Source organism: Urinicoccus massiliensis (assembly GCF_900120405.1).
GTDB classification, from domain to species: Bacteria; Bacillota; Clostridia; order Tissierellales; family Peptoniphilaceae; genus Urinicoccus; species Urinicoccus massiliensis.
On sequence record NZ_LT635492.1, the window covers coordinates 67,366 to 182,708 of the forward strand.

The following is a 115,343-nucleotide window of genomic DNA, read 5'->3' on the forward strand; positions in this document are numbered from 1 at the left end:
CAAGGAAAATAGTAGTTGATAAAAGAGGAAAGGATTATTTTGAAAAAGAATTTTTAAGTAAATTTGATGGAATGACAACAATTGGACTACTATTGACCCTAATCATTATATTTTCTTCACAAGCAAATATAATTTTAGAAAACCCATTTCATATTTTATTGATAGCTATTCCACTTACCCTCCAAACATTCCTAATTTTTACCATAGCCTATGGCTTAAGCAAAAAAGTAGGTCTACCTTTTGAAATAGCTGGACCAGCAGGTATGATTGGAGCTTCAAATTTCTTTGAATTAGCGGTAGCTGTTGCAATAGCAATATTTGGGATAGATTCACCAGTTGCATTAGCTTGCACTGTAGGTGTTCTTACTGAAGTACCTCTTATGTTATTCTTAGTAAATATTGCCAATAATACAAAACACTGGTTTTTAGAAAATAAAGAATCTAAAGTTTACGGAGGTTAGGGATGTGGAATTTTATTCAAGATCAAATTCTAGGTATGAAATGGCTCAATGAATTGATAGGAGAAGTATTAAGAAATTTTGGCCTTGATATGACTTCAAAACTTGGAGGGAGTTTACAATTTTTCATCTATGATGTTATAAAAATTACAATATTACTTTGCGTGTTGATTTTTATCATTTCTTATATACAAAGCTATTTCCCACCTGAAAGAAGTAAAAAAATTCTGGGACGTTTTGATGGATTAGGGGCAAATATCATATCTGCTTTACTAGGCACTGTAACACCTTTTTGTTCATGCTCTTCAATCCCTATATTCATGGGCTTTACAAGTGCTGGCTTGCCTATTGGAGTGAGTTTTTCATTTTTAATATCTTCTCCAATGGTTGATTTGGGTAGCCTTGTTTTACTTATGAGTATCTTTGGAGGTAAAATAGCTCTAGCATATGTAGTCTTAGGGCTAATTATTGCTGTAATTGGTGGCAGCCTCATCGAAAAAATGCATATGGAAAGGTATGTAGAAGATTTTATAAAAAATGCCAGTCAGGTTGATATTAGCTCGCCAAGTTTAACATTAAAAGACAGGGTTGATTTTTCTAAAACGCAAGTTACTGACACTTTCAAAAAAGTTTTCCCCTATATTTTAGTAGGTGTGGGCATAGGGTCATTGATCCACAATTGGATTCCTCAAACTTGGGTAGAAAATATCTTAGGCAGCAAGAATCCATTTGGAGTGGTTTTGGCAACTCTTGTCGGAGTACCAATGTATGCTGATATTTTTGGAAGTATACCAATAGCAGAAGCTCTATTGGCAAAAGGTGCTCAACTAGGAACTATTCTATCTTTTATGATGGCAGTAACAACACTAAGCCTACCATCATTGATTATGTTAAAAAAAGCAGTTAAACCAAAGCTTTTATTTCTATTCATAGGAATTTGTATTTTTGGGATCATGGTTGTAGGATATTTATTTAACATTTTTAGCCCTATTTTAATTTAATGGGGAACTAAAATGAAAGTATTCAGAAGAAAGCAAAAAACATATGCTCTTGTGAAAACAATCGTGTGGATTAAGGAGGAAAAAAATGAGATTATTTGGTAAGAAAGAAAAAAGAGAGAAAGATTGTACTTGTGGAGGCAATTGCCAACCTGTTAATGATAAGGAAGTCAAAGAAACAAGTTGTTGTGATGTAAATTACTCGTCAGAGAATATAGAAAAAGCAGAAGAAAAGAAAAAAGAGATGGGGATAAAGATACTAGGTTCTGGTTGTTCGAAATGTGCTGCTTTAGAAAAATCAGCCAGGGAAGCCCTGGCTGAACTTAATGTTGAAGAAGATATAGACCACATTACAGACTTTTCTCAAATCGCAAGTTATGGAGTTATGTCTACTCCGGCATTGGTAATAAACGGCAAAGTTGTATCCTATGGCAAAGTTTTAAACAAGGCTGAAGTGAAAGATTTATTAGAACAGAACGGTGTAAATTAAAATGAGAAAAGCAAAAGTTGCATTTATATGTGTCCATAATAGCTGTAGGAGCCAAATTGCAGAAGCCCTAGGGAAAAAATATGCTTCAGATGTCTTTGACTCCTATTCAGCTGGAAGGCAAATAAAAAACCAAATAAATCAAGATGCTGTCAGATTAATGAAAGATATATACAATATTGATATGGAGAAAACTCAATATTCAAAGCTGATTTCTGACCTGCCAGATATCGATATATCCATTACTATGGGGTGTGACGTTTTTTGTCCGATTGTAGAAAATCAATACACAGAGGACTGGAATTTGGAAGATCCCACAGGTCAAGATGATGCGTTTTTTAGGGAAATTATATCTAAAATAGAAAAAAATATTAAGGATTTAAGCCTTAGAATTAAGAAAAATGAAATCAGTTTGAATGAAAAATAGAAGTTGATTTTTGAATAAAGCAATAATTATTTTTTAATAGCTATAATTCCTATCTGCTAGAGACTTATAATTCCAATGCCGATAGGTTTTACATATTTTCAATTGTCAAAGAGAAGCGCCCACCAGGGTGATTCGATTGGCAAGATTCGACGGCGGAAGTCATAGCGTTGATGTATTGTACTTTCTACAAAAGTAGCTTACAAGGCGACTCTTTTTTTATTTAATATAAAGATAAGGTTTAAATCTCACGGGCTTTGATAATAGTGATATAGATAAACTAGGACGAGTACACCCAAGAAGAAAAAATTGCACCTCAAGTGAACTATATAGGCAGGCTGGCAATTCTATCGTGGATGATGTTTTAATGGCACTTATTAAAGCGTTTTGTCGGGTAGTGTAACTAATATTCTAAAGATGATATAATAACTACAAACAGATTTTCGCTAAATACTAGTAGAATCTGTATGCTATTTTAAAGGAGGGGAATAAAATGAAGAAAATATTTTTTAGAATCTTTTCAATTGTTATTATTTTAGTAGTTTTAGTTTTTATTCTTAGAATATATAATGACCATAAGTATAAAGAGGTCAATACTTTGAAACTTCCTGGCTACTATAAAGATGTGACTGACATAAGTCTATATCCTACAGATATTGATGGAGTTGATGTAACTTACCTAGATGAGGGTAGGATGCAAGGCTTTAGATTTGTGCCTAAGGAAAAATCCCACAAGGGTCTTGTAATTTGTTTTGGAGGTTCTGACGGGAGTCCAAATTTTGAAAATGCGAAAAGATTGGCTAAAGAGGGTTATGAAACTTTTGCCCTATTTATGTATGGTATGAAAAACCAAGAACAGACTTTGAGAAAAATTCCCTTAGAACAATTTGAAGATGTTATCAAGTATATAAATAAAAATATCAAAGACAATAAGCCGATAAGTGTTTTGGGAGCATCAAAAGGTGCAGAATATGCTCTTAATTTGGCTAGCAAATATCCTGAAATAGATAATCTGATTTTAATGGCGCCTTCATCTTATAATTTTGCTGGTCTCGATTTTAAAGACTATGGTTCATCGTGGACATATGAAGGCAAAGAGCTTCCCTATATCGATATTAAAAAATCATCATTTAAGTCATTCTTAAATAATATTGTCATTCCAGCTGTGATTAAAAGTCCGATTAGTTTTAAAGATACTTATAACACTGCAATCGAAAAAGACGCATCAAGCCAGGAAAAACTAATACCAGTCAAAGATGTTAAGGCAAATATATTAATGATTGTAGGCGAGGATGATTTGATGTGGGATAGCCTTGCCATGGCAAATAAAATAAAAGAACAGAAGCCAAAATCCGAAATCCATTCGTATAAAGGAGCCGGGCATATCTTTGCAGGCAATGGGGTTATAAATTTCAAAAACGCGAGAATTGCAACAGGTGGAACAGCTGAAAACAATGAAAAAGCAAGAAGTGAATCAATAAAGGCCATTGATGCTTTCTTAAAAGAAAATCATAAGTAGAAAATGGTTTGATATTTAAGGACGGTAGAAATAATCATCTACCGTCTTTTTTAGTGTCAAAAAGAAAGGCAGTTTTGCAACTGCTTTTAATGCTAAAGTTTGCAGTATTTACTCATGTGAATTATCCTTGGCTGGATTAAGATAAAAATACAATAAAAAAGAGGATTGCGCTATGAATGAGCAATCACAAAGATCTACAGCATCAGGGATAGGAGGTTTATCAATGAATGTAATCGAAGTCCAAAATATGAGTAAAAACTTTAAAAACAAGAAGCTTTTTAATAAATTTTCTTTGGAAATTGAAGAAAATACAGTCCATGCTCTTGTGGGGCCCAATGGGTCTGGCAAGACAAGTCTCCTTAGAATCCTCACGGGTCTTTATGACCAAGATGGTGGAGAGGTAAATGTTAAGGGAAGTCATGCAATGTTACTTGAAAATGACTACTTGTATGAAGATAAGACAGGGCTCGAAAACATTAAATTGTATGGCTTGTATTTTGGCTATGGTTTGGATAATTACCAAAAATATTCTGACTTACTAGAACTTACAAATGATCTGGATAGAAATGTTTCAACCTATTCTAAAGGCATGAAGAGGAAATTATCTTTACTAATTATTGTAATGATGAATAGGGAAATCATATTTTTAGATGAAGCAACAAGTGGAGTTGATCCAATATCAAGAGTTGAGATTCGAAAACTCATAAAATTATTAAAGGATGAAGGTAAGACCATCGTTCTTACAAGTCATGATCTTTCTGAAATTGAAAAGGTGGCTGACAAAGTGTCCATGATAAAATCAGGAGTCTTACTTTTTACGAAGGACATAGACGAAATTCAAGGAGAAAGTTTAGAAGACTTATTTATAGAGGAAGGTTCAAAATGAAGGATAAGATGAATATCAATAGGGCTTGTCGCTACTATTTAAGAAAAGATAAAGATTTTATTTTGAATTTATTATTATTTACCTTGATTTCTCTCGGCTTTATTTTTTTACTGTATAAGGGCATGTTTGATTCAAGAGGAAATGATTATATTGTATTGATGTTATACGTGCTAATGCTTGGAATTTCACTAATTATGTCTAATTCTATGGTTGTCAATTTAACAGTCAAGGATAAAGTCAATAAACGGATAGAATTTATCCTATCATCAGGTATAAACATAAAAGATGTGATAAAAGCCTATGCAATAGAAATGTGGCGCCTATCTTCCATTGTTCCCTTTATATTATTTTTCCTATCCTATGTCCTATATGACTATAAGATCGAATTTAAGTGGATTGTGGGCGTATTTGTAACAATGATAGGGATGACCTATTTTGAAATCCTATTTTTTAACCTTATATCTTTATCCCGAAAAAACTTTAAGTTTTTCAAAAATATAGTTTTCTTTGGAACAACAATTTTAATTTACATGATAGGCACATTTTCAGCGAAGATTCTATCATTAATAGAAAAATCTAACCTAAACCTTATTTATATCATCTTAGGAATAAATATAGGATTAGCCTTAATCTTTGCAATATTTTCTATGAAAGATTTGTCTAAGATCAACAATGAATCTGTCATTAACAAGGAAGGGTCCTGGTCATGAAGTTAGTTATGAAGGATTTAGAAAAGCTTTTAGATAAAAATGCCCTTTTAATGTCACTTATGGCACTCATCTGTACATTTATTGCCTTGTTTCTTTCTGATGGAGGAAACCAAGAAATAAACAAGGTCATAGATATAGTTAAAATTGATGGGATTTTAATCCTTTTTGTCCTATTTGGTCTGGAACTGTCTAAAAACACCTTGGTGGAAGATAAGATAAGCAAGAAGCTTGAATTTTTACTTGCAAATGGACTTTCTATAGGAAAAATTCTAGGCAAATATTTCTTTAGCATCTATTTTGCAACCTTGATCATAGTCCTTCCAAGCCTGATATTAAACCTAGTGAAACTTGATTTAAGCCTGATCCTTGCCTTAAACTTAATCTTATCAAGTTTGCTTTACACTCTAATAATCGTCTTGATTATTCTTTGCACTCGAAATATGAATAAAGTAAATTCTCTCCAAATGCCCTTAATCGGGCTATCCCTAGCTGTCATGATAGGATGTGGCCTAGTCTATAACTTTACAAATTCCTTGGTCTTTTATTTAATGACTAAGTTTTTTATCCTAGGCTCCATCAGTATAATTTTGGGTATAAATACGAAAAAAGAAAGGATTGTAGTTAGCTACTATTAGTTATGTATAAGAAATTAGAAAAAATTGTAATCAGCCATTTAATGATCATTTTATTTTGGGGCCTTCTTTTTAAAAACAAGATCCTAGTAGAGGAGGGGCCAATTTTAAATGCGATTTCACTTATTTTATTTTATACCTTATATGGACTGATCTATACAGAGATTTCAAATAAAAAAATACCGGGAAGATTTTCTATTTTGGCTGTTGTTACATCCCTTTTACCGCTGGGCTTGATTTTAATAAATGACTTGCCCTATAAGCTGGTCTTCGCCCTTATAAGTATCGGCTCAACAAGCCTATTTATGAAAAAATACCTGGTCTTAGAGAATGTAAAATATATAAATATCCTACCGATTTCAAGAAAATCGAGTCAACTCTTTACCCTGGGCCTTATATTTTTTATTTGTGGAGTGACCTACCTATTTGATATAGACCAGCTAATAATCAATATATTTATCCAGATAGTTTTTCTTATGATAGAATGTTTCTTTATCCTATTTTTAAAGGAAAAAGAATTAGCCTTTGAGAAAACCTTCAAACTCTACTACCTATCAGACTATATGGCCAGAGAAAGAGATGAATTTGCAAGAATCATCCATGACGATATTTTGCAGGACATCTATGCCAGTAAAAATTTTCTATCTTCAAAAAATCCGGATATAGGATATGCAAAAAATATTTTAAGAGGACTTGAAAAGAAGGCAAGAAATATCATGAAATTCTACCAATCTTCTTTGTTTGAAAAAGCAGACTTAGAAGGGTCCCTCTTAGCCATATTTGATAATGTAAGCTCCCTATATCCTCATAAAAATATTGAAATTACGAAAGGTATAGCAAGTGACCTAACAGAAGATAAAAGACTCATTCGATTGCTTTCGATCATATCAAAGGAACTGATAAATAATGTTTACAAACATTCCCATGCAAACTATTTATCTTATAAGCTCTATAAAAAAGGAAATTTCGTCTATATAGAGATGGAAAGCGATGGTGCAAGCCCAGATGACTATAATAAAATTAAGGACTCCAAAAGAGGGGTCTTGCTGCTTAATCTTTTAATCGATTCAAATGCAGGAAATATTTCTTATGGGTTAAATAAGGATATCCTTTCAACAAGAGTTTGCTTGGAGGTGGACCAGGATGAAAATTATTTTGTTGGATGACCATAAACTATTTGGGGCATCTCTTAAGATGCTTTTAGAAGAGCAAGAAGATGAAATCTTATGTGACTATGTGTCAACCACTTGCGAGTTTTTAAATAGGATACAAAAAGAGGCCTATGATATTTACTTAATCGACATAAATCTAAAGGATGAAAAGACGGGGCTTGATTTAATTAAAGATTTGATGGATGATGATCCCAAACAAAAGATAATCGTTTTAACATCTTATGATTTAGACCATTACAAGGATATGGCTTTTAAGTTAGGAGTCAGGGATTTTATAAATAAGTCTGTGGAAATTGAGGAACTTTTAGAGAGAATAAAAAATGTATATAGGGGAAACCATAAAAAAATAGACAAGTACATTGCTGATCCCCTGACCCAACGAGAGATAGAAGTCCTAAAAGAGCTCATAAAGGGTCAAAACAAAAAAGACATTGCCAGGAAGCTTTTTATCAGTGAGAGAACCCTCTATAACCACATTGCCAATATATACGGTAAACTAAGTGTCAATAATATTGTTGAAGCCTACAATAAGGCCATGGAGCTAGGCTATATAGATCCGGTTATGTAAAATTTATAGGATAAAAATAAGATATCAGTTTATAGAAAGGGGGAACTTTCATGTTGCTAATATTCACTTTGGCCTTTTGCCTAATTTCATATGTCTTAAAAATAAATGCATTCTTAGCATATTTTTCCTATATCTGTGGACTTACAATAGTAAAAAGTTTCATTTCAGATAGTTTAAAAGACCTCTTTATCATAAGTAAATCCACAAAAATATATACAAAAATAGGCTTTGCCCATTCTTTTATTTCAGGAAGTTCACTTTTAATCATTTGCTTATATTATTCCATAAGGGAGTATAGCAGTTTTTCTTATAAATACATGATTCCAATGATTCTAGTGAATTTTCTAATCTATAGGTTTATCTTTTGGGATATGTCCTATGTAATGGATAGAAAGATTTTGAACAAGAAGATAAGATCGGATTTTTAACAGAAAAGGGGAAGAAAAATGGGAAATAAGAACCTATGGCTACTGTTAACGATATTAGGATTTATGACACTTGTAGTTTCAATATATATGTCCTATAAAACGGGGAAAACGGAATACGCATGGATCATCGGCTCAGTGCTTTTTGGCATAGGAAGTGGAGATAAGTATAAGAAGTTGAAAGAAAAATAAAACGAAGGTAAACTTATCTAACCATTGAGACATTACTGAGACGAGTAAAAGATGGATAAATAAGAGTTTAACCCAAGACAAATGAGATCTAAATGATTTGACAACATATCTAGGATTGTGTATTATACTAGATAATAGTACCCGACACGCCTCTTAACAATGCGGACCAAGTCGGGTCTTTTGATTATAAGGAGAAATAATGTGAAGGAAGTCTCATTAAGATCCTATAGATGTAAACGAGCAAATAGAAAATTTAATATCTTTAGGTTTAGAAATAGATGATGATTAAAAATACAGCTCCAAGTGAGCTGTTTTTTATATTAGGCAGAATGGTATAATAAGATTAGTGAAATTACTGATAAGGGTGGTACTTTAATAGGTATAGATAAAATCAAAGATTTTAGTCAACCTGAACTAGAGGGTAGCTATGTACTATAATGCTTTTAAAAGAAAGTACGAAAATGACCAGGACGGGATTTATATATTCCTTTTGAAGGAAAAAACCTACTCTTACTTAAGTTTACATAGGCTGAACAATCCAAACAAAGAACACATAGGGGATTTGACCTAAGTCTATGCTATAGGAGGGATATATGTCTTTACATAGTAAAAATAGATATCTTCCTATACGGGGCTTTACTAGAATAGTCATACCGACAAGTCATTAAACATAGCTCCGAACCAAGGCATTGCCGCGGTACATGAAGAATAAAAAGAAAGTTATAGCTATATAAGCAAAATCAGAGCCTCCATAGGAGGCTCTTTTGTGGTATGACGGGCATGTCTTAATGCTGGGGTGAAAATCCTTACAGAGCGTAGTTACCGACGAATCTAATAGCGACTTGCAAGTTTTAGGTGGCGACATCTAGGAGAGAAGAAGCAATAGCGAAATCGTGGCTTGACGAACAGGAACAGAATACAAGGCGTAACAGGTGGGCAAGCTAGCCACAGATAGCAAAGACCCAAAAGGTAACCGTAAACCCAAGGCGTAAATTCTGCAAGTAAACGATGAAAGTATTAGAACTTATCCCGTGAGGTCTCATAGACGACACAGTAGTAACAACGAACTATGAGAAGTCAGCAGAAGTCATAGTAGGTGGAAACACCGAAGGACTGAACAATTTAACAGCATAAGCAAAATGTATGTTGCATAACAAATCTGACAGAGAAAGTAGAAGAAACGTAAATGAAATCAAAATCTCACACCTAAGAAATAAGTTATGCAAGCGGAAAGGAGCAAGTGCACACATGGAAGATAAAATAATAAGTCAAATCCTAAACCCAGAAAACATGCACCAAGCCAAACTAAAAGTCATCTCCAACAAAGGAGCATCAGGAATAGATGGCATAAGTGTAGAAGAAATAGATGAATACATCAAAGAAAACTGGACAAGGATAAGACAAGAAATAATCGAAAGACGTTACAAACCACAACCAGTACTTCGAGTAGAAATACCAAAAGCAAATGGAGGAAAAAGAAAACTCGGAATACCAACAGTAATGGACAGAATAATCCAACAAGCAATCGTACAAATACTAACCCCAATAATAGACAAAAGATTTTCTGAGACAAGCTATGGCTTTAGACCAGGAAGAAACTGTCAAATGGCAATAACAAAAAGCCTAGAATACTTAAATGATGGATTCGAATGGGTAGTAGACATAGACCTAGAGAAATTCTTTGACAAAGTGCCACAAGATAAGCTAATGAGTATAGTTCATGAACATATCAAAGCACCAGACACAGAATCACTAATCAGAAAATACCTAAAAGCGGGAATAATGAACAAAGGCATATACGAAAAAAGTGAAATAGGAACCCCTCAAGGGGGCAACCTATCACCACTACTAAGCAACATCATGCTAGATAAACTAGACAAAGAGCTAGAAGCAAGAAAACTTAGATACACAAGATATGCCGACGATTGTTTAATATTTGTAAGAAGTAAAGCAGCAGCAACGAGAGTAATGCACTCCATAACAAGATTCATAGAAAAGAAACTGGGCTTAAAAGTAAATGCAGAAAAAAGCAAAATAACAAAACCAAGTGGAATAAAATATCTAGGATTTGGTTACTGGAAAGACAATAAAACAAATACATGGAAAGCGAGAGTCCACGAAACATCATTTAGCCGATTCAAAGATAAAATAAAGAAACTAACCACAAGAAAATGGTCAGTATCCTTAGACTACAGAATCAAAAAGATAAATGAAGTAACAAGAGGCTGGATAAACTACTTCAAAATAGCAAACATGAAAAGCAAACTAAAAAGATTTAGTGAACAACTAAGAACCAGACTTAGAATAATCTGTTGGAAAATGTGGAAAGTACCAAAGAAAAGACAATGGGCGTTAATGAAGATGGGAGTAGGAAAAGACCTGGCAAGACTAACATCTTATTGTGGAGATAGGTATTATTTTGTAGCAACAAAAACCTGCTTAGTAAGAGCAATTACAAAGGAAAGACTAGCCAAAACAGGTTTAGTCGACCCATACGATTACTATATAAGCAGGTCATGTGTAAATTAAATTGAACCGCCGTATGCCGAACGGCACGTGCGGTGGTGTGAAAGGGGCTAGATCTTAGCCCCTATTCGATTTAAAATAAAGTTAGGAAAAGGCCTTATCTTTAGATTGAGCATAGAGAAAAATCCACCATTTAGACTTAGGAGGAAATCTTATGAAAAAGCCAACTTATAAGGAATTCTATGATGCTGTTGTAGAAGATTATAGGCCATCGAGTATGCTTACGGGAGAAGCCTTTGATAAAGCTATTAAAGAAAATGAAGGCATCATTAGGGGCGATTATGAAGAGTTTTGTGAGAATATCGATGACGGGTATGCTGAAGAAATGGGTTGGGAATTGAAAGACAGAGCATCTGCCACTTCTTACAACCTCTACATGCTCATTTAAGTAAAGCCAGACCTGCTAGCCAGTCTAGACCTATGAATGGACTGTTTAGAAGAAGAATATGGATCAATAGTTAAGATAATATTTTGAATGCAATAAGATTAGGCTTCGAGGTTAGGTATGAAAAAACTATTGAAATTTATATCAATAAGTGCGCTTGTTATTCTGGCAATCCTAGCTATTGGACTATACCTAGTAACTAGGCCAAGACTGATAGCGGAATCATCTTCCGAGGACAAGAAGTATTGCCTATCTTTTATAGAAACGGACAGTCCTGCCTTCTTTGGTTCATCAGAGGTAAGGATAGAACTAAGGTCCAATGGCCGGGAAAGGACAGAAAGGCAAGAAATCAACACCTCCATAGCAAACGATGGAAAATATCTTGATGAGACTAATTGGAGGGTAAATTGGGAAAAGGACCATGTGGAAGTAATCCTAATGGGAGAAGAGCAGGGAGATGAGAGTATAAAAATCTACTATATACAGACAAACTTTTAAAAAATTATGAATTTCAAAAGATGATGGTAGAAGAAAAAACATCCGGCATAACACAATCGAGGGTTATCTAGCTCACCTTATAGAAAGAAGGATAGGGACCAAAAAAGGCCCCGAGACGGGTAAACAAAGGATGCCCTAAAGACGACCCAACTGGAAATATCCAAGAAAGACGAGAATAGGAAAACCTAAAAAGCTAATAAGATTATAACCGTCATAGGTCAATAGGGGGTTTAAGATGATAGAGCTTCAACTCAAGAAAAAAGAAATGGAGATTATCCAAAGAGAGTTGGGAGAACTCCTAGATAAGATTGGAAACATAACCACCAGTAACAATAGCTTACAATTTAAAGAGGAAGAAGATAGACAAAACTTCTTATCGGAGCTATTAGTGGCGAGTTCAGAATATATCACTGAGGAAGGAATCGAAAAAGAAGGGATAGAAATCGAAAAGATCCTAGACAAATATTTTGTAAACTAAGAAAACATAATGCACGAAGCTTTACCAGTTATTGGTAGGGCTTTTTTAATGGGAGTATAGTTCACGCTGTAAGCGTCTATACTTGGGTCAAGATGGACGGCCAAGGGCCCTTAAGCCCAAAGATTTACTGGAAAACGGAAGCAATGTAGCTAGGAAGATGGCCGACTTGGGGTAACGCACTCCCACTGCCAGTGCATCCTGGAGGTACTGCTGGGAAACCACATTCTTGACGAAAAAGAAAACATAGGCCTGGTGAAAGATGAAAAAGCCAAAGAAAAGAAAGATAATTATTTTATCTATTCCTACTACTGCGCTTTCCACACCTATTCGGCCTTAGAGAGTGTTTAGTGGCTTTTTATAGAGCAATTTTATATTTCTATACGAGATATTATGGGACGTAACCTTGTTGTTCTAACTGAATATAGAACATCACTTGGATATAGAAATAGATTAAGATGAATGACTTGGTGATTGTATAGAAAGTCTTTAAAACGAATAAATAACTAGAAAAAATCTCCCCTGTATTTAACTGGGGAGATTTAAAATTTATCCAGGATATCATGGTGTCCAATGTCTACAAGAAAGATCAATTCATTATTTTCATAAAACCAAATAATTCGAAGATCCATATTAATAGAAGATTCCCATATACCATCACTAGCTTGTATTTTCTTCGTTCTTAAAGATGGGTGAGTAGGATTTTCTACGAAAAATTCAAGTTTCTTTTTTGTTTGTTTCTTTTCAGAATCGGATAGTTTTTTGTAATGTTTTTTAAAGGCTTTTGAATAAGTAATTTTATAGGACATTACTTATCTAATTCCTCAAATAGAGAGTCAATGGAATCAAAGATTGGTTGATCTCCATTTTTTATAGATTCTTTGATTTCTTTTACCTGAGCTTTTAAATTTTTTATGACATGTTCTGGATAGATTGCCACTGGAACCAGTACAATTTTTCCGTTATCTTCAATTACTTCAAATTGGTCACCTTGATTTAATTCCATAGACTTTACGATGTCTTTTGGAATAGTGACTTGTGATTTAGCTTTTAGTTCAACTAACATAAGAACCTCCTCTCTGGTTAGAAATTCATACTTTCTAACTAGATTTTAATAATTCCGAAGAAAAAAGTCAAGTGGAGAGTAAAGCTGCTAGAATGAAAGCAAAAAAGAAATCCTCCTATTTATAAGCATTATGAAAGAGTATGAAGACTTATAAGAAAAAGATATCTTAATAAACACCCACTATGTGAATGTGTTTAAAAGAAAATAGAATAAATGAGCCAGAGGAAGTAGGGCGTCTACCTCCTTTGGCTCATTATGGTTCCAGTGATGAATAAAATCTTATGAGTCTATGAAAATCTTACGATTCCAAAATACAGACAGAGCCAGGAGGTAGGCTTAGGAATCTTTTTTAACATTATACACTTCATCCAAGAACTCTTGAATGGTGTATCTTCTGGAGTCTACACATTTATGTGCGACAGGACGATATATCAGACCGAAACGCTTAAATTCCATATTGACAAGTATGAGTGGATAGGTGTCATTCCAATCTACACACTTAAATCCCTCAGATTTTAGAAATCTATAAAATGCCTTTCTATGCTTAGGATTCCTATCATAAACACCATATGGAATGGAGATAGGTTCTTCCCAGTAAGCATCATTGCATCTTTTCGCATAGTTTTCGTAATAAACTTCCATTAACATTTTTTTCTCCTTTCAAACTTTAGAGAAGAAAAAAGCACCCATCGATAGATGGATGCAAGTTTAATATGTATCCATCGTACAAGCATTAGCACCTTTCCAAAAGGTAGGTTGCTGAAGGGTCGATGAGCTTGTCTCTCGCCTTCTCTTTATGGTAATTTCATTTTATCACATTTCATTTCACTTGGCAAAATAGATATTTTGGATAAAGGGTTGCAATCTATACGACTGATTTTTCCGGCAAAGATGTCACTTTTTCATGGATAAAAACCCTTCTTCTAGACTTGTTAAAAGAAGAAGTCAAAGCACTTACACTTGTAGGTGCTTTTTAATTTTTAGAAGAAGGTAGTAGGTTTTTTCAAAAAATTTTAACCCGATACAATAGTTCAATAAAAGAAGACAATTTATAAGCAAATCTATAAGACAGAATAAAAATCCTAAAAATAGGGTATGATAGTAAATAGAAATCAAATAAAAAAAAGGAGGAAAAGTATGAGATTCGAAAATAAAGTTCTTGTGGTTACTGGGGCTTCTTCCGGTGTTGGTAGGGCGACTAGCCTGATGGCAGCCAAAGAAGGAGCCAAGATTTATGTAGTGGCTAGAAGGGAAGAAAGGCTCCTTGCCCTTGCAGAGGAAGTAAAGTCCCTAGGCTGTAAAGGCCAAGTCATTCCTGTGACTTGCGATATTTCTAAGCCAGAAGACGTAGACAGGCTCTTTGAAAAAGTAAAAAGCGAAAACGACAAGTTGGACGTCCTCATTGCCAATGCTGGTGTCATGGATAAATTCGAACCAGTAACCACCTGTACAGAAGAAAATCTGGACCGGATTTTCTCCATTAATGTCAAGGGAACCTTCCGACTCTTCAAGGGTGCAATTCCCCTTATGAAGGATGGCGGGGCCATTGTGGCTACCACCTCCATTGCGGGTATCCGGGGTGGCAAGGCCGGAGTGGCCTATACCATGTCCAAGAGTGCCATCCATGGCCTGGTGAAAAATACATCAGCCATGTATGCAAACGACAAGGTTCGTTGCAATGCAGTAGCCCCTGGTGGGATTGCCACTGAAATCCTGGAAAACTTAAGCGATGTAGACGAAAAGGGTATGGAAGTGGTTATGAGAGGACCAAAACTCGACAAGATGGTGGCCAGCGCTGAAGAAATTGCTGAAAACCTCCTCTTCCTTGCATCAGACCAAGCGTCAAATATCACAGGACAGATCCTGGTGTCCGACGGCGGTCTGACTGTTATGTAGGTCATAAGAACTAAAAGAGCTTGTCTTTGACAGGCTCTTTTTCTTTTAAAGCACTTTGAAAAAAGATTTTAAAAATAATCTAGAGCCAGGGAGGACCTGTTTCCACCTACTGGCTATACAAGTGAAAAAAACCACCAGCTAATTTTTCAAAAAAATCAGGGCTCCCAGGGGAAGCCCTATTTTCTATGTTTGATAAAATTTCAGCCTAGTCGTCCTCAATGACAAAACCCGTAATACGTGACTGTATTGCAAGTTGAGTTCGCGTTTTAAATCCTGTCTTGCTAAGGAGGTGGGCTATGTGCGTTTTGACTGTGTTTTCCGATATGCCTAATTTACTTGCAATTTCATCGTTGCCCACTCCTGTTGTGAGAAGGCGAAGGACCTGGATCTCTCTTGGAGTAAGTTGTGACGAGCTTACCTGTCCCAGCTTGACTTCAGGTGTTTCGTCGGGATAGATGGATTCTCCATTTAATGTTCTTTCAATAATTTCTAAGATGGTCTCTTCAGACACTTCCTTGTACCAAAAACTTTCGATACCAATTTCTTTTGCCCTATCCATCCAGGATACTTCCGGCATGCTGGTAACGGCGATGATTTTAAGTTCCGGCTTTAGCTTCTTGATCTTTTCTGCTGCATCGAGGCCGTTTGAACCATCCTGCATCAGTATGTCCATAATAACCAGGTCGAGTTTAGTATTTAGCACATAGGTATCTGCAAACATGGCGGTATCGACGCAGTAGACCACTTCGTAGTCGGGGCATTGGCTGATGTATAGTTTAAACATTTCTCTGGAGACGAACTGATCGTCTACAATCATTATTTTATAGGTCATAGTTTCCTCCTTTTGGCCAGGATAGGTCCAAGGTGAATTGTGGATTAAGTTCTATATTCATCTTGCCACCAAAACTTTTGATCCTTTGATGGATGTTTTTGAGTCCGCCCTTTTCTTTTATCGGTTCTTTAGATGGGATGCCGTCGTTTCTTATCTTGCAATAGATATTTAAATCGCCTTCATCTAACTTAATCCATAGATTTTTAGCTTGACCGTGGCGAATGGCATTGTTAAGTGCCTCGTGAACTATATCGACCAAGAGAGTTAGATCGCCTTCGTCCTTAGGAGTTTCGCCGTCCAAGTGGACAGCAACTCCTATATCTTTTGCGGTGGAGATCAGTTTTTCGAAATTTGCTTCATTCTTCGAAGAATCTTCCTTTTCACTTAAGAAATCATCTTTTTCATTGAGCATTACGAGACTCTCCATCCATAAGTTTATGAGTTTGTCCCGATCTTCCTTGGTCTTTTTGTCCATATCCAAGTATCGTTTAAAATAGATTAGAGACTGACCGATCTTGTCGTGGATTTTGATTTTTGCCTGCAAGATTTCCTTCTGCCTCGTGTACTCTGCCACGTTCTTTTGGTATTCTTTGAGACTTTTGTTAATCTTTTCAATCTGTCTATTCTTTTCTTCGATCTCTTGGTACAGACCCCACTCAAGGGTGATTTTATATGCCAAGGTTTCCCTCAAATTGTCGTGAATGAGTATTTTTATATACCAAATATCTCCCAGAGCTTCTACTATGAGGGGATCTCGTTGCAAGATGCGGGCTTCCTTTTTTATTTTATTGTTTTTTATATCTTCTGCACAGACCACATCGTTTACTAGCATGTTTCCGAAGACTGCATAGCTAATATCCTGCATTGCTCTGTTGACCAAGAGGGGCCTACCGTCCAACCTTGAAAAACAGATACCATCAGGAAGATTGTCCATACTTTCCTTGATAGAGTTTTTGCCGATGGTGTTTTTAATACTCTTTGTAAAACTTATAGTAAAGATAATTTCAAGGGAGCAGAGGAACAAATCGAAGATTATAAATAAGTAAATGGGAAGGTCTAACATAGGTTTTGCAATGTAGAGTCTGCCGGTTCCAATCTCTGCCAAAATTTGTATCGAGAAAAAACTCAATGAAAAGATGAATAAACTATGTATAAAATACTTGGCATGTACTTTACTATTTGCTGTATCGACAACAATCTTTACACCTGCAACTAAGATAATGGTGTTAAAGATAAATAAAAGGGCAAGTTGATAGATGTTTAGATTTATAAGAGTCATAGATGCCTCCTTCTAAGAGAAATACATAAATTTATTTCATCCTCTGTTAGGTCCTCATCAATCAATATTCCGCGATTAGCATAGGTGTCTTTATATTTACTTAAGAAAGATTTCGGTTCTACGCCGGTAATTCTAATACTTAGGGTAGGTATACGGTCCTTTCTATATAGACTCACCTGGAGAATGTCGATTTCAGGCATATAAAATTCTAAAGCATATTGAAAAATTTCGTAGAGATTAAGACAGTACTTGGCATCGAACATCCCGCTCAGTTCCCAATCTATATAGGTATTTACATCGCTTAGTTTCAAATAGTCGAGGGATTCAGAAAATGCAAGTCTTAGCTCTGCAAGCTCTAGAATCTTTTTATTCTTCGTAATAAGGAATAGATTGGAATATCTCTTTATATACACGTCTAGAAAACATGCGTGTTTTAATTTTATCTCAAACAATTCTTCATCTTCAGGTAGGTGCATCAAGATGTATTTAAGCTGATTAAATTGAGGTCTCAGCTTCATGAGAATATGCTCTCTAATCTCTCTTTGTTCCTCCACCTGAATCATATTCTTCTCCAAGGCGTTCTTCGCCCTTAGAAGTTCGTTTTCGTTTAGCATGTCTTCGCTCAGGGAAAGGAGTTTTCTCTTTAGATTGTTGAAATCGCTAAAATCTACAAACCAAAAAGATTTACCACCCTTGATCTTTGCACTTTCAAGCATGGTATTTTCATCGATAAAAATTGGATTTAATAGTGCATCTTCAATGAGATATGGCTCGATATCTCTATACATTTTTGGGCTGAAGATCATTTTGCCATTTAAGTCCATAATCCCAATATTTAGAGAAGAAAGCTGCAAGAATGATTCATATCCTCTGTTGGAAGGTAGAAGCCGCATAAATACCAGGGATTCAATAAATAATACCACCATTAAGATATTGAATTCTGCACTTTTGAAAATAATTTTAAAGTATTCGAAATTTTTCCAACCAATCATGTATAGAAAAGTATATAGACCCCAGATGATAAGTATAAAGATAGGCAGATTTACAGAAGCTAAATTTCTATTTTTAAAGGAAGGAAGCATTGTAAATACTAAAGTGCATAGAGAAAGGAGTCCTATGTAGATAATTACGAAATAAAATACGGGGCCATACATGTGGAGGCCCCTTACATTGGGGTCAAGAGAGAAGACGAGTCCGTGGTAGTCGTTGGTTAGGATCAGGATTGCAGTTATGTAAGTAGGTATCCAAAGAAGCTTCCAATGCTTGCTTATATTTTCTCTCTCTGATTTACCGACGTGAAGAGAAGTGAGGAACACGAGATGAGTTAAAACAAGTGGAAAGACAAAGTAGAAATTTCTTATAAGTCTTACTGCGTCTTCATTTCCAATCAAAATTTCGTACTTAACAGTCCTCACCGTAAGGTAACAGATGAGAAGTATGCCGATGAGTTTAAATTTTGTGACGATAGAATGTCTAAGGACTCTACTGATCATATTGTGCATCCACAAGAAAATGACAACTGTATAGAGAACAAGCACCATGGTATGCACAGGGAAATTCACTAAATTATAAAAATCCAAAGCATGCAAAAGGCATGCGGCTAAAACCAAAAATATAGAAACGATATAACTAATGATTTCTTTGCGATACATAGCACCCTCCTTCCAAAAATGAAATAAAATTTACTCGATTGGTAATTTAACAAAATAAAGAAATGATTAAACTAATTATATCAAAAAGAATATATTTATTCTAATTCGAAAAAAATTAAAAAAAAATCATACTTTCGGGTGATGTGCAAAAGAAAATAATTTTGTAAGATAAAGACAGAAAGTGAAAAATGGTTCCATACAAGCAATAAGGAGGGATTTGTGGCAAAGAAACAGAAGAAAATTAAACTCCTACTAGTGATTCTCGTGGCAATACTTCTGACTGGATTTAAAGAAGCAAGTGAAGTAAAGATTTATGTAAATGGCAAGCGAATTAAATCAGACCAGCCACCGATCATTAAGACTAGCAGAACCTTATAAACGAAACTGGAACCATGGTCTTAAAATATAAGCTGGTAAGCGATACATTTGAAAGAATTTATTAAAAATTATTTAATTTAAGGAGGAAAACATGGGATTTATCAAAGCATTTACAGGCGCATTAGGCGGCACATTCGCAGATCAATGGAAAGATTTTTACGGACCCATGGAAGGAGCCCCGGCAACTGCGGCAGTGTTTCCGGGAGTAGCAATGGGGACGAACAAGGATAGAGGAGAAAATTACAAAGGAAATGACAATGTAATTACCAATGGAACCAGGGTCATCGTTCCGGAAGGAACCGCCCTCGTAACCATCCAAGACGGAGCAATCACCGGCATCATTACAGAAATAGGCGGATATATTTACAGCACAGACGATCCAAATTCAAAATCCATATTTTCAGGGGACGGACTGATGGACTCCTTAGTCAAAACATCCTGGGAAAAATTTAAGTTTGGAGGCATACCGGCCACGAACCAACTGCTCTTCTATGTAAACCTAAAAGAAATACCAAACAATCGATTTGGAACGCAAAGTGAAATCTATTGGGACGACGCCTTCTTCGGCACCCAAGTAGGAGCAGTAACCAGAGGAACATACACGCTTCAAATCGTGGACCCAATCTTATTTTTAAAAAATTTCGTTCCGGTTAAATATCTAAGTTCCGGAGCGCCAGCCTTCGATTTAAGCGATATGGATAACGAAGCTTCAGAACAACTATTTAACGAAGTAGTTGGCAGTCTATCAGCAGCATTTTCAAACTATACCAACGACCCAACCAGGGGCAATAGGATGAGCAAGATCCAAGGAGATCAAATTGGATTTGCAAAATCTCTATCAGCTGCAGTTGAAGACGGTTACGAATGGAGAACCACCCGCGGTTTAGAAATTGTGAAGACAGCCATCTTAGCCATCGAATATGACGAAGACACCAAGGAAATGATGAAGGATGTCAAGAGAGCCGATGCACTTTCAGGCTCCCGTGGCAATTCATTTATGCAACAATCAGTGGCAAGAGGTATGCAAGCCGCAGGAGAAAATGGTGGCGGAGCAAACATGGCATTTATGGGAATGGGCATGAACGCAGCAGGAAATATGATGGGTGGAGTACAGCAGCCAAACGCAGGAAACTCCTACCAACCTAATTTCGGTGGCGGAATGAACCAAAACCAAGGATACCAAAACCAAGGATACCAAAACCAAGGATACCAAAACCAAGGACAAAACCAAGGCTACTATGACCAAGGTCAAAACCAAGGACAAAGCCAACCACCGGAAGATCCAACAGAAAAATTAATCAAGATGAAGAAACTTCTCGAAGCAGAAGTCATAAGCCAAGAAGAATTTGACAAGATGAAGAGAGAATTACTGGGACTATAGGTGATCTTATGAAGGATGATGTAAAGATAATAGATATGTCAAGCGACTTAAAAGACGGTCAGATCAAGTGTCCTAAGTGTGGCGCAACAGACATAGAGACCAACAACAAGACCGGTAAGCTCAGATGCAATTTCTGTAGAACTGAATTCGAACCGGAGCTCGCACCGGAAGACCAAGATATAAGCACATTGGAAGGAACCACCATGGGAAGTGGGGCAGCAGACATAGACGAAGCAGCGGAAAGCATGGTGACAGTTAAATGCGAAAGCTGTGGCGCAGAAGTCGTCATAGACACCAACACCACCACCCAAGCAAGGTGCCACTGGTGCCGCAACACACTATCTATCAACAATATCATACCCAATGGAGCAGTGCCGGATGTCATCCTTCCATTTAGCGTCACAAAGAGCGACGCACAAAGAGAAATAGAGGACTTCGTCAAACAGAGAAAATTCTTCGCCCATCCTAAATTTACAAGAGAGTTTACCACAGAGAATATCTGTGGAGTCTACCTTCCATACATGCTGGTGGACGTCAACGCCCACATGCACCTAAGGGGCGAAGGCCAAATAGAAACGAATCGTTACGAAGTCGGCACAGGGGACGACAGACATACAGAGTACGACGCAGATAGCTACGCAATTGAAAGGGACTTCGATATATTTATAGACGATCTGTCCATAGAATCTTCCAGCGACAAATTGGACTACACAGCCCAGGACAAAACTACAAACATCATAAACGCCATCATGCCCTTTGACACAGAAAACTCTGTCAAGTTCAACGCCAACTACATGAAAGGCTACACATCAGAGAAGAGAGATAGCAATATCGATTTTCTAAGAGAAGCAGTCTTTGCACAAAGCTCCGACGTAGCAAGACTTGCGGCAAAGGAGACTGTGGAAGAATACGACAGAGGCGTAAGATGGGAAGACGAAGACTACAAGGTCAAAGGCGATTCCTGGAAGGCAGCCTACCTACCGGTGTGGCTCTACAGCTATATGCAAAAGAAAAACGGAAAAAACCTCCTTCACTACGTGGCAGTAAACGCAAGGACCAAGGAAACCATGGGCAGCGTACCAATAAACTTCACGAAACTATTCTTCGTCTCAGTATTAGTAGAAATTTTAGGCGGACTAGCAGCCTTTGTCTTAAATCTAGTGGCTGAAATGAGCATGTTTGACGATACAAAATTCCAAGACTCAAGACAGTTCTTCTGGTTGCTATTAGTATCAGGATTCGTCTTCTTCTTCACAATCTACGCAAGGTATAGAAACTCAGACGAAAGACACTACTACGAACTAGAAACCAAGCACGAAATAAGTAACCTAGTTTGCCAAGATAACTACTTAAGAAATATAAAAGGACTTGTAGAATCTTATATCAAAGGCGAAAACTCAAGTGAATTAAAGGGCAACAGGCTCGATCTAACCAAGGACAAATACCTTAAAAAAGCAAAAGAAAAGGGAATCCTAGATGAAGTCGAAGAAAATAAAAAGAGGCTAAAGGAAACTTTTGACAAGACGGAGGTAAAGTAAACGGATTAGGAAATGAAAGGAGATCATTGTGGGACGATTCGGTAAAAAAGAAAAAATAGAAATAACCGATCACTTCCATAATTCATACTCCTGGAAAAACGGGGAAGGACAAAGGCACTCCGCATTTGGGGTGGTTTTGTATTTTTTCAAATCTCATCCTTTCGGGTGATGTGCAAAAGAAAAAATTTTATAAGATAAAGATAGAAAGCTAAGAATCCATTTCCATACAAGATAAGGAGGGGGAAAAATGAAAAAGAAACGAGAAAGACCCATCGCAATGCTACTAGCAATTATGATGCTCGTAATGAACTTAATTGTAAGCCCAGTTTGGGCAGCGCCGGGAGATGTTGCGATAAATGAGACAAATTTCCCGGATGAAACATTTAGGGAATATGTAAAGACAAAATTCGATACGGACAAAAACGGCATCTTGTCACAAGAGGAATTGAATGACGTGACGAGTATCGAGGTGAGGGATAAAGGAATCACGACTCTTCAAGGGATTGAATACTTTACCGGGCTTATGGGGCTTGATTGTTCAAAAAACAAATTGACCGCTTTAAACCTAAGTAAAAACACAAAATTATCATCCATTTACTGTGAGAAAAACCAATTGGAGAGTTTAGACTTAAGTCATAACAAAGACTTAGGAGTTATTATCTGTCGCCAAAACAAATTGAAGACTTTAGACTTGACGTATAATACAGAATTAAGAAGGCTTTTATGCTCTATAAACCAATTGACTAATTTAGACTTAAGTACAAACTCAAAATTAACAGAAATTGATTGTGCATCAAACAAATTGAAGACTTTAGACTTGACGAATAAAACAAACTTAGAAGAGCTTTATTGTGACCAAAACCAATTGACTACTCTAGAATTAACGAATGACACAAAATTAAAAATTCTTAGTTGTAGGTATAACCAATTGACTACTCTAGACTTGACGAATAAAACAAACTTAGAAAAGCTTTATTGTGATTCTAACCAATTGACTACTCTAGACTTGACGAATAAAACAAACTTAGAAACTCTTCATTGTAGAGATAACCAATTGGCTACTTTAGACCTAAGTACAAACCCAAAATTAAAAGAAATTAATTGTGAAAAAAACAAATTAAGTGAATTAGACTTAAGTCATAACACAAACTTAGAAACTCTTGACTGTAGCGATAACCAATTGAAGACTTTAAACCTAGATACAAACACAAAATTAAGTCATCTTTATTGTCACTCTAACCAATTGGCAGCCTTAGACTTGAATGATAACATAGATAGCATATCTTTTTATGGACCTTATCAAAAAATCTATGTCTCACTTCCGGTAGACAGCACAAGCTTAGATCTTGCAACACTGGCAGATAACTTTGATTCAGAAAAGGTGAGTGATTTAAAAGGACAAACTATTACAGGCACTACTTTGTCACTTGATGGTCAGCCGAAGGAAGTGTTTTACAAATACAAGGTTAGTACAAACCGTGAATTATGGGTGACATTGAAAATCATCTATGGAGAAGCATTTAAAGTAACATTCGATAGAAACAAAGGATTGGGCTATATGGATCCTCTTAGCTTAAAAGCAGGTTCATCATATGAATTACCAACTTGTTATTTTACTCCACCGGAAGGAAAAGTATTTGATAAATGGGAAGTAAATGGAACAAAATACGACGCAGGTGATAGTATAACAGTAAATGGGGATATGACTATTAAGGCTATATGGAAAGTATTTGAAGAGATAGCCATATTAGAAATAAACGAAGATACCTTCCCAGATGCAAACTTTAGAAAATATGTTTCAGAAAAAATTGATACGAGCGGTAATGGCACTTTGTCACAAGAGGAATTAGATGCGGTGACAGCGATCAATGTAGAGAATAAAGAAATCACAGATCTTAAAGGTGTTGAACACTTTACTGAACTGACAAAGCTTAATTGCAATAATAACAAATTGACTACTTTAAACTTGACGAATAACACAAAATTAGAAAATCTTTCTTGTTTGCATAACAAATTGAAGTCTTTAGACTTAAGTCAGAACACAAACTTAAAATCTCTTGACTGTAAACAAAACCAATTGACTGCTTTAAACTTGACGAATAACACAAAATTAATAAGACTTTATTGTTCCTATAACGACTTGACTACTTTAGACTTAAGTAAGAACAAAAACTTAGGAACTCTTTACTGTAACCATAACAAATTGACTAATTTAGATTTAAGCCAGAACACAAACTTAACATGGATTAATTGTCAAGATAACCAATTGACTAATTTAGACTTAAGTAATAATTCAAAAGTTAAGAGATTTGATGGATCTGGTCAAGTATATGATATTAAAGTAAGTGGTAGTACCTTAAAATTTGACCTTAAATCACTACCTGGTAAATTTGATTCATCAATGGCAAGTGACTGGGTTGGTGGCAAAGTTGACACTGTTGACAGTAATATCTTGAATTTAAACAATGATCCAAAACCAACTGAAGTGAAATATAACTATAAGGTTAACAACGGCGACAAAAATATAGATGTTACTTTAAAGGTTAAATATGGAAATTTTGTTACAATCACATTTGATGCAAACGGACACGGCACAGCACCAGCAGATATAACTGTAAACAAAGGCGAGCAAGCAACAGCACCAGCTGAGCCAACAGATGCTAATTACGATTTCGGTGGTTGGTATAAAGAAGCTGAATGCACAAATGCATTTAATTTCTCACAAGTAGTAAATGATAATATAACACTTTATGCAAAGTGGACAAAGAAAACACCACCAACACCAGTAACAGTAACAATCACATTTGATGCAAACGGACACGGCACAGCACCGGCAGATATAACTGTAAACAAAGGCGAGCAAGCAACAGCACCAGCTGAGCCAACAGATGCTAATTACGATTTCGGTGGTTGGTATAAAGAAGCTGAATGCACAAATGCATTTAATTTCTCACAAGTAGTAAATGATAATATAACACTTTATGCAAAGTGGACAAAGAAAACACCACCAACACCAGTAACAGTAACAATCACATTTGATGCAAACGGACACGGCACAGCACCAGCAGATATAACTGTAAACAAAGGCGAGCAAGCAACAGCACCAGCTGAGCCAACAGATGCTAATTACGATTTCGGTGGTTGGTATAAAGAAGCTGAATGCACAAATGCATTTAATTTCTCACAAGTAGTAAATGATAATATAACACTTTATGCAAAGTGGACAAAGAAAACACCACCAACACCAGTAACAGTAACAATCACATTTGATGCAAATGGACACGGCACAGCACCAACTCCATTAACTGTAAACAAAGGCGAGCAAGCCACAGCACCAGCTGAGCCAACAGATGCTAATTACGATTTCGGTGGTTGGTATAAAGAAGCTGAATGCACAAATGCATTTAATTTCTCACAAGTAGTAAATGATAATATAACACTTTATGCAAAGTGGACAAAGAAAACACCACCAACACCAGTAACAGTAACAATCACATTTGATGCAAATGGACACGGCACAGCACCAACTCCATTAACTGTAAACAAAGGCGAGCAAGCCACAGCACCAGCTGAGCCAACAGATGCTAATTACGATTTCGGTGGTTGGTATACAGAAGCTGAATGTACAAATGCATTTAATTTCTCACAAGCAGTAAATGATAATATAACACTTTATGCAAAGTGGACAAAGAAAACACCACCAACACCAGTAACAGTAACAATCACATTTGATGCAAACGGACACGGCACAGCACCAGCAGATATAACTGTAAACAAAGGCGAGCAAGCAACAGCACCAGCTGAGCCAACAGATGCTAATTACGATTTCGGTGGTTGGTATACAGAAGCTGAATGTACAAATGCATTTAATTTCTCACAAGCAGTAAATGATAATATAACACTTTATGCAAAGTGGACAAAGAAAACACCACCAACACCAGTAACAGTTACAATCACATTCGACAAAAACGGTGGTAGCGGAACCATGGCAGATGTAATTAAGACTAAAGACGAATCATACACATTACCAGCATGTGGATTTACACCACCAGCAGGCAAAGAATTCAAAGCATGGCAAGTAGATGGAACAGAAAAGAATGTTGGCGATAAGATAGTATTAAATGGAGATAAAAATATCAAAGCGGTATGGAAAGATATAGGAAGCCTTCCACCTACTCCATATACACCTTATCCATGGACGGTATATCCGGGATGGTACTACAACTTCGAACCACCTAAAGCAAAAGAAGAAAAACCGGCAACCAAAATGGAAATGGACTGGAAAATAGAACTTGCAATTGGAATAGGCACAATCGATAGAAAAATAAACGGAGCAGATTCAAAGATTAAGATGGACGTGGCACCATATATAAAAGATGGCAGAACCATGTTACCAATTAGATCTGTGGCAGAAGCCTTAGGCTTTGAAGTAGAATGGAATAAAAGCACTAGAACAGTCGTACTCAAGGACAATACCACAAGAGTAGAAATCCCGGTAGATACAAATAAGATCATCGTAAATGGCACAGTCTACACAAGCGATGTTAAACCGGAAATCAAAAACAACAGAACCATGCTTCCAATAGCAAACATTGCAAGGGCGCTTGGTCTAAAGGACGGCAAGGACATCATCTGGAATAGCAAGTCTAAGACGGTAACCATCTATAGATCCATCCTAGTAAAATAAAAGATTCACCCTTTAAGACTAGATAAGAAAAGTAAAAACGGTTTAGTCAGCTAGACCGTTTTTACTTACATAAGCTTGGACAAAGTTTAAGCGTAGATTTTCATTCTGTACTACACTTATAGTTAAGCGGAAATGTGAGGGATATTATGAAAAGAAATTTTAAATTTTTAATTATTTTTATGGTGGCGATGGTGGTTCTTGCTGGTTGCGGAAATGGTAACAGCTCGGCGAGGGTAGAAAATAAAGATGCAAATGCAAATTCTGCGGTGGAAAATTCTAAGGAGACTTCTAAAGTTAAGGAAAATTTAAAGCCTGTTGACGGAGCGGTGATCGGTTCAATGTCTTCCTACGTTGAGGACAGAGAAGTTTGGAAGGACTTCGTCGATGAAAAATACATAGATTCTGCCAAGAGGGATTTTGGCATCCACCTGCCTAGGATTCTTTTGGATTCTAAGGACGCCAAAGTGGCAAACGATGAGATTGATGGCTTGGTAAAAGATATAAAGAATCTATATACTACTCATAAAAAGGATATGGTAGATGACGATATTGGAATAAACTCCTCTTTTTCCGTTTACCAAGATGACCATGTGCTAAGTGTCATGGTGGAAGTTGCCAATATTTGGGAGGGCGAGTTTCCGATTTACAGAGTGTTTAACTTCTCTCTTCCTGATGGAAAATTAATAAATGACCAAGAGCTTATGAAGAGCATGGGCATAGAGAAGGAAGAGATCCTGGGGATGATTGAAAATAGTGTGCGTGAGGAACAATCCATGGCTGCGAAAATCTACTATAAAGATGTAACTGATTCTTCCTACATCTATAATCCTTGCAACCAGACCGGAAATATTCTAAACGATCTATGGGATAGTTACGATTACAAAAATCGCCAAATTTTTATAGACGAAGTGGGCACACCTACACTTGCCTTTACTCAATATTTAAATATGGACATGGGACAGCTGCCGGATCTTCTAAAACTAAAGATAGATAGATTCAATAAAAGTGGGATTTCAGATGAATATTTAAGAATGGCAAGAAGACTCGGTGTCGATCCAAATAACGAAAAGTACAAGGCCTTTGTTATCTATCTCGGCTCTGCTTACGATGAGAATACCTTGAAAGCTCCTCTTGAAAAGTTACATGCTTGGACAAGTATTTTTACGAATTACGAAGATCCAAACCTGCTTATTTCAATGAAAGATGGCGAAGTCGGCGACAGACCATACTTAAATGGACAGGAATGTTATCTAGTAATTCCTAAGTACAAAAACGCTTCAGTTTCTCTAAAGGAACTGGAAATTACTAAAGATGGAAAATTAAAAGAGGTTGAAAATCTGTACCTAGACGCCCTTTCAAGCAGTGGAATCACATTTGTCATGCAAAATATAAGTGACGTCGCTCCAAATGGCAAGATCACCATCAGGTACAGAGACGATACTTTTGCGTTCTCCCCTTCAATCAGTCTAAAGGACGGCAGTTTGGTGTTACCGGATGAAGTAAAAGATGGAGAAGGGATCCTCGATTGGAATGGTTTAGTTAAGGAGGAAGGCGATTCACAAACTATGTTTGATAGAATCATGTCCATAATGGGCAAGGGTTGATTCATAATCGAATAAAGGATATGAAAGGGGCAATTTATGAAGAAAGGAAATTAAGTAAAAAGAAGAAGATAATCTGATGAATCCTTCTACGATGAATACCAAATCCATTGGACTCGAGAGGGGGTGCAAGATAGTCAAGGATCAAGAGCTTACAAAGGCAGTCGACGATGCCTATCAGCCGAATTTCAGTGGCTAGTCTCAGTAGCCACAAGAAAGTCAAAACATAGATCCTGCGGAAAAGTGAATACAGATATAAAAATTTAAGGAGGTAAAACGATGAAAATGAAAAAGAAGATAGTATTGACCATTGCTCTGTGATTGATCGTATCCATGGGTATGACAGCCTGCGGAAGTAAGGGAAAGAGCAGTGCTGTTCAATCCACGAACAAGGTAATCAGCGTAACCCCTACAGATGGCTATGTGGCAAAGCCACAGGAAGGTTATGAGCAGATCATGATTTTCCCAAAGGACAAGCAGGATGATAACGACACCGAGTATATACAAATTGACGCAGTTGATCCGGACGGAGCGCTCAATTCTTTGGTGGGCTTTACTCTCAAGGGATATAAGGAAGGAACGACGAATTATACCATGGACCAACTTAATGCCGATCTTGACGCAAAGGCAAGTGAGGAAAAGGCAGCAGGTGTTGTAGGCACATTTGACAACAAGACCAGCGTGAAACTTGGAGAGGTGGATTATGTCAAATTCGATTTGACAAGAAATGGAGCTGATGCAAACGAATATTACGGCCTTGTGGACGGGACCCCCGTATACATTGCTGTCGTCGGGCTCATCGACAAAGATGGCGTAAGCGACATGCTGAACTCTATAGAGTACAAAATCGAGAAATAGACAGTCAACAATGATCTTAGTCGCCTTTATTTTGTCTAAGATGGATCGTCAAAAATAGAAATGGTTTAAGGAGGTAGCAGATATGGGACTTTTCAGTAAAAAAATATGTGTAATATGCGGTGAAAAGGCAGGACTTCTCTCGAGGCTAAAGCTGGAGAACGATGACTTCGTCTGTGGTAACTGCCAAAAGAAGCTTTCCCCATTTTTTGATCACGAAGACAAGGTTCATACTGAAAAAGAGATCCGCGACCAGATCGCATGGCGCGAATCGACGAGGGAAGAAGTCGCTTCATTCCAAGCGGACGATAGCGTTCAACTAGACGGAAAGGACCTGCTTTTAATCAATCACGACGAAGGAAAATTCGTTTTAATCGAAAGCGGAACCAAGAAAGAAGATGCAGATGTCTTTTCACTTGATGAGATAGTAGACGCTATGCTAACCGTTGAGGAGACCAAGAAGGAAATTAAAAAGGAGATAGACGGAGAGAAAAAGCCATACCATCCGCCACATTACTCATACAAATATCATTTCCTGCTCTCTGTGAGATTGAATAATCCCCACATAAAGGAGATTGAATTCAGACTGCATCAGCTTGCCATAGATGGCGGGGATGATGCGGACGGCTATCAGGCACCGTCAATTTTAGAAAAGGCAACCGGATTTTACGTTTGGAGAGAGAAACAACTGGATGGCAATGACTTTCTCCATCGTTCCAATTTCGCCCTGTCAAGTTCACCGGGCGGATATGGTCCAAAGGGCTCGACTACAATGACTGATTTTAACATAGAGCAATTCGACAAAATGGTCAATGCTGGAAGCAAAGTAGTGGAGCTGCTCACCGGTCAGCAAAAGGAACCAGCCTTCAAATCCACGACGAGTTGGCTATAAATCCGAACTCTTTGAGTTTTGAGATTGAAACGGAAAAAACTTACTTAGTTTAAACAAATAGGCTAAGTAAGTTTTTTAATGCTAGTCAGGAAAAGAATATCTCCGAGACCAACAATTTAAAGCAATTTTTCTCCTGGAGAACAGCTTAAACAGCAACATCTTACACATTATTTTTCCTTTGTTTCATAGCTCTATCTTATTTCTTTCGTTTAGGGTAAGATGTTCATCGCTCATATTGACCTCTGTGTTCGTTTTTGTCGTTATGAACAGTTTACACGAAGTTAGTATGAATTTTTATTTTTATTTATGTCGCATTTAATTTTACAACTATCTTAACAAAAACTTTACATCGTTTATGGTATAATCCATTTTGTCAATAGGACAAGCAAGAAGGACAAGGAGGTATATGGATGGATAAGATAGCATTCAAGTCTACCAAGCAAAAGCTTACAGTACAAGTAATATTACTTGTCATAGCGGTTGCTTTCATAGGCTTTGGGGCATATCGTGGAGAAGCTAAAACTGTATTTACTAAAGCAATGAACTTATGCTTAGAGTGTGTAGGAATAGGATAAACTGAAAAGATGAATACAGTAGAGAAAAAGCTAGTAAATAAAAAGAAAAAAGGTTCATTTAAGGATTTTCTAAAAAGTAGGACCATGGTACAGATGATGGCGACGCTATTAACGAATATTCATCTTCCAAACTTTTTTAAGGGGACCTTATATCAGGGTAAAGGAAAAATCGCCTGCGTACCGGGACTGAACTGTTATTCCTGTCCGGGAGCAACAGGAGCCTGTCCGATAGGGTCTTTCCAGGCGGTAATTGGTTCTAGAGATTTCGCTCTTACTTACTATATTACGGGTATCATAATATTTTTTGGCGTAATGCTTGGAAGATTTATTTGTGGCTTCCTCTGTCCTTTTGGGTGGTTTCAGGATATGCTTCACAAAATTCCCAGCAAAAAATTTAGAACTAAGAAGCTCAAGTTTCTAACATATACGAAGTATATAATTTTAGTCGTTGCAGTTATTCTCTTACCGACATTTATGAATAATAAAGCGGGACTCGCCTCGCCTTATTTCTGTAAATATATTTGTCCACAGGGAATACTGGAGGGCGGCATACCCTTGTCAATTGCCAATCCGGCGATCAGGGCAACACTTGGCAAGTTATTTACTTGGAAACTGATGATTCTTATAAGCGTTATAGGGCTTAGTATCATGGTTTATCGTCCGTTTTGTAAATGGATATGTCCTTTAGGAGCCTTATATGCTCTGTTTAATAAGGTTTCCTTCCTTCATTATAAGGTTGATGAAAATACCTGTATCTCTTGTGGAAAATGTGCGAGAACCTGTAAGATGGAGGTAGACATTACTAAAAATACTGCACATATGGAATGTATCCGCTGTGGAGAGTGTGTGAAGGTCTGTCCTACCAAGGCAATCAGTGTAAACTGGGGACCGGAAAAAATGAAATTGCTTGAAAAGGCTCGTTGAGCTTAACAAGAATAAAACAAGAAAAAGTGTAAATTAAGGAGGAAAAAACAATGAAAACAAAGATGGCAATTAAGAGAATTTTACCTGTATTTATGGTAACAGCAATGCTTGCAACAACAATGACAGCTTGTGGCAGCAAAGATAACTCAGGAAATATGACGACTGGAAACAAGACTGTGGCAAGCAGCAATCAAGCTGCCGGAGAGAAGTTTCCCAGCTTTAAGGGTAAGGATTTTGAGGGAAATGATGTTGATGAAAGCATATTTAGCAAAAATGAGGCAACACTTGTTAATTTTTGGTTTAATGGTTGTTCAGCCTGCGTAAATGAGATGCCTGCACTTGAAGAGTTTAGTAAAAAGCTTAAAGAGCAGGGTGCAGAGCTTATAGGTATCAATGCAGGTACAGCAAGTGATGCAGAGGGACTTGCAGAGGCAAAGGATATACTTTCAAAGCAAGGTGTAACCTATAGAAATCTTATCCTTCCAAATGACCACGAGTATGTTAGAAAGATATTCAGCTTCCCTACAACGGTTATCGTTGATAAGAATGGGAATATAGTTGGAGATCCAATAGTAGGAGCTATTGAAGATGAAAAGAAGCAGGCAAAAATCCTTAAGGTAATCCAGGAGATAAAGGCCGGAAACGGTGTAACTTCTTCAGTACCTTCAGACCAGTCAGCTGCTAATGATGACCCTACAGCACCACTTTATGAAGAAGAAAACAAAATTTTTGCGGAAAATCAGGATACTTGGAATAAGTTATTCTCAAAAATAAAGAAGGATCAGGCGCAAGAAAATGTTGAAAAGCCTTATGTTGAGTTTTTAAAAGAGCAGTTAGAGGCATCAAAGGCTGATTTTACAGAGGATGAGATTAAGACGATTAACGAAGGTCTTGAAAAGATTGATAAAATTGAAAAGCAAATTGCAGAGTTAAAGCAAAAATAATTTAAAGGCAAACCATGGCTAAAAATAATGAAAATTTGTGGTGTAAAATTGGATTTATAGCATTACCTATCCTTTCGGTTATAGCATACTATTATCTAACAAAGTATCTAAATGTGCTTGCATTCGACCTGTTTTTAGGAATTTTCAAGATACCTATGCAGCAGTTCATCAAATTTATGTATCTTTCAGATATTCTTATAGCTTTAATACAGTTCAGTATATTCTTTGTCATATATAAGCTGTTCGTAAAAAGAAATGACCATGAGTTAAGAACCAAGCTTAATCTAAAAGATGCAGGATCCAGCTTTGCAGTAGGTGTCGGAGTCTCAGGTCTATCCCTTATATGGATTACGATTGCAGGAAAGATACCTATGTTTCAGGCACAGCTTGCTGCTATGAAAGAAGGAAATGCGATGATTGGGGGAGGAAGCCTACATGGAGTCTTCTTAAGTGCAGTCATTGCTGCCCCTATTGTTGAGGAAGTTATATTTAGGGGACTTGTACTTGGCTCCTTTAGAAAGGTATTTCCTGCCTGGGTATCAATAATGGTTTCAGCATTGATCTTTGGGATCTATCATATAAATCCTGTTGCAATTGTATATGCATCGATTATGGGAATTATAGCCGGTATAGTTTATGAGAAGAAGCAAAATTTATTATTCACAATTATTCTGCATATGGCAAATAACCTTATGGGACTGTTGCAGGATTTTGTTCCGGCAGGTATAGGGGCAAGTGTAGTAAATGTAGTTTCTATAGCTATGATTATCCCTATGTGTTATATAGTGTACAAAATACTGAATGGTGATTTTTGTAAAAAGGCATATGCTTAATAACTTTTTTATATTTGATGAATTGCAAATAAAATGCGACAGCTAAATCAAACTAAGTTTATGTAAAAACAATTCAAATGGAGTTCGATAATTTAGACCCTTTCCAGGTCTCTTATTGAGCTCCATTAAATTTTTAAGGCTCTTTGTCAAATGTTGGGGTGAGATCTATTCTTGCCCCTTCCTTATGCCCGAAGAACCATTAAAATGCGACTCTTAAAGTTCTCAAAATTCCGATACCCATAGGAAACCCGTTTAATCACTTTGATTTTGTTGTTAAAGCCTTCTGTTTGTCCATTGGTGATGCCTGTGGAAAAGGCGTTTAGGATTTCTTCTTTCCAGTTTTCATAGGCCCGAATACTGGCTTTAAATTCCTTTAATCCACTTTCTTTAGCAACCCACAGCCACTTGTCTAAGGCCTGTCTTGCTTCTTCTTTGCTGGAGGCATCTAAGACGTCATAAAAGCGTTCTTTTAAGAGATAAGCTTCTTTGATTTCCTTGTCTTGCCAAAGCATTAGTTCCAGCTTTTCTTTTTCTTCGGGGCTTAGCCGACTGCCTTTTTTCCGTAGGATGGACTTGGACCGTTTAAAGTAGAGGCGATACTTTGCATCCCTTGTCTTTTGTCGTGTCTTGCGTACATTCTCTAAGGCCCAAAAGACTTGTCTTGCAAAATGAAACGTATCCGCAATGAAGGTGGCTTGAGGGAAGAATTCCTTTAAGACGGCGTAGAAAAGATGACTCATATCCATAACCACATACTTCACCCTTCTTCGTTCTTCCTTGGGAAAAGAAGAAAAGTAGTCCATCAAAGCCTTTTTTCGTCGAGAGGGTAAAATATCCAGTACCTGGTGATGGATTGGATCCACTAGAATACATTGGTATTTATCCCCACCAGCATTTCCCTTAAACTCATCCATACTTAAGACCCGAGGAAGATTTGGCCGCCTCCTTGGAGCCAACTTTAGATAGCTTGTGAGACAAGAGGAAGATAAACCCAAGTCCTTGGCAATGGAGGATAAAGACCGGACCTGTTTTAATTGGTCTTGGATAAAGAAGTGGAGATCCTTAGTCCGTCTAGAATAGGGAGCTAAGAAATCCAAAGACTCATAAAAGCGCTTCTGACAATGAGGACAAACAAAGCGCTTCTTCCGAAGAAAAAGAAAGACCTTCCGCAAGCCAATAGGCGTGTGTTGGATCCTTTGCAGACGATAATCATGGATGCGAGAGGTCTTATGACCACAAACAGGACAAAGTCCCTCCTTGTATAAAGAATGGAGTTTTACATCAATGTGATCATCAAAAGAGACCACCTCGTCAATAGAGACACCTTTTAAATTCAATAGATTTGTGTTAGTATAGTTTTGCACTTATCTCACCCTTTCATTTTGTTGTGGTAACTTTATTGTAAAGGAAAAAAGAGATAAGTGCATTTTTTATGGCAAAAAATAAATGTTGGAGTCTAGGGGGACCCCAACATTTATTATAGAACCTTTTTTATTTCATCACCCAGGTGTCTCAACTTATCCACCTGGTCTTCCCGGCCCAGAACAATAAGGACGTCACCAATTTTAAAGGTATAGTCCACCGGGGGGTTAAAGAGCATTTTTTCATCTTCAATTTTTTTAATAGCCAGGACAATAAGGCCAGTTTTCTTGGGAATTTGGGACTGGATTAAATTTTTATCTTCAAGATAGGACCCCCTTTTCACGATGACCTCTTCCAAGTCCAACTCCACATCCCCAATTCGGGTGACGACATCCAAGAAGGAGATGATATTGGGCTTAATCATCAAGGAAGCCATTCTTTTTCCGCTGATTTCTACGGCAGATAGGGTCTTGTTGGCTCCCACCTTCAGGAGTTTTTCATTTCCCGACTTACTGGTGGAATTGGCAATGATGTAGATGTCTTTATTGAGATTTCTAGCTGTAAGGACGGTGACGATATTGTCCACTTCCGTTTCCAGGGTAGAGACAAGTCCCTTGGCCCGGTCAATTCCGGCTTTTTCCAGAACACTTTCTTCTGTAGATTGGCCTTCCACCACTAAAATATTGTGGTGACTATAGTCGTCCAGGTCTTGCTGGTTATCAGTAATAACAACAAAATTTAAATTTTCATCGATAAATTTTTTGATAATAACTTCGGCCAATTCTCCCGACCCACATATGATGTAGTGGTCTTTTAAGGCTGAGATTTTTCGATCCATCTTACTTCCCTTCCACAAGTCTACAAGTTTACCTTCAACAAACATGGCCACCACTGTTGTAAAGGCGTAACCCACAATTCCTACGCCTAGAAAAATCATACAGATTGAAAAAATTTCGGCCTGGGGACTGTTGGTCCCCACTTCACCAAAGCCTACAGTGGATATGGTAATTACGGTCATATAGAGGGCGTCTACAAAGGGCACTTTCAATAGGTACATATAGCCCACAACACCGACAACCAGCAAAAGTGCAAAGGCACAAAAAACAAATTTGAGTTTTCTTTTTTCTTCCATAAGCCTCTCCTTATAGGTTAGATTATAATATAGTTCAAAAGAAAAGACTAGGCGTTTAGGGAAGAATAAAGAAATTACCTGTAAAGGGGGAAATTGCTCCACAAAAGAGCCCCTTTACGAGCAAGTCAAGGCAGGAGTTTGTGGGCTGAAAATTCATGAAGACTGGGGAGCAACTAGGGCGGTTATTGACACCTGCCTATCCGTTGCAGATGAATATGACATTGCCGTTGCCATCCACACAGACACCCTAAACGAAGGGGGCACCATCGGGAGACCCCAATGCGTCCATTCCAACACCTCAACCCATTATCTATCGGAGGATGTTTGCCTCTCTGGGTGGAGGTATTGGGAATTCATGCATGACCTTTGTATCCCAAGTGGCCTATGAAGCCGGCATCAAGGAAGAATTGGACCTAAAGAGGATTGTTTTGCCTGTCCGCAATTGCCGGAACATCGGGAAAAAAGACATGCAGCTAAACTCAGAAACACCCAATATCAAGGTAGACCCTGAAACATACAAGGTAACCATAGATGGAGAATTGATTACATCTGACCCTGTTGACAAGGTTGCCTTGGGCCAACTCTATAATTTATTTTAAATCTGGGGAAAGATATGGTCTTTCCTGATGAAATAAAGACCAAGCAAGTGACTATTTACAAAACCCTCGGAGTAGATTTTCCGAGGGTTTTTTGTAGGGGTCGGGAATTATCTAGGGTGGTCCTGTGCTGCCTATGTGTAAACTGGATTTGTTTTTTACAAGATTTCCTAGCTGTTTGACTCCTATTTTTATAGTTTTCTAGCAATAAAAGGGCCGGACAGGCCGACCCCTACAATATTTATCATGCAGTAGGTCTTATGCAACCAATTGCCCAAATTTTCAATTTGGCAGCAATTGTCTGCGAACCTTCCTCAATTCAGCCTTTGCTTTGCTCGGCTTCATTGGGAGATTTTAGTATTTTATCTATACCGAGGATGGTCGCTTGCTGTCAAATCAAAGATTTGAAACGCCGCGACCTCTGACCTACCTACGATTCGGACTTCGTTTCACCTGTCCTCATCGGGTTAGGTCATTACACTGTCGATTTCTCCCAATCAGACTTCGCTTCGCTTGTCTTCTTGGGAAATCTTAGGATCTTCCAGACCTAACTTGGCGACGAAGGAGCCATAGTAGGTCTTATGCAATCAATTGCCCAAATTTTTAATTTGGCAGCAATTGTCTGCGAACCTTCCTCAATTCAGCCTTCGCTTTGCTCGGCTTCATTGGGATAGGTCATAATAGACATGGGGGGAAATATCTTGTAAAATAAGAAGTCGACGATTTATTGAAAGGGGACAGTATGGAATGTTTTAAAAGTGCCAAGCCCTGGCAGTGTTTAAATGGGGCGCAACTAAAGTACTTGGCTTTTGCTTCAATGTTTATTGATCATATGAATAATTCGGTGGTTACTCCTTATTTAAGTGGAGGGGGACCTCTTCTTCATCTCAGCAATTTTTTTAGTATTTTGGGGCGGATTGCCTTTCCTATTTTTTTCTTCTTCCTAGTAGAAGGGTTTTTCCAAACGCATTCTCGCAAGGCCTATATGGGAAATCTTTTACTTTTTGGGATTCTTTCAGAGGTACCCTTTGACCTTTTTACTTCCAAGGTCTTTTTTGACCCCTATTGGAACAATATTTTCTTTTCTTTGGCCCTGGGTCTGGCTACGATTTGGCTGGTGGATTGGCTCAAGGGGAAATTGGAGGGTCGGCCCAAGGTGTTTTGGTATCTTGCTTCTTTACCAATTCTTTTGGGGATGGGGGCCCTGTCTATGTATTTGAGTCTGGACTATGACTACCATGCAATCTTGCTGGCCTATCTTTTTTATCTCTTCCGCAAGAGGCCCTTGTGGGGGTCGGTCCTGGGTTACTTGTCTATTTTAAAGGAGCTTTGGTCTTTCCTGGGCTTTGGACTGGTCTTAACCTACAACGGCCAGAGGGGAAAGCAGTACAAGTGGCTTAATTATGCTTTCTATCCGGCTCATCTCTTATTTTTTGCCCTCTTGCGTTTTGCCTTGGGGGTCTGATTCGGAAGGGGTTTCATACCTGGTCTTGCTATAGTATAATAAAGAAAAAATAAAAAAGGGGATATAGAATGAATTCTTATTGCATCGTCAGCGACTCCTGTCTTGATTTTTCCCCAGAGGAAATGAAGGCAAAAGGGGTCGAACTGGTGCCTATAAATACTGTAATGGATGAAGTGGAATATGGACTGAACCGGGAAAAAATTTCTTTGGAGGATTTTTTTCAAAAGATTAAGGAGGGGGCAAGGCCTACAACGGTGGCAGCCAATCCTGCGGATTACCAGGACTTTTTCGAAAAGTTTTTAAAAGAAGGGAAGGATCTTTTGTATATTGCCTTTTCTTCAGGGCTGTCTTCTTCCTATGCCAATGCCAGATTGGCCATTGAGGATTTAAAGGGGACTTATCCAGACCGGAAGATTGGCCTTGTGGATACCCGGTCGGCTTCAGTGATTGAAAGTTTGGTTTTGGCTATGGCCCTAAGAGAGCAGGCTGCCGGCAAGACCATGGACCAAGTGGTTGACTATCTGGAGGAGAAGATTCCCTATACCAAGGTGGAATTTATCATAGACGACCTCTTTCACCTGGAAAGGGGAGGACGGATTTCCAAGACCAAGGCAATTTTTGGAACGGCCTTGAAGGTGGTCCCCATCCTATCCATGGACCTGGAGGGGAAGCTTTACTTGTCAGAAAGTGTACGGGGGCGGAAAAAGGCCCTTGGGACTATTTTGTCTCACTTAAAAGAAAATATAGATCCCGACTTGTATGATGAGGTTTATGTTTCTTATTCTTCATCCGGAAAAGAAGCAGCGTCTTTAAAAGAGGCCATCGAGGCTCTTGGCTTTAAGGTCCACCTCTATGAGATGAGTTTGACCATTGCCGCCCATACCGGGCCGGGCTGTCTTGTCTTGGCCTATGGGTCGAAAAAGAAGAGGGATTAGTATAAAAAAACATCGACAGGAGAAAACTTGTCGATGTTTTTGCTTTTATAGGATTCCTATAAGGGATTGACCCCCCAGACTCGTAAGGGTAATGAAGATCCAACAGACCATGCCAACTAAGATGGCCTTGCCTCCAGTTTTAACAAGGTGAACCAGGTTGGTTTTAAGGCCAATGGCAGCCATGGCCATGGTGATAAAGAATTTTGACAGGGTTTTGAGTTGGAGGATTAGGGCTTCAGGTAGGGGGATAAAGGTCCGGATAATGGAAGCCAGGATAAATAAGAGGATGAAGGAAGGGACCAGGGAGGAAATTTTCAAATCCTTTTTCCCGGACTGTCTTCCCTCGTAAAAGGACAGGACCAAGCTAATGGGGATAATAGCCAGGGTTCTTGTTAGTTTCACAACGGTAGCTATGGTTAGGGTATTGGATTGGTGGATGGCATCCCAAGAGGACGCGGCTGCAGTAACAGATGAGGTGTCATTGATGGCAGTTCCGGCGAAGAGACCAAAACCTTGGTTGGATAGGCCAATCCATTGCCCCAGGCTAGGAAAAAGGATGGCAGCTAAGACATTAAAGAGGAAGATTACGGAAATAGACTTGGCCACTTCTTCATCATTGGCATCGATAATGGGGGCTGTAGCGGCAATGGCAGATCCTCCACAGATGGAGGAGCCGACACCGACTAGGATTCCAATTTTCCGGTCCAAACCCAAGGCCCTGGTTAGGACATAGGCAGTAATAAGGGAGATGGAAACAGTAGACAAGATGACGGGGAGGGATTCTTGTCCGCTGGCCAGGATGGTCTTGAGGTTCATGGAAAAGCCCAAGAGGATGACAGCGTATTGTAAGATTTTTTTACTGGTAAAGGCGATGCCGTCACTGGCCCAGGTTAACTTACTTACGGGTTTATTTAAGACCATGCCCAAAATAACGGCAAAGACAGCGCCACCGACAATGGGCAGGCGGCTACCCAAAAAACTTGCCACTAGGGCAAGAAAAAAGCAAAGGATGATTCCTTTTAATTGTTTCATATAACCTCCTAATGTATAAAAAAATAAAGCGACTTTTATTATAACGCAAACTTGAATTCCTGTTAAAAGTTTTTTTAAAAAATTTTTGCCAGGAATATTTTATACATATTTTGAAAAAAAGTTTTAAAGAGAATTTTAGGGGTAGATATATAAATGATATTAAATATCAACGAAACATTATTTATTAGGAGGTTACTATGTCACAAATCGGAAAGAAAATCCCTGAGTTTAAAACTCAAGGGTATAACCCAAAAAATGAAGCTTTTGTAGAAGTATCCAACAAGGATTTTGAAGGTAAGTGGACTGTTTTAATGTTTTATCCTGCAGACTTTACCTTTGTTTGTCCAACTGAATTGGAAGATATGCAAGAACAATATGGTCGCTTGCAAGAACTTGGTGTAGAAGTTTACTCCATGTCTTGTGATACGCACTTTGTTCATAAGGCTTGGCATGACCATTCTGATGCTATTGGTAAACTTGAATTTACCATGTTGGCAGATCCCCACAAGTCTATTGCCAGAGACTTTGACGTTCTAGATGAAGAAGCAGGCTTGGCCCAAAGGGCAACTTTTGTCATTGACCCAGATGGAGTAATCCAAACCGTGGAAATTAATGCCGACGGAATTGGCCGGGATGCAAGTCAAGTTTACGACAAGGTTCGAGCTGCGCAATTTGTTCGTAAAAACCCAGCTCAAGTTTGTCCAGCTAAGTGGAAGGAATCTGGAGAAACACTCACTCCAGGTCTAGACCTTGTTGGTAAAATCTGATGTTAGATAAAGCATTATTGGCCCAGGTTAAGGGATATTTAGAACTTCTCGAAAGGGAAGTTCTAATTTCTCTTCACATGGACGGGTCTGAAAAGTCCCGGGAGATGAAGGCCTTTATTGAAGACTTGCTTGGCCTTTCGGACCGACTGAAGTTGGAAGAAGGAAGCCAGGGGCCAAGTCCCAGCTTTACCTTATCATCCGGAGACTGTGGAGGAATTACCTTTGCTGGCATTCCCCTGGGGCATGAATTTGAATCCTTTATCTTGGCCCTCTTGCAAGTGGGAGGAAGACCACCCAAGATTGACCCGGCAGACCGGGAAAGGATCTTATCCATTGACCGGGACCTTGCCTTCGAAACTATTGTGAGCTTAAGTTGCCACAATTGCCCGGAAGTAGTTCAAGCCTTAAATACTATGGCGGTTTTAAATCCTCGCATCAGCCACACCATGGTGGACGGGGCCTTGTTCCAAGACTATGTAGAAGGTCTTGGGATTTTGGCTGTTCCAGCTGTGCGCTTGAATGGGGAAGAATTTAGCCACGGAAAAATCAGCCTGGGACAAATTCTGGACCAAGTCTTAGGGGCCAAGTTGGACCTGGACTTAGAGGGTAAAGAATGCTATGACCTCTTGGTGGTTGGCGGGGGACCTGCTGGAGCGACAGCAGCTATTTATGCTGCCCGTAAGGGAATCCGGACGGGGCTTGTGGCCAAGGACTTTGGGGGTCAGGTTAAGGAAACTCTGGGAATTGAAAATATTACCGGCCTTGCCTACACAGAAGGCCCCAAGTTTATGGAAGAGGTGAAAAACCACCTACTCAAGTATCCTGTGGACTTAATTGACCAGGTAGAGGTAGAGGGGATTGAAGAGGGGAAACCCTTAAAGGTTTTAACCAACCGTGGAAATCTCTCAGCCAAGACAGTGGTAATAGCGACAGGAGCCAAGTGGCGCCTTTTAGGTATTCCTGGTGAGTTGGAATTTAGGAACAAGGGGGTTGCCTATTGCACCCATTGCGACGGTCCCCTCTTTAAGGATAAAAAAGTCACCGTAATTGGTGGAGGAAATTCAGGTGTTGAAGCGGCCATTGACCTGGCCGGATTGGCTCGGGAAGTTTTGGTTATTGAGTTTGCAGACCAACTCAAGGCAGATGCGGTCTTGCAAGAAAAGTTGGCGGAATGCAAGAATGTTCGCCTGGTAACCAATGCGGAAACCAAGGCTCTTTTAGGAGAAAAAGTCTTGGAAAAAATCCGCTACACCAACCGTTTAACCGGGGAAGAAGTGGAAGAAGCAACAGATGGATGCTTCATCCAAGTGGGCTTGGTACCGCAAACAGACTGGATTGACAATATCAAGAAAAACAACCGGGGCGAAATTATTGTAGACCCGGTAGGGGCAAGTAGCCTGGAAGGGGTTTATGCAGCTGGAGATTGCACGGATGCAAGCTTTAAGCAGATTGTCATTGCCCAAGGATCCGGAGCCACAGCTGCCCTGGGTGCCTATAATTATTTGCTCAGAAAATAAGAGATAGCCTTGGTTTAAGACCAGGGCTATTTTTTTTAGAATAAATCATCTTAAAAAGGGTATTTAAGCAATGATGAAAGCTTAAAAATTAACCAAGGGAAGGAAGAGGATGATGGAAGAAAAGAAAAGAGTTGCTATTCAAGAATGCTATGGAGACCACTTTCAAAATTGCTGGGGCTGCGGGGTTAAAAACCAAGAGGGGCTCCACTTGCATTCCTATCCCAGCCAAGATGGGGAAACTTGTATTTGTCAGATTAGGGTACCCAGTCAATACACTGGTGGAGTGCCAAACAAATTGTTTGGGGGAATGATTGCCACCATTTTTGATTGCCATGGCACAGCCTCGGCAACCTGGTTCAAACTTAGGAGTCAGGGCCTAGATTTGACAAAGGACAGGGTGGTTAACCGCTATATTACAGCCAGGTTGGAAGTGGACTACTTAAAGCCCGTTCCCATGGATGGGGAAATTTTAGTTCGGTCTAGTTTGGAAGAATTGGGGGAAAGAAAGGCCATTATCCAGATGGAAATGGAAGTGGAAGGTCAAGTCCGGGCCCGGGCTCGGATGGTGGCTGTTGGAGTTAAAGACGATATGTAAAAACCTGCCGGAAATTTAGCTTCCGGCAGGTTTTATAGGTATTGGATGGCTTCCAGGATAATGCCGTCAGGGTCTCTAAAGTAAAAGGCCCAGGATTTGGAAAAACCGGCATCGGTGGAATCAAAATATTGGGGTGGAGAAAGAAGGTCAACTCCCAAAGATTTGAGCTTGGCATAAAAGGCATGGATATCTTCTACAGCAAAGCAGAGCTCGGAGATGGAGGGTTTAAAAAAATCAGCCTTGGACTTGTCCAGGGGAATCTGGTTAAATTGAATGAGTTCGACCAAGGTGCCAGACCCATCTTTGTTGGGAGATAGGTAGGCCAGCTTGGCGGAAGCCTGGTCTTTTTGAAACAAGGTGTCGGTGGCCTGGCCATCCATAGTCATGCCACCAAGGAGGTGGAGGTCTAAAACATTTTGATAAAAGTCAATGGACCGGTCTAGGTCTTTTACACTTAGGCCAATATGGGCAATGGATTGAATCATGGCAGCTCCTTTCTGGGTTTTACCGGGTCAAGAAATGATAAAATTTTTTCCAATCCGCTGGACCTTATGACCGGATTTTTCTAAAAATCCCTTTAAGAGGGATTCACGCAAAAGGTAGTAGGGAGAGCCTTCTTCATCTTGGAGGTCCAAGGAAGGACCTTCCTGGATGTGAAAACTTTCATGGTCATGGTGGTCGTGGTCTCCCTGGCAACTTTTATCCAAACTGTCTTTAGGGTCAATGGTTAGGGGAGATGCGGCGTATTTTTCATGGCAGTCCAATTGGCTGTTGAGCTGGAGGCGGCCTTGGGAATCTAAGCTAGCCAAAAGGGCCTGGTCACAGGGCATGGCATCCAGTAGTAGGGGGTTGATGGCTTGGAAGACCTCTTGAGGTCCATCTAGTTGGTCCGGAGCCAAAGTCTGACCCAGGGCATAGGCCTTTTGGTAGATGTCTTTGCCATGGAGGATGGCATAGGCCAAGCGGGATTCCACCTGGTCAATTTTTGCGGATAAAAAACCATGGATATTATCCTGGTCCAGAATATCGGCCAAGTCGTCCAGGGGAACCGGGGCCAAGTTTTTATCTAAAAGAGCCAAGTGGTCTTGGTCTAAAAGACAGGCAGTTAACCGGTCTTGAAATTTAATTTTTTCATACATTAAGTAGTGGATAGGTCCTAAAAATTCGCTCATAAACGTCCTTTCTTTAAATGATAGTTGCTATCGGTCTAAGTAAATTGTATCCAAATCCTTTTGAAAATTCAAGAGAGTCAGAGAGGAATGAGAAAATTAGAGAAAGGTTGAGGCCTTGGACTATAGTCGTGGTTGAGAACGGATGACTGTCGAAAGGAGCCAAGAAAAAATCGTGCCGGGAAAGTTTCTACCAGCACGATTTTTTCTCTCTTATTCAAAATAGGAATCCACTTTCTTTAAGAAGTCAATAATTTCCAAATGTTGGGGACAGATTTTTTCGCAAGCACCGCAGGCAATACAGTCAGAGGGACTGGGGTTATTTTTCCGGGTGGCCTGGTATTTCTTTTTGGGGTCTAGGCCCAGGTCCAGGTGGTCCCGGTTGTAGAGGGTAAAATAAGATGGGATGGGAATTTTTTTAGGACACTTATTCAGACAGTATTCGCATTCGGTACAGCCAATTAAGCTTGCTTCCTTGAGCCAGTTGGCTTCTTGGATTAAAAAATCCTGGTCTTCCTGGGACAAGGGCTGGAAGTTTTTCATGGTGGCCATATTGTCCCTTAATTGGTCCAGGTTGGACATGCCGGACAGAACCATAAAGACCCCATCTAAACTGGCTGCAAAGCGGATAGCCCAAGAAGCAGTAGAGGCATGAGGATCTTTTTCTTGCAGCTTTTGGGTCATGGACTGGGGAAGATGGGAGAGGGTTCCACCCTTGACCGGTTCCATGACAATGATTTTTTTATCATAGGCCCGGGCCAATTGATAAATTTTTTGGGACTGGATGCTCTCATGGGTCCAATCCAGGTAGTTGATTTGTAGCTGGACAAAGTCCATGGCCGGGTAGGCCTTGAGCATCTCTTCTAGGACGTCTACGGTGTCATGGAAGGAAAATCCAATATGTTTGATTAGGCCCTGGTCCTTTTTTTCCTGGATAAATTCATAAGCCTTGTAGGTCTTGGCCACGTCAAATTTTTTCCGGTCCAGGGAATGGAGGAGGTAGTAGTCAAAATAACCAGCTCCTGTTTTTTCCAATTGACGGTTGAAATAGGATTCCAGGTCTTGGCGGAGCTCTTCCGGAGATTTTGTCCCGGGACGAAGCAAGGCAATGGGCATCTTGTCAGCCAAGATATAGGAGTCTCTAGGATGGAGGTCCACCAGGGCTTTTCCAATGGCCAACTCAGATTGGCCCTTATGGTAGAACCAGGCGGTATCAAAATAATTAAAGCCCTGGTCCAAAAAGGCATCCACCATAAGCTCTAGGGTCTTGATGTCAATTTGGTCTGTTTTATCCTCGAGAATGGGTAGCCTCATCAAGCCAAAACCTAATTTTTTCATAAAATCCTCCTTATTTCATCTGGTATCTTCTACTATTATACCATGATATTTTATAAAGGTCTCACGAGAAAGATCTTGTGATATAATAATTAAAAAGAAAAGGGAGATTAGGGGCGACAATGAAAAAAACAGTTATGGTTCGAACATTAAAAACGGCCTTTGCAGCACTTTTTTCAATCCTAATTGCTGAGGAATTAGGTCTGGACTATGGAGCTGCAGCTGGAATTATTGCAATTTTAAATGTGTTTGAAACCAGATGGGCTACTGTAGAAGGGGGATTAAAAAGAACTCTTTCCGCTATTTTAGCTTTAGTCATTGGAAGCTTATGCTTCGAAAGTTTTGGCTATAATACCTGGATTTTTGGCCTCTATCTTTTGCTTTTTGTCCCCTTGTCCTTTTTTCTCAAGGTAGAATTGGGCCTGGGGCCCTCCAGTGTTTTGGTGACCCACTTGATGGCTTTTGGGACAGTGACCCCTTCCATTATCCTGAATGAAATGGCCCTGGTTTTTATAGGGACAGGTTTTGCTATGGCCACGAATTTTTATGCTCCCAGTAAGCAAAAGAAGTTAAGGGAATTAATTGACCAAGTGGATGAAAAGATGAAAGATATCTTGAATCTCTTTTTCAGGGCCTTGACAGAGGACTTAGACGTTCAACTTTATACCGACCTGTTTAAAGATTTGGACCAAGACCTAGAAGAAGCCATCCGCCTAGCTGTGATAGAGGATGAAAATATGATTCAAGATTCTTCTATGCAGCTTTATAACCTCCATTTAAGAGAAAGAGAAGTAAATCTATTGAAGATTATTTATGAAGACTTGGCCAGCATTCCTCCCTCCTATGTGGAGGGAATCCACATGTCGGAACTACTCCAGACAACCTCCACCCAACTGACAGAGAAGGGGGCCATGATGGAGGTGAAAAGACGGATGAACTATTTGAAAGACCATGTAGAAGTTTTAGACCTACCCAAGACCCATGAAGAATTTAAAATTCGGGCGGCGGTTTATCATGCCTTCCGGGCCCTGGACCAACTGGTAGAAATCAGTAATTATATTGTAAATAAACCCATGTAAGAGGTGACTATGTCCTATTTAAAAGAAAGAATCCTTAAGGATGGAGTGATTTTTCCAAACAATGTTTTGAAAATTGACTCCTTTTTAAACCAACAAATTGATCCGAAAGTTATGCGAGAAATTGTTCAAGAAATTTATGCATACTATAAAGATGAAAAAATTACCAAGGTCTTAACCATTGAAGCATCGGGGATAGCCCCGGCTATTATGGTGGCGGCCCAATTTGATGTTCCCATGCTCTTTGCCAAGAAGGCCAAGGCTGCAACCCTGCAAAAAGACCAGGTTTATGAAACCAAGGTCTATTCCTATACCAAGGGAACAACATCCAATGTAGTGGTGTCCAAGCAGTATCTAAATCCCCAAGACCGGGTTTTGATTATCGATGACTTTTTAGCCAATGGAGAAGCAGCCCTGGGCTTGATAGACCTGGTGGACCAGGCAGGCGCCCAAGTGGTGGGGTTGGGAATTTGTGTAGAAAAATCCTTTCAAAAGGGACGGAAACGCCTAGACGAAGCTGGCGTAAAAGTCTACTCTATGGTCCGTATAGCAGAAATTAATAGTGACCGGCAAGAAATTATTTTTGCCCAGGGACATTAAAATTTGAAAAAATAGTCTAGAGACTCGATGAAAGTAGCCGGTTCAGAAGGAGCCGGTTGTTTTTTATGTTGGAAAAATTTTAAAGATTTTTATAAAAAGAGTAACAAATATTACTGATTGTTATTATCGGATGCCTTATAATAAGTTTAGAAGATAAGAAGGAGGTAAGTTATGAAAATTGATATAAGTAGGCCTGTGTATGATCTTATTAAAGACAATCCAAAATTAAAAGAGATCTTGATTGACCTGGGCTTTAAGGGACTGGACAACCCCATCATGGTTCAAACCATGTCCAAGAAAATTTCAATAAAGCGTGGGGCAAGGATGATGGGCATTGAAGGCCTGGTAGAAAAATTAGAAAAAGAGGGTTACGAAGTCTATGACTCCTCTCAAGCACCGGAAGCTCAAAAGAGGAAGGACCTGATAAAGTCCTATATTGAAAGGCTATCCCAAGGGGAAGACCTGGAAGGGGTTCGGGAGGATTTTGTTAAAAATTTTAAGGGAGTTTCTTCCTCTGAAATTATGGATGCGGAAGAAGACTTGCTGAATTCCGGGGCGGACAAGGAGCAGGTGAGAAAGCTTTGTGATATTCATTCTGCCCTTTTTCACGGAATGACGGAAAATGAAAATAAGAAGGACAAGTATGAAGGCCAGGCCTTTCTATCATACATGGATCGGGAGAATGATAAGATCAAGGACCTCGTGGAAGCTGCCAGGTCAAGGGAGGATTTTACTTTGGACTTGGGGAAAATTGCCTCTCATTATAAGAAAAAGGGGGACTTGATCTACCCTCTCTTAAAGGTAAAATACAATAAGCCGGGGCCCTCGGATGTGATGTGGGCTGTGGATGTAGAAATTGTCAAAAGTTTAAAAAGGGCTCAGAAGGAAAAGAATGAAAAGCTCTGGCAGGAAGCCTTACAGCGGGCAGATGAAATGACCTATAAGGAAGAAAATATCCTCTACCCCCTAGTGAAAGAAAATCTTACAAGGGATGACCTGGACTTGGTCTATCAAGATCTTAAAGACTATGACCACGACTTGGTTCCCTATGAGGAAAGAAGGACAGGTTCCAGCAAGGGAAGGGAAGATGCCTATATCCACTTTAAAAAGGGGAAGTTAAGACCGGACCAGCTGGAAGCTCTTTTAGATACTCTGGAGATTGAGTTGACCTTCGTGGATGAAAATGACCTAAATGCCTACTACAACAACCCCAAGGAAGCGAAAGTCTTTAAGAGGCCTATAAGTTCCCTGGGCAGACCTGTTTACTCCTGTCATCCACCTCAAATTGAACCCATGGTAAGGGGACTTATCCAAGATTTTAAAGATGGAGAAAAAGACTCTTTTAAGTTGGTGAAAAAAATGGGAGAAAAAATTATGGCCATTTCCTATTATGCAGTGAGGGATGAGGAGGGAGACTATAAGGGAGTCCTGGAGGCGGTCCAAGACTTGACTTATTATAAGGACCTTCTGGGAAAAGAAGAAAAATAAGGTCTACTTTCACTCCCAGAAAAAGTTTTTAGCTATTTTATGGAAGTGGAATTTATAATAGGGGGCAGGATGGAAATTTTTAAGCTTTTAGAAAATCTTACATTTTCTCAGGAAGAGGAAGTGGACCAAGTTATTTATGAGGATGAGGCTCTTAGAATTCTTCGGACTATGTCCCTGAACCAAATAACAGACTTTATGGTTCAAGACCAGGATGAGTTTGTGGTCTTGATGAAGGGGAAGGCATCCATAGAAACAAGTAATGACCTGGTCAAGATGGAAGAAGGAGACTTTCTTTTTATCAAAAAGGGAGTCAGGCATAGGGTCCTTGACCAGGATAGGGCGGTTTGGTTTTGCGGATTTATAAAATAAGAAAAATGACCCCAAGAAGGGGTCATTTGCATATAGGTCCGCATAAAGAAAGGGACTAGTCTTTTTTGTCCTGGAGGTTTTGGCAACCCAAAAGTTGAAGGGCGCACTTTAAACCATCCAGGGCTGAGGAAACAATTCCACCGGCATAGCCGGCTCCCTCGCCAATGGGGTGGAGGGTGTCAAATTCAAGGCTATGGTAGTCCTTTCTTAAAAGGCGGACCGGGGAAGAGGTCCTGGTTTCCACTCCGGTTAAAAGGGCGTCGGGATGGGCAAAGCCCTTTAATTTTTTATCAAAGGCCAAAAGGGCTTCCTTAATTCCTTGGTTAATTTCCTGGGGATAGATTAGGTTGAGGTCAGCAAAGTGGGTTTGGGGTTGGTAGCTGGCTTGAATTTTTCCAAAAGCCTGGCTGGGTCGACCCAGGAAGAAGTCTTCCAAGCGTTGGACAGGAGCAGTAAAACCACCGCCACCCAGTTGGTAGGCTTTTTCTTCGATTTTTCTTTGGAAGTCCATGCCAGCCAAGGCACTGGAGCCAAAAACTTTTGGGTCAATGGCCATGACGATGGCTGAATTGGAGTTTGTGGCCATCCGGTCATGGTAACTCATGCCGTTGACGCAAAGGCGGTTTTCTTCGCTGGAGGCCGGAACTACATAACCTCCCGGGCACATACAAAAACTGTAGACAGACAGGTTTTTTTCCCGGTTAAAATGATTGAGTTGGTAGGAAGCTTGGGGAAGAAGGGGGTCTTGGATCTTGTATTGGGCCAGGTTGATGTCTTGCCGCAAGTGTTCAATCCGAAAGCCCACGGCAAAGGGCTTTTGTTCCAGGCTGATGTAGCGGTCCAGGAGAGAAAAAGTGTCCCGGGCAGAATTTCCCAGGGCCAGGATATAGTGGTCGGCCTGGTAACTGGTCTTGTCAGTTTTGATGGCCTGGATTTTCCCATCTTCGATGACCAGGTCAGTAAATTTTTCTTGGAAATGAAAGGTTCCTCCAAGACTTTCAATTTTTTTTCGCATCCGGACAATGACAGCCCGTAAGATATCGGTGCCGATATGGGGCATTTGTTCGTAGAGGATGTCTTCTGGGGCTCCATTTTCGACAAAAATCTTAAAGACCTCTCGCGACCTTTTATCCTTGGACCGGCTGGTGAGTTTTCCATCAGAAAAAGTTCCGGCCCCACCTTCGCCAAATTGGATATTGGATTGAGGGTTGAGGATCCCGTGGTCCATCATGGCCTGGACAGACCGGACTCGGTCTTGGATTTTCTCTCCCTGGTCAATAAGATGGACTTGGACCCCAGCTTGGCTTAGGATATAACCGGCAAAAAGTCCGGAAGGGCCAGTGCCTACAATGACGACTTTTTTGACCCTGGTCTTATTTTCCAAGACTAGGTCTTGGGGCTGGTAGGCCTGGATGCGGTTTTTCAAAGACCGAAGGATTTTCTTACCTAGGTCCTTTTTTACCAGGACCTGGTAGACGTAAAAGACTCCCTTGCGGGCATCTAAAGATTTCTTATAAAGTTCAAAGGGGATGTCTTTGCCCCCTAAAAGGCGGTCTACTTCCCTTTGGAGGTCCTGACCTGAGGCCTGGTAGGGAAGTTTGATGTTTTTTAAAATATACATAGTGTCCTCTCTCTCTTTGTTCCTTATTTTATCAAATTATTTGTCTTTATCCTAGGGAAAAGCCTAAGGATGAAAAAATTTAGCTGGCCTAATAGGAAAAAGGGCTCAGAATCTTAGGTTTAAGTCAATAATCCTGGGGTAGTTTTTAAATTATGGGCCCCGTGGTATAATGAAGAAGTAAAAGAGAAGAAGACCTTGATTGAAGGAGGCGTCTATGAAGTATTTTATTGAAGGAGAAAACCTACCGGTTGTCCGGTTTGAACTAGATGAAGGCGAAAGCTTAATCAGCCAGGCTGGCGGTCGGGCCTGGATGAAGGGAAATGTGAAAACCGACACCGTTTCCGGTGGCGGGGTAGGAAAAATGCTGGGACGGATGTTTTCCGGAGAAAGCTTGTTTTTAAGCTCCTATACAGCACAAAGTCCTGCTGAAATTGTCTTTGCATCAGACTTTCCCGGGTCCATCTATGCCATCGATTTGGCAGAAGGACAAAGTATTATTGCTCAAAAAAAGGCCTTTTTATGTGCTAGCCCGGGAGTGGACCTGTCTATTTATTTTCGAAAAAAATTAGGCACCGGCTTATTTGGCGGTGAAGGCTTTATCATGCAAAAAATCACCGGGCCAGGCCTGGTCTTTTTGGAAATCGACGGCCATTGCCAAGAATACATTTTAAATGTAGGGGAAAGACTGGTTATGGATACCGGAAGTTTGGCCATGATAGAGGCTACTTGTCAAATGTCCATTGAACAAGTGGAAGGAATGAAGAACATTCTCTTTGGAGGAGAGGGACTTTTTAATACAGTGGTAGAAGGTCCCGGCAAGGTCCTTGTCCAATCCATGCCTATTCAAAAATTGGCGCGCAATATTGCTCCCTACCTTCCCATAAAGGGCTAGGGGGAGTGGATTGTGAATTGGAAGAAGAAAAGAGCCTGGAAGGGCCAGATGTCTGAGGCCTTTGTTACGGCGATTTTTTTGTCCCTATCCGGAGGCCTCCAAGATGTTTATACTTACCTGGCCCGGAACCATGTCTTTGCCAATGCACAAACAGGAAATATTGTCCTTTTAAGCGTCAAGCTGATGGAAAAAAATTGGTCCGTTGTTTTGAATTATCTGGTACCTCTGAGTTTTTTTGCCCTGGGGGTTGCCGTAAGTGAGTTGGTTCAAACTCGGCATAAGAGGGACAAAAATTTCCATTGGCGGCAAAGGGTCCTGGCAATGGAAATGATCCTCTTGTTTATTGTGGGTTTTTTGCCGACAAGTTTGAATCTTTTAGCCAATGCCCTGGTGTCTTTTTCCTGCGCCATGCAGGTCCAGGCCTTTCGTAAAATTAAGGGGGCCAACTATGCCTCTACCATGTGTATTGGCAACCTACGTAGTGGGATGGAAGCCCTGTGCCACTTTATCCTCAAAGGGAAGAAAAAGAAAAGGGTCCTGGCCGGCCAGTATTTTGCTGTAATTTTTTGTTTTGCTCTGGGAGCTGCCTTGGGGTCGTCTTTGATTCCCTATCTAGGGATGAAGACCATCTGGATTTCCTGCGGCCTCTTGTTTTTTAGTTTTTGCCTTATGTTTGTCCAAGACCAGGAAGAAGGAATGGACAGCTAAAAGATCAACCCATTCCAGGCTGAGCTTGGGTTGGTTTTTTATTTATAAGGAAAAATTTCCCCACCATGCTATAATAAAAGGTAAGAGATTTGGAGAAGGAGGAAATATGAAGTTCATATCTTGGAACATTGATTCTTTAAATGCAGCCCTAACTAGCGATTCAGCCAGGGCACAATTGTCCAGAGGGGTTTTAAGAACCATCCGGGACCAAGACGCTGATGTCATAGCCATACAAGAAACCAAACTGCCTGAAAAGGGCCCTGGGAAAAAACACATCCAGGCCCTGAAAGAGTGGTTTCCTGACTACAACTATGTCTGGACGTCCTCTTGCCCACCAGCACGGAAGGGCTATGCAGGAACCATGACCCTCTATAAAAAGGGTCTGGATGCAAAAGTGACCTTTCCGGAAATTGGGGCTCCGGACACTATGGACCATGAAGGCCGGATTATTACCTTGGAATTTGACCGCTTTTACTTTACCCAGGTCTACACTCCCAATGCGGGAAATGGCCTGGTCCGCCTAGGAGACCGACAAGTTTGGGATGAAAAATATGCCGACTACTTGGAAGGTCTTGACCGAGAAAAACCAGTTATTGCCACGGGAGACTTTAATGTGGCCCACAAGGAAATTGACTTGAAAAATCCAGAAGCCAACCGTCGGTCCCCAGGTTTTACCGATGAAGAAAGATTGGGCTTTAGCAAGCTTTTGGATCGGGGTTTCGTAGATAGCTTCCGCCATATCCATGGAGATGTAGAAGGGGTCTATTCTTGGTGGGCCCAAAGGGTTAAAACCAGCAAGATCAACAATTCAGGCTGGAGGATTGACTACTTTTTAGTCAGTGACCGGATCAAGGACTTGGTTCGAGAATCCAATATGATTGATTCAGGCGAAAGACAGGACCACACTCCCCTGCTTCTTAGCTTGGATTTGGAGGGAATTCACTAAGGCAAGTTTGACAGACTGGCCTTATTACAGTAAAATTAAGTTTATTATTTACTGGTTGACCAGTGGGATAAACGAGGGAGAGATATGGAGAATAAAGAATTACTTGGAGAGATAGAAGAGCTAAAATTAAAGAAAGACGCTTTAATTTTGGCTCACTATTATGTGGATGGAGACTTGCAGGAAGTTGCAGATTTTGTAGGAGATTCATATGCTCTGGCAAAAAAGGCTGTGGCCAGTGAAAAAAAGAGGATTGTATTTTGTGGGGTTAAGTTTATGGGAGAAAGTGCCAAGCTTTTAAACCCCCACAAGCGGGTTTTTTTAGTGGACAAACATGCTCTTTGCCCCATGGCTGACATGATTACAGGCAGGGACATAGAAGAATATCGAAGGGAATATAAGCACATTTGCGTGGTAACCTACATCAACTCCACGGCAGAAACCAAGGCCCATTCCGACGTGTGCGTTACTTCATCCAATGCCTTGAGGATTGTCAAAAAAATCCAGGCAGACAATATTTTGTTATGTCCGGATAAAAACCTGGGGACCTATATCAAGTCCCAGCTTAAAGACGATTTAAAAGATAAAAATGTCCTTATCCATGACGGCTATTGCCATGTCCATGAAGATTTTACCTATGAAGCTATACAAGAAGCCAAGGCCAAGCATCCTAAAGCTCCTGTTTTGGTCCATCCGGAGATTAATCCGGCCTGTTATGACCTGGCAGACTATATCGGGTCTACTAGTGGAATCTTGAAGGAAGCCCGGGAAAGGCCTGAAGAAGAATTTATCATCTGTACCGAAAGGGGAATCTTGCACCAACTGCAAAAGGATAGTCCCCATAAAAAGTTTTATTTCACAGACCTTAAACAAGTTTGTTACAATATGAAAATGCTAAATCTTGAAAAACTTAGGGATTGCTTAAGAGACGACTTAAATGAAGTCTTTTTGGATGAAGACGTTATGGAGAAAGCCAGCCGGCCTCTTAAAAAGATGCTTGAAATGGCGGAGTAAAATGGACGACGAAAGACAAAAGTTAAAAAATAAATACCAGGTAATTATAGTAGGCACAGGGGCAGCAGGGCTGTTCTGTGCCTTAGCTTTAAATCCGAAACTTTCAGTCCTGCTGGTGACCAAAAAGGGTATCAAGGACTGTAACTCCTACCTGGCCCAGGGAGGTATGTGCGTCTTAAGAGACCCGGATGATTTTGAGGACTTTATGGCCGACACACTTAAGGCAGGCCACTATGAAAATCGGGAAGAATCTGTCCGAACCATGATTTTACGGTCCAGGGATATTTTACAAAAGCTTTTGGACTACCGGGTGGATTTTGACCGGGAGGGTCAAGATCTTTCCTACACCCGGGAAGGAGGCCATGGCAAACGGCGGATTGTCCATTGCAAGGACGAAACTGGCAAGGCCATTGTGGAAAAACTTGTGGACCAAGTTCTGGAAAGAAAAAACATCCAGGTCCTTGAAAATACAGAAATGGTGGACTTGATGATTAAGGAAGGAACCTGCTATGGGGCCTGCCTTAACCGTCACCTAGAAGGAGACTCCAACAAGTCCATCCAGCCTGTCTTTGCTGACTTTACAGTTTTAGCCACAGGGGGGATTGGGGGCCTTTATGAAAATTCTACCAACTTTCCCCATATTTGTGGAGATGCCTTGGGGATTTTAAGAAATTATCAGGTAAGGACAGACCACCTGGACTATATCCAATTCCATCCAACCACACTTTTTGTAGAGGAGGAAGATGGTCGGAGGCGGTTGATGACAGAAGCCCTAAGAGGGGAAGGCGCCTACCTATTAGATAGGCATGGCAACCGCTTTACTGATGAGCTTCAACCTAGGGATATCGTAACAGGGGCCATTCTTCGGCTCATGGAAAAAGAAAAAACTGACCATGTCTACCTGTCCATGGCCCACTTGGATCCTGTCCGGATCAAAAACCGCTTCCCCTATATCTATGCCATGTGCCTGGAGCGGGGCTATGACCTAACTAAGGATTCCATCCCCATCGTTCCAGGGCAGCACTACCATATGGGTGGAATCCATGTGGACCAAAGGAGTCGGACCTCTATAGACCGCCTTTATGCTGTGGGAGAATGCGCCTGCAACGGAGTACATGGCAAGAATCGTCTGGCCAGCAACTCTCTGTTGGAATCTATGGTCTTTGCCCAAATTATTGCTGAAGATATTGGCCAAGGGGACAAGAAAAGTTGGGATTTGGAAAACTTGTCCTGGCCCATGCAAAGGAACTGGGCAGATTTTCGAGAAAAAAATCAAAAGGGCTTAAGAGAGGCCATTGAGAAAAACCGATTGGAGAAATGAGGATTTCATGTATCGATTAGAAAATTATAACCGACATAAAATTGACCAGTGTATTCAAACTGCCTTGGACGAAGATATTATTACAGAAGACCTGTCCACCAATGCCATCTATGACCAGGGGCAAAAAGCCCGGGTGGACCTCTTGGCCAAGGAGGATGGTGTCCTTTGTGGTCGCTATGTCTTTGAAAGAGTCTTTAGCCTTCTTGACTCCCAAGTTCAAGTGGACTGGACCCTGGAAGAGGGAGCCCACTTTAAAAAAGGAGACCTTTTAGCCAAGATTTCAGGAGATGTCCGGCCTATTTTAACAGGGGAACGGACGGCCCTAAACTTTCTCCAAAGGCTTTGCGGTGTGGCCAGCTATACCCGGGATATTGTGGACCAATTAGAGGGAAGTGGCATTCGTCTTATGGATACCAGAAAGACAACACCGGGCCTAAGACTCTTGCAAAAATATGCTGTAACAGTTGGGGGCGGAAAAAACCACCGAACCAACCTATCGGATGTGATTATGTTAAAAGACAACCACATCCAAGCCGCAGGAGGTGTCGGGGCGGCCATCCAAAAGGCCAAGACCTACGCTCCCTTTGTGCGGACTATTGTGGTGGAAACAGAGAACTTGGATATGGTCCAAGAGGCAGTAGAAAACAAGGCCTCCATTATTATGCTGGACAACATGGACCGGGACCAAATGGAAGAAGCCATTAAGCTTATTGACGGTCGGTGTTTTATAGAAGTCTCCGGCAATGTAACCCGGGAGAGTATTCGGGACCTAAAGGGCTTGAAAATTGACTACATCTCCAGCGGTGCCTTGACCCATTCCTCGGGGATCATAGACCTGTCTATGAAAAATTTAAGGCTCCTCTAATGGATTATTTCTGTAGTTCCTGGATTCAAGACAATGACCTGTCCTTGTGGGAAAGGGCCTACCAGGTTCTTTTAAAAGAAGCGGACTTTTACCAGGTTATGTTTCCAGAGGGGGAAGACATAGACCCGAAAGTCTTTCCTCTGGCAAAAGACCTTATTGAAAGGCCGGGAGTTGAGGTAAGCAAGATTGATTTTTTTCCCAACAGGGACTTGGATTTACTATAAGGGCCCCTTGGACCAAGAAGTAGAAGACTTGCTCTTGGAGGCCTTGAGAACCGGCCCTGTCTTTCATATTATCTTTTTAAAGGAAGATCGAAAGATTGCTGAGGAAAATGACTATACGGACTTTTTACTCTTTGACGAAGACTTAAAAAGAAAGATGCTGGAAGTTTTTCCAGCCCTGGAGACCTATATTGACCAATAAAGGGGGATGACATGTTAAGCTATGAAGGAAAAGTCTACCGGCCACCCTCGGAGTGGCGGTCTTTAATTGTCCAGGCCACAGTAGGGTGTAGCAACAATACCTGCACATTTTGTGGCATGTACAAGGAGGAACAGTTTCATATTAAAGACGAGAAAATCCTCTTTAAAGAATTGGAAGAAGAGGCCAGGGCCTTTAACGGCTATGAAAAGATCTTTATCGCCGATGGAGACGCCCTTTGCCTGTCAACAGACCGTCTTCTTCGGTTAATGGCCAAATTACGGGAGCTTTTCCCTTTTTGCCAAAGGATTGGGTCCTATGCAACAGCTTTAGATGTCAACGGAAAAAGTCATGAAGACTTGAAAAGGCTGAAAGAAGCTGGCTTAGGGATTCTTTACATTGGCTTGGAAACAGGGTCTAATGAGCTTTTGAAAAAAATCAAAAAAAATATGAAGGCAGAAGACTACCTAGCAGCCAGTGAAAAACTCCACCAAGTGGGCATTGCCCAAAGTGTAACTTTAATCACCGGCTTGGCTGGGGCAGGGCAAAGTATCCAATACGCCCAGGAAACGGCTAGGGTTGTTAGCCAAATGAACCCGGACTATGTCTCCTACCTAACCCTGATGCTAGATGAAGGATCTGAACTTTTAGAAGACTACCGCCAAGGGCGCTTTCAACCAGCAGGTCCTGATGAGGCCTTGGAGGAAATTTATGTCTTTTTAGACCACTTTACCGGGAAGGGTCCTTGTATTTTTCGGTCCAACCATGCTTCCAACTACCTGTCCCTAGCCGGGACCCTACCGGAAGACCTAGACAGGTTAAAGGGACAAATTTTACAGACCACCCGAGCTAGGGCCTATAAGGACGAAGCCTTTCGCCGTTTATAAGCCTGGGAGAGATTTTATGGTAAAGGCTATTTACTATTGGAGCCTTCTGGGATAAGATAAGTTTACAGGAGAAAGTTTAAAATTGAGTGGCCGACCACTCATGAAGAAATAATTGCTGATTAAGGATGAAAATATGAAGAAATTAAAAAGAACAATCCAGGAAGGAGTGCCTGCCAAGCAGATTACCATGCTGCACCTTATTGCCTCTCCAGACCCCATTCTCTATCAAAAGGTCTTGATTGACCCCAAACGGGCTTTGGGGATTATCAACATGAGCCCTTGGGAAGGGGCCATTATTGCTGCAGACCTGGCAGATAAGGCGGCACCCATAGAGATTAAGCTGGTAGACCGTTTTAAGGGGGTCGTATTTATCCAAGGAGATCGGGATAGTGTTTATACAGCCTTGGACCGAGTAAGACGTGTTTTTGATTCAGACTATGGCTATACAGTTCCTTCGGTAACGGAGAGTTAAGAAAATGACGATAAGGGAGATACAAGATGATTCAACTAGAGGATTCTAATAAGATTATTAAAAAATTTGAAAAGGTTATAAAGACCCCCTTAAAGGGGGCGGGAAAAACCCTTTATACGGGTATAGACCTGGGTACAGCCTATATTGTTCTGGCTGTTTTAGATGAGAATAAAAATCCTGTTTGTGGGGCCTACCAGGCAGCGGATGTCGTCAAAGACGGCATGGTTGTAGACTATATGGGGGCTGTGAGGATTGTTAAAAAACTCAAGGCTGACTTGGAAGAAAAAATCGGTCAAGAGCTCTACCTGGCCGGAGTAGCCATTCCTCCAGGAACGGAAAACATTGATGGCGGCGTGGTAAAAAATGTAGCAGAGGCTGCAGGCTTTGAAGTAGTCAAGGTTCTGGATGAACCCACAGCGGCCAACATGATTCTCAAGATTCAAGATGGGGCCGTAGTGGATATTGGTGGTGGAACCACGGGAATTTCTGTCATTAAAAAGGGAAAAGTTGTAAAAGTAATGGACGAAGCCAGTGGTGGACGACACTTTTCCTTGGTAATTGCCGGGGCCCAAAAAATTTCCATTGAAGAAGCGGAAAAAATGAAGCAGGACTTTAGCCTCCACAAGGAAATCTTTCCCCTGGTTCAACCTGTGATTAAAAAGATCATCAGCATTATCCAAAAAGCCCTGGAAGGCTATGATGTGGATGAACTGGTCCTAGTAGGAGGGACAGCCCTTTTAACTGGGATTGAGGCCTTTGTGGAAAAAGAAACAGGTTTGAAAACCTCCAAGCCCAGTAACCCTATGTTTGTAACTCCCTTGGGAATTGCGGCAGCTTTAATTGAAGGAGAAGAATAATGGATATTCGTTTAATCAAGGGCCCGTCTACAGGGACCCTGGAAATTGTAGAAAACCGCAGCCGGCTATCTTTTAAGAATAAAAAGCCCGGAGCCCTGGGCCTGGTCCAAGGCAAGGTCGTTGAAATGCTTTGTGCAGCAGATATTGCAGAAAAAGCTTCCGGTGTTGAAGTGGTAGATGTCCGCGGGTCTTGTCCGCAAAACTTAATTATTTTAGCTATTGTGGGAGAGATGTCTGATGTCAGTGAAGCCCTAAGGCAAATCCAAGCTGGAATGGACGAAATGAAAAATATATAATGATAGATAAGGAAAAAAAGATGGTCAAGGATTTTATGGCTATCTTTTTTTTACGGTTAAAGTACTTTCTTACTGGAGAAGAAATAAATAGGAAAATTAAGAGGAAAAGAAAATCTTGGCAAAAGCAGTTTCCTTGCAATAAAATTTATTTCCTAATATAATAAGTATTGTCTTTGTTTTTTCACAAGGAAAATTTTTATGGATAAAAAGGGTCTTTGACATAAAAGGAAAGACTCTTTTTTTCTAGATTGATAGACAAGTTAATTGAATTTGAATCTATTTGGAGGTATTTTTTGAAAATTTTCAAAACCATTTTAAAGTTTAGTCCTGTAGCAGTTCTAGCCTGGTTATTACTGGCAGGGAAAGGCTACAATGAAGCTGGAATTTTGGAAGGCTTTGACATGTTAATTGCAGGTCCTATGGCCTTTCTATATGCGGGTTTGGTGGCCTTTATTACAGAAGGTATTAAGCCGAATGAAATTGTTGATATAGCGGTGGAGAGTGTTCAAGAGATTGAAGTGGTCTTTTTTATTTTGATGTTGGCCTATGCCATGGCGGGAGTTTTCATGTCTACAGGTGTTGGGGCAGCCATTGTAAATGCTGCTTTAAAGGTTGGCATTAGTGCTAGGATTATTGCACCCTTAAGCCTTGTGGTAACTGGGGTTTTATCTGTGGCTACAGGAACAAGCTGGGGAACTTTTGCTGCTTGTGCCCCAATTTTTCTGTGGTTAAACCATATTGTGGCTGGAAATATGCTCTTGACCCTATGTGCTATTACCGGTGGAGCTTGTTTTGGAGACAACTTAGGATTAATTTCAGATACGACTGTAGTCAGCTCTGGAATTCAAAATGTAGAGATTATTGACCGAATTCGCCATCAAGGAATTTGGGCTATAGGAAGTTTAGTCTTAGCTGTAGTTTTATTTTATCTAGCATCTGCGGGTCTACCCACCCATTCAGCTTCAGGAGCAGAAGCCTATTCCAATATTCCACAAAATACATTAAATTTTCTTGCTGCTGAAAGACCTGATGCCCTATCCTTACTGCAACAGGTAAGAGATGGGGTGCCGGCCTATATGATGATTCCTTTAATTTTGGTTATTGTAGTGGCTATTTTAGGGGTACAAACTATTTTCTGCCTGTCTGCAGGAATTGTGGCAGCCTTGTTTTTAGGTTTAAAGGCTGGAACGGTAGTTTCCATTCCAGTTTTCTTGGAAGAAATTGTGCAATCGGGCTTTGCTGAAGCAGGAGCTTGGGTTGTCGTTATGATGATGTGGATCTCCGCCTTTGGAGGTGTTATGAATCACATGAAGGCCTTCGATCCTTTGGCTAAACTAGTTTTGAAAATGAGTTCAAAAGTGCGGCACTTAATGACTTGGAATGCTATTTTATCCATGGCCGGAAATGCTCTTTTAGCTGATGAAATGGCACAGATAGTTACAGTGGGGCCTATTATTCGGGAACTTGTAGATAAAAATATTGAAGGATCTGAAAAAGATATGTATACTTTGCGCTTAAGGAATGCAACCTTCTCCAGTGCCCTAGGAGTTTTTGGGGCTCAAATGATTCCCTGGCACGTTTATATTGCCTACTATGTAGGAATAGCCAATGCTGTTTATCCTTTAGCAAGCTTCAAGCCTACGGATTTCATAAAATATAATTTTATGGGCTTTGTGGCCATTATTTCCCTTGTTGGCTTAACTTTTACAGGCCTAGATAGGTTCGTTCCTTTTTTTAAATTACCCAGCGAGCCGAAGGTAAGTTTAAAGAAACAAGTTAAATAAAAGAAGAAAACCAGCTCTCTTAAGAGAGCTGGTTTTCTTCTTTAGATAGAATAGACTTGGTCAAATAAGTCTTTGTTTTCTTCAATCATATCTTGAGACCCAAAAACCACCAATTGGTCTTGGTCCATAGCCTGGCTTAAGAGAGATTTGTAGGATTTTAAACTTTGTAGGCTGGTGGCCAGGGCTTCTTGTTTTTGGATGGACAGGTCTTCTTCTGCCTGGTCTAGGATAAACCGGGCCAGGTCAACTTGTCCCAACTCATAGGGAGTCCGCAAGGGGTCAAAGGCATTCATAGACCCAATGATAATTTGGCTGATTTCATCAGGGGTCAAGTCCAATTGGTCCAGGTAGGTCCCCATAGCATCATAGCAGGCAATAGTTTCTTGAAGTTGGGGGTCCCGGTAACTATAAGTTGCAAGGAGACCAGAAGATTTAATACGAATTCCAGCTCCATAGGCACCTCCCTTGGCCCGAATATTTTCATGGAGGTAGCCGGTGCTTAAGAGATTGGCCAAAACGGCCATGGATCCGGAATAGGGGGCATCCAACTTGTTGAGGTCATAGCCCTTGGAAATATAGAGGACAGAGGCCGGCAGACTAAAGGCTTCCTTGGAGGGGGATAGGACCGGGTTTAAGTCAACATAGGGATAGGACTGGAATTTTTTTGTTAGGGTCTTAAGAGTGGGGACCAGGTCTTGGTAGACCTTTTCTTCTCCTGTGAATTCAACAATGACATCTTGACCATTAAAGGCTTTTTTATAAACTTTGTCCAAGGATTGGAGGAAGGCATCCTTTCTTTCTTCCCAATGGTCTAAGAGGTCTTTGAGATAGAAGTGGTAGTCCAGGCCTCCTAGGAGTTCACGAATCTTAGCAGGCTTGGAATAATGACTATCTACCCGGCTTGAGGCAATGACATGGCCATTTTGCAAAAAGCCGGCTTCATTGGACGTTTTTTCTAACATTAAGAGGTCGTAAATTCTCTTTTCTTCCTTAAAACTTGTATGGAAGAGGATATCTTCCATGATGGGTAAGATTTTTTCCACTTGCCGGCCCAGAGATCCTGTATGGATATTGAAGCGGATAGAATACTTATCCTTACTTTGGTAAACAGTAGGGTCAAAAAGGATTCCGGAGGAATTTAAATAAATGGCTGTAGATAGGTCCTTATAGGATTGATTTTGAGTGGAAATTTTCCCCAAGAGGTTGGGCAAAAGAGCCAGATAGGCTAGTTCATCCAAGTCTAAATGGTGGGCTTCAAAGGACAGGGTTAAATAGGAGAGGCCGTTGGTAAATTCCGGATGGAAGAGGTAGTGGGCACCATCTTCTTCTGTTAATTTTCTAGGGATGTGACGGATTCCCGGCTTGATATCATCCAGGGTCAACTTGGGAATGGAGGCCTTGGCTTGGGGACTGTCAGGTGTGGATTGGTAGTCTAGCAAAGCCTGTGCTTCTTGTAAGATTCTTGCCTTTTCATCAGTAGTCAGATTGTCTTGTTTTTCTTTTAATTCCCGGGCCAAGGCCAGCTGGTCTTCTTTTAAAAGGTCTGTATTGGCCTTGGATTCCAAGATCAATTTTTTAGCATTTAAAACTTTTTCTTCCAATAATTTTTCGAACTCTCCATTTTCAATGGTCTTTCTCAAGTCGGCCAGGGCATCTGAAAAGTTCAAACCAATAAAGGGACTGGCTCCATATAGCCAGGTATTCAGGGCATTGATATAGTAGATAATCCCCTTGTGGTTGCCGCCACCTTCTCGGATGGAGATTTCAAATTTATTAAAGGTAGCCAGGAGTCTTTTTTTATCAAAGCCTTTGATCACCAGGTCCTTGAGGCAGTCTTGGATAATCTTGTAAAAGTCCTTGGACCGGTCGGGCTTGGCTCCCTTGGCTGTGATATAGACATCCAGGGGAAGGCTTGTAGACAGGTCAACGTAGACATCCTTGCAGAAGTTTTGATCCAACAAGGCTTCTTTTAAGTCTCCTTCGTTGGAATTCACCAGCAAATCGGCAAACAAGGCCCTCAAGAGCAGGTCCCGACCATTGGTTGCCTGACCCATAGTAAAGGCATAGGTATAGTAGGATCCATCATTTAAGTCGTCGGTAGGGTAGTCTTGACGAAGCCAAAGGTCCTCTTCCAAATCTGGCGATAAGACAATTTCATTGGGCAAGTCTTTTTTAGAAAATTGAGACAGGTAGTCTTGGTCGATGCGGTCCAAGATTTCTGTCTTGTCCAGGTTTCCATAGAGGTAGATATAGCTATTAGAGGGGTGGTAGTGGTCCCTATGGAAGTTTAAAAAATCCTCATAGCTTAAACTGGGAATTTTTTTGGGATGGCCGCCACTTTCAAAACCATAGGTCGTTTCTCCATGAAGGCCTCGAGAAGCTTGAAAGGCCACCAAGGCGTCGGGGTCCGAATAAACCCCCTTCATTTCATTGTAGACAACACCATTATAAAGCAGGTCCTTGTTGTCTTTAAATTCATAGTGCCAACCCTCTTGTTGGAAGATCTTCTTTTCCTCATACATCTTGGGGAAAAAAACCGCATCCAGATAGACATCACATAGGTTCATAAAGTCCTTTTGGTTGCGACTGCTAATGGGGTAGATGGTCTTATCGGAAAAGGTCATGGCATTTAAAAAGGTCTGTAGGGAAGACTGGATCAAGTCCATAAAGGGTTCCTTGGTGTGGTACTTTCTGGATCCTGATAGGGTAGAGTGTTCCACAATATGGGCAACCCCGGCATCGTCCTTGGGGGGCGTTTTAAAGCCAATGGCGAAGACGTTATTTTCATCGTCGTTGTCCAGCAAGAGAACCTGGGCTCCTGTGGCTGTGTGTTTGTAGTAAGATACATAGCTGTTGGTATCTTCAGAGTATTTTCCTTCTATAAATGTATAATTCTTATAATCTTTTTTCATAACAACCTCCTAAAGACAAATATACCCAATAGGACCCTGGCTTAATAAAGAGAATTTAAGCTTTTAAAGTTTGTGAATAGGAATAAGAAAGGACCTGTAAAAAAATAGATTGAAGCAGAGTTTAAAAAGTTTTGAAATTATCCAGATAATTTCTTTCAACCACTTGCATAAACTTGACCTTCATGATAATATAATACATTGCATAATAACGATTAATGTGGATTATTGTTTCCAAAAATAATGACCCACAAGAAAGGCTAGTGGCCGTTAGATCTTAAAGGGGTGAATAGCTAAATGGTACATCCTGTTCAGTATGGGACAAGGGAAAGAATGAGTTTTTCTCGAATTGAAGAAGTATTAGACCTGCCAAACTTAATTGAGGTCCAAACATCTTCTTTTCAATGGCTAATCGATGAGGGCTTGAAAGAGGTATTTGACGATATCTCACCAATCGAAGACTATTCGGGTAATTTAGTTTTAGAATTTGTTGACTACTACTTATCTGATGATCGAAAGTACGATGTAGATGAAGCGAAGGAAAGGGATACAAACTACTCCGCTCCATTAAAAGTGCGGGTTCGATTAATCAATACGGAAACACAAGAAGTAAAAGAGCAAGAAGTTTTTATGGGGGACCTCCCCATTATGACACCTACAGGAACCTTTGTTATCAATGGGGCAGAACGGGTAGTTGTCAGCCAATTGGTTCGTTCTCCTGGAGCTTATTTTAAGGAAGAAACCGACAAGACCGGGAAAAAACTTTATTCAGCAACCTTGATTCCAAACCGAGGAGCCTGGTTGGAGTTTGAAACAGATGCCCAAGGAGTTATTAATGTGCGCATCGACCGGACTCGTAAAATCCCCATTACCATTTTATTAAGGGCTATTGGGGTGGAATCAAACCTTCAAATTACAGAAATTTTAGGGGAGTCTGAAGAGCTTTTAAAAACTTTTGAAAAGGATCCAACTTCAAATAAAACAGAGGCGCTTTTAGAAATCTATAAGAAGTTAAGACCCGGGGAACCCCCAACCTTGGATAGTGCCCAAAGTTTATTTGAAAACATGTTTTTCGACCAAAGACGCTATGATTTAGCAAAGGTCGGACGCTATAAATTTAATAAAAAACTAGCCTTGGCCGAACGAATTGCAGGTTACCGGTCCAAGGATACTTTAGCCAACCCTGAAACAGGAGAAATCATCGTTTCTGAGGGAGAAATGATTACAGAAGAAATTGCCAAAGAAGTGGAAATGGCGGGGTTAAACTGTGTAAATATCATTAAAGACCCCCAAAGAGAAGACGAGGAAGCTCGAGTTTTAACCATCCTAGGCAACAATTTTGTAGACGTAGAGGCCTTCAGTGACCTAGGTATTGATTTTGAAGAATTTGGCATTAAAGAAAAAATATACTACCCCTTGATGCGCGAAATCATTGACCAAGCAGAATCCACTGAAGATATTCGCTCTGAAATTAAGAAAAGACACAAAGAATTATTACCCAAGCATATTATTGTAGATGACATGCTGGCGGCTGTAAATTACGAATTCAATCTTTTCTATGGCATTGGCTATGTAGATGATATTGACCACTTGGGCAACCGCCGTATCCGGTCTGTAGGGGAATTATTACAAAACCAATTCCGGATTGGCTTTTCTAGAATGGAAAGAGTCATCCGGGAAAGAATGACCGTTCAAGATTCTGAAGCAACAACACCCCAATCTTTGATTAATATTCGGCCGGTAACTGCTGCTATTAAAGAATTTTTCGGGTCCAGTCAGTTGTCACAATTCATGGATCAAAACAACCCTCTTTCTGAATTAACCCACAAGAGAAGGCTATCTGCTTTAGGACCTGGTGGTTTAAGCAGGGACCGGGCAGGTTTTGAGGTTCGAGACGTGCATAACTCCCATTATGGACGTATGTGTCCTATTGAAACACCTGAAGGTCCAAACATTGGTTTGATTACTTCCTTAACAACCTATGCTCGGATCAATGAGTATGGGTTCCTAGAAGCTCCCTACCGAAAAGTCGTCAAGGGAGAGGGACGTGTAACCAATGAAATTGAATATTTAACTGCGGATGTAGAATATAAAAACACCATTGCCCAATCCAATGAATTAATTGACAAGGACGGTTATTTTGTCAATGACCGGGTTGTAGCCCGGGGGATTGATGGCGTGGTAGACGTTTATGACTCAAAAATTGTAACCTACATGGACGTATCCCCGAAACAAATTGTATCTGTAGGGACGGCCATGATTCCATTCTTGGAAAATGATGATGCCAACAGGGCCTTGATGGGGTCAAATATGCAACGGCAAGCCGTGCCTCTTTTAACAACTCAAGCTCCTATTATCGGAACGGGAATTGAATACAAGGCAGCTGTGGATTCAGGCGTAGTTATTTTAGCTGAAGATGATGCTGTCATTACAAAAGTTTCTGCAACAAATATTGAATATAAGAGAGATTCGGATGGACAAACCGTCTCCTTTAAACTGCACAAGTTTATTGGGGGCAACCAGTCAACAACCATCAACCAACGGCCTATTGTCCGCAAGGGAGACAAGGTTAAAAAAGGCCAAGTCATTGCTGACGGGCCAAGCACTGACCAAGGTGAAATGGCTTTAGGGAAAAACATCCTGATTGCCTTTATGAACTGGGAAGGTTACAACTACGAAGATGCTATGCTGGTCAATGAAGACTTGGTTATTGATGATGTCTTAACCAGCTTGCATATTGAAGAATATGAGTCTGAAGCTCGAGACACCAAGTTGGGACCTGAAGAAATTACCCGAGACATTCCAAATATGAGCGAAGAAATGCTCAAGGACCTGGATGAAAGAGGAATTATTCGCATTGGAGCTGAAGTCCACCCCAACGATATCTTAGTGGGTAAGGTTACTCCAAAAGGAGAAACGGAACTTTCTGCTGAAGAACGTCTTTTACGGGCTATCTTTGGTGAAAAGGCCAGAGAAGTTCGGGACAACTCCCTACGTCTTCCTCACGGGGAAAGTGGAATTGTTGTGGGTGTTAAAATCTTTACTCGAGAAAATGGGGACGAACTCCAACCTGGCGTCAACGAAATGGTTCGGGTTATTGTGGCCACTAAACGGAAGATTAACGTGGGAGACAAGATGTGCGGGCGCCACGGAAACAAGGGGGTTATTTCACGAATCCTACCCAAGGAAGATATGCCCTATATGCCTGATGGAACGCCAGTACAAATCGTCCTGAACCCTCTAGGGGTTCCCTCTCGGATGAACCTGGGACAAGTTTTGGAAGTCCACCTGGGATTGGCCGCTAAAAAATTAGGTTGGCATGTTGCTACGCCTGTTTTCGATGGAGCCAACGAACAAGATATTATTGACTCCTTAAGAGAAGCCGGCTATCCGGACAACGGGAAAATTCAATTACGGGATGGACGAACTGGGGAAGAATTCAACAATCCAGTAACAGTAGGTTACATGTACATGTTGAAACTTCACCACTTGGTTGATGAAAAGATCCATGCTCGGTCCACAGGACCCTATTCCTTGGTAACCCAACAACCCCTTGGTGGTAAGGCACAATTCGGGGGACAAAGGTTTGGGGAAATGGAAGTTTGGGCCCTGGAAGCCTATGGTGCAAGTCATACCCTCCAAGAAATGTTAACAGTTAAGTCTGATGACGTAGTTGGTCGGGTGCGGACTTATGAAGCCATTGTCAAGGGAGACAATATTCCACAGCCGGGAATTCCTGAATCCTTTAAGGTTTTAATTAAAGAGTTGGAATCTTTAGCTTTACAAATAGATGTTTTAGATGAAGATGGAAATGAAGTGGACCTACAAACAGATGATGAAGAATTGGTTCGCTTAGATCGTCTTGATGGAAAACTAGATGAGGAGGAAGATGTTACAGACTTAATTACAGAGGTAACATCGGATGTACCTGGAAGTATTCGTCGGATATCAGGAGAGGAAACCCCTGATGGCTATGTTGATGAAGAGGATGAAGACGAGGAATACGAAGAATACGAAGACGAAGCAGAAGATCTAGAATCAGACTTTTAAAGTAAAAGATAGATTTAATGGTACAAATGAAAGGAGTATCCTTTGAGCGATCATAAATTGTTTAATTCTATAAAAATTGGTCTAGCTTCACCGGAAAAAATTAGAGAGTGGTCTTATGGGGAAGTCAAAAAACCTGAAACCATCAACTATCGGACTCTAAAGCCTGAAAAAGAAGGCCTTTTCTGTGAAAAAATCTTTGGACCTACCAAGGATTGGGAGTGTAACTGCGGCAAGTACAAACGGGTCCGTTATAAGGGCGTGGTCTGTGAAAAATGCGGAGTTGAAGTTACCAAGGCCAAGGTCCGCCGGGAAAGAATGGGCCATATTGAACTGGCTGCTCCAGTCAGTCACATTTGGTACTTTAAGGGGATTCCATCCAGAATGGGTTTGGTTCTGGATATGAGCCCCCGGGCCCTTGAAAAAATTCTTTACTTTGCTGCCTATGTTGTTACCCGGGTAGACTCGGATGTCAACGCAATTTATCCCAAACAACTCTTAACGGAAATGGAATACCGGGAATTAAAGAGAGAGTATGGAGATAAGTTCAAGGCAGGTATGGGTGCTCAAGCGGTGAAGGAGCTTTTGAAGCAAATTGACCTGGAAAAAGAATCCAAAGCCTTGAAAGAAGACTTGGAAGGGTCTACTGGACAAAAGAGGATCCGTATCACCCGTCGCTTGGAAGTGATTGAAGCTTTTATTCAATCCAAAAATAAACCGGAATGGATGATCCTGGATGTCATTCCAGTAATTCCACCGGATATTCGCCCCATGGTTCAATTGGATGGAGGACGTTTTGCAACTTCAGACTTAAATGACCTCTACCGCCGGGTAATCAATCGAAACAACCGCTTGAGAAAGCTTTTAGATATTGGAGCACCGGATATCATTGTAAGAAATGAAAAGAGGATGCTACAAGAATCTGTAGATGCTTTAATTGATAATGGTCGGAGAGGCCGTCCTGTAACGGGACCTGGAAACCGCCCCTTAAAGTCTCTTTCGGAAATGTTAAAGGGGAAACAAGGCCGTTTCCGTCAGAACTTATTGGGAAAACGGGTTGACTATTCAGGCCGGTCTGTAATTGTTGTCGGACCGGAACTTAAATTCTACCAATGCGGTTTGCCGAAGAACATGGCCTTGGAATTATTTAAGCCCTTTGTTATGCGAGAATTAGTAAAGAGGGAATATGCCCACAACATCAAGTCTGCTAAGCGGATGGTGGAACGGATTCGCCCGGAAGTATGGGATGTTCTTGAAGATGTTATCCAAGACCACCCTGTCCTATTAAACCGGGCCCCTACCCTGCATAGGTTAGGGATTCAAGCCTTTGAACCTGTCCTGGTTGAAGGGAAGGCCATCAAACTCCACCCCTTGGTCTGTACGGCCTACAATGCCGACTTTGATGGGGACCAAATGGCTGTCCATCTTCCCCTGTCAACAGAAGCCCAAGCAGAAGCAAGACTTCTTATGCTGTCAACCAATAATATCTTGGCTTTAAAAGATGGAAAGCCTATTACCACTCCATCTCAAGATATGGTTTTAGGATCTTATTACCTATCTGTTTTGGTTGACGAAAAGCAAAAAGGGGACGGCATGCGTTTTTCAAGTTATGATGAAATGATGCATGCTTTGGAATCTGGCTTTTTACACCTCCATTCCAAGGTATCTGTTCGGAGAAAATTAAACGAACAAGATCCAGGGAAACTGGTTAAATCTACTGTAGGACGGTTTATTCTAAATCAATTCATCCACCAAGACCTGGGTTTTGTGGATCGGGAAAAAGACCCCTATGGATTAGAAATTGACCGGACCATTGATAAAAAACTCTTAGGAAAGATCATTGAAAAAACCTATAAATTACACGGAAACCTGAAAACGGCACAATTCTTAGACGACATCAAGAATGCGGGTTACCACTATTCGACCATTGGAGCGGTTTCTATCTCCATGGGAGATGTCGTTGTTCCGGATTCTAAGCCTGAAATTTTGGAAAAAGCGGACAAGGAAGTGGATAAGTATGAAAAAGCCTTCCGACGCGGTTTAATTTCAGATGAAGAACGCTACGAACATGTTATTAAGATTTGGAATGATGCAACGGAAGAACTAACGGATGCAGTTATGGATACCTTTGACCCCATGAACAACATCTACATCATGGCAGATTCAGGAGCCCGGGGTTCTAAAAACCAAATCAGGCAGTTGGCCGGAATGCGGGGGCTTATGGCATCACCATCAGGTCGAACCATTGAAGTTCCTATTACATCTAACTTCCGGGAAGGACTTTCTGTACTTGAATTCTACATGTCCACCCATGGTTCTCGAAAAGGGCTAGCAGATACAGCCTTGAGAACTGCTGACTCTGGTTATTTGACCCGTCGACTGGTAGATGTAGCCCAACAAGTCATCATTACAGAAGAAGATTGTGGCACAGACCAATATGTAGAAGCCAAGGTCTTTACAGATGGAAATGAAGTTATTGAAGAGTTGAAGGACCGGATTGAAGGTCGTTACAGCTTTGAAGATATTTATGATCCAAAGACCAAGGACCTTATTGTTGGGGCCAATGAAATGATTCACGACGAAGAAGCCGACCGGATTATTGCTTGCGGTATCGAAAAGGTAAAAATTCGTACGGTCTTAGGCTGTAAGTCCAAACATGGAGTTTGTGCCCACTGCTATGGCCGCAACTTGGCCACCAATGACGAAGTAGGAATTGGGGAAGCTGTAGGCGTTATTGCTGCCCAATCCATCGGGGAACCAGGAACCCAGTTAACCATGCGGACCTTCCATACTGGTGGGGTAGCTGCTGCAGCCGATATCACCCAAGGTTTGCCTCGGGTTGAAGAACTATTTGAAGCCCGTAAACCCAAAGGGCTGGCTGTTATTACAGAAATTGACGGAACTGTATCCTTAAGTAAAAATGACCGCAAGAGAGAGGTTATTGTTACTTCTGAAAATGGTGAAAGCCAATCCTATAACATCGTTTATGGGGCTCGAATCAAGGTTAAAGAAGGAGACTATGTCGAAGCCGGGGACGAATTAACCCAAGGTTCTGTTTATCCTCAAGACCTCTTAAGAGTTAAGGGGCCAAAAGGGGTTCAAGAATACCTGGTTAAGGAAGTTCAAAGGGTTTACCGTCTACAAGGGGTAGACATTAACGATAAGCACATTGAAGTTATTGTCCGCCAAATGCTTGGAAAAATTAAGGTTGTAGATTGTGGAGACACAGATTTATTGCCCGGATCCTTGGTTAGCACAGTAGACTTTTATGAAAAGAATGAAGAAGCTAAAAAAGAAGGCTTGGAAGAAGCTACAGGAGAGGTAACCCTACTGGGAATTACCAAGGCTTCTTTAGCTACGGAAAGCTTCTTGTCTGCAGCATCCTTCCAAGAAACCACAAGAGTTTTAACGGATGCAGCCATTAAGGGTAAGCAAGACTACCTGCGGGGTCTAAAAGAAAACATCATCATTGGTCAGTTGATTCCAGCTGGTACAGGAGTCAGAAGCAACGAACATGTTTACCTAAAAGAACAAGACCAAAGAAGTCAAGAAAACATCTCTCTTTTAGAAGAAGAGGAAGAAACAGAAGTCGTTGACAAGACAATTTAAAACTGTTATACTAATTGGGTATGATATTTAGATAATGACTGTTCAATTGAACAGTCATTATCTAATGAAAACACTTTAGGAATATCCCTTAGGGATGCATGAAATTTAAATGATAAGGAGGTGCCTTTATGCCTACTATAAATCAATTAGTACGCAAAGGTCGCAAAAAGGTTGAAACAAAATCTAAATCTCCAGCTCTCGATTACAACTTTGACAGCTTGAGAAAAGTGGAAACCGAAGTTAATTCTCCTCAAAAAAGAGGAGTCTGTGTTGCTGTTCGTACAGTTACACCTAAGAAACCAAACTCAGCACTTAGAAAAGTAGCTCGGGTACGTTTATCCAATGGATATGAAGTTATGGCTTACATTCCAGGAATCGGACACAACCTACAAGAACATAGTGTTGTTTTAATTCGTGGTGGACGGGTTAAGGACCTTCCAGGGGTTCGTTACCACATCATTCGGGGTACATTAGATACCGCAGGAGTGGAAGAACGTCGTCAAAGCCGCTCTAAATACGGTACTAAGAAACCAAAAGCCTAATACATGTACAAGCAAAGTGCAGGATTGTTTAAATCTCATGCATTTTGGCAGTGCGGCAAATAATTGTCGAGTACCTGTGAATTATCTAAATTGTTAAGGAGGGAAGAATTATGCCAAGAAAAGGTCATATTCCAAAAAGAGAAGTGATGCGCGATCCAAAATTTGATGACGTGGTCATTACAAAGTTAATCAACAACGTCATGCTAGATGGTAAAAAGGGTACAGCGCAAAGAATCGTTTATAAAGCATTAGAAAATATTGAAGAAGCAACAGGCGAAGAAGCTTTAGAAGTCTTCTACAAGGCCTTAAATAACATTATGCCTGTTTTAGAAGTTAAGGGACGTAGAATTGGTGGGGCTACCTACCAAGTTCCAATGGAAGTACGTCCAGAAAGACGTCAAACTTTAGGCTTGAGATGGTTAGTCTTATTTGCAAGAAAACGTGGAGAAAAAACCATGGCAGAACGTCTTGCAAAGGAAATTTTAGATGCCTCCAACGGTCTGGGAGCCAGCGTTAAGAGAAAAGAAGAAATGCATCGTACAGCTGAAGCAAACAAGGCTTTTGCTCACTACAGATGGTAATATAAAGTAAGGGAGGAAGACTCGTGCCTAGAGAAATACCTTTAGAAAAAACCAGAAATATCGGGATTATGGCCCATATTGATGCTGGTAAAACAACAACAACTGAAAGAATCCTTTACTACACAGGTAAAATCCACAAAATTGGTGAAACCCATGAGGGTGCAGCACAAATGGACTGGATGGAACAAGAACAAGAACGTGGGATTACAATTACCAGTGCGGCAACAACTGCCCATTGGAAGGGCTACCGCTTAAACATCATTGACACCCCTGGACACGTTGACTTTACAGTTGAAGTTGAACGTTCCTTACGGGTACTAGATGGTGCTGTTGCTCTATTTGACGCAAAAAGCGGTGTAGAACCACAATCTGAAACAGTTTGGCGCCAAGCGGACAAATATCATGTTCCGAGAATTGCCCACATCAACAAGATGGATGTTACAGGTGCAGATTTTTTTAGAAGTGTTGAAACCATTGACAAGAAGTTACATGGGAACCCAATTCCTATTCAAATCCCAATGGGAGCTGAAGAAAACTTCATCGGAATGATTGACTTAGTTACTCAAAAAGCTGAAGTTTATAAAGATGAATTGGGAACTGAAATTGAAATCACCGATGTCCCAGCTGAATACGAAGAAATTGTTACTAAATACCGTGATGCTCTAGTTGAACGCGTTGTAGAATTTGATGAAGAGCTTATGATGAAGTATTTAGAAGGAGAAGAAATTACTGAAGATGAACTCAAATCAGCCATCCGTAAGGGAACCTTGGCCGTTGAAATCACTCCAGTAACTTGTGGGTCCAGTTATAAAAACAAGGGCGTTCAATTATTGTTGGATGCTATTATTGACTACCTGCCATCTCCTTTGGACATTCCAGCTATTAAAGGGGTAGATCCCACTACAGATGAAGAAACAGAACGTCACGCCAGTGATGAAGAACCCTTCTCTGCCTTAGCTTTTAAGATTGTTACCGACCCCTATGTAGGTAAATTGGCTTACTTCCGTGTTTACTCAGGAACATTGGAAGCCGGCTCCTATGTTTACAACTCTACTAAGGGTAAAAAAGAACGGATTGGCCGTATTCTGCTAATGCATGCCAACAAGCGTGTTGAAGTAGAAAAAGTTTATGCTGGAGATATTGCTGCAGCAGTTGGTTTAAAAGACACCTCTACAGGGGATACTCTTTGCGACCAAGCCAATGAAGTTATTCTAGAACAAATGGAATTCCCAGAACCAGTTATCTCAGTTGCTATTGAACCAAAAACCAAGGCATCTCAAGATAAGATGGCCATTGCCCTTCAAAAGTTAGCAGAAGAAGATCCAACTTTTAAAACCTATACAGACGAAGAAACAGGCCAAACCATTATTGCTGGGATGGGTGAACTCCACTTGGATATTATCGTTGACCGGATGTTGAGAGAATTTAAAGTAGAAGCCAACATCGGTAACCCACAAGTATCTTATCGTGAATCCATCTTAAATGAAGCTGATGGTGAAGGTAAATATGTACGTCAATCTGGTGGTCGTGGACAATACGGACATGCCAAGATTCACGTTACTCCGGGAGAACCAGGATCTGGATTTGTCTTTGAAAACAAGATTGTCGGAGGGGCCATTCCGAAAGAATTTATTGGACCAACCCAATCTGGTATCGAAGAAGCAATGCAATCTGGTATCTTAGGTGGATACGAAGTCCTAGATGTGGCTGTAACTCTTTATGACGGGTCTTTCCATGATGTCGACTCATCTGAAATGGCCTTTAAGATTGCAGGTTCTATGGCTTTAAGAGACGCCCTATCCAAGGGGAACCCGGTCTTATTAGAACCAGTTATGAAAGTTGAAATTACCACTCCTGAAGAATATATGGGAGATGTTATCGGAGATATTAACTCACGAAGAGGCCGTATGGAAGGTATGGAACTAGTTGCAGGTGCACAAATTGTAACATCCTACGTTCCCTTGGCTGAAATGTTTGGTTATGCTACAAGCTTGAGATCAAACACACAAGGTCGTGCAACTTATTCTATGCAATTTGACCACTATGAACAAGTGCCAAAGAATATCGCAGACGAAGTACTTGGCGATAAGAAAAAGAATGATTAATTAGGAGGAGAACCATGGCAAAAGAAAAATTTGAAAGAACGAAACCCCACGTAAACATTGGAACCATTGGTCACGTTGACCACGGTAAAACAACCCTAACAGCAGCCATCACCCTTGTACTCAACAAGAGATACGGCTCAGGAGAATTCGTAGACTACTCCAACATCGACAAGGCACCCGAAGAAAGAGAACGTGGAATCACCATTTCCACATCCCACGTAGAATACGAAACACCAAACCGTCACTACGCCCACGTAGACTGCCCAGGCCATGCCGACTACGTTAAAAACATGATCACAGGAGCAGCCCAAATGGACGGCGCCATCCTCGTAGTATCCGCAGCAGACGGACCCATGCCCCAAACCCGTGAACACATTCTACTTTCCCGCCAAGTAGGCGTACCAAAGATCGTTGTCTTCCTAAACAAAGAAGACCAAGTAGACGACCCAGAACTTATCGAATTAGTAGAAATGGAAGTTCGTGACCTCTTAAGCGAATACGAATTCGACGGAGACAACACACCCATCGTAGTAGGATCCGCCCTAAAAGCCCTAGAAGATCCAGACGGAGAATGGGGAGACAAAATCATCAAATTAATGGAAGAAGTTGACGAATACATTCCAGCACCAAAACGTGATACAGAACACCCCTTCCTAATGCCCGTAGAAGACATCTTCTCCATTACAGGACGTGGAACCGTAGCAACAGGCCGTGTAGAACGCGGAGTCGTAAAAGTAAACGACAACGTAGAAATCGTCGGATTAACCGAAGAAAAGAGAACCGTCGTCGTAACCGGCGTAGAAATGTTCAAGAAAATGTTAGACGAAGCCCAAGCTGGAGACAACATCGGAGTCTTACTACGTGGAGTCCAAAGAGACGAAATCGAACGTGGACAAGTACTGGCAGCCCCAGGAACCATCCAACCCCATACAAAATTTGAAGCAGAAGTATACGTACTAACCAAAGAAGAAGGTGGACGTCATACCCCGTTCTTCAACGGTTATAGACCCCAATTCTACTTCAGAACCACAGACGTAACCGGTGACATCCAATTAGCCGATGGCGTAGAAATGGTAATGCCAGGAGACAACGCAACCTTTACCGTAACCCTANCCGCAAGACACGACAAAAGACAAGGGATGCAAAGTATCGCCTCTACTTTAAACGGTCCAAGTCCATCCTACGGAAAAAAGGCAGTCGGCTAAGCCCCGAAGAAAAAGAAAAGCTGGAACTAATGCTTTGGCAAGACAAGGAAATCAAAGAAGCTTATTTCTTAAAAGAACGCTTTTATGACGTCTTAGATGCCTCCAGCAAAGAAGAAGCAAGACAGGCCTTAGACAAGTGGATCTGGACAGCCAAAGAAAGTGAATTAAAGGAATTTAAAGCCAGTATTCGGGCCTATGAAAACTGGAAAGAAGAAATCCTAAACGCCTTTTCCACAGGCATCACCAATGGACAAACAGAAGGCTTTAACAACAAAATCAAAGTGATTAAACGGGTTTCCTATGGGTATCGGAATTTTGAGAACTTTAAGAGTCGCATTTTAATGGTCTTTCGGGCATAAAGAAGGGGCGAGAATAGATCTCACCCCAATATTTGACAAAGAGCCTTTTATTTTATAAAAAGCCTTGCTATCCAATTTAAAACGTGATATTATTTTGATATCAAAATAGATCTCGGAGGTGGATTATGAAAAATGAAGAAAAAGAAATTAAAGAGAAGATTCTCAAGGGACGTAAAATAGGACTCTATGTTCTCCTTGGATACCTCTTGGGCCTAGGACTGGCGGTTATTTATATAATAAGCTATGTAGGCTACGTTAATGAAACAATACCTTATTATGGTGTTGGATTTACTGAAAAACTAGTTTTTATTCTAGCTATCCTCTATATAGGCCTGGCATGGATTATACTATGTGGCTTAAAAATTCTTAGGCCGCAAGAGGCCTATGTTTTTACCGTATTTGGCAAATATATTGGCACTGTAAAAGGAGAAGGATTTTACTTTATCCACCCATTTGCCAGGGCCTTCAATCCTGCTGCTAGTACAAGATTGGGACAAAGTGGCGATGTTAAAGAGGTAAAAAAGCTAGGTCAAGCAGACAAGGGACAAGAGAGAAGTCCAGGAGCCTTAGAAGACAAACGGATTTCTTTAAAGGTTATGACTTTAAATAATAGTAAGCAAAAAATCAACGATTATTTAGGGAATCCTGTTGAAATAGGCATTGCAGTCATGTGGAAGGTTAAGGATACAGCAAAGGCTGTCTTTAATGTAGATAACTTTAAAGAATACCTATCCCTTCAAGCAGATACCGCCTTAAGAAACATTGTCCGTCAATATCCCTATGATGTAAATCCCAACTATAAAATTGACACGACAGGAGATGGAGAACCTGATGACGGGTCCTTGAGAGGATCTAGCGAAGTTGTTGCAAGAAGAATCAAAGAAGATATCCAATCTAGAGTTGAATTTGCAGGTTTAGAAATTGTAGACGCTCGTATTACCCACCTTTCCTATGCTCCAGAAATTGCACAATCCATGTTGGTTAGACAACAAGCATCTGCCCTAATCGATGCTAGAGCTATGATTGTTGATGGAGCTGTAGGAATGGTTGAAATGGCCTTAGATCAATTAGAAGACAAGGGGGTTGTTGACCTGGATGAAGAAAGAAAGGCTGCCATGGTCTCCAACCTAATGGTGGTTCTTTGTGGTAACAGCGAAGTGTCCCCCGTTATTAATTCGGGAAGTCTTTATTAATGACGGCTAAAAAACAAATTCCACTACGAGTTTCAAAAAAGTTATATGAGCAAATTGCTTCCTGGGCAGAGGACGATTTTCGGTCAATCAATGGACAAATTGAATACCTCTTAACGGAATGCGTAAAACAAAGGAAAAAAGATGGGAAGTATGTAGGGGAAACAATTGATCAACCCCTGGATATTGATATAGACTAAGGCTGGAAATTTCCAGCCTTCTTTCTTTAAATAAGGAAGAATCAATCTTGCAGTATTGTTTAAAATTAGGTAAAATAAACTAAATGATATTATTGAAAGAAGGTTTGATTTGAAAATACTCTATCGGATTTTTATCGCCCTGACTATTCTTTTACTCTTGGCAGGACTTATTTTGGGCAACCTACTAAAGCCCCAGTCCTCCAAGCAAGCACAGGTGCGAAGTAACCAATCCCAACAGACAGATGTTAAAGACCTACCTAGGATTAATGCTTTTAAGGGAGACCAACCCCTTCACATCTTAATTCTAGGAGTCGATGAAACAGCGACAAATGAATATACAGCAGAAGAGTACGGATCAAGATCAGACACAATCATGGTATTTTCAATTGATCCTGTGAAAAAAACCGTTCAACTCCTATCGGTCCCGCGAGATACCTATGTTAACATACCTGGCTATTCCAAGACAAAAATCAACCACGCTTGGTCTCATGGAGGTTATCCCCTGGTGGAAAAAACGGTGGAAGACTTCTTAGGCATTAAAATCGACTACCATGCCATCGTTCGCTATAATGCAGTAAAAGAACTAACCCAGGCTGCAGGTGGAGTGGAAGTCTACTTGCCGGTGGACTATAAATATACAGATACCCTGGTGAAACCTGCCTTACGAATTAATTTTACCAAGGGATACCATATGGTTGCAGGAGAAAAAGCTGTGGACTTTTTAAGGATTCGAAAGGCCTATGCTGATCAAGACATTGGACGGATTAACCAACAACAAAAATTTCTCATGGCCCTTTTCCAAAAAATGAAAAATAAGAGCATTATCTTTAAATTGCCCCAGTTAATTGATATAGCAAATGAAAACATAGAAAGCGACCTATCCTATGGTCAAATTGTTGATTTAGCTTATTTTGGCCTATCCTTAGACAAAGAAAACATTCATATGGCTACTCTAGAAGGACAAGAAAAGATGATTGATGATATTTCCTATTGGTTTGTGGAAAAAGAATCTGCTAGAAGGCAAATGCAATTGGAGGATCAAAAACAGGAAAATGAGGAGAGCCAGACAGACCAAGGGCAAAATCAAGAAGGCGGAAAAAGCAATTAGCAAAAGCTAGTTGCTTTTTTTACTTTTCTATTGACAAAAAGCTAAAATTTCAGTAAACTATACAAGCTACTCAAAACAAGGCAAAAAGCCTTTTAAGAAGTAGCAAGAAAAACCAAAAAGGTCCTTGACAAAGTCAGGGAGACTTGGTAAACTAATACATGTTGTTTTCCACAAGTAAAAAGTCCGTTAAGAAAAAGCAAAAAAGTTCTTGACAAGAGCCTTTTATCGGTGGTAAAATAATTAAGCTATCTCGTAAAGAGATCAGTTACAACAGAACCAAAAAAACTAAACAGTGTAAGAGAATGAACACACAAGCAAAAGCAAAAAAGCGGAACTTCAGTGAAGAATCCGGAGTCAGTCTAAAGACGATAAAATGGAAAAAACTTTTTAATTGAGAGTTTGATCCTGGCTCAGGACGAACGCTGGCGGCGCGCCTAACACATGCAAGTCGAGCGATGAAATTTTAACCGATCTCTTCGGAGAGAAGATAAAATGGATTAGCGGCGGACGGGTGAGTAACACGTGAGAAACCTGCCTTTCACAAGGGGATAGCCTCGGGAAACCGGGATTAATACCCTATGACACATTTCCTTCGCATGGAAGAAATGTTAAAACTCCGGTGGTGAAAGATGGTCTCGCGCCTGATTAGCTAGTTGGTGGGGTAACGGCCCACCAAGGCCATGATCAGTAACCGGCCTGAGAGGGTGAACGGTCACATTGGAACTGAGACACGGTCCAAACTCCTACGGGAGGCAGCAGTGGGGAATATTGCACAATGGAGGAAACTCTGATGCAGCGACGCCGCGTGAGCGATGAAGGCTTTCGAGTCGTAAAGCTCTGTCCTATGGGAAGATAATGACGGTACCATAGGAGGAAGCCCCGGCTAACTACGTGCCAGCAGCCGCGGTAATACGTAGGGGGCGAGCGTTGTCCGGAATCACTGGGCGTAAAGGGTTCGCAGGCGGTCTACCAAGTCCGATGTGAAAGGCATGGGCTCAACCCATGTAAGCATTGGAAACTGGTAGACTTGAGTTAAGGAGAGGTAAGTGGAATTCCTAGTGTAGCGGTGAAATGCGTAGATATTAGGAAGAATACCGGTGGCGAAGGCGACTTACTGGACTTAAACTGACGCTGAGGAACGAAAGCGTGGGGAGCAAACAGGATTAGATACCCTGGTAGTCCACGCTGTAAACGATGAGTGCTAGGTGTCGGGGCAACTCGGTGCCGCAGTTAACACATTAAGCACTCCGCCTGGGGAGTACGTGCGCAAGCATGAAACTCAAAGGAATTGACGGGGACCCGCACAAGCAGCGGAGCATGTGGTTTAATTCGAAGCAACGCGAAGAACCTTACCAAGGCTAGACATTTTAATGATCGGTCTAGAGATAGACCTTTTCTTCGGAACAGTAAAACAGGTGGTGCATGGTTGTCGTCAGCTCGTGTCGTGAGATGTTGGGTTAAGTCCCGCAACGAGCGCAACCCTTACCTTTAGTTGCCAGCATTTCGGATGGGAACTCTAAAGGGACTGCCGATGATAAATCGGAGGAAGGTGGGGATGACGTCAAATCATCATGCCCTTTATGCCTTGGGCTACACACGTGCTACAATGGTCGGTACAGAGAGCAGCGAGCGAGCGATCTCAAGCGAATCTCAAAAAGCCGATCTCAGTTCGGATTGTAGGCTGCAACTCGCCTACATGAAGTCGGAGTTGCTAGTAATCGCGAATCAGAATGTCGCGGTGAATGCGTTCCCGGGTCTTGTACACACCGCCCGTCACACCATGGGAGTTGGTAATACCCGAAGCCGCCGAGCTAACCGTTTGGAGGCAGGCGTCGAAGGTAGGATCAATGACTGGGGTGAAGTCGTAACAAGGTAGCCGTATCGGAAGGTGCGGCTGGATCACCTCCTTTCTAAGGAGTTCAGAAAGAAGTGGGCCTTGAGCAATCAAGTCATTTCTTAACTCTTACACTGGATTTTTTGGCTCTGACATGGACCTGTAGCTCAGCTGGTTAGAGCGCACGCCTGATAAGCGTGAGGTCGGTGGTTCGAGTCCACCCAGGTCCACCACAACTAAACTTCGGTTTAGTTTAGATGCACAATGAAAACTACATACTCCAATTTTAAAAGTAAGAATGAGATTTTCAAATTATTCAATAACGAGAGTAAAGAAAAGACATTTTTACCGGATAGAAAACAGTTTTAAGGAAAACTGAAACAAAGGTCAAGTTAGAAAGAGCATCAGGTGGATGCCTTGGCACCAAGAGCCGAAGAAGGACGTGATAAGCTGCGAAAAGCAACGGGGAGTCGCAAATAGACGTGAATCCGTTGATGTCCGAATGGGGAAACCCGTATGAGCAAACCTCATACATCCATGCATGAATCCATAGTGTATGGAAGGAAGACCGGGGGAACTGAAACATCTAAGTACCCCGAGGAAAAGAAAGAAACCTCGATTTCCCAAGTAGCGGCGAGCGAACGGGAAAGAGCCCAGGAGCGTAACGACTGATTGTGTATAGTAGAAGGATATGGGAAGATCCGCCAGAGAGGGTAACAGCCCCGTACACGAAATGCACAATGAGCGAACTCCGAAGAGTACCACGAGACACGTGAAACCTTGTGGGAAGATAGGGGGACCACCCCCTAAGGCTAAATACTCCTTGGTGACCGATAGCGCATAGTACCGTGAGGGAACGGTGAAAAGAACCCCGGGAGGGGAGTGAAATAGAATCTGAAACCTGATGTTTACAAGCAGATAAAGTGGTTTTAGGCCACGATATCGTACTTTTTGTAGAACGGGCCAGCGAGTTATGATTTCAAGCAAGGTTAAGAAGAAAAACTTTGGAGCCGCAGGGAAACCGAGTCTGAATAGGGCGGGAAGTTTGAAGTTGTAGACCCGAAACCGTGTGATCTATCCATGGGCAGAGTGAAGTGTTGGTAAAACGACATGGAGGCTCGAACCGGGTAACGTTTAAAAGTTATCGGATGACCTGTGGATAGGGGTGAAAAGCCAATCGAACACGGAGATAGCTGGTTCTCCTCGAAATAGCTTTAGGGCTAGCCTGTAGGAAAAACTGTTTGGGGGGTAGAGCACTGAATCGCCAAGGGACATGTGATGTTACCGCGGCCTATCAAACTCCGAATACCCAAACAAAGCCTATGGAGTCAGACAGTGAGGGATGAGCTTCATTGTCGAAAGGGAAAGAGCCCAGACCACCGACTAAGGTCCCAAAATACTATTTAAGTGGGAAAGGATGTGGAGTTACTCAGACAACTAGGATGTTGGCTTAGAAGCAGCCATCCATTGAAAGAGTGCGTAATAGCTCACTAGTCAAGTGACTCTGCGCCGAAGATAACCGGGGCTAAAATAGATACCGAAGTCGTGGAACGAATAACGTTGGTAGAGGAGCATTGTATAGACAACGAAGCAAAAGGCGTAAGCCATTGTGGAGCCTATACAAGAGAGAATGCTGGCATGAGTAGCGAGAGGTGAGTGAGAATCTCACCCGTCGAAAACCCAAGGATTCCTGAGGAAGGCTCGTCCACTCAGGGTAAGTCGGGACCTAAGGCGAGGCTGAAAAGCGTAGTCGATGGACAACAGGTGGAAATTCCTGTACCGATGGTATTGCTGATGATGGAGTGACGCAGGAGGGGAAATAGAGCGCCCAGTTGGTGAGGCGTGCAAGCACAAAGGCAAGAAGATAGGCAAATCCGTCTTCTGAAGATGCTGAAGTGTGATGCGGATTGAAAACAAGTAGAGAAGTCTAAACGAACCAAACTGCCAAGAAAAGCTTCTAAGAGATACCATTGCCCGTACCGCAAACCGACACAGGTAGGTGAGGAGAGAATCCTAAGACGAGCGGAAGAACCTTTGTTAAGGAACTCGGCAAAATGACCCCGTAACTTCGGGAGAAGGGGAGCCCCTGTAAAAGGGGGCCGCAGTGAAAAGGCCCAAGCGACTGTTTACCAAAAACACAAGTATCTGCGAAGTCGAAAGACGAAGTATAGGTGCTGACACCTGCCCGGTGCTGGAAGGTTAAGGGGACGAGTTAGCGCAAGCGAAGCTCCGAGCTGAAGCCCCAGTAAACGGCGGCCGTAACTATAACGGTCCTAAGGTAGCGAAATTCCTTGTCGGGTAAGTTCCGACCCGCACGAAAGGTGTAACGATTTGGGCACTGTCTCAACAAAGGATCCGGTGAAATTGTAGTAGCGGTAAAGATGCCGCTTACCCACGACAGGACGGAAAGACCCCGTGGAGCTTTACTGTAGGTTGACATTGGATTTTGGGATAAACTGTACAGGATAGGTGGGAGGCAGAGAGCCATGTACGCCAGTATATGGGGAGCCAATGGTGGGATACCACTCTTTTTATCTTAGAATTCTAACCGACTTCCGTGAAACCGGAAGCGGGACACTGTCAGTCGGGCAGTTTGACTGGGGCGGTCGCCTCCGAAAGAGTAACGGAGGCGTTCAAAGGTTCCCTCAGCACGGACGGAAATCGTGCGAAGAGTGCAAAGGCAGAAGGGAGCTTAACTGCGAGAGCGACAACTCGAGCAGATGCGAAAGCAGGACTTAGTGATCCGGTGGTACCGCGTGGAAGGGCCATCGCTCAACGGATAAAAGCTACCCCGGGGATAACAGGCTTATCTCCCCCAAGAGTCCACATCGACGGGGAGGTTTGGCACCTCGATGTCGGCTCGTCTCATCCTGGGGCTGAAGTAGGTCCCAAGGGTTGGGCTGTTCGCCCATTAAAGAGGCACGCGAGCTGGGTTCAGAACGTCGCGAGACAGTTCGGTCCCTATCCGTCGTGGGCGCAGGAAATTTGAGAGGAGCTATCCTTAGTACGAGAGGACCGGGATGGACAAACCACTGGTGCATCAGTTGTACTGCCAAGTGCACAGCTGAGTAGCTACGTTTGGACTGGATAAGAGCTGAAGGCATCTAAGCACGAAGCCAACCTCGAGATAAGATTTCCCATCGAAAGAATAAGGCCCCTTGAAGAAAATGAGGTAGATAGGCTTCAGGTGGAAGCACAGCAATGTGTGGAGCTAAGAAGTACTAATCGGCCGAAGACTTGACCAAAGAAAATTGGAGGATGTAGGATCCGGTGACCATAGCAAGAGGGTACCACCCGTAACCATACCGAACACGGAAGTTAAGCCTCTATGCGCCGATGATACTTGGTTGGCAACGACCTGGGAAAGTAGGATATTGCCGGACAAGCCGCAAGGCATGAAGAAGTGGCATAAGAAGTTTGCCAAGTGCCACATAATCTTAGGTAGCTCAATGGTGGAGCAACCGGCTGTTAACCGGTAGGTTGTGGGTTCGAGTCCCACCCTGAGAGCCACAAGCCGGGGTGGCGGAACAGGCAGACGCACAGGACTTAAAATCCTGCGGTGGTTAAACACCGTACCGGTTCGATTCCGGTCCTCGGCACCAGTGTGACGCGGGATGGAGCAGTCTGGTAGCTCGTCGGGCTCATAACCCGAAGGTCGAAGGTTCAAATCCTTCTCCCGCTACCATAAAAGGCCCCATGGTCAAGCGGTTAAGACATCGCCCTTTCACGGCGGTATCTCGGGTTCGAATCCCGATGGGGTCACCATAATTATTTGGGCGCATAGCTCAGCTGGGAGAGCATCTGCCTTACAAGCAGGGGGTCATAGGTTCGAGCCCTATTGCGCCCACCAAATAATTACTTTTTAAAATCTAATTTATGCGGCCTGGTAGTTCAGTTGGTTAGAATGCCAGCCTGTCACGCTGGAGGTCGTCGGTTCGAACCCGATCCAGGTCGCCATACATACTACTTAATTATAAGTTAGTAGACAAATAAGCTGGTGTAGCTCAATTGGTAGAGCAACTGACTTGTAATCAGTAGGTTAGGGGTTCAAGTCCTCCCACCAGCTCCAAACTTGGAGGAGTTCCCGAGTTGGCCAAAGGGGACGGACTGTAAATCCGTTAGCTCAGCTTTCAGTGGTTCGAATCCACTCTCCTCCACCATATTCAATTTCATAGCATTAGAAGTACTACACGATTTGCGGGTGTAGCTCAGTGGTAGAGCCCCAGCCTTCCAAGCTGGTTGCGAGAGTTCGATTCTCTTCACCCGCTCCATTAATGTCTATCTTATAGGCACCTATAGCTCAGTAGGATAGAGCAACGGACTTCTAATCCGTGTGCCGGGGGTTCGAATCCTCCTAGGTGCACCACTAATTTCTTTGGGGCGTAGCCAAGTCGGTAAGGCACCAGACTTTGACTCTGGCATTCCACAGGTTCGAGTCCTGTCGCCCCAGCCATTTTGATCCATTAGCTCAGTCGGTAGAGCACCTGACTTTTAATCAGGGTGTCCCGCGTTCGAGTCGCGGATGGATCACCATTTTTTTATTTACGCAGATATGGAGAGGTATCGAAGTGGTCATAACGAGGCGGTCTTGAAAACCGTTTGGGTTCACGCCCGCGTGGGTTCGAATCCCACCCTCTCCGCCAAAATGGAGAAGTACTCAAGTGGCTGAAGAGGCTCCCCTGCTAAGGGAGTAGGTCCTTCACGGGGCGCGAGGGTTCAAATCCCTCCTTCTCCGCCATAGTGGGCCTTTAGCTCAGTTGGTCAGAGCATCCGGCTCATAACCGGCAGGTCCGGGGTTCAAGTCCCTGAAGGCCCACCATTTTACATATAGGCCCAGATAGCTCAGTCGGTAGAGCAGTGGACTGAAAATCCACGTGTCGCTGGTTCGATTCCGGCTCTGGGCACCAAATAAAATTATTTTATTTAAAAGTTCCTTTTGGGAGCTTTTTTTGTTATAGGGAACTTTACTTCCTGGCTAAAGATGACTATACATTTATGGAATGTATATGGTATAATACTAAATATGGAGGGATATTATGGATAGTTTTGAAACACAAGTGTTTGAAAAAAAGATGCTTGATCATGAACGAATGAAATCAATTTTAAAAAAAGTCTATGAGGCTCTTGAAGAAAAAGGCTATCATCCGATTGATCAAATTGTTGGATATGTTTTATCCGGTGATCCAACTTATATTACAAGTTATAATAACGCTAGATCCATTATCCAAGAAGTTGAACGTGATGAATTACTAGGAGAGCTTTTGTCTTTCTACTTAGATTGTGAGTAAAGGTGGACTCATTGTCCATCTTTTTTCTGTTGAGGTGACAAATGCGCTATTTAGGAAATACGGACCTCTATGTGTCGGAACTTTGTTTCGGTACCTTGACTATGACACCTTTCCAGGCAAATCTATCCATTAATGAAGGTGCTAGACTCTTAATTCATGCTACTGAACGTGGTGTAAATTTTTTCGATACGGCTGAAATTTATGATAATTATGCCTATTTGAGAGAGCTTTTAAAGGTGGTTGACCGGAGTCAAGTGGTCATAGCAAGTAAGTGCTATGCCTATGATGAAAAGACGGCCACAGAGAGCTTGAAGAAGGCTTTAGAAGGTTTAGGTACGGATTATATTGACTTGTTTATGTTGCATGAACAGGAGAGTAAATATACCTTAAAGGGCCACCACGAGGCTTTGGAGACTTTTTGTAAGTTTAAAGAGGCCGGCTATATTCGAAGCATTGGTGTATCAACGCATTTTATTGCTTGTACTCAGGCAATTACAAAATATCCCGAAATTCAAGTTATCCATCCCATTTATAACCAAAGAGGAATTGGCATTCAAGATGGTAACGTCGAAGAAATGACCGCTAGCTTAAAGAATCTGCACAGTAACGGCATTGGCATTTATTCGATGAAGGCCTTGGGTGGAGGACATTTGCAACAAGATGCTTTAGAGTCCATAAAGTGGGTTATGGAAAGAGATTTTATTGATTCTATTGCTATTGGAATGCAATCAATTGAAGAGGTTGACTATAATGTTGACCTGATTTTAAATCGCAAGGAAAATATGGATGCTTATGAGAAAATTCATAAGAAGAAACGACGTTTGATTGTGGCAGACTATTGTATTGGCTGCGGAAATTGCGTTAAACGTTGTAAGCAGGATGCAATTCATGTAATCAATGGAAGGGCTGTTCCTAATGATGCCTGTATCTTATGTGGCTATTGTGCAACAGTCTGTCCGGAAGTCTGTATTAAGGTGATATGATGCGGGTTTTAGGATTGGATGTGGGAGATGTCCGAATTGGTATTGCGGTTTCAGATCCTACGGCTTTAGTGGCCTCAGCCTATAAAACGCTGGTCCGAACATCTAAATGGAAGGATGTTGAGGAGGTTCGCTCCATTATTGAAGACTTAAAGGTTGACCGGGTTGTTGTGGGGCTTCCAAAGAATATGAATAATTCTCTTGGACCTCAAGGCAAGAAGGTTCAAAAGTTTGTCAATGCTTTAAAGCACAATTATCCCTTAGACTTGGTCTATGTTGATGAGAGGTTGACAACGGTGAGTGCTGAGCGAATTTTAATTGAAGCGGATGTATCTAGAAAGAATCGGAAAAAAGTTGTGGATCAAGTTGCTGCAACCTATATCTTGCAACAATATTTAGATATGCAGAAGAACACTGAAGACTGAAGGGAGCGGGAATGAACCAAATAGAAACATTTTTAGATGAAAATGGTCACCCGATGGAGTTTCGGATACTGGGAAAATTTACCCTTGATGACATGGATTATTTAGCAATGGAACCGGTGATTGACTTGGAACCCTTGGTATATATTTTACGGATTGACTTGGATCAAAACGGACAAGAATGCCTGGTGGGAATCGACGACGATGAGCTGGCCATAGCGAAGGAAGCTTATGAAGAACTAGTAAATCAAAAGGAGTAAGCCATGGATCGTGCTGAAGAGTTCGTAAAAAAGTTATTAAAAAGTAAGGGTTATAAGTTTACTAACCAAAGAGTAGAGATTTACCGGGTTTTTTTAGAAAATAAGGGCAAGCACTTATCCTGTGAGGATGTTTATGAAATTGTGTCCAAAAAGGATTCAGAAATTGGTATTGCCACTGTCTATCGGACGGTACAACTCTTTGATGAGTTAGGAGTCTTGTATTCCATCAGTTTTGATGATCAAACGACTCGCTATGAGTTAAAGGATGAAACAGATAAACACTACCACCACCATGTAATTTGCCTAAGCTGTGGCAAGGTGATTGAAGTGGAATATGATTTTTTAGATGCTCTGGAAGATACCATTGAGGAAAAAGAAAACTTTAAAATAGTAGATCACAACTTAAAATTTTATGGTTACTGTGCAGACTGTCAAAAAAAAGGAGATAAGAATGAAAAACAGTAACAAAATACGCATTGTCCCCCTAGGTGGGATGCGCGAAGTCGGAAAAAACCTAACGGTTATTGAATATAGAGATGATCTTATTCTAGTGGACTGTGGGATGACTTTTCCGGGAGATGAAATGCCAGGAATTGATATTGTCATTCCAGATATTTCGTATTTGGTAAAGAACAAGCATAAGATTCGGGGGATGGTCATTACTCATGGCCATGAAGACCATATTGGTGCGATACCCTATGTTTTGAAAAAGATTAATATTCCGGTTTACGGGACAAAATTAACCTTGGGCTTGATTCAAAACAAGTTAAAGGAACACCGTCTACTGGGAACGGCTAAGTTAAAAACTGTAAGCCATGGGCAAAAGGTAAGACTGGGTAAATTGGAAGTAGAATGGATTCGGGTTAACCACTCCATACCAGATTCTTCATGTTTAGCCATAAAAACACCTTTGGGCACCATTGTTCACTCTGGAGACTTTAAGGTGGACTTTACTCCCATTAGTGGTAAACCCATTGACTTAAACCGCTTGGGAGAAATAGGAAGCCGGGGCGTTTTATGCTATATGGGTGAATCGACAAATGTCTTAAGACCCGGCTATACCATGAGTGAATCTAGGGTTGGAGAAACTTTTGATCGTATTTTTTCCCAAACCAGACGCTCTCGGATTATTATTGCAACTTTTGCATCTAACGTCCATAGAATTCAGCAAATCATTAATGCGGCGGAAAAGTTCAACCGAAAAGTTGTCCTGTCCGGGCGGTCCATGCTAAATGTTATGAGTACGGCCCAAAGGCTTGGTTATTTACAGGTAAAACCCAATACCATGATTGATATTCGGGATATGAATAAGTACAACCCCCATCAACTGGTTTTAATTACAACGGGGTCCCAAGGGGAGCCCATGAGTGCCTTGACTCGGATTTCCAATGATGAACATAGGCAAATCAAATTAAGACAAGATGACGTGGTTATTTTGTCGGCTCATCCAATTCCAGGAAATGAAAATGCAGTGTCTTCCGTCATCAATAATTTAATTGAACGAAACGTCAATGTTATTTATGAATCTTTGTCTGAAATTCACGTATCCGGCCATGCCTGCCAAGAGGAATTAAAGATGATGCTGTCCATTTTGCAACCCAAGTATTTTGTTCCCTGTCATGGAGAAATCAGACACCTGAAAAAACATGCTGAGATTGCAAAAAAAATGGGCATTAACAAGGATAATGTTTTTGTTTTGGAAAATGGAGACTGTTTAGAAATTAGCCAATCAGAAGCACGGATGGGCAAAAAAGTTCCATCTGGCCAAGTTTTGGTAGATGGACTGGGTGTAGGAGATGTAGGTAGCGTCGTCTTAAAAGACCGAAAGCACTTGTCTGAAGATGGACTTATTTCTGTTGTAGTTGCCATTGATAAGGAAAAGAAAAAGATTGTTTCAGGGCCGGACATTATTTCCCGGGGCTTTGTCTATGTGAAGGAATCCGGTAATTTAATGTCTGGAGCTAAGAAGGTTGTTCTTAAAAAAGTACAAGACAGCTTAAATGGGCGAAACATCCAATTTAATCAAATAAAATCAGATATTAGAGATGAATTAAGAGGCTATTTATTCTCTAAGACAAAAAGAAATCCGATGATTTTACCAATTATCATGGAGGTTAAAGAGAATTCATAATGAATTCTCTTTTTTACCATGTCAGAGATTTTACAAGACCATATTGAATCTTTCTTGGATGACTTTAGCCCGGAAACGTCGGATTTGAGTCGGGAATTAAGAGACTACGCCAAAGACAACCACGTGCCCATTATTGATGAAGAAGTCAAACAATTTTTATCCTTTTATTTAAATACTTTGAAGCCTCGTAAGATTTTAGAGTTGGGAACGGCTATTGGCTATTCTTCAATTTGGATGAGTCAAATAAAGGGAGTCCAAGAACTTCATACCGTGGAAATTCGCCCAGAAATGTTTGCCCTGGCCAAGGAAAATATTGAACGGGCAAATTGCAAAAATGTCCGTCAATTTCAAGGAGATGCTGCTGATTATTTGGACAAAAGCCAGGAAATGTATGATTTTATTTTTATTGATGCTGCCAAGGGTCAATATCCTTTTTACTTTAAAAAGGCCCTCCAGCGTTTGGAAAAAAATGGAGTCATTGGTTTTGACAATATTTTATTTCGGGGAATGATCAGCAACCAAGACTTGGTCAAGAGACGGAAAATTACCATTGTTAAACGCCTGAGAAAGCTTTTATCTGAATTGAAATTAGACCAAGCGTATGAAAAAACCCTCATTCCTTTGGGGGATGGCTTTCTATTAGTAAGGAGAAATGATGTATAAACCGGAATTACTTGCACCTGCAGGAGACTTAGAAAAGTTAAAGACGGCGATTCTCTATGGAGCAGATGCTGTTTATTTAGGTGGTGAATCCTTTGGCCTGAGAAAGGCGTCAAAAAATTTCACCCTGGACCAAATCAAAGAAGCAGTAGATTTTGTCAAGGAGAGAAAGAAAAGAATTTACGTCACCATGAATATCATCCCCCATGAAAAAGATATGGAAGGGGTGGGGGACTATGCAAAGGACCTCCAAGACCTAGGGGTAGACGCCTTAATTGTTTCGGATCCTGGAATGTTTACCAGCATTCGCGAAAAGGCCAAGGAAATTGAGATCCATATGTCCACCCAAGCCTCCATTACCAACAGCTCCACCATTAAGTTTTGGCGAGACCTGGGAGTAACCAGGGTGGTCTTGGCCCGGGAAGTCTCCCTAAAAGAAATCCAAGAAATCCACAAGGCCCTAGGAGATAGTATTGAGCTGGAAGCCTTTGTCCACGGAGCCATGTGTATGAGTTATTCTGGCCGTTGCCTACTGAGTAATTATATGACAGGCCGGGATGCCAACATGGGGGATTGTGCCCAGCCCTGCCGCTACAAGTATCATTTGGTGGAAGAAACCAGACCTGGAGAGTATTTTCCCATTGAAGAGGATGACCAGGGAAGTTTTATTATGAATTCCAAGGACCTATGTATGATAGACCACATGGACGATGTCTTAAGGGCCGGAATTAAAAGTTTAAAAATTGAAGGCAGGGTTAAGTCTTCTTATTATCTGGCCACCATTGTCCGGGCCTACCGTAATGTCATTGATGCCTTCTTAGAAGATCCAGACCACTTCCAATTTGACCCCTATTGGCTTGAAGAAGTGAAAAAAGTAAGTCACCGGGACTTCACCACTGGTTTTTACTATGAAGAAGCCAAAAAAGATGCCCAGGTTTATACAGATAATTCCTACATCCGGGGCTATGATTTTGTGGGACTTATTTTAGACTATGATCCGGTCAGTCAAATAGCCACAGTGGAACAAAGAAACCGCCTCTTTCCAGAAGACAGGGTGGAAATTTTTGGCCCCTATGGCCATGACTTCCAGCAAGTTGTGGGGAAAATGCTGGATGAAGAGGACCAGGTTATTGAGGTGGCCAACCGGGCTCAAATGATTTTTAAAATGAAAGTTTCCCAGCCTGTAGAAAAGGGCTACTATATCAGGAGAAGGGTGGAGGCAAATGAATAAACCATTGATGATTGGTATTGCAGGGGGCAGTGGAAGTGGAAAGTCCACAGTAACCCAAGAGCTTATAGATTTAATTGGAGCAGAAAAGGTCACCTTAATCCAACAAGATAGCTATTATAAGGACCAATCCCACCTTCCCTTGGAAGAAAGGATGAAGACCAATTACGACAACCCCCTATCTTTTGATGAGGCCCTTTTGGTGGACCACTTAAAGGATTTAAAGATGGGGAAAACCATCCAAATGCCCCAGTATGACTATACGGTCCACAATCGCAAAAAGGACTTCATAGAATTAAAGGCCGACAAGATTATCATCCTAGAGGGGATTTTAATTTTGGCTGAAGAGTCCATCCGGGACCTTTTGGATATCAAGGTTTTCGTAGATACCGATGCAGATGTACGGATTATCCGTCGGATTTTAAGAGATATTAAGGAAAGGTCCAGAAGTCTTGAATCCATCATCTTGCAGTATATGTCTACAGTCAGGCCAGCCCACTTGCAGTTTGTAGAGCCTTCCAAGCGCTATGCAGACATCATCATTCCTGAAGGAGGCTACAATAAGGTGGCCATTGATTTACTGGTCACTAAAATAAAAAATGTTTTAAGTCAAGGAGAATAAGTTCTTGACAGGATGGATAGAATTTGTTATACTATTCAGGCAAGTAGAAGGACCGCTTCTCACCTTACGATGAAAGTTTTAAGGTTACATGTTTAGAAATGAACTTAGCGGGTACTTTGTGTGCCCGCTTTTATTTTATGGAGGTGCTTAGAGATTAAAGATCTTCAAATCAACGAAGCAATTCGTGACAAAGAAGTAAGATTGGTTGGGGCCGATGGAGAACAAATCGGCGTTGTAGATATTGCACATGCTCAAAATTTGGCAGATGAGGCTAAGCTTGATTTGGTAAAGGTAGCGCCTGGTGCGAAACCACCTGTTTGTCGTATTATGGATTATGGAAAATACAAATACGACCTAATGAAAAAGGAAAAAGAGTCCAAGAAGAAGCAAAGAGTCATTAACGTAAAAGAATTACGTTTCTCACCCAATATTGAAGAGCATGATTTACAAACAAAAGCCAATCAAGGGAAGTCTTTTCTAAGTGCCGGAGACAGAGTTAAAGTATCTGTACGCTTTCGTGGCCGCGAGTTAGGCCATACTGAAATTGGTAGAAAGGTCCTTGACCGATTTGTAGAACTTATAGCTGACGAAGGGGTTGTTGACAAGGCACCCAAGATGGAAGGTCGAAGCATGGTTATGTTTTTATCTCCCAAGTCAGACAAGGATAAGAAATAGGAGGAATGTATGGCAAAAATGAAAACACACCGTGCGTCTGCTAAGAGATTTCGCCGCACAGGTACAGGAAAATTAAGAAGATTTAAGGCATACAAGAGTCATATCACTGGTAAAAAATCACCTAAGCGAATTCGTAATCTTCGTAAGGGATCTCTTGTGAGCAAGAGTGATCAAAGACGTATTGATCACATGATTCCATAAGGAGGTAGTTGAATGGCTAGAGTAAAAAGAGCAGTTAATGCAAAGAAAAAACATAAAAGTATTTTAAAACAAGCAAAGGGATACTTTGGAGCAAAATCTAAATTATTCCGTCCTGCCAACCAAGCAGTTATGCGTTCTTTAACCTATGCATACATTGGTAGAAAACAAAGAAAAAGAGAATTCCGTAAACTATGGATTGCTCGTATCAATGCAGCAGCACGCTTGAATGGATTAAGCTATAGCAAGTTTATTTCAGGATTAAAGAAAGCCAACATTGAAATCAATCGTAAGATGCTTTCTGAATTAGCAATTCATGATGCAGAAGCATTTACTAAACTAGTAGAAGTTGCCAAAGAAAATATCTAATGACCAGTCAAGCTCCCTAGGTTTAGGGAGCTCATTTTTAATTAACGAGGAAATAAAAGAGTGGAACTAAATGTATTTGAAAAATTAAAAAGGAACCCTCCCCTAATCTTAGGGATTAGCTTTGCTTGTCTCATCTTAATAGGTGCCCTATTATTAACCCTACCTCTAGCCAGTGCCAATGGTAAGTCGGTAGGCTTTGTCAATGCCCTATTTACTTCAAGTTCAGCTTCTTGCGTTACGGGATTGGTAGTGGCAAATACCAAGGAGACTTGGTCATTTTTTGGGAAACTCGTCATTCTATTTTGCATACAAGTTGGGGGCTTAGGGACCATGACTCTTCTTTGCTTGATTTACTTGTTTCTAAAGAGAAGAATAGGCCTATCGGAGAGGATTATTTTGAAGGAGCAGTTGAACACCCATACCCTAACAGGGATTGTTCGCCTAATTAGGGCGCTTTGTCTTTTCACCTTGGTTATTGAGGGAATGGGGGCCATCCTTTTAAGCCTTCGCTTGATTCCAAGCTATGGTCTTAAGTTGGGGATAGGCTATAGTATCTTCCATTCAATCAGCGCCTTTTGTAATGCAGGCTTTGACTTGTTTGGCAACTCTTTGGTTTCCTTTCAATCGGACCCCTATGTGAATTTGATTATTATGGCTCTTATTATGGTAGGGGGGCTGGGCTTCCAAGTTTATATTGATATTTATGAGGAAAAGTCATTTAAAAAATTGTCTTTACACAGTAAAATGGTTATTGAAACAAGTTTGGCCCTGGTCTTTTTTGGTGGCCTTGCCATTTTACTCTTAGAGGGGGCCAATCCGGCCACCCTAGGAAACAAATCCTTTCTGGACAAGACCCTAATGTCTTTTTTCCAATCGGTAACAGCTCGAACGGCAGGCTATAATTCCATTGCCATTGAAGACATGACCCCCAAAGCCAGCATGGTCATGGTCTTCTTAATGTTTATTGGTGGATCTTCAGGATCTACCGCTGGAGGATTGAAAACATCTACCTTTATGGTGATTTTTCTTACGGTTTTAGCTAGTATTCGGGGCCAGGAAGATGTTGTATGGCATAAGAGGAAGATTGGTCAAGGAACCATTCGTATGGCCTTTGTCATGTTTTTTATCTGTGTATTTTTAGTTTTAATGACGACCTTTTTATTGGTTGTTTTTGAAGATGGAAAGAATAGCTTCGACTTATTTTATGAAGCAGTTTCAGCCTTTGCAACAGTAGGACTTACGAGAAATATCACTTCCGGTCTATCTACGGCTAGTAAGCTGGTTATTAGTCTGACCATGTTTTTGGGTCGCGTTGGTCCCACAACTGTTGCCCTGGGTCTGGGAAGAAGATCTAAAAAGCAAAGAATTCATTATGCAGAAGGAAATATTTATATTGGTTAGGAGTAGACTATGAAATCATTTATTGTCATGGGTTGCGGACGTTTTGGTGAAAGTTGCGCCCAAACACTGATGGATTTAGACAACGAGGTTTTGGTAATTGATGAAGATTATGATAAAATAAAGAATATCAGTAATGATGTTACAACGGCCATCCAATGCGATATTACGGATGAGTTGGCCATGAAGGAAATTGGTCTTTCCAATTTCGATGTGGCTATTATATCCATTGGATCAAGTTTGACAGCGGCCATTATGGGAACCATGCTGGCCAAGGAGGCAGGAGTCAAGTATATCCTGGCCAAGGCACCTTCTTTAAGAGAGGGAAATATCTTAAAAAAAATAGGTGCAGACAAAATTATTTATCCCGAAAGGGATATGGCCAGACGGGTAGCCCATAACTTGACTTCAAAAAATATTTTAGACTTTTTCCAAATATCACCCAAGTATTCCATGGTGGAACAAAAAATTCATAACGATTGGATCAACCTTAATTTAGAGGAATTAAAGATTCGTAAACGCTATGGGGTTACCGTGGTTGCAGTTGAACGCAAGGGAGATATCATTGTTTCGCCCAGCAGTGATCTGAAATTAATGGAGGGGGATATCTTAGTTATTATCGGGTCTAATGAGCAAATCAATAAGATTGAAAAAAGCCATGAATAAAATTTCGTCCAAGGACAACCCAAGTCTAAAAAAATTAAAGGCCCTGGCCAAAAACAAGGGTCGAAAGAAATATGGTCAATTTCTAGTGGAAGGGCCCCAGGTTTTGGAGGAGATTCGAACCATTAAGGAGCCTGTGGAAGTCTACATCAAAGAAAGCTACCAAGGATCCTTGGATCCAGCTTTAAAGGTCACTAGGATTCAAGATGACCTCTTTGACCAAATTGCTCCAACGGTTCAGTCTCAGGGGATTTTGGCCCTTTATGAAATAGAGAACAAGAAACTGGAAAAACTTCCCCCAGGCCTGGTTTTATACTTAGATGGGATTTCAGATCCGGGCAACCTAGGTGGCTTGATTCGAAGTGCAGTCAGTTTTAATGTTTCGGCGATTTTGTTGTCCGAAGATTGCGTGGATATTTATAATCCAAAAGTAGTTCGGTCAACTATGAGTGCTCTTTTTAAGCTGCCCTTTTACCAGCTTAGTCACGAGGCCCTCTTGGTCCTTACTTCTCACCAACTCTTGGCAGCAGACCTTTCGGGTCAAGGTCTGGATGACTATGCCTGGGAGGAAAATTCGATTTTAATTTTAGGAAATGAAGCCCATGGGGTAAGTCAAGACTTGAAAGACCGCGTCAAGAAGTTAACCATTCCTATGGAAAAGTCCATGGAATCTTTAAATGTAAATGTTGCAGGATCTATCTGCATGTATGATTGCTATATCAAAAGAGGAGGCAGGAAGAGGAATGATTAAGCCATCGATTTTACCGGGATTTATTGAACTACTACCGGAAGACCAGTTAATCTTTGAAAAATTAAAGGAAATTATTGAAGAAAACTACAAAAAGGCTGGTTTTACCCCCATTGACACCCCGGTTTTAGAAAAAAAGGAAGTTTTATTGGCCAAGGGGGGCGGAGAAACTGAAAAACAAGTTTACGAGCTCAGTAAGGGAAAGACAGACATGGCCATGCGGTTTGACTTGACTGTTCCCCTAGCCAGGTATGTGGCTCAACACTATAGTGAATTGAGCTTTCCCTTTAGGCGCTACCACATTGGCAAGGTCTATCGAGGAGAAAGAAACCAAAAGGGACGCTATAGGGAATTCTACCAATGTGATATTGATATTGTTGGAGATGAAGACCTCCACTATAGCAATGATGCAGAAATTGTGTCCATTATCTACCGGGTTTTCCAAGATCTGGGTCTGAAGGACATTACCATCCACCTGAACCATCGGAAAATCCTCAGTGGCTTTTTCAACTTTTTAGGCATTCAAAAGCATACAGACGTGCTGCGAAGCCTGGATAAGATGGACAAGATTGGCTGGGAAGAGGTTGAAAAATTACTGGAAGACTTGGATCTGGACCAAGAGCAAATTACAGAGCTGAAAAAGTTCGTCAGCATTCAGGGATCCAACCACGAAATTTTGGATTACCTATCCAGTTTGGCCCAAGAAAGTTCGGCCTACCAAGAAGCCGTTGAAGAATTTAAGGAAATTGTAGACCTTTTAGGGAGCTATGGAGTGGATGAAAAATCCATTCAAATAGACACCAAGATTTCCAGGGGCTTGGACTATTATACAGGTTTGGTTTTTGAAACCACCCTAAATGGACACGAACAAATTGGCTCCGTGTGTTCAGGGGGGCGCTATGACCACCTGGCCCAACACTATAGCAACAAGAACCTTCCGGGAGTTGGCATGTCCATTGGCTTATCCAGGCTCTTTTACCAACTCAAGGCAGAAAACCTGCTAAAAATAGAGTCTGCTTCAGCAGCTAAGGTTTTGGTCTTACCCATGGAAGGCTACCTGCAAGATGGAATTGAATTGGTTGAAGTCTTAAGAAAGGGAGGAATTTCTTCCTTTGTTTACAGCGAAAAGCCAAAGATGAAAAAGATGTTTAAGTATGCCGATTCCATCAAGGTTCCTTATGTGGTCATCTTGGGAGAAGAAGAAGCCAAGAAAAAAGAATACGCCTTGAGAAATATGGAAAGTGGAAAGCAAGAACTCCTTTCTCGCGAAGGCTTGGTTGAATTTTTAAAGTAGGATTTTACCCTTGCAAAAAAAGGGATTGTCTAGTATAATTCTTGTATATTGCGAAGACGGGAAGAGTAACCTAAGTTCTTTTTATAGAGACTATTCGGCTGGTGGAAGAATAGAGGGAATTTATGCGAAGACCACCCCTGAGCACCTTTTAATGAAAGGCGCTGACGACGTTACCGTCATTGAGTATAAATAAAGGTGGAACCACGGTACCCATCGTCCTTTGGACGGGGTACCTTTTTATTTTGAGAAAATGGAGGTTATTATGGTTCAATTAAGATTACCCGATGGAAGTGTCAAAGACTTTGACCACAATCCATCTGTAGAAGAAGGGACAATTGCCATTTCTGAAGGCCTTAACCGGGCTTCCCTAGGGGCCGTTGTCAATGGAAAAGTGATGGGCAAGCAAGAAATCATTCAAGAGGACAGTGATTTCAAGGTGGTAAAATTTGAAGACAAGGAAGGGAAGGAAATTTTTTGGCACACTAGTGCCCACGTTATGGCCTACGCTATTTCAAGACTCTTCCCGGAAGCGGAATTTGCCATTGGACCAGCCATTGATACAGGCTTTTACTATGACATTGACTTAGACCATCGCTTTACTCCAGATGATTTAGAAAAAATTGAAGCTGAAATGAAAAAAATTGTCAAAGAAAACTATCCTGTAGAAAGAGAAGTAGTCTCCAGACAAGAAGCCCTGGACCTCTTCAAGGAAAAGGGACAGTCCTACAAGATAGAACTCATTGAAGACTTGGACAAAGATGCAGAAATCAGCCTCTATAGGATTGGCGACTTTGTAGACCTTTGCCGGGGACCCCATTTAAAAGAAATTAAGCCAATCAAGGCAACCAAACTCTTATCCATTGCCGGGGCCTACTGGCGGGGAGATGAAAACAAGAAGATGCTCCAAAGAATCTATGGGATTTCTTTTGAAAAGAAAAAAGACCTGGATGCCTACCTGGAAAGATTGGCAGAAGCAGAAAAGAGAGACCATCGGAAATTGGGAAAAGAATTGGATCTTTTCTCCATGCATGAAGAGGGACCTGGTTTTCCATTTTTCCATCCCAAGGGAATGATTATCCGAAATGAACTGGAAAACTTCTGGAGAAACATTCAAATTGAAAAGGGCTATGGAGAAATCCGGACTCCTATGATTTTAAATGAAGACCTCTGGCACCGGTCTGGCCACTGGGACCACTACAAGGACAACATGTATTTTACAAAAATTGATGGGGAAGACTATGCCATTAAACCGATGAACTGTCCAGGTTCTATCCTAATTTATAAAAATTCTCCCCATAGCTACCGGGACTTCCCCTTAAAGCTCTCTGAATTCGGCCAAGTTCACCGCCACGAATTATCCGGAGCCCTTCACGGCCTCTTCCGGGTCCGGACCTTTACCCAAGATGATGCCCATATTTTCTGTTTGCCGGAACAAATCCAACAAGAAGTAACAGATGTTATTGAATTGGCTAATATCCTCTACAATACTTTTGGATTTAAATACCATGTAGAATTATCTACTCGACCTGAAAATTCCATGGGAACAGACCAACAATGGGACCTGGCCATTGAAGCCTTAAAAGGAGCCCTTGAAGCCAACCATATGGACTATGAAATTAATGAAGGGGATGGAGCCTTCTATGGACCAAAGATTGACTACCACCTGGAAGATGCCATTGGTCGGACCTGGCAATGTGGAACTATTCAATTGGACTTCCAATTACCGGAACGCTTTGACCTAACCTATATTGATGAAAATGGTGGTAAGTCTCAACCTGTTATGCTTCATAGGGCCTTGTTGGGATCCATTGAACGTTTCATGGGTATCCTTATTGAGCACTATGCAGGGAAGTTCCCTCTTTGGTTGTCTCCAGTCCAAGTTGAAATCATTCCGGTTTCTGAAAAATTTGCAGACTATGCCAAAGAAGTTGAAAACCAATTGAAAAAAGCGGGCCTTCGAGTCCACCTGGACCAAAGATCTGAAAAAGTTGGCTATAAGATTCGTCAAGCCCAATTAAACAAGGTCAACTACATGCTTGTTTTAGGAGAAAAAGAAGTAGAAGCCAAGACCATTTCTGTTCGTGGTCGAAATGGCCTTGAAAAGCAAGATGTAAAACTGGAAGACTTTATCCAAGACCTGGAAAAAGAAATCCGTGACAAGGTCTACGAATGATTGCCTGTTTTGGAGATAGCCTGACCTATGGTTTTGGCTTAAGACCGGGAGACAAGTGGATTGACATTGTTAGGAATGGGGGTTATGATATAAATAACTATGGTGTGAATGGAGCCAAAATTAGGGATATTATGGCCCGCATCCAAGAAGGACCCTTGCCCACCAATGTCTTTGTTATGGGAGGGACTAATGACTTTGATTCCGGGGGCTCTGTAGAGTCCCTGGTCAAGGCCTATTTAGAAATAGACTCCTATTTAACAAGTCAGGGAGTCCGGGCGTCCTTTGGAATTCCGACACCAACGAATCCGGAAATAGCTGAGTATCAAAATCTTTCAAACAAGTTAAGCTTCTTTCATGACGAGCTTTTATTAACCTTTCCAAGAAATCAGTTGATTGATTTCTTCCATGCCTTTACTCCGTATGATTCCAATCTATTTTTTGATGAAATCCATCCAAACAAAAAAGGCTCTCGAAAAATGGCAGAAGTATTTTTGAAAGAATGGAGTTTTTAGGGGGATGAAATGGAAAAGTTATTAGACTTTTTAAAAACGACGACGAGAAGAGAAAAAACTCTTCTTATCGTCTTTTTTTGTGTAATTTTAGTTTTTCTCTACCTGCAATTTCTTGCCAGACCCTTGGAGGAGACTATTTATGCCAAAGAAAGGCAAGACAGTAGCCAGCTAGAAGGGCCTAAGAAAAAATATACGGAAGAGGACATTTCATCTGTTTTACATAAAATCCAGGCCAATCCCCAGGTTCAAAACTACCAGGAATTAGGCCGGTCTTTTGTGGAAGAAGACCATCTGACCATGGAAGTCGACTTTTCTTTAAAGATGCAAAAGGACCAGCTAGCCTCCTTTATTCGCTTTTTAGAAAAAAACTACGAGGTTCAAGAGAAAAAAATTGAAGTAAAGGGAGATTGGGCTGATATGGAAGTCAAAATTCACTTTCCCTTGAAGTTTAAACAAATTAGTAAAGAAGATCCCCTTCCCAGTCAGGCCCAGGCAAGTCCAAAACCAGTGGATCCAGAAAAGGCCAAGGGCCTGGTCCTTGTGGAGACCAAGAGCCCTAGTCCAGCAATGGGGCAAAATCCTAGCCAAGTTTCAGCTCAGCCCCAGACGACAGGACAAGGAAAAATCTTAAAGACAAGGGTCCAGGCAAAAAATCTTACAAGTCCAGAAAAGAAGATATCCAAGCCTAAGGCCCAAGTCAAAGAGAGCCCCCTTAAGATTCAAGAAACTTACAAGCCCATGGACCAAGAGACTAAATTACAAACCATGAGCCTTTGGAGTCAAGATCTCTTAAATACAGAGGCAAATGTACAGTTTAAAAGTTTGAACCTGGAAGGGCCACGGTTTTTAAACCCCATCTTAAGAGAGGAAGAGAATCTTGCCTTTTCCTACTTAAACGAAAGGGGAGAAGAGGGAGTTCTCAGACTGACCTTTGAGCCTGTAAGAATTCAAAACTTACTTTTAACCTGCCAGGTTGCCGGGCTTCCGGATACCTGGGTCCTTTATATCAAGGACGGAAGAGAAAATGCAGCCTTTCTATGGGACAAGGAAGCCTGGTCGGGTCAATGGGTCTATGGACTGGACTTTCAAGTTAAAAAGCAAGACTTTGTAGATGTCATTGAAATTAAGGCCTACCAATGAAAAAGGGAAACAGTTTATTGGAAGTCCTTGTAGTGGTGGCCATCTTATCTCTTTTGTTGACGGTGGTCCTGCCACGATTTTCCTATATTCAAAAATACAAGGAAAAAAGAAAGATAGAAGAAATTTGCATCAACACCATCAAGGCCAGGCGGTTGGCCTTGGATTCCTCAAGGACTATGACCCTGGTCTTTCAAGAAAATGCCTACCATTTGATGAAGAAGGGGGAAGAAGTCTACCAAAGTAAGTATGGAGAGGGAATTTCTTTGGACCAAGCCAAGGAAATCCGTTTGGTCTTTACCAGGAATGGACGGCCGGACAACCAATCGGCGCAAACCATAGACTTTAAGGGCAAACATGACAAGTATGCCTTGGTGGTTGCCCCGGTAACGGGTCAGGTTCGCTGGGAGGTGAAGGAGTGAAAAAATCGGGATTTAGCCTAATAGAAGTGGTTCTCAGCCTAGGGGTTCTTTCTTTGATTATTTATGCCCTCCTGCCTCTATTTACTATCATTTATAGGCAGGTGGATAACCACTATAGGCAAGAAGCAGTCATCCAGTGTGCTCGAGATGTTGTGGAAACCAGACTTAGTGGTCAAAGCCCCAAGGACAGCTACCAGGTTAGGGGAGAGAACTACCAATTAAAAGAGCGAGTTTTGGATAAGAAGACCGGCTTGGTCCTCTACCAATGGACCTTAAAGGGAGAGAAAGATGAAAGACAATGGCAATGTTATATACCGGAAGAAGGGATTTACACTCCTTGAAATGGTCCTGGTCCTGGCCATTCTTTCCCTAGTTGCTGGGGTGATTTATAATTTCATTTGGTCCAGTTTAAACCAAAGCAAGAAGCTTGTAGACCACATTGAAAGCAATGAAAATGTCTATTATGCCATAGACTTTATAGAAGATGAATTTCTATCAGCCCAGGAAATTTGGAAAATTTCCATTGGAGGCAGGCCCCGCTACTTAGTTTGTCACTTTCAAGATGGAGGAAGTAAATACAAGGGCCACTATGTATTTTATAGCTTAAATAGGTTGGGGCAGTTGGTAAGAGTTGCCTGGAAGGCAAACTACAAGACCTATGAAGATTACAAGCCTGTAGATAGTCTAGGAAAAAATGTCTTGTGTAAGGGCATAAAGTCTTTTGAAATTACAGAAGAAGCCAGACAATTTAGGATAAGGATTAGGACGAATGAGGGAAAAAATGTGGAAAGAGTTTTGGCCAAAAGATGTCCGGTTAAGGGAGGTTAAAAAGGGGTTTATCTACCTCTTGACGATTTTTATATGTTTTATGGTCTTGGCCATAGCCGGCTTTTTACTAGAAATTACCGGCCAATACCAAAATTCTTACCGGGACAAGTGGGATTTTTTCCAAGAGGACTTAAAAGTTGAAAGCATGACCTACTTATGGACTGGAAAGGATCATTTGAAGGATTTAGAGAATGCCTATCGGGCAAGTCGTAGACTTGTCTATGAACAAAACCAGGTTACAGATGGCCTAGAGATAAACTTTCAAACCCGGAACTGGAAGGACAACCAGGGAACTTTGAAAGTAAAAAAGGGGGACATAGAGAAGATAGCGGATATCTATCTTTTTTACCAGGAATGGATGGAGGAAAAGCCCTATCTTTCCAAGGCGACTTGGTCCCAGGATTTTTCACAAGGGGTGGCAGACTTTGAGACCCAAGGATGGCAAAGCATAGATCTGCAAAAGGTCCATATTCAGCAAGGAACCAGTGCTCTTTTGACCTATAAAGATGGGAAATACCTCCTACTCCAAGATGATCATGTTTGTGGCCAATGGACTTATGGGGATGATATTTGCCTTGTCAATGAGGGAGAACTTAGGCTGGAGGGACTTGTCAACTTAAGGGGGATTCTCATTAACCGAGGGAGCATTTTGGGCCAGGGAAGATTAAATGGTCTCTACCTATCGGATGAGGATGCTGACCTGACTGTTCAAGGGGCTATCTTGGGAGATGGGCAAGTCAAAGAGGCCAAGTATGGCAAGATTTCAGCTTTCGCTATGGGAATGAAAACACCTATTTTTTATCATCTCTCCCTAAAGAATATTCAATCAAGGCCCCATGATTATTTTAACTAAAGTCTTGAAACCCTATGGAGCTACCTGTTATAATAAGGGAAGAATATATTGAGGAGGATGACAAATGATTTCTGCAGGTGATTTTCGAAAGGGTTTAACATTTGAAAAAGATGGAGATGTTTATGAAGTAATAGACTTCCAACACGTTAAACCAGGTAAAGGAGCAGCTTTTGTTCGGGCAAAGATTCGGTCTGTTTTATCCGGAGGAATTAAGGACACCACCTTTAATCCATCCGAAAAATTTGAAAAAGCAACCATCCAAACAAAAGAAATGCAATACTTGTATAACGATGGAGCCCTTTATTACTTTATGGACAATGAAACCTATGAACAAATTCCTTTGGAAGGGGACATTGTTAAGGAAGCCATGAATTTTATTCGTGAAAACGACAATGCAACCATTAATTTCTACCAAGGGAAACCCTTTAATGTATCAGCTGCAAATTTCGTTGAGTTAGAAGTGACATTTACAGAACCAGGAGTCAAAGGGGATACCTCTTCAGGAGGAACCAAACCAGCAACAGTAGAAACTGGCTTCAAGTTAAATGTACCTTTATTCGTCAATATAGGAGATGTTATCCGGATTGATACTCGTGATGGCGAGTATATGTCCCGTGTATAAGGAGGTTTGTAATGAATTCAATTACAAAAAAAATTGCTTATTTACAAGGTTTAGCAGATGGCCAAGGAATTGGAGAAACTAAAGAAGGACAATTGTTAATTGAAGTGATTCATTTAATGTCTGATGTAGTTGAAGACTTACAAAATCAAATTGACGACCTTGAAGAGTACGTAGACATCTTAGAAGAAGACTTGTCAGAATTAGAAGAATATGTCTATGATGACGATGGTGACTTCGATGATTTCGAAGATTTTGAAGACTTCGACCTGGATGATTACGACATGGATCTTTATGACGATTTAGATGATTATGATGAATTCGAAGCTTGTGATGAAGACTGCAATTGTGATGATTGTTGTGATTCAGACTTGGATGAAGAATAAATCTGGAATATGAATGAATAAAGAAAATAGCCTTGAAAAGCAGGACTTAATGCCTACTTTTCAAGGCTATTTTTATACGATGAATTAAAGAAGGGAAAAGTATCATCACTCAAAGGTTTGAGATAATATTTTTTCTAAAAGCCTTGCGGGCTTGTTGGACTTTGGACGATAAAACATTTCCTTGCCCTTTCTCTCAGATTCAACAAGGTCAGCCAGCTTTAAACTTTTCAGGTGGTGGCTAATGGCCGGGGAAGACATATCCAGGAGGTAGGCAATATTGGTTACACATTCTTCTTGCTGGCAGAGGAGCCAAAAGATTTTTAGCCGAGTGGGGTCTCCAACTTGCTTGAAAATGCCGGCCAAGTGGTCAGCGACTTCAGCATCAAAGGGGAGGCTTTCAAGGCAGGGACTATTGGGATGGTGGTGGGGTTTTTTTACACTCATTTTTTTTCTCCTTCTAGCGTTGACTTAATCTAGTTTAAGTATAACAGAAAACGAAAAAATATGTAAAAAAAGTAGAAGAACATCTTGACGAAAGGGATCTTTTAGGATATTCTATATATAAGAACAATTAAGCATATGTTTAATTGTAAATTATCTATTGAAAAGGAGTCAGTTATGAAAAAAACCTACAAAATCGAAGTGGATTGTGCTGCTTGTGCAGATAAGATGGAAGAAGCAACTAAAAAAACCCAAGGAGTTAAGGATGCAACCATTAACTTTATGGCCTTGAAATTAAAGGTAGACTTTGAAGATGGGGCAGATCCAGCTCAAGTAATGGACGAAGTTTTAAAAAATTGTAAAAAAGTAGAAAGAGACTGTGAAATTTACTTTTAGTTTCTAAATTTCTTTAGAATTTTATCGTTAGGAGTGAAGAGGAAATGAATGAAAAGCAAAAAAAGACCCTGACCAGAATTTTCTTATCCTTTATTTTGATTGTCTTTTTTCACTTTTTACCAGTTACAGGCTGGTTAAGGTTTGGACTCTACCTGGTGCCCTATTTGATTGTTGGCTATGATATTTTGATTAAGGCCTTTCATGGCCTTAAAAACAAACAACCTTTTGATGAGTCTCTCTTAATGTCCATAGCTACTCTGGGGGCTATCGCTTTGGCTATTTATTCTAAAAGTGGAGATTATGTAGAGGCTATTGCAGTTATGCTCCTATACCAGCTGGGAGAATTTTTCCAATCCTATGCTGTGGGAAGGAGTCGAAAGTCCATTAGTCAATTAATGGATATTGCTCCGGACTATGCCAATGTTAAGAATGACCAAGGAGACTTGGTTCAAATAGATCCGGAAGAAGTCCCTGTGGGGTCAGAGATTTATATTAAACCGGGAGAAAAGGTCCCCATTGACGGCAGGGTCATAGAAGGGGAGTCAACCATGGACACAGCAGCCCTAACCGGAGAATCCTTACCCCAGGATGTTAGAGAGGGAAGTCGGGTCTTTTCCGGAGCCATTAACTTAAATGGATTTTTGCGGGTAGAGACGACCAAGGAATTTGGAGAGTCTACGGCCTCTAAGGTTATGGAATTAATCGAAGATGCCAGCTCACGCAAGTCTAAGTCAGAAAACTTCATTAGTAAGTTTGCCCGAATTTATACGCCGGTGGTAGTTGTAGCGGCTTTAATTTTAGCTGTTCTTCCGCCCCTCCTTTTAAAGGCTGGCGGACACCCTTATAGTTGGCAAGACTGGATTTATCGGTCTCTGACTTTTTTAATTATTTCTTGTCCCTGTGCCTTGGTTATTTCCATCCCCCTATCCTTTTTTGCGGGGATTGGCGGAGCCAGTAAAAAGGGAATTTTAATCAAGGGGTCCAATTATTTGGAGACACTATCTGAAGTTTCTGAAGTGGTCTTTGACAAGACAGGAACCCTGACCAAGGGAAGCTTTACTGTTACAGCTATCCACCCCCAAGAGATGAGTCCCCAAGAACTCCTCCATCTGGCAGCTCATGTAGAGCGCTATTCAACTCACCCCATTGCGGATTCCTTAAGAAAGGCCTATCCCAATGAAGACGACGATTGCCAGGTAGAGGACATTAATGAAATTGCAGGTCACGGCATTACAGCCAAGGTCAATGGCCACCTAGCCTATGTAGGAAATACAAAGCTTATGGACCAATTATCCATTCCTTGGAAGGCATGTGACCACGTAGGCACCACCCTTCATGTTGCCAGAGATGGTCGCTACCAAGGCCATATTGTCATTGCAGATATTATTAAGCAAAATGCCAAGGCAGCTATCAAGGCCTTAAAGGCAGAGGGGATTGAAAAGACCCTGATCTTAACAGGAGACAATGAAGAAGTGGCCAAGGATGTGGCAGACCAGTTATCGGTTGATGGTTACTATAGTCAGCTATTGCCACAAGACAAGGTAAGCAAACTTGAAGAGGAATTACAGTCCTTAAAGGGAACCAAGAAGCGCCTGGCCTTTGTCGGAGATGGCATTAATGATGCTCCCGTTCTCACAAGGGCAGATGTGGGTATTGCCATGGGGGCCATGGGGTCGGATGCAGCCATTGAGGCAGCAGATGTGATTTTAATGGATGATGACCCCTTTAAAATCGCCGTGGCTATTAAAATTTCTAGAAAGTGCTTGAGGATTGTCAAGCAAAACACCTATGCTTCTATAGGGATAAAGATCTTTGTTCTTCTTTTAGGAGCCTTGGGCTATGCTTCCATGTGGGCAGCTATTTTTGCCGATGTAGGAGTTACAGTTTTAGCTGTTTTAAATGCCATTCGCTGCATGTTTGAACGTCCGGAAGATCCAAATAAATATCTTTAAAAGATGGAGTCGAAAGGCTCCTTCTTTTCATTTGTCTTAAGATAGGAGGCAGGATTTTTAAAGGAACTGGACAAAATCCCGCTTCCTATATTATAATAGGGTTGTTCGTGCTATTCATTACTGCATGAGGAAAGGATACCTATGAAGAAAGTACTTAGCATATTATTAATACTTGTTTTATTGCTTGGGGCAGGAGGCTATGTTGCCTTTCGGATGTTGAATCGTGGATCCGGTGAAGTGTCCAGCCAAGCAAAGGGTTTGGCATTTATCAGTGATGGGGAAAGTCAAGACAGTAAAGACTTTGCCTTAATTGACGGCCAATACTACCTGAGTCTGGACTATATTCAAAAGAATTTAGATGAAACAGTTTACTATGATAAAAATGAAGGCCTGATTACATTTACAAATAAACAGGGCTTAAAACGCCTAAAGGTGGATGAAGATACCTTTACTTTAAATGGGAAGAAGATGGAGTTGAGAGATCCTGTTATTCAAAAAGAGGATACAATCTTAATCCCTACAGAAGCCTTTATCCATGACTATCCTGTAGAGTTTCGTTACCACAAAGAATCCAACAAGTTAAACCTAGACTTTACCAATGTGGACCATGCAGTAGGTAGAGCCCTTAAGGGAACCCTATTAAGAGAAAAAGCAGATTCTTCCTCTCCCTATATTACAAGGATCCAAGGAGATGAAAAAATCATCTTTTATGGGGAAGAAGGAGACTTTTACCGCGTTCGCCTTGAAAATGGCTATGGGGGCTACCTCTTAAAGTCAAATTGTAAGGTTGATTTTAGAGAAAATAAATTTAAAGGACCATTTGCAAAAAATGAAGAGGCTCAAGTTCAAGAGCCTCTTCATTTAACATGGGACTATATTTATGGGAAAGAAAACCAAGAAAGGATTAATGCTATTCAAAAGGTTCCTGGAGTGGACATAATTGTGCCAACTTGGTTTTCCATCCAGGATAAAGAGGGAACAGTTTACGACCGAGGAAATATTGCCTATGTCAACAAGTACCGGGGACTGGGAATCGACGTCTGGGGCTATATTGACAATAGCTTTAATCCGGAAATCACCCATGCAAGCCTATCTTCCACAGCCAAGAGAGATAAGGTATTGAACCAAGTCATGAACCTTCTTAGGATCTACCATATGAAGGGGATTAATGTAGACTTTGAACATGTCAACTTGGAAGACGGGCCCTATATCACCCAGTTTGTCCAAGAACTTAAGGCCCTGTGCTACCAAGAAGACATTAAGGTCAGTGTGGATGTCACTCCCCAATTATCCAGAGATCCCAATAAAGAAGTCTATAATCGAGAAAAGCTAGCCAAGGCGGCAGACTATATTGTCTTGATGGCCTATGACCAATACTGGTCAACCAGTGAAAAGCCCGGAAGTGTGGCTGAATACAAGTGGGTAGAATCTCACCTAAACACCCTCTTTCGGTCTGTACCCAAGGAAAAAATTATTCTGGGAGTTCCCCTTTATACCAGACTCTGGACTCGGAATAATGGGAAGTGGACCAGTAAAAATATTACCATGGGCCAAGCTGAAAACTACCTGGCAAGTCAGGGGCAAAAGGCCAAGTGGGATGATGGAATTAAGCAATATGTTTTAGACACAGATACAGAAAAAATCTGGTTGGAAAATAGTGATTCTCTAAAATATAAGGCTGGCTTAGTACCCAAGTATGGCTTAAGAGGATTGGCCTCTTGGCGCAAGGGCTTGGAAACTCCAGATGTATGGCCGGTGTTAGACCAAGCCATTCATCTAGGCAAATAAAGCGTTCCCTATCCCTGCTGGCCAAGAATGATTGACCTGGCGGGGAAAAGTGGTATAATAGAATGTATTAAAAAAGCAAGGGGGATGATTTTATCTATTTTGACTGCCACAAGGCAATTGCAAAACGACTATATGACCATACTATGACTCATTATGATGTTGAATTATCCCAGGATACACTCTTGTGGAACAGTATTGCACCGGATATCATGCCGTTTTATAAATTCATTCCTCACTACAAGGAAGAATCCATTCGTTATATTGCTAAGGAAATTGTCGATTTAATCTTTTTGTCTCAAAAGAGTAACCTATCGTCACAAGATAATTTTTTAAACAAGTACTTTAGCAAAAAAATGGGTGTTGTATCCCACTATTTAGCAGACTATACTTGCTATCCACATGCCAAACGAATCCGCTGCTCTAGCCGCAAAAATGGACAAATCCATTTAAGCTATGAAAAGCAACTAAATAGTTACCTGGAAAGCCATGAATTTAAACAAGTTCGTTTGGAGTCCATGGACTTGGAAACCAAAAGATACAGCAGGATGGTCCAACAGGTTCAAGAATACATCTTGGAGGCGGTAAGGGTTTATGAAAGGCAGCCTGAGGATTATTCAACCGACTTAAATTTTGCCCTAGCCCTAAACCAAAGAGTCCTTGATGGAATATTAACCTGTGAGGATCCGGTTTATGAAGCAATATTTCAACAAAAAAAGAGCTCCATCATAAGCTTATGATGGGAGCTTTTTTCTAATTATATAAGGAGAAAAGATGAGAAATAATTCAGATTGTAAATTTTTAGACATCAGAGAAACGCAAATTGCCATTAAGTCCTTAAAAGACTTTTTCCAAAGGGACTTGGCCAACACCTTAAACCTAACCAGGGTCAGCGCTCCCTTGTTTGTTCGACCTGAAACAGGATTAAACGACAACCTGTCTGGCAAGGAAAAGGCTGTGGATTTTAAAATCCGTAAATATGATATGAATGTTGAAATTGTCCAATCTTTGGCCAAGTGGAAAAGGCATGCTTTGAAAAAATATGGCTTTAAAGACTATGAAGGGATTTATACCGATATGAATGCCATCCGGCCCGATGAAGAGTTTGATGAAATTCACTCTGTCTATGTGGACCAATGGGATTGGGAAAAAATTATAAAAAAAGAAGATCGGACGGAATCCTACCTCCACTACATTGTTAAAGAAATTTATTCCGTTTTTTTACGGACAGAAAGTTTTATCAATACGATTTACCCCTATTGCCTTAGCCCTAAATTGCCGAAAGACATTTATTTTATTACAGCAGAAGACCTCTTGGAACGCTATCCAGACAAGAGCCCAAAAGAGAGAGAATATGCGATCTGTAAAGAAAAAAGGGCCGTTTTTCTCCAAGGAATTGGGGGAGACTTAAAAAATGGTCAGCCCCACGACTCTCGGAGTCCTGACTATGATGACTGGACCTTAAATGGAGATATTTTAGTTTGGAATCCTACAACTCAAAATGTCCTGGAGCTTTCCTCCATGGGAATCCGGGTAGATGAAAACCGACTTAGAATTCAATCTGAACTTTCAAACACCTGCGATCGTTTAGAACAAGCCTACCATAAGGCCCTATTAAACTATGAACTACCCTATACCGTAGGGGGAGGAATTGGCCAATCCAGACTTTGTATGTTCTTCTTGGAAAGAAAACACATTGCTGAAGTCCAAGCCTCTGTCTGGACAGATGAATTTTTAGAAGAAGCCAGGATGAGGGGAATACAAGTATTATAAAAGACAGCTCTTAGAGCTGTCTTTTTCATATCATGGAAAAGTATTTATAAACGAAGTCCATCAAATTTCACACATTGAACTTAAACAGGACGACATCGCCATCTTCCATTACATAGTCTTTTCCTTCTTGGCGGATTAAGCCCTCTTCTCGGGCCTTGACCATGGATCCTGCCTCAACAAGGGCATCAAAAGAAATGACATCAGCCTTGATGAATCCCCGCTCAATGTCTGAGTGGATTTTGCCTCCGGCTTGGGGGGCCTTAGTTCCATTTGTAATGGTCCAGGCTCTGGATTCCATGGGGCCAGTCGTTAAAAAGCTAATGAGGCCTAAAAGTTTATAAGAGGCCTTGATTAAACGGTCCAGGCCGGATTGCTCGATGCCTAATTCTTCCAAAAAGAGTTGTTTTTCATCGTCATCTAGGGTGGCAATTTCTGCTTCGATTTCAGCACTAATGGGAACCACTTCGTCATTTAATTTTTCAGCGTATTTTTTAACTTGGTCAATATAGGGATGGTTATCTTGGCTTAATTCATCTTCTGAAACATTGGCCACATAAATAACGGGCTTAAAGGTCAGCAGGTTAAAAGAAGAAATCATTTTTTCTTCTTCTTCAGACAATTCCATGGTCCGCAAGGGTTCTGACTTTTCCAGGGCGGCAATAAGCCGTTCAACTAGGTCCAGTTCAGGCTTTAAGGTTTTATCTCCCTTGACTTGTTTAACCAGCTTGCCTTGTCTTTTTTCTAATTGGTCTAGGTCTGAAAGCATCAATTCTAAGTTAATGGTTTCAATATCGCGAATGGGATCAATAGATCCATCCACATGGATAATTTGATCATTATCAAAGCAACGAACTACATGGACGATGGCTTCGACTTCTCGGATATGGTTTAAAAATTGGTTTCCAAGACCTTCTCCATGACTGGCCCCTCGAACGAGGCCTGCAATATCAAAAAACTTGATGGATACAGGAACTTCTCTTTCGGACTGGCTGATTTGGGATAAAATTTTCAACCGCTCGTCTGGCACATTGACAACACCTACATTGGGTTCAATGGTGGCAAAGGGATAGTTGGCAGCCTCGGCTCCGGCCTTGGTAATAGCATTAAATAATGTTGATTTTCCTACGTTGGGTAAACCCACAATTCCTAATTTCATAGTCTCCTCCTCTAACTCTATGTATTATACTATATATTGGCAAAAGAATAAAATATGAAAAATTAAGTGGAAATGGGGTATAATAATAACTAGCTATTACTATCCAAAGGTTTATATTTATGATAAACTTAAAGAAGAAATTAATAAATGAGGTGAAAATATGGGCGCCATAGTTATCAATGATATAACGAAACGAAGCGGGCGAAAGAGAATATTGGACCAGGTAAATTTAGAAGTATTGGAAGGGGAATTTTTTTCTATCTTGAGCATGGAAGAAGAAGCAAAAGATGCTCTTGCTAAAATTCTTTTTAACTTTAAAAAGCCATCCAGTGGGCATGCATCAATCTATAATTTTGATGTAAACAAGCAAAGTAAAGATGTCAAAACCTACACATCTTTTATCTCTAAAGAAGCCTTGTTCCCGGAAAATTTACGCAGAAAGGCGATTTTTAAAAAGACCTTAAACTTTCATGACCTAGAACTGCCGGAAGACTATGATGAGTTAATGGATTCTTTTGACTGCCAAGAAAATTTAAAGGTGGCCAATATGGATGAAAGAGAAAGAAGGATGACATCAATTGTCAACGCCTTGCTTGTCCATCCTAGAGTTTTGATTGTTCAAGATGCAACCAGGGGGATGAACCCCATAGACTGTGAAAATTTCTTAAGTAGGTTAAAAGACTTGCAAGTTCGAGAAAATTTAACCATTTTATTCTTAAGTGACGACCTATCGATTGCTCAAAGATATAGTGACCGGATTGCCTACTTACATGAAGGGCGTATTCGAGACATTGAGTACTTGAAGGATAAGCAAAGTAAGGATAAGCTTCTTAAGGTTTATTCCGCAAAACTCAGGAAGGAAGAATTCTTCAGAATCGGGGCAAGACCTGTCGACCGCAATTACACAGAGGCTACTTTTTATTATGATGGCTATTTGCCAGATTTGACAAAACTTCTATACCAAGAAGGCATTGAAGACTTTAATCTGGAAGATGCTCTTTTACAAGACAAGATTGATGCCTATTATGGTCCCCAAGATAAGCTAGACTATAGGCAAGAAACTGCCCCGACTGAGCAAGTCCAAGAAATTCCGAAAGAAGAGAAGTCAAAAGCGGACCTTCCAGAAGAAAAAAGCCCAGATGAAATTTTCTTCCAAGAAGATAATGGGGATTTTGCGAAAGACAAAGAAGTGGAAAAAAATAAGCTTCCAGACCAAGATGGGGAAGAAAATCCAATGGACGATACTAAAGTCATTGATAAAAATGACCTGTTAAATCAACTGGAAAATGGAAATGATAAGGGAGGGTTTAATCAATGAGTATATTTGGAATGGAGTTTAAATCAAATATCGGTAAATTTTTTGCCTGGCTCCTTGTCTTATCCATCTTAACTGGATTGAGCATGGCCTTTTATCAATTTATGATAGACTCAAGCACCAAGGGGATTTTTGACAGTTTCATTGAAAGCTTGAGCCCCAGCATGCAAAGTGTCTTTAATTTAGATCCCGAAATTGACTATACAGACTTAACCCAATACATTGGATTCATTTTCCAATTTATTGCAGGTTTGGTAGCTATTTTTGCTATGCAACTGGGAGCCAGAAGCCTAGCCAAAGAACAAAGTACAGGTAATATTGAATACATCTATGCAAATCCTGTCAGTCGCGATGAAATTTATTGGCAAAAGTTTTTAGCAAACTTTATCTTATTTTTCTTATTCTGCCTATGCTTTGCAGCCATTACTTTTGGCCTAAGCCTTGTTTTACAACCGACCACTCTTAGAAAGGCCGACCTTTTGCTTGGCGTCCTAAAGACCTTCTTAAGTGTCTTTGTCATTGGTTTGGTTTATCTAGGCCTGGGAATGCTGCTTTCCTCTATTTTTAATAGCCAACAAGCAGATGAGGGGGCTTGTGTTTTAGTGGTTCTCTTATCAGCTCTGATTATTATCTTGTTAAAGATGTTTGTTGGTCTGGAAGCAGCCGCCTACTTCATCCTAGAAGGTTTTAAGGGAATTTCATTAGTTCAAGGAAATTTCAACCTGATTTCCCTACTTGTTGGGGGGCTGATTTTTATCTTTTGCCTGATTTTTGGCTATCTGATTTATAATGCAAAGGAATTGAAATACTAAAAAAGAGGGTTGGGAGTCCAACCCCTTTTTTTATGGAAAACTTGTCAAAAACCTCAAGCTCATGTAAAATAGAGGTATTAAATCAAGGAGGATCGATATGCCAACAACCATAAATACAAACCTGGGTACCATACAAATAGAACCTGCCGTATTGGCACAAATTGCTGGAGTTTCAGCCATGGAAAGTTATGGTATTGTAGGAATGGCTTCCAAAAATGCCGCAGATGGAATCTTCCAACTGCTTCGTTTTGAAAACCTCTCTAAGGGAATTGAAGTTGATGTAGATGAAACGTCAATTAATATAAAATTACATGTTATCTTAGAATATGGTGTCCGAATTTCAACTGTAGGTGAAAATATTATTGATCGGGTACGTTTTAATGTAGAACAAATGACGGGTCTTAGCGTAGATAATGTAGAGATTCTTGTCGAAGGAATTCGGATGGACTAGGGGGTAGCACAAAGAATGAGGATTGAGAAAAATAAATTTATAGAAGTTTTACAGTCCAGTGTAAATAACCTTCTAAACCATAAAGAAGAAGTAAATGCCCTGAATGTTTTTCCTGTACCAGACGGAGACACAGGGACCAACATGTCCTTGACCATTAAAAGTGCCTTAGAAGAGGTCAAGCGATCAGAAGAAACCGACCTAGGTAAACTTGCAAAAGCAGCTGCCAGGGGATCTTTAATGGGAGCCCGGGGGAATTCCGGCGTTATCCTGTCCCAATATTTTAGGGGACTGGCAGAGGGCTTAGCCAACCTTAAAGACTTTACACCGGCAGAAGTTGCCCATGTCTTGACCCAGGCATCCAAAACCACCTATAACGCAGTAATGAAACCAACAGAAGGAACCATCCTAACTGTAGGAAGAGAAACAGCTGAATTTGCAAATCGGTTTAGCAAAAAAGAACCCGTAGATATCTTGCTTTTTTTAGCTGAAGTTTTAGAAGCG

At 41.0% G+C, this 115,343-nt stretch carries 111 protein-coding genes, 17 tRNA genes, 3 rRNA genes, 2 pseudogenes and 1 riboswitch (2 of these 134 only partly in view); of the genes and pseudogenes, 116 read left to right on the top strand and 17 right to left on the bottom strand.

Features of this window, described 5'->3' with window-relative positions; all coding sequences use genetic code 11:
• The 16 genes and pseudogenes from arsB to BQ7400_RS00610 all read left to right on the top strand — a co-directional run.
• Positions 1-461, top strand: partial view of an ACR3 family arsenite efflux transporter gene (gene arsB, locus BQ7400_RS00540; protein WP_072469097.1) — the final stretch only. Its footprint begins 613 nt before the window's first position; only the last 461 of its 1,074 coding nucleotides appear in the window; its start codon lies off the left edge, out of view; it ends in the stop codon at positions 459-461.
• 2 nt (positions 462-463) lie between these two features.
• Positions 464-1,459: a permease gene (locus BQ7400_RS00545; protein WP_072469098.1), complete on the top strand. Its 996-nt coding sequence runs from the start codon at positions 464-466 to the stop codon at positions 1,457-1,459.
• An 85-nt stretch (positions 1,460-1,544) separates the two neighbouring features.
• Positions 1,545-1,946 (top strand): thioredoxin family protein, encoded by a 402-nt coding sequence (locus tag BQ7400_RS00550; protein WP_072469099.1) that lies wholly within the window; start codon positions 1,545-1,547, stop codon positions 1,944-1,946.
• A 1-nt stretch (position 1,947) separates the two neighbouring features.
• The gene (locus BQ7400_RS00555; RefSeq protein ID WP_072469100.1) at positions 1,948-2,370 is read left to right on the top strand and encodes an arsenate reductase/protein-tyrosine-phosphatase family protein; all 423 of its coding nucleotides are present in this window, start codon (positions 1,948-1,950) and stop codon (positions 2,368-2,370) included.
• Between the two features lie 238 nt (positions 2,371-2,608).
• Positions 2,609-2,770 (top strand): annotated as a pseudogene (locus tag BQ7400_RS10420) (DNA (cytosine-5-)-methyltransferase); the annotation flags it as partial.
• A 90-nt stretch (positions 2,771-2,860) separates the two neighbouring features.
• Entirely contained in the window at positions 2,861-3,886 is a 1,026-nt protein-coding gene (locus BQ7400_RS00560) for an alpha/beta fold hydrolase (RefSeq protein ID WP_072469101.1), read from the top strand.
• Positions 3,887-4,109: 223 nt separating this feature from the next.
• Positions 4,110-4,772, top strand: a complete 663-nt coding sequence (locus tag BQ7400_RS00565; protein ID WP_072469102.1) for an ABC transporter ATP-binding protein — start codon at positions 4,110-4,112, stop codon at positions 4,770-4,772.
• Positions 4,769-5,482 (top strand): beta-carotene 15,15'-monooxygenase, encoded by a 714-nt coding sequence (locus tag BQ7400_RS00570; RefSeq protein ID WP_072469103.1) that lies wholly within the window; start codon positions 4,769-4,771, stop codon positions 5,480-5,482. The genes BQ7400_RS00565 and BQ7400_RS00570 overlap by 4 nt, the downstream gene beginning before the upstream one ends.
• The gene (locus BQ7400_RS00575; protein WP_072469104.1) at positions 5,479-6,117 is read left to right on the top strand and encodes a hypothetical protein; all 639 of its coding nucleotides are present in this window, start codon (positions 5,479-5,481) and stop codon (positions 6,115-6,117) included. Before BQ7400_RS00570 ends, BQ7400_RS00575 begins: the two co-directional genes overlap by 4 nt.
• A 2-nt stretch (positions 6,118-6,119) precedes the next feature.
• Positions 6,120-7,280: a sensor histidine kinase gene (locus BQ7400_RS00580; protein WP_072469105.1), complete on the top strand. Its 1,161-nt coding sequence runs from the start codon at positions 6,120-6,122 to the stop codon at positions 7,278-7,280.
• Complete coding sequence (locus BQ7400_RS00585) at positions 7,258-7,854, top strand: response regulator transcription factor (RefSeq protein WP_072469106.1); 597 nt, start codon at positions 7,258-7,260, stop codon at positions 7,852-7,854. Before BQ7400_RS00580 ends, BQ7400_RS00585 begins: the two co-directional genes overlap by 23 nt.
• A gap of 446 nt (positions 7,855-8,300) precedes the next feature.
• The gene (locus tag BQ7400_RS10545; RefSeq protein ID WP_180371933.1) at positions 8,301-8,471 is read left to right on the top strand and encodes a hypothetical protein; all 171 of its coding nucleotides are present in this window, start codon (positions 8,301-8,303) and stop codon (positions 8,469-8,471) included.
• Between the two features lie 1,248 nt (positions 8,472-9,719).
• The gene (gene ltrA, locus BQ7400_RS00595; protein ID WP_072469108.1) at positions 9,720-11,000 is read left to right on the top strand and encodes a group II intron reverse transcriptase/maturase; all 1,281 of its coding nucleotides are present in this window, start codon (positions 9,720-9,722) and stop codon (positions 10,998-11,000) included.
• Positions 11,001-11,151: 151 nt separating this feature from the next.
• Positions 11,152-11,385, top strand: a complete 234-nt coding sequence (locus BQ7400_RS00600; protein ID WP_072469109.1) for a hypothetical protein — start codon at positions 11,152-11,154, stop codon at positions 11,383-11,385.
• 117 nt (positions 11,386-11,502) lie between these two features.
• The gene (locus BQ7400_RS00605) at positions 11,503-11,880 is read left to right on the top strand and encodes a hypothetical protein (protein WP_072469110.1); all 378 of its coding nucleotides are present in this window, start codon (positions 11,503-11,505) and stop codon (positions 11,878-11,880) included.
• Positions 11,881-12,115: 235 nt separating this feature from the next.
• On the top strand, positions 12,116-12,358 hold the full coding sequence (locus BQ7400_RS00610) for a hypothetical protein (protein ID WP_072469111.1): 243 nt from the start codon (positions 12,116-12,118) through the stop codon (positions 12,356-12,358).
• A gap of 87 nt (positions 12,359-12,445) precedes the next feature.
• Here the strand turns inward: BQ7400_RS00610 and BQ7400_RS00615 are convergent, their stop codons facing one another.
• The 4 genes from BQ7400_RS00615 to BQ7400_RS00630 form a co-directional block, all read right to left on the bottom strand.
• Positions 12,446-12,679 (bottom strand): hypothetical protein, encoded by a 234-nt coding sequence (locus BQ7400_RS00615; protein ID WP_072469112.1) that lies wholly within the window; start codon positions 12,677-12,679, stop codon positions 12,446-12,448.
• 218 nt (positions 12,680-12,897) lie between these two features.
• Complete coding sequence (locus BQ7400_RS00620) at positions 12,898-13,164, bottom strand: type II toxin-antitoxin system RelE/ParE family toxin (protein ID WP_072469113.1); 267 nt, start codon at positions 13,162-13,164, stop codon at positions 12,898-12,900.
• A complete protein-coding gene (locus BQ7400_RS00625; RefSeq protein WP_072469114.1) occupies positions 13,164-13,421 on the bottom strand; it encodes an AbrB/MazE/SpoVT family DNA-binding domain-containing protein in 258 nt (85 codons plus the stop codon). The genes BQ7400_RS00620 and BQ7400_RS00625 overlap by 1 nt, the downstream gene beginning before the upstream one ends.
• A 336-nt stretch (positions 13,422-13,757) precedes the next feature.
• On the bottom strand, positions 13,758-14,069 hold the full coding sequence (locus tag BQ7400_RS00630; RefSeq protein WP_072469115.1) for a hypothetical protein: 312 nt from the start codon (positions 14,067-14,069) through the stop codon (positions 13,758-13,760).
• 68 nt (positions 14,070-14,137) lie between these two features.
• Positions 14,138-14,224: riboswitch (SAM riboswitch) on the bottom strand.
• Between the two features lie 334 nt (positions 14,225-14,558).
• On the opposite strand from BQ7400_RS00630, the gene BQ7400_RS00635 reads away from it, so the two are divergent.
• The gene (locus BQ7400_RS00635) at positions 14,559-15,317 is read left to right on the top strand and encodes an SDR family NAD(P)-dependent oxidoreductase (RefSeq protein WP_072469116.1); all 759 of its coding nucleotides are present in this window, start codon (positions 14,559-14,561) and stop codon (positions 15,315-15,317) included.
• 205 nt (positions 15,318-15,522) lie between these two features.
• On the opposite strand, the gene BQ7400_RS00640 is transcribed toward BQ7400_RS00635, so the two are convergent.
• Genes BQ7400_RS00640 through BQ7400_RS00650 form a run of 3 tightly spaced genes read right to left on the bottom strand, consistent with a single transcriptional unit; the run spans position 15,523 to position 19,080 of the window.
• Entirely contained in the window at positions 15,523-16,149 is a 627-nt protein-coding gene (locus BQ7400_RS00640; RefSeq protein ID WP_072469117.1) for a response regulator transcription factor, read from the bottom strand.
• Complete coding sequence (locus BQ7400_RS00645) at positions 16,139-17,428, bottom strand: sensor histidine kinase (RefSeq protein WP_072469118.1); 1,290 nt, start codon at positions 17,426-17,428, stop codon at positions 16,139-16,141. Before BQ7400_RS00645 ends, BQ7400_RS00640 begins: the two co-directional genes overlap by 11 nt.
• On the bottom strand, positions 17,425-19,080 hold the full coding sequence (locus BQ7400_RS00650; RefSeq protein ID WP_072469119.1) for a hypothetical protein: 1,656 nt from the start codon (positions 19,078-19,080) through the stop codon (positions 17,425-17,427). The genes BQ7400_RS00645 and BQ7400_RS00650 overlap by 4 nt, the downstream gene beginning before the upstream one ends.
• 219 nt (positions 19,081-19,299) lie before the next feature.
• Here BQ7400_RS00650 and BQ7400_RS10550 point away from each other — a divergent pair, with 219 nt between their 5' ends.
• The 11 genes from BQ7400_RS10550 to BQ7400_RS00700 all read left to right on the top strand — a co-directional run bounded on the left by BQ7400_RS10550 (position 19,300) and on the right by BQ7400_RS00700 (position 33,688).
• Positions 19,300-19,458: a hypothetical protein gene (locus tag BQ7400_RS10550; RefSeq protein ID WP_156101891.1), complete on the top strand. Its 159-nt coding sequence runs from the start codon at positions 19,300-19,302 to the stop codon at positions 19,456-19,458.
• 91 nt (positions 19,459-19,549) lie between these two features.
• Positions 19,550-20,839 carry an SPFH domain-containing protein gene (locus BQ7400_RS00655; protein WP_072469120.1) on the top strand — a complete coding sequence of 430 codons (1,290 nt, stop codon included), beginning with the start codon at positions 19,550-19,552 and terminating at the stop codon, positions 20,837-20,839.
• Positions 20,840-20,847: 8 nt separating this feature from the next.
• The gene (locus BQ7400_RS00660; RefSeq protein ID WP_072469121.1) at positions 20,848-22,377 is read left to right on the top strand and encodes a TFIIB-type zinc ribbon-containing protein; all 1,530 of its coding nucleotides are present in this window, start codon (positions 20,848-20,850) and stop codon (positions 22,375-22,377) included.
• A 247-nt stretch (positions 22,378-22,624) separates the two neighbouring features.
• Positions 22,625-27,064 carry an InlB B-repeat-containing protein gene (locus tag BQ7400_RS00665; protein WP_072469122.1) on the top strand — a complete coding sequence of 1,480 codons (4,440 nt, stop codon included), beginning with the start codon at positions 22,625-22,627 and terminating at the stop codon, positions 27,062-27,064.
• A 146-nt stretch (positions 27,065-27,210) separates the two neighbouring features.
• The gene (locus BQ7400_RS00670; RefSeq protein WP_072469123.1) at positions 27,211-28,668 is read left to right on the top strand and encodes a hypothetical protein; all 1,458 of its coding nucleotides are present in this window, start codon (positions 27,211-27,213) and stop codon (positions 28,666-28,668) included.
• 318 nt (positions 28,669-28,986) lie between these two features.
• Positions 28,987-29,523, top strand: a complete 537-nt coding sequence (locus tag BQ7400_RS00675; RefSeq protein ID WP_245759395.1) for a hypothetical protein — start codon at positions 28,987-28,989, stop codon at positions 29,521-29,523.
• Between the two features lie 82 nt (positions 29,524-29,605).
• A complete protein-coding gene (locus BQ7400_RS00680) occupies positions 29,606-30,412 on the top strand; it encodes a DUF4428 domain-containing protein (protein WP_034440506.1) in 807 nt (268 codons plus the stop codon).
• A 410-nt stretch (positions 30,413-30,822) separates the two neighbouring features.
• Positions 30,823-30,987 (top strand): CD1871A family CXXC motif-containing protein, encoded by a 165-nt coding sequence (locus BQ7400_RS00685; protein ID WP_034440505.1) that lies wholly within the window; start codon positions 30,823-30,825, stop codon positions 30,985-30,987.
• Between the two features lie 9 nt (positions 30,988-30,996).
• The gene (locus BQ7400_RS00690) at positions 30,997-31,911 is read left to right on the top strand and encodes a 4Fe-4S binding protein (protein ID WP_219306800.1); all 915 of its coding nucleotides are present in this window, start codon (positions 30,997-30,999) and stop codon (positions 31,909-31,911) included.
• A 50-nt stretch (positions 31,912-31,961) separates the two neighbouring features.
• On the top strand, positions 31,962-32,855 hold the full coding sequence (locus BQ7400_RS00695) for a TlpA family protein disulfide reductase (RefSeq protein WP_219306801.1): 894 nt from the start codon (positions 31,962-31,964) through the stop codon (positions 32,853-32,855).
• 14 nt (positions 32,856-32,869) lie between these two features.
• Complete coding sequence (locus BQ7400_RS00700) at positions 32,870-33,688, top strand: CPBP family intramembrane glutamic endopeptidase (protein ID WP_034440503.1); 819 nt, start codon at positions 32,870-32,872, stop codon at positions 33,686-33,688.
• A gap of 182 nt (positions 33,689-33,870) precedes the next feature.
• Here BQ7400_RS00700 and BQ7400_RS00705 read toward each other — a convergent pair whose 3' ends face one another.
• Together BQ7400_RS00705 and BQ7400_RS00710 are read right to left on the bottom strand one after the other, a co-directional pair.
• Positions 33,871-35,025: an ISL3 family transposase gene (locus tag BQ7400_RS00705; RefSeq protein WP_180371934.1), complete on the bottom strand. Its 1,155-nt coding sequence runs from the start codon at positions 35,023-35,025 to the stop codon at positions 33,871-33,873.
• Between the two features lie 140 nt (positions 35,026-35,165).
• Positions 35,166-36,182 carry a potassium channel family protein gene (locus BQ7400_RS00710; protein ID WP_072469125.1) on the bottom strand — a complete coding sequence of 339 codons (1,017 nt, stop codon included), beginning with the start codon at positions 36,180-36,182 and terminating at the stop codon, positions 35,166-35,168.
• Positions 36,183-36,327: 145 nt separating this feature from the next.
• Here BQ7400_RS00710 and BQ7400_RS10750 point away from each other — a divergent pair, with 145 nt between their 5' ends.
• The 4 genes from BQ7400_RS10750 (at position 36,328) to BQ7400_RS00730 (ending at position 39,178) form a co-directional block, all read left to right on the top strand.
• Positions 36,328-36,570 carry an amidohydrolase family protein gene (locus tag BQ7400_RS10750; protein ID WP_245759411.1) on the top strand — a complete coding sequence of 81 codons (243 nt, stop codon included), beginning with the start codon at positions 36,328-36,330 and terminating at the stop codon, positions 36,568-36,570.
• Positions 36,542-36,781, top strand: a complete 240-nt coding sequence (locus tag BQ7400_RS10755) for a hypothetical protein (RefSeq protein WP_072469126.1) — start codon at positions 36,542-36,544, stop codon at positions 36,779-36,781. The genes BQ7400_RS10750 and BQ7400_RS10755 overlap by 29 nt, the downstream gene beginning before the upstream one ends.
• 739 nt (positions 36,782-37,520) lie before the next feature.
• Positions 37,521-38,243: a TraX family protein gene (locus BQ7400_RS00725; RefSeq protein ID WP_072469127.1), complete on the top strand. Its 723-nt coding sequence runs from the start codon at positions 37,521-37,523 to the stop codon at positions 38,241-38,243.
• Positions 38,244-38,311: 68 nt separating this feature from the next.
• Positions 38,312-39,178: a DegV family protein gene (locus tag BQ7400_RS00730; protein ID WP_072469128.1), complete on the top strand. Its 867-nt coding sequence runs from the start codon at positions 38,312-38,314 to the stop codon at positions 39,176-39,178.
• A gap of 45 nt (positions 39,179-39,223) precedes the next feature.
• Here BQ7400_RS00730 and BQ7400_RS00735 read toward each other — a convergent pair whose 3' ends face one another.
• The gene (locus BQ7400_RS00735; protein ID WP_072469129.1) at positions 39,224-40,210 is read right to left on the bottom strand and encodes a YeiH family protein; all 987 of its coding nucleotides are present in this window, start codon (positions 40,208-40,210) and stop codon (positions 39,224-39,226) included.
• Positions 40,211-40,407: 197 nt separating this feature from the next.
• Between BQ7400_RS00735 and ahpC the strand changes: the two genes are divergently transcribed.
• From ahpC to BQ7400_RS00750, 3 genes are all read left to right on the top strand, one after another.
• Positions 40,408-40,977 carry an alkyl hydroperoxide reductase subunit C gene (ahpC, locus tag BQ7400_RS00740; protein ID WP_034440795.1) on the top strand — a complete coding sequence of 190 codons (570 nt, stop codon included), beginning with the start codon at positions 40,408-40,410 and terminating at the stop codon, positions 40,975-40,977.
• Entirely contained in the window at positions 40,977-42,494 is a 1,518-nt protein-coding gene (ahpF, locus tag BQ7400_RS00745) for an alkyl hydroperoxide reductase subunit F (RefSeq protein WP_072469130.1), read from the top strand. The genes ahpC and ahpF overlap by 1 nt, the downstream gene beginning before the upstream one ends.
• A 112-nt stretch (positions 42,495-42,606) precedes the next feature.
• Positions 42,607-43,089 (top strand): acyl-CoA thioesterase, encoded by a 483-nt coding sequence (locus tag BQ7400_RS00750; protein ID WP_219306802.1) that lies wholly within the window; start codon positions 42,607-42,609, stop codon positions 43,087-43,089.
• Positions 43,090-43,121: 32 nt separating this feature from the next.
• Here BQ7400_RS00750 and BQ7400_RS00755 read toward each other — a convergent pair whose 3' ends face one another.
• The 3 genes from BQ7400_RS00755 to BQ7400_RS00765 all read right to left on the bottom strand — a co-directional run bounded on the left by BQ7400_RS00755 (position 43,122) and on the right by BQ7400_RS00765 (position 45,596).
• Positions 43,122-43,574: a VOC family protein gene (locus tag BQ7400_RS00755; protein WP_072469132.1), complete on the bottom strand. Its 453-nt coding sequence runs from the start codon at positions 43,572-43,574 to the stop codon at positions 43,122-43,124.
• Between the two features lie 27 nt (positions 43,575-43,601).
• Positions 43,602-44,261 (bottom strand): hypothetical protein, encoded by a 660-nt coding sequence (locus BQ7400_RS00760; RefSeq protein ID WP_072469133.1) that lies wholly within the window; start codon positions 44,259-44,261, stop codon positions 43,602-43,604.
• Between the two features lie 210 nt (positions 44,262-44,471).
• Positions 44,472-45,596, bottom strand: coding sequence for an aldo/keto reductase (locus BQ7400_RS00765; RefSeq protein ID WP_072469134.1), 1,125 nt, complete (start codon positions 45,594-45,596; stop codon positions 44,472-44,474).
• Positions 45,597-45,715: 119 nt separating this feature from the next.
• Here BQ7400_RS00765 and BQ7400_RS00770 point away from each other — a divergent pair, with 119 nt between their 5' ends.
• The 4 genes from BQ7400_RS00770 to BQ7400_RS00785 all read left to right on the top strand — a co-directional run bounded on the left by BQ7400_RS00770 (position 45,716) and on the right by BQ7400_RS00785 (position 49,126).
• Positions 45,716-46,672: an aromatic acid exporter family protein gene (locus BQ7400_RS00770; protein WP_072469135.1), complete on the top strand. Its 957-nt coding sequence runs from the start codon at positions 45,716-45,718 to the stop codon at positions 46,670-46,672.
• A 9-nt stretch (positions 46,673-46,681) separates the two neighbouring features.
• The gene (locus BQ7400_RS00775) at positions 46,682-47,269 is read left to right on the top strand and encodes a xanthine phosphoribosyltransferase (RefSeq protein ID WP_034440789.1); all 588 of its coding nucleotides are present in this window, start codon (positions 46,682-46,684) and stop codon (positions 47,267-47,269) included.
• A gap of 171 nt (positions 47,270-47,440) precedes the next feature.
• On the top strand, positions 47,441-48,757 hold the full coding sequence (locus BQ7400_RS00780; protein ID WP_072469136.1) for a DUF438 domain-containing protein: 1,317 nt from the start codon (positions 47,441-47,443) through the stop codon (positions 48,755-48,757).
• 69 nt (positions 48,758-48,826) lie between these two features.
• On the top strand, positions 48,827-49,126 hold the full coding sequence (locus tag BQ7400_RS00785) for a cupin domain-containing protein (RefSeq protein ID WP_072469137.1): 300 nt from the start codon (positions 48,827-48,829) through the stop codon (positions 49,124-49,126).
• 55 nt (positions 49,127-49,181) lie between these two features.
• Here BQ7400_RS00785 and BQ7400_RS00790 read toward each other — a convergent pair whose 3' ends face one another.
• Positions 49,182-50,747, bottom strand: coding sequence for an NAD(P)/FAD-dependent oxidoreductase (locus tag BQ7400_RS00790; protein ID WP_072469138.1), 1,566 nt, complete (start codon positions 50,745-50,747; stop codon positions 49,182-49,184).
• A gap of 214 nt (positions 50,748-50,961) precedes the next feature.
• Between BQ7400_RS00790 and BQ7400_RS00795 the strand changes: the two genes are divergently transcribed.
• The 13 genes from BQ7400_RS00795 to BQ7400_RS00855 all read left to right on the top strand — a co-directional run bounded on the left by BQ7400_RS00795 (position 50,962) and on the right by BQ7400_RS00855 (position 61,206).
• Positions 50,962-51,639: a TIGR00266 family protein gene (locus BQ7400_RS00795; protein WP_072469139.1), complete on the top strand. Its 678-nt coding sequence runs from the start codon at positions 50,962-50,964 to the stop codon at positions 51,637-51,639.
• Positions 51,640-51,651: 12 nt separating this feature from the next.
• Positions 51,652-52,347 carry a YoaK family protein gene (locus tag BQ7400_RS00800; protein ID WP_219306803.1) on the top strand — a complete coding sequence of 232 codons (696 nt, stop codon included), beginning with the start codon at positions 51,652-51,654 and terminating at the stop codon, positions 52,345-52,347.
• A gap of 106 nt (positions 52,348-52,453) precedes the next feature.
• Positions 52,454-53,293 carry an exodeoxyribonuclease III gene (locus BQ7400_RS00805; protein ID WP_072469140.1) on the top strand — a complete coding sequence of 280 codons (840 nt, stop codon included), beginning with the start codon at positions 52,454-52,456 and terminating at the stop codon, positions 53,291-53,293.
• An 84-nt stretch (positions 53,294-53,377) separates the two neighbouring features.
• A complete protein-coding gene (gene nadA, locus BQ7400_RS00810; RefSeq protein ID WP_072469141.1) occupies positions 53,378-54,304 on the top strand; it encodes a quinolinate synthase NadA in 927 nt (308 codons plus the stop codon).
• Position 54,305: 1 nt separating this feature from the next.
• Positions 54,306-55,625 carry an L-aspartate oxidase gene (locus tag BQ7400_RS00815; protein WP_083553227.1) on the top strand — a complete coding sequence of 440 codons (1,320 nt, stop codon included), beginning with the start codon at positions 54,306-54,308 and terminating at the stop codon, positions 55,623-55,625.
• A 7-nt stretch (positions 55,626-55,632) separates the two neighbouring features.
• Positions 55,633-56,490 (top strand): carboxylating nicotinate-nucleotide diphosphorylase, encoded by an 858-nt coding sequence (nadC, locus tag BQ7400_RS00820; RefSeq protein ID WP_072469142.1) that lies wholly within the window; start codon positions 55,633-55,635, stop codon positions 56,488-56,490.
• Positions 56,490-56,714 (top strand): hypothetical protein, encoded by a 225-nt coding sequence (locus BQ7400_RS00825; RefSeq protein WP_072469143.1) that lies wholly within the window; start codon positions 56,490-56,492, stop codon positions 56,712-56,714. Before nadC ends, BQ7400_RS00825 begins: the two co-directional genes overlap by 1 nt.
• Positions 56,677-56,913 (top strand): hypothetical protein, encoded by a 237-nt coding sequence (locus BQ7400_RS00830; protein WP_072469144.1) that lies wholly within the window; start codon positions 56,677-56,679, stop codon positions 56,911-56,913. The genes BQ7400_RS00825 and BQ7400_RS00830 overlap by 38 nt, the downstream gene beginning before the upstream one ends.
• An 11-nt stretch (positions 56,914-56,924) precedes the next feature.
• Positions 56,925-57,797: a radical SAM protein gene (locus tag BQ7400_RS00835; protein WP_072469145.1), complete on the top strand. Its 873-nt coding sequence runs from the start codon at positions 56,925-56,927 to the stop codon at positions 57,795-57,797.
• A 133-nt stretch (positions 57,798-57,930) separates the two neighbouring features.
• Complete coding sequence (locus BQ7400_RS00840) at positions 57,931-58,269, top strand: BMC domain-containing protein (RefSeq protein ID WP_034440778.1); 339 nt, start codon at positions 57,931-57,933, stop codon at positions 58,267-58,269.
• Between the two features lie 26 nt (positions 58,270-58,295).
• Positions 58,296-59,126: an ethanolamine utilization protein EutJ gene (gene eutJ / locus BQ7400_RS00845; protein ID WP_034440777.1), complete on the top strand. Its 831-nt coding sequence runs from the start codon at positions 58,296-58,298 to the stop codon at positions 59,124-59,126.
• Entirely contained in the window at positions 59,126-59,422 is a 297-nt protein-coding gene (locus BQ7400_RS00850) for a BMC domain-containing protein (RefSeq protein ID WP_034440776.1), read from the top strand. Before eutJ ends, BQ7400_RS00850 begins: the two co-directional genes overlap by 1 nt.
• 293 nt (positions 59,423-59,715) lie before the next feature.
• Positions 59,716-61,206 carry a Na+/H+ antiporter NhaC family protein gene (locus tag BQ7400_RS00855; protein WP_072469146.1) on the top strand — a complete coding sequence of 497 codons (1,491 nt, stop codon included), beginning with the start codon at positions 59,716-59,718 and terminating at the stop codon, positions 61,204-61,206.
• A gap of 41 nt (positions 61,207-61,247) precedes the next feature.
• On the opposite strand, the gene BQ7400_RS00860 is transcribed toward BQ7400_RS00855, so the two are convergent.
• Positions 61,248-64,118, bottom strand: coding sequence for an insulinase family protein (locus BQ7400_RS00860; RefSeq protein WP_072469147.1), 2,871 nt, complete (start codon positions 64,116-64,118; stop codon positions 61,248-61,250).
• 294 nt (positions 64,119-64,412) lie between these two features.
• Between BQ7400_RS00860 and rpoB the strand changes: the two genes are divergently transcribed.
• The 55 genes and pseudogenes from rpoB to BQ7400_RS01140 all read left to right on the top strand — a co-directional run bounded on the left by rpoB (position 64,413) and on the right by BQ7400_RS01140 (position 104,761).
• On the top strand, positions 64,413-68,165 hold the full coding sequence (rpoB, locus tag BQ7400_RS00865) for a DNA-directed RNA polymerase subunit beta (RefSeq protein WP_072469148.1): 3,753 nt from the start codon (positions 64,413-64,415) through the stop codon (positions 68,163-68,165).
• Between the two features lie 42 nt (positions 68,166-68,207).
• Positions 68,208-71,771, top strand: a complete 3,564-nt coding sequence (rpoC, locus tag BQ7400_RS00870; protein WP_034440940.1) for a DNA-directed RNA polymerase subunit beta' — start codon at positions 68,208-68,210, stop codon at positions 71,769-71,771.
• Between the two features lie 128 nt (positions 71,772-71,899).
• Entirely contained in the window at positions 71,900-72,313 is a 414-nt protein-coding gene (rpsL, locus tag BQ7400_RS00875; protein ID WP_034440939.1) for a 30S ribosomal protein S12, read from the top strand.
• 110 nt (positions 72,314-72,423) lie between these two features.
• Complete coding sequence (gene rpsG, locus BQ7400_RS00880; protein WP_034440938.1) at positions 72,424-72,894, top strand: 30S ribosomal protein S7; 471 nt, start codon at positions 72,424-72,426, stop codon at positions 72,892-72,894.
• A 23-nt stretch (positions 72,895-72,917) separates the two neighbouring features.
• Entirely contained in the window at positions 72,918-74,999 is a 2,082-nt protein-coding gene (gene fusA / locus BQ7400_RS00885; protein ID WP_072469149.1) for an elongation factor G, read from the top strand.
• Between the two features lie 14 nt (positions 75,000-75,013).
• A complete protein-coding gene (gene tuf / locus BQ7400_RS00890) occupies positions 75,014-76,204 on the top strand; it encodes an elongation factor Tu (protein WP_072469150.1) in 1,191 nt (396 codons plus the stop codon).
• A pseudogene (locus tag BQ7400_RS10375) lies at positions 76,168-76,563 on the top strand (ISL3 family transposase); the annotation flags it as partial. The gene tuf and the pseudogene BQ7400_RS10375, both read left to right, overlap by 37 nt.
• Before the next feature lie 125 nt (positions 76,564-76,688).
• Entirely contained in the window at positions 76,689-77,756 is a 1,068-nt protein-coding gene (locus BQ7400_RS00900) for an SPFH domain-containing protein (RefSeq protein ID WP_072469152.1), read from the top strand.
• Entirely contained in the window at positions 77,756-77,953 is a 198-nt protein-coding gene (locus tag BQ7400_RS00905) for a type II toxin-antitoxin system antitoxin (protein WP_034441053.1), read from the top strand. The genes BQ7400_RS00900 and BQ7400_RS00905 overlap by 1 nt, the downstream gene beginning before the upstream one ends.
• 109 nt (positions 77,954-78,062) lie before the next feature.
• Entirely contained in the window at positions 78,063-79,061 is a 999-nt protein-coding gene (locus BQ7400_RS00910; protein WP_072469153.1) for an LCP family protein, read from the top strand.
• A gap of 387 nt (positions 79,062-79,448) precedes the next feature.
• Positions 79,449-80,971, top strand: a 16S ribosomal RNA gene (locus BQ7400_RS00915).
• A gap of 80 nt (positions 80,972-81,051) precedes the next feature.
• Positions 81,052-81,128 (top strand) — tRNA-Ile (locus tag BQ7400_RS00920).
• A 152-nt stretch (positions 81,129-81,280) separates the two neighbouring features.
• Positions 81,281-84,140 (top strand): 23S ribosomal RNA (locus BQ7400_RS00925).
• A 21-nt stretch (positions 84,141-84,161) separates the two neighbouring features.
• Positions 84,162-84,278 (top strand): 5S ribosomal RNA (gene rrf, locus BQ7400_RS00930).
• The 16S, 23S and 5S rRNA genes sit together here with 17 tRNA genes alongside, the layout of an rRNA operon.
• A 52-nt stretch (positions 84,279-84,330) precedes the next feature.
• Positions 84,331-84,405 (top strand) — tRNA-Asn (locus tag BQ7400_RS00935).
• A gap of 3 nt (positions 84,406-84,408) precedes the next feature.
• Positions 84,409-84,497 (top strand) — tRNA-Leu (locus BQ7400_RS00940).
• A gap of 6 nt (positions 84,498-84,503) precedes the next feature.
• Positions 84,504-84,580: transfer RNA gene (locus BQ7400_RS00945), tRNA-Met, on the top strand.
• Between the two features lie 5 nt (positions 84,581-84,585).
• A tRNA-Glu gene (locus BQ7400_RS00950) sits at positions 84,586-84,660 on the top strand.
• A 9-nt stretch (positions 84,661-84,669) separates the two neighbouring features.
• A tRNA-Val gene (locus BQ7400_RS00955) sits at positions 84,670-84,745 on the top strand.
• Positions 84,746-84,775: 30 nt separating this feature from the next.
• Positions 84,776-84,852: transfer RNA gene (locus tag BQ7400_RS00960), tRNA-Asp, on the top strand.
• A gap of 36 nt (positions 84,853-84,888) precedes the next feature.
• Positions 84,889-84,964: transfer RNA gene (locus BQ7400_RS00965), tRNA-Thr, on the top strand.
• Positions 84,965-84,969: 5 nt separating this feature from the next.
• Positions 84,970-85,055: transfer RNA gene (locus BQ7400_RS00970), tRNA-Tyr, on the top strand.
• A 37-nt stretch (positions 85,056-85,092) separates the two neighbouring features.
• Positions 85,093-85,166: transfer RNA gene (locus tag BQ7400_RS00975), tRNA-Gly, on the top strand.
• A gap of 18 nt (positions 85,167-85,184) precedes the next feature.
• Positions 85,185-85,261, top strand: a tRNA-Arg gene (locus BQ7400_RS00980).
• A gap of 10 nt (positions 85,262-85,271) precedes the next feature.
• Positions 85,272-85,348, top strand: a tRNA-Gln gene (locus tag BQ7400_RS00985).
• A 4-nt stretch (positions 85,349-85,352) separates the two neighbouring features.
• Positions 85,353-85,428: transfer RNA gene (locus tag BQ7400_RS00990), tRNA-Lys, on the top strand.
• Between the two features lie 21 nt (positions 85,429-85,449).
• Positions 85,450-85,538 (top strand) — tRNA-Ser (locus tag BQ7400_RS00995).
• Between the two features lie 4 nt (positions 85,539-85,542).
• Positions 85,543-85,633 (top strand) — tRNA-Ser (locus BQ7400_RS01000).
• A gap of 4 nt (positions 85,634-85,637) precedes the next feature.
• Positions 85,638-85,714: transfer RNA gene (locus BQ7400_RS01005), tRNA-Ile, on the top strand.
• A gap of 12 nt (positions 85,715-85,726) precedes the next feature.
• Positions 85,727-85,802: transfer RNA gene (locus BQ7400_RS01010), tRNA-Phe, on the top strand.
• Between the two features lie 129 nt (positions 85,803-85,931).
• Positions 85,932-86,183, top strand: a complete 252-nt coding sequence (locus tag BQ7400_RS01015; RefSeq protein WP_034440125.1) for an IreB family regulatory phosphoprotein — start codon at positions 85,932-85,934, stop codon at positions 86,181-86,183.
• Between the two features lie 41 nt (positions 86,184-86,224).
• On the top strand, positions 86,225-87,166 hold the full coding sequence (locus BQ7400_RS01020; protein ID WP_034440123.1) for an aldo/keto reductase: 942 nt from the start codon (positions 86,225-86,227) through the stop codon (positions 87,164-87,166).
• On the top strand, positions 87,163-87,588 hold the full coding sequence (gene ruvX, locus BQ7400_RS01025; protein ID WP_034440121.1) for a Holliday junction resolvase RuvX: 426 nt from the start codon (positions 87,163-87,165) through the stop codon (positions 87,586-87,588). Before BQ7400_RS01020 ends, ruvX begins: the two co-directional genes overlap by 4 nt.
• 11 nt (positions 87,589-87,599) lie before the next feature.
• Positions 87,600-87,845: a DUF1292 domain-containing protein gene (locus BQ7400_RS01030; protein WP_034440119.1), complete on the top strand. Its 246-nt coding sequence runs from the start codon at positions 87,600-87,602 to the stop codon at positions 87,843-87,845.
• Positions 87,846-87,848: 3 nt separating this feature from the next.
• The gene (locus tag BQ7400_RS01035) at positions 87,849-88,310 is read left to right on the top strand and encodes a Fur family transcriptional regulator (protein WP_034440117.1); all 462 of its coding nucleotides are present in this window, start codon (positions 87,849-87,851) and stop codon (positions 88,308-88,310) included.
• The gene (locus tag BQ7400_RS01040) at positions 88,297-89,976 is read left to right on the top strand and encodes a ribonuclease J (protein ID WP_034440115.1); all 1,680 of its coding nucleotides are present in this window, start codon (positions 88,297-88,299) and stop codon (positions 89,974-89,976) included. Before BQ7400_RS01035 ends, BQ7400_RS01040 begins: the two co-directional genes overlap by 14 nt.
• A gap of 18 nt (positions 89,977-89,994) precedes the next feature.
• Complete coding sequence (locus tag BQ7400_RS01045) at positions 89,995-90,639, top strand: O-methyltransferase (protein WP_072469154.1); 645 nt, start codon at positions 89,995-89,997, stop codon at positions 90,637-90,639.
• Entirely contained in the window at positions 90,632-91,867 is a 1,236-nt protein-coding gene (locus BQ7400_RS01050; RefSeq protein WP_072469155.1) for a peptidase U32 family protein, read from the top strand. The genes BQ7400_RS01045 and BQ7400_RS01050 overlap by 8 nt, the downstream gene beginning before the upstream one ends.
• Positions 91,860-92,486, top strand: a complete 627-nt coding sequence (gene udk / locus BQ7400_RS01055) for a uridine kinase (protein ID WP_072469156.1) — start codon at positions 91,860-91,862, stop codon at positions 92,484-92,486. Before BQ7400_RS01050 ends, udk begins: the two co-directional genes overlap by 8 nt.
• A gap of 120 nt (positions 92,487-92,606) precedes the next feature.
• Positions 92,607-93,161, top strand: a complete 555-nt coding sequence (infC, locus tag BQ7400_RS01060) for a translation initiation factor IF-3 (protein ID WP_034440106.1) — start codon at positions 92,607-92,609, stop codon at positions 93,159-93,161.
• A 9-nt stretch (positions 93,162-93,170) separates the two neighbouring features.
• On the top strand, positions 93,171-93,362 hold the full coding sequence (gene rpmI, locus BQ7400_RS01065; RefSeq protein WP_034440104.1) for a 50S ribosomal protein L35: 192 nt from the start codon (positions 93,171-93,173) through the stop codon (positions 93,360-93,362).
• A 12-nt stretch (positions 93,363-93,374) separates the two neighbouring features.
• The gene (rplT, locus tag BQ7400_RS01070; RefSeq protein ID WP_072469157.1) at positions 93,375-93,728 is read left to right on the top strand and encodes a 50S ribosomal protein L20; all 354 of its coding nucleotides are present in this window, start codon (positions 93,375-93,377) and stop codon (positions 93,726-93,728) included.
• A 60-nt stretch (positions 93,729-93,788) separates the two neighbouring features.
• Positions 93,789-95,129, top strand: coding sequence for a TrkH family potassium uptake protein (locus tag BQ7400_RS01075; RefSeq protein WP_072469158.1), 1,341 nt, complete (start codon positions 93,789-93,791; stop codon positions 95,127-95,129).
• Between the two features lie 9 nt (positions 95,130-95,138).
• Positions 95,139-95,792, top strand: coding sequence for a potassium channel family protein (locus BQ7400_RS01080; protein ID WP_072469159.1), 654 nt, complete (start codon positions 95,139-95,141; stop codon positions 95,790-95,792).
• Complete coding sequence (locus BQ7400_RS01085; protein ID WP_180371935.1) at positions 95,785-96,540, top strand: TrmH family RNA methyltransferase; 756 nt, start codon at positions 95,785-95,787, stop codon at positions 96,538-96,540. The genes BQ7400_RS01080 and BQ7400_RS01085 overlap by 8 nt, the downstream gene beginning before the upstream one ends.
• Complete coding sequence (hisS, locus tag BQ7400_RS01090) at positions 96,533-97,831, top strand: histidine--tRNA ligase (protein ID WP_072469161.1); 1,299 nt, start codon at positions 96,533-96,535, stop codon at positions 97,829-97,831. The genes BQ7400_RS01085 and hisS overlap by 8 nt, the downstream gene beginning before the upstream one ends.
• Before the next feature lie 262 nt (positions 97,832-98,093).
• The gene (gene thrS, locus BQ7400_RS01100; protein WP_072469163.1) at positions 98,094-100,004 is read left to right on the top strand and encodes a threonine--tRNA ligase; all 1,911 of its coding nucleotides are present in this window, start codon (positions 98,094-98,096) and stop codon (positions 100,002-100,004) included.
• Entirely contained in the window at positions 100,001-100,516 is a 516-nt protein-coding gene (locus tag BQ7400_RS01105; protein ID WP_072469164.1) for an SGNH/GDSL hydrolase family protein, read from the top strand. The genes thrS and BQ7400_RS01105 overlap by 4 nt, the downstream gene beginning before the upstream one ends.
• Before the next feature lie 9 nt (positions 100,517-100,525).
• Positions 100,526-101,656, top strand: a complete 1,131-nt coding sequence (locus BQ7400_RS01110) for a hypothetical protein (protein WP_072469165.1) — start codon at positions 100,526-100,528, stop codon at positions 101,654-101,656.
• Positions 101,653-102,075, top strand: coding sequence for a type II secretion system protein (locus tag BQ7400_RS01115; RefSeq protein WP_072469166.1), 423 nt, complete (start codon positions 101,653-101,655; stop codon positions 102,073-102,075). Before BQ7400_RS01110 ends, BQ7400_RS01115 begins: the two co-directional genes overlap by 4 nt.
• Positions 102,072-102,416 carry a prepilin-type N-terminal cleavage/methylation domain-containing protein gene (locus tag BQ7400_RS01120; RefSeq protein WP_034440088.1) on the top strand — a complete coding sequence of 115 codons (345 nt, stop codon included), beginning with the start codon at positions 102,072-102,074 and terminating at the stop codon, positions 102,414-102,416. Before BQ7400_RS01115 ends, BQ7400_RS01120 begins: the two co-directional genes overlap by 4 nt.
• Positions 102,364-102,903 (top strand): type II secretion system protein, encoded by a 540-nt coding sequence (locus BQ7400_RS01125; RefSeq protein ID WP_072469167.1) that lies wholly within the window; start codon positions 102,364-102,366, stop codon positions 102,901-102,903. Before BQ7400_RS01120 ends, BQ7400_RS01125 begins: the two co-directional genes overlap by 53 nt.
• Positions 102,857-103,756, top strand: coding sequence for a hypothetical protein (locus tag BQ7400_RS01130; RefSeq protein ID WP_072469168.1), 900 nt, complete (start codon positions 102,857-102,859; stop codon positions 103,754-103,756). Before BQ7400_RS01125 ends, BQ7400_RS01130 begins: the two co-directional genes overlap by 47 nt.
• Positions 103,757-103,820: 64 nt before the next feature.
• Positions 103,821-104,378 (top strand): elongation factor P, encoded by a 558-nt coding sequence (efp, locus tag BQ7400_RS01135; RefSeq protein ID WP_034440082.1) that lies wholly within the window; start codon positions 103,821-103,823, stop codon positions 104,376-104,378.
• 11 nt (positions 104,379-104,389) lie between these two features.
• Complete coding sequence (locus BQ7400_RS01140; protein WP_034440080.1) at positions 104,390-104,761, top strand: CD1247 N-terminal domain-containing protein; 372 nt, start codon at positions 104,390-104,392, stop codon at positions 104,759-104,761.
• 105 nt (positions 104,762-104,866) lie between these two features.
• Here BQ7400_RS01140 and BQ7400_RS01145 read toward each other — a convergent pair whose 3' ends face one another.
• Positions 104,867-105,205, bottom strand: coding sequence for an ArsR/SmtB family transcription factor (locus BQ7400_RS01145; protein ID WP_072469169.1), 339 nt, complete (start codon positions 105,203-105,205; stop codon positions 104,867-104,869).
• 174 nt (positions 105,206-105,379) lie between these two features.
• Here BQ7400_RS01145 and BQ7400_RS01150 point away from each other — a divergent pair, with 174 nt between their 5' ends.
• From BQ7400_RS01150 to asnA, 5 genes are all read left to right on the top strand, one after another.
• Positions 105,380-105,598, top strand: coding sequence for a cation transporter (locus BQ7400_RS01150; RefSeq protein ID WP_034440076.1), 219 nt, complete (start codon positions 105,380-105,382; stop codon positions 105,596-105,598).
• A gap of 44 nt (positions 105,599-105,642) precedes the next feature.
• On the top strand, positions 105,643-107,550 hold the full coding sequence (locus BQ7400_RS01155; RefSeq protein ID WP_072469170.1) for a heavy metal translocating P-type ATPase: 1,908 nt from the start codon (positions 105,643-105,645) through the stop codon (positions 107,548-107,550).
• A 141-nt stretch (positions 107,551-107,691) separates the two neighbouring features.
• Positions 107,692-109,338, top strand: coding sequence for a glycosyl hydrolase family 18 protein (locus tag BQ7400_RS01160; protein ID WP_072469171.1), 1,647 nt, complete (start codon positions 107,692-107,694; stop codon positions 109,336-109,338).
• A 116-nt stretch (positions 109,339-109,454) separates the two neighbouring features.
• A complete protein-coding gene (locus BQ7400_RS01165; protein ID WP_281245069.1) occupies positions 109,455-110,075 on the top strand; it encodes a zinc dependent phospholipase C family protein in 621 nt (206 codons plus the stop codon).
• 34 nt (positions 110,076-110,109) lie between these two features.
• A complete protein-coding gene (gene asnA, locus BQ7400_RS01170) occupies positions 110,110-111,108 on the top strand; it encodes an aspartate--ammonia ligase (RefSeq protein WP_034440068.1) in 999 nt (332 codons plus the stop codon).
• A gap of 67 nt (positions 111,109-111,175) precedes the next feature.
• On the opposite strand, the gene ychF is transcribed toward asnA, so the two are convergent.
• Positions 111,176-112,264, bottom strand: a complete 1,089-nt coding sequence (ychF, locus tag BQ7400_RS01175) for a redox-regulated ATPase YchF (protein WP_072469173.1) — start codon at positions 112,262-112,264, stop codon at positions 111,176-111,178.
• Between the two features lie 160 nt (positions 112,265-112,424).
• Between ychF and BQ7400_RS01180 the strand changes: the two genes are divergently transcribed.
• The 4 genes from BQ7400_RS01180 to BQ7400_RS01195 all read left to right on the top strand — a co-directional run.
• Positions 112,425-113,582, top strand: a complete 1,158-nt coding sequence (locus tag BQ7400_RS01180; protein WP_144019913.1) for a P-loop NTPase family protein — start codon at positions 112,425-112,427, stop codon at positions 113,580-113,582.
• Complete coding sequence (locus BQ7400_RS01185; protein WP_034440064.1) at positions 113,579-114,391, top strand: ABC transporter permease subunit; 813 nt, start codon at positions 113,579-113,581, stop codon at positions 114,389-114,391. Before BQ7400_RS01180 ends, BQ7400_RS01185 begins: the two co-directional genes overlap by 4 nt.
• A 97-nt stretch (positions 114,392-114,488) precedes the next feature.
• A complete protein-coding gene (locus BQ7400_RS01190) occupies positions 114,489-114,842 on the top strand; it encodes an Asp23/Gls24 family envelope stress response protein (protein ID WP_034440062.1) in 354 nt (117 codons plus the stop codon).
• Positions 114,843-114,857: 15 nt separating this feature from the next.
• Positions 114,858-115,343, top strand: partial view of a DAK2 domain-containing protein gene (locus tag BQ7400_RS01195; RefSeq protein ID WP_072469175.1) — the 5' portion only. Its footprint extends 1,161 nt past the window's final position; the window shows 486 of its 1,647 coding nt (coding positions 1-486); the start codon lies at positions 114,858-114,860; its stop codon lies beyond the right edge, outside the window.

Coding starts and splice junctions, on each gene's coding strand:
- BQ7400_RS00545 (WP_072469098.1), top strand. CDS start 464: ATGTGGAATTTTATTCAAGATCAAATTCTAGGTATGAAATGGCTCAAT.
- BQ7400_RS00550 (WP_072469099.1), top strand. CDS start 1,545: ATGAGATTATTTGGTAAGAAAGAAAAAAGAGAGAAAGATTGTACTTGT.
- BQ7400_RS00555 (WP_072469100.1), top strand. CDS start 1,948: ATGAGAAAAGCAAAAGTTGCATTTATATGTGTCCATAATAGCTGTAGG.
- BQ7400_RS00560 (WP_072469101.1), top strand. CDS start 2,861: ATGAAGAAAATATTTTTTAGAATCTTTTCAATTGTTATTATTTTAGTA.
- BQ7400_RS00565 (WP_072469102.1), top strand. CDS start 4,110: ATGAATGTAATCGAAGTCCAAAATATGAGTAAAAACTTTAAAAACAAG.
- BQ7400_RS00570 (WP_072469103.1), top strand. CDS start 4,769: ATGAAGGATAAGATGAATATCAATAGGGCTTGTCGCTACTATTTAAGA.
- BQ7400_RS00575 (WP_072469104.1), top strand. CDS start 5,479: ATGAAGTTAGTTATGAAGGATTTAGAAAAGCTTTTAGATAAAAATGCC.
- BQ7400_RS00580 (WP_072469105.1), top strand. CDS start 6,120: ATGTATAAGAAATTAGAAAAAATTGTAATCAGCCATTTAATGATCATT.
- BQ7400_RS00585 (WP_072469106.1), top strand. CDS start 7,258: ATGAAAATTATTTTGTTGGATGACCATAAACTATTTGGGGCATCTCTT.
- BQ7400_RS10545 (WP_180371933.1), top strand. CDS start 8,301: ATGGGAAATAAGAACCTATGGCTACTGTTAACGATATTAGGATTTATG.
- ltrA (WP_072469108.1), top strand. CDS start 9,720: ATGGAAGATAAAATAATAAGTCAAATCCTAAACCCAGAAAACATGCAC.
- BQ7400_RS00600 (WP_072469109.1), top strand. CDS start 11,152: ATGAAAAAGCCAACTTATAAGGAATTCTATGATGCTGTTGTAGAAGAT.
- BQ7400_RS00605 (WP_072469110.1), top strand. CDS start 11,503: ATGAAAAAACTATTGAAATTTATATCAATAAGTGCGCTTGTTATTCTG.
- BQ7400_RS00610 (WP_072469111.1), top strand. CDS start 12,116: ATGATAGAGCTTCAACTCAAGAAAAAAGAAATGGAGATTATCCAAAGA.
- BQ7400_RS00620 (WP_072469113.1), bottom strand. CDS start 13,164: ATGTCCTATAAAATTACTTATTCAAAAGCCTTTAAAAAACATTACAAA.
- BQ7400_RS00625 (WP_072469114.1), bottom strand. CDS start 13,421: ATGTTAGTTGAACTAAAAGCTAAATCACAAGTCACTATTCCAAAAGAC.
- BQ7400_RS00630 (WP_072469115.1), bottom strand. CDS start 14,069: ATGTTAATGGAAGTTTATTACGAAAACTATGCGAAAAGATGCAATGAT.
- BQ7400_RS00635 (WP_072469116.1), top strand. CDS start 14,559: ATGAGATTCGAAAATAAAGTTCTTGTGGTTACTGGGGCTTCTTCCGGT.
- BQ7400_RS00640 (WP_072469117.1), bottom strand. CDS start 16,149: ATGACCTATAAAATAATGATTGTAGACGATCAGTTCGTCTCCAGAGAA.
- BQ7400_RS00645 (WP_072469118.1), bottom strand. CDS start 17,428: ATGACTCTTATAAATCTAAACATCTATCAACTTGCCCTTTTATTTATC.
- BQ7400_RS00650 (WP_072469119.1), bottom strand. CDS start 19,080: ATGTATCGCAAAGAAATCATTAGTTATATCGTTTCTATATTTTTGGTT.
- BQ7400_RS00655 (WP_072469120.1), top strand. CDS start 19,550: ATGGGATTTATCAAAGCATTTACAGGCGCATTAGGCGGCACATTCGCA.
- BQ7400_RS00660 (WP_072469121.1), top strand. CDS start 20,848: ATGAAGGATGATGTAAAGATAATAGATATGTCAAGCGACTTAAAAGAC.
- BQ7400_RS00665 (WP_072469122.1), top strand. CDS start 22,625: ATGAAAAAGAAACGAGAAAGACCCATCGCAATGCTACTAGCAATTATG.
- BQ7400_RS00670 (WP_072469123.1), top strand. CDS start 27,211: ATGAAAAGAAATTTTAAATTTTTAATTATTTTTATGGTGGCGATGGTG.
- BQ7400_RS00680 (WP_034440506.1), top strand. CDS start 29,606: ATGGGACTTTTCAGTAAAAAAATATGTGTAATATGCGGTGAAAAGGCA.
- BQ7400_RS00685 (WP_034440505.1), top strand. CDS start 30,823: ATGGATAAGATAGCATTCAAGTCTACCAAGCAAAAGCTTACAGTACAA.
- BQ7400_RS00690 (WP_219306800.1), top strand. CDS start 30,997: ATGAATACAGTAGAGAAAAAGCTAGTAAATAAAAAGAAAAAAGGTTCA.
- BQ7400_RS00695 (WP_219306801.1), top strand. CDS start 31,962: ATGAAAACAAAGATGGCAATTAAGAGAATTTTACCTGTATTTATGGTA.
- BQ7400_RS00700 (WP_034440503.1), top strand. CDS start 32,870: ATGGCTAAAAATAATGAAAATTTGTGGTGTAAAATTGGATTTATAGCA.
- BQ7400_RS00710 (WP_072469125.1), bottom strand. CDS start 36,182: ATGGAAGAAAAAAGAAAACTCAAATTTGTTTTTTGTGCCTTTGCACTT.
- BQ7400_RS10755 (WP_072469126.1), top strand. CDS start 36,542: ATGACCTTTGTATCCCAAGTGGCCTATGAAGCCGGCATCAAGGAAGAA.
- BQ7400_RS00725 (WP_072469127.1), top strand. CDS start 37,521: ATGGAATGTTTTAAAAGTGCCAAGCCCTGGCAGTGTTTAAATGGGGCG.
- BQ7400_RS00730 (WP_072469128.1), top strand. CDS start 38,312: ATGAATTCTTATTGCATCGTCAGCGACTCCTGTCTTGATTTTTCCCCA.
- BQ7400_RS00735 (WP_072469129.1), bottom strand. CDS start 40,210: ATGAAACAATTAAAAGGAATCATCCTTTGCTTTTTTCTTGCCCTAGTG.
- ahpC (WP_034440795.1), top strand. CDS start 40,408: ATGTCACAAATCGGAAAGAAAATCCCTGAGTTTAAAACTCAAGGGTAT.
- ahpF (WP_072469130.1), top strand. CDS start 40,977: ATGTTAGATAAAGCATTATTGGCCCAGGTTAAGGGATATTTAGAACTT.
- BQ7400_RS00750 (WP_219306802.1), top strand. CDS start 42,607: ATGGAAGAAAAGAAAAGAGTTGCTATTCAAGAATGCTATGGAGACCAC.
- BQ7400_RS00755 (WP_072469132.1), bottom strand. CDS start 43,574: ATGATTCAATCCATTGCCCATATTGGCCTAAGTGTAAAAGACCTAGAC.
- BQ7400_RS00760 (WP_072469133.1), bottom strand. CDS start 44,261: ATGAGCGAATTTTTAGGACCTATCCACTACTTAATGTATGAAAAAATT.
- BQ7400_RS00765 (WP_072469134.1), bottom strand. CDS start 45,596: ATGAAAAAATTAGGTTTTGGCTTGATGAGGCTACCCATTCTCGAGGAT.
- BQ7400_RS00770 (WP_072469135.1), top strand. CDS start 45,716: ATGAAAAAAACAGTTATGGTTCGAACATTAAAAACGGCCTTTGCAGCA.
- BQ7400_RS00775 (WP_034440789.1), top strand. CDS start 46,682: ATGTCCTATTTAAAAGAAAGAATCCTTAAGGATGGAGTGATTTTTCCA.
- BQ7400_RS00780 (WP_072469136.1), top strand. CDS start 47,441: ATGAAAATTGATATAAGTAGGCCTGTGTATGATCTTATTAAAGACAAT.
- BQ7400_RS00785 (WP_072469137.1), top strand. CDS start 48,827: ATGGAAATTTTTAAGCTTTTAGAAAATCTTACATTTTCTCAGGAAGAG.
- BQ7400_RS00790 (WP_072469138.1), bottom strand. CDS start 50,747: ATGTATATTTTAAAAAACATCAAACTTCCCTACCAGGCCTCAGGTCAG.
- BQ7400_RS00795 (WP_072469139.1), top strand. CDS start 50,962: ATGAAGTATTTTATTGAAGGAGAAAACCTACCGGTTGTCCGGTTTGAA.
- BQ7400_RS00805 (WP_072469140.1), top strand. CDS start 52,454: ATGAAGTTCATATCTTGGAACATTGATTCTTTAAATGCAGCCCTAACT.
- nadA (WP_072469141.1), top strand. CDS start 53,378: ATGGAGAATAAAGAATTACTTGGAGAGATAGAAGAGCTAAAATTAAAG.
- BQ7400_RS00815 (WP_083553227.1), top strand. CDS start 54,306: ATGGACGACGAAAGACAAAAGTTAAAAAATAAATACCAGGTAATTATA.
- nadC (WP_072469142.1), top strand. CDS start 55,633: ATGTATCGATTAGAAAATTATAACCGACATAAAATTGACCAGTGTATT.
- BQ7400_RS00825 (WP_072469143.1), top strand. CDS start 56,490: ATGGATTATTTCTGTAGTTCCTGGATTCAAGACAATGACCTGTCCTTG.
- BQ7400_RS00835 (WP_072469145.1), top strand. CDS start 56,925: ATGTTAAGCTATGAAGGAAAAGTCTACCGGCCACCCTCGGAGTGGCGG.
- BQ7400_RS00840 (WP_034440778.1), top strand. CDS start 57,931: ATGAAGAAATTAAAAAGAACAATCCAGGAAGGAGTGCCTGCCAAGCAG.
- eutJ (WP_034440777.1), top strand. CDS start 58,296: ATGATTCAACTAGAGGATTCTAATAAGATTATTAAAAAATTTGAAAAG.
- BQ7400_RS00850 (WP_034440776.1), top strand. CDS start 59,126: ATGGATATTCGTTTAATCAAGGGCCCGTCTACAGGGACCCTGGAAATT.
- BQ7400_RS00860 (WP_072469147.1), bottom strand. CDS start 64,118: ATGAAAAAAGATTATAAGAATTATACATTTATAGAAGGAAAATACTCT.
- rpoB (WP_072469148.1), top strand. CDS start 64,413: ATGGTACATCCTGTTCAGTATGGGACAAGGGAAAGAATGAGTTTTTCT.
- rpsL (WP_034440939.1), top strand. CDS start 71,900: ATGCCTACTATAAATCAATTAGTACGCAAAGGTCGCAAAAAGGTTGAA.
- rpsG (WP_034440938.1), top strand. CDS start 72,424: ATGCCAAGAAAAGGTCATATTCCAAAAAGAGAAGTGATGCGCGATCCA.
- BQ7400_RS00900 (WP_072469152.1), top strand. CDS start 76,689: ATGAAAAATGAAGAAAAAGAAATTAAAGAGAAGATTCTCAAGGGACGT.
- BQ7400_RS00905 (WP_034441053.1), top strand. CDS start 77,756: ATGACGGCTAAAAAACAAATTCCACTACGAGTTTCAAAAAAGTTATAT.
- BQ7400_RS01015 (WP_034440125.1), top strand. CDS start 85,932: ATGGATAGTTTTGAAACACAAGTGTTTGAAAAAAAGATGCTTGATCAT.
- BQ7400_RS01020 (WP_034440123.1), top strand. CDS start 86,225: ATGCGCTATTTAGGAAATACGGACCTCTATGTGTCGGAACTTTGTTTC.
- ruvX (WP_034440121.1), top strand. CDS start 87,163: ATGATGCGGGTTTTAGGATTGGATGTGGGAGATGTCCGAATTGGTATT.
- BQ7400_RS01030 (WP_034440119.1), top strand. CDS start 87,600: ATGAACCAAATAGAAACATTTTTAGATGAAAATGGTCACCCGATGGAG.
- BQ7400_RS01035 (WP_034440117.1), top strand. CDS start 87,849: ATGGATCGTGCTGAAGAGTTCGTAAAAAAGTTATTAAAAAGTAAGGGT.
- BQ7400_RS01040 (WP_034440115.1), top strand. CDS start 88,297: ATGAAAAACAGTAACAAAATACGCATTGTCCCCCTAGGTGGGATGCGC.
- BQ7400_RS01045 (WP_072469154.1), top strand. CDS start 89,995: ATGTCAGAGATTTTACAAGACCATATTGAATCTTTCTTGGATGACTTT.
- BQ7400_RS01050 (WP_072469155.1), top strand. CDS start 90,632: ATGTATAAACCGGAATTACTTGCACCTGCAGGAGACTTAGAAAAGTTA.
- udk (WP_072469156.1), top strand. CDS start 91,860: ATGAATAAACCATTGATGATTGGTATTGCAGGGGGCAGTGGAAGTGGA.
- rpmI (WP_034440104.1), top strand. CDS start 93,171: ATGGCAAAAATGAAAACACACCGTGCGTCTGCTAAGAGATTTCGCCGC.
- rplT (WP_072469157.1), top strand. CDS start 93,375: ATGGCTAGAGTAAAAAGAGCAGTTAATGCAAAGAAAAAACATAAAAGT.
- BQ7400_RS01080 (WP_072469159.1), top strand. CDS start 95,139: ATGAAATCATTTATTGTCATGGGTTGCGGACGTTTTGGTGAAAGTTGC.
- BQ7400_RS01085 (WP_180371935.1), top strand. CDS start 95,785: ATGAATAAAATTTCGTCCAAGGACAACCCAAGTCTAAAAAAATTAAAG.
- hisS (WP_072469161.1), top strand. CDS start 96,533: ATGATTAAGCCATCGATTTTACCGGGATTTATTGAACTACTACCGGAA.
- thrS (WP_072469163.1), top strand. CDS start 98,094: ATGGTTCAATTAAGATTACCCGATGGAAGTGTCAAAGACTTTGACCAC.
- BQ7400_RS01105 (WP_072469164.1), top strand. CDS start 100,001: ATGATTGCCTGTTTTGGAGATAGCCTGACCTATGGTTTTGGCTTAAGA.
- BQ7400_RS01110 (WP_072469165.1), top strand. CDS start 100,526: ATGGAAAAGTTATTAGACTTTTTAAAAACGACGACGAGAAGAGAAAAA.
- BQ7400_RS01115 (WP_072469166.1), top strand. CDS start 101,653: ATGAAAAAGGGAAACAGTTTATTGGAAGTCCTTGTAGTGGTGGCCATC.
- BQ7400_RS01125 (WP_072469167.1), top strand. CDS start 102,364: ATGAAAGACAATGGCAATGTTATATACCGGAAGAAGGGATTTACACTC.
- BQ7400_RS01130 (WP_072469168.1), top strand. CDS start 102,857: ATGTGGAAAGAGTTTTGGCCAAAAGATGTCCGGTTAAGGGAGGTTAAA.
- efp (WP_034440082.1), top strand. CDS start 103,821: ATGATTTCTGCAGGTGATTTTCGAAAGGGTTTAACATTTGAAAAAGAT.
- BQ7400_RS01140 (WP_034440080.1), top strand. CDS start 104,390: ATGAATTCAATTACAAAAAAAATTGCTTATTTACAAGGTTTAGCAGAT.
- BQ7400_RS01145 (WP_072469169.1), bottom strand. CDS start 105,205: ATGAGTGTAAAAAAACCCCACCACCATCCCAATAGTCCCTGCCTTGAA.
- BQ7400_RS01150 (WP_034440076.1), top strand. CDS start 105,380: ATGAAAAAAACCTACAAAATCGAAGTGGATTGTGCTGCTTGTGCAGAT.
- BQ7400_RS01155 (WP_072469170.1), top strand. CDS start 105,643: ATGAATGAAAAGCAAAAAAAGACCCTGACCAGAATTTTCTTATCCTTT.
- BQ7400_RS01160 (WP_072469171.1), top strand. CDS start 107,692: ATGAAGAAAGTACTTAGCATATTATTAATACTTGTTTTATTGCTTGGG.
- asnA (WP_034440068.1), top strand. CDS start 110,110: ATGAGAAATAATTCAGATTGTAAATTTTTAGACATCAGAGAAACGCAA.
- ychF (WP_072469173.1), bottom strand. CDS start 112,264: ATGAAATTAGGAATTGTGGGTTTACCCAACGTAGGAAAATCAACATTA.
- BQ7400_RS01180 (WP_144019913.1), top strand. CDS start 112,425: ATGGGCGCCATAGTTATCAATGATATAACGAAACGAAGCGGGCGAAAG.
- BQ7400_RS01185 (WP_034440064.1), top strand. CDS start 113,579: ATGAGTATATTTGGAATGGAGTTTAAATCAAATATCGGTAAATTTTTT.
- BQ7400_RS01190 (WP_034440062.1), top strand. CDS start 114,489: ATGCCAACAACCATAAATACAAACCTGGGTACCATACAAATAGAACCT.